The 113,887-nt window shown below is 69.6% G+C and carries 102 protein-coding genes and 8 pseudogenes (2 of these 110 only partly in view); 57 read left to right on the top strand and 53 right to left on the bottom strand.

What is annotated here, in order from left to right; genetic code table 11:
- A protein-coding gene (locus SLV14N_RS35625) for a CDP-alcohol phosphatidyltransferase family protein (RefSeq protein ID WP_208686755.1) crosses the window boundary here: on the top strand, positions 1–505 show its 3' portion. The gene continues 239 nt to the left of window position 1, outside the view; only the last 505 of its 744 coding nucleotides appear in the window; its start codon lies off the left edge, out of view; its stop codon occupies positions 503–505.
- Here the strand turns inward: SLV14N_RS35625 and SLV14N_RS35620 are convergent.
- Both SLV14N_RS35620 and SLV14N_RS35615 read right to left on the bottom strand, forming a co-directional pair.
- Complete coding sequence (locus SLV14N_RS35620; protein ID WP_208686753.1) at positions 474–869, bottom strand: DUF6126 family protein; 396 nt, start codon at positions 867–869, stop codon at positions 474–476. The genes SLV14N_RS35625 and SLV14N_RS35620 overlap by 32 nt on opposite strands.
- A gap of 77 nt (positions 870–946) precedes the next feature.
- Positions 947–1,345, bottom strand: a complete 399-nt coding sequence (locus tag SLV14N_RS35615; protein ID WP_263272581.1) for a metalloregulator ArsR/SmtB family transcription factor — start codon at positions 1,343–1,345, stop codon at positions 947–949.
- 435 nt (positions 1,346–1,780) lie between these two features.
- Between SLV14N_RS35615 and SLV14N_RS35610 the strand changes: the two genes are divergently transcribed.
- Positions 1,781–2,155 (top strand): VOC family protein, encoded by a 375-nt coding sequence (locus SLV14N_RS35610; protein ID WP_263272580.1) that lies wholly within the window; start codon positions 1,781–1,783, stop codon positions 2,153–2,155.
- A gap of 7 nt (positions 2,156–2,162) precedes the next feature.
- On the opposite strand, the gene SLV14N_RS35605 is transcribed toward SLV14N_RS35610, so the two are convergent.
- Positions 2,163–3,026 (bottom strand): siderophore-interacting protein, encoded by an 864-nt coding sequence (locus tag SLV14N_RS35605; protein ID WP_208686748.1) that lies wholly within the window; start codon positions 3,024–3,026, stop codon positions 2,163–2,165.
- A 111-nt stretch (positions 3,027–3,137) separates the two neighbouring features.
- Complete coding sequence (locus SLV14N_RS35600; protein ID WP_263273390.1) at positions 3,138–5,447, bottom strand: excinuclease ABC subunit UvrA; 2,310 nt, start codon at positions 5,445–5,447, stop codon at positions 3,138–3,140.
- Between the two features lie 81 nt (positions 5,448–5,528).
- Between SLV14N_RS35600 and SLV14N_RS35595 the strand changes: the two genes are divergently transcribed.
- From SLV14N_RS35595 to SLV14N_RS35585, 3 genes are all read left to right on the top strand, one after another.
- A complete protein-coding gene (locus tag SLV14N_RS35595) occupies positions 5,529–6,329 on the top strand; it encodes a TetR/AcrR family transcriptional regulator (RefSeq protein ID WP_263272579.1) in 801 nt (266 codons plus the stop codon).
- A 494-nt stretch (positions 6,330–6,823) separates the two neighbouring features.
- The gene (locus SLV14N_RS35590; RefSeq protein WP_259670622.1) at positions 6,824–7,927 is read left to right on the top strand and encodes a nitrous oxide reductase family maturation protein NosD; all 1,104 of its coding nucleotides are present in this window, start codon (positions 6,824–6,826) and stop codon (positions 7,925–7,927) included.
- 7 nt (positions 7,928–7,934) lie between these two features.
- Positions 7,935–8,963 carry a methyltransferase gene (locus SLV14N_RS35585; RefSeq protein ID WP_208686745.1) on the top strand — a complete coding sequence of 343 codons (1,029 nt, stop codon included), beginning with the start codon at positions 7,935–7,937 and terminating at the stop codon, positions 8,961–8,963.
- A gap of 113 nt (positions 8,964–9,076) precedes the next feature.
- Here the strand turns inward: SLV14N_RS35585 and SLV14N_RS35580 are convergent, their stop codons facing one another.
- The 7 genes from SLV14N_RS35580 to SLV14N_RS35550 are packed head-to-tail and all read right to left on the bottom strand — an operon-like array spanning position 9,077 to position 14,346.
- Positions 9,077–9,409: a TcmI family type II polyketide cyclase gene (locus SLV14N_RS35580; RefSeq protein ID WP_018091674.1), complete on the bottom strand. Its 333-nt coding sequence runs from the start codon at positions 9,407–9,409 to the stop codon at positions 9,077–9,079.
- Positions 9,410–9,463: 54 nt separating this feature from the next.
- A complete protein-coding gene (locus SLV14N_RS35575) occupies positions 9,464–9,937 on the bottom strand; it encodes an SRPBCC family protein (protein ID WP_018091673.1) in 474 nt (157 codons plus the stop codon).
- Between the two features lies 1 nt (position 9,938).
- Positions 9,939–10,208 carry an acyl carrier protein gene (locus tag SLV14N_RS35570; RefSeq protein ID WP_018091672.1) on the bottom strand — a complete coding sequence of 90 codons (270 nt, stop codon included), beginning with the start codon at positions 10,206–10,208 and terminating at the stop codon, positions 9,939–9,941.
- A gap of 15 nt (positions 10,209–10,223) precedes the next feature.
- Positions 10,224–11,474 (bottom strand): ketosynthase chain-length factor, encoded by a 1,251-nt coding sequence (locus SLV14N_RS35565; protein ID WP_109887866.1) that lies wholly within the window; start codon positions 11,472–11,474, stop codon positions 10,224–10,226.
- A complete protein-coding gene (locus SLV14N_RS35560) occupies positions 11,471–12,739 on the bottom strand; it encodes a beta-ketoacyl synthase (RefSeq protein ID WP_208686743.1) in 1,269 nt (422 codons plus the stop codon). The genes SLV14N_RS35565 and SLV14N_RS35560 overlap by 4 nt, the downstream gene beginning before the upstream one ends.
- Entirely contained in the window at positions 12,736–13,170 is a 435-nt protein-coding gene (locus SLV14N_RS35555; RefSeq protein ID WP_018091669.1) for a cupin domain-containing protein, read from the bottom strand. Before SLV14N_RS35555 ends, SLV14N_RS35560 begins: the two co-directional genes overlap by 4 nt.
- Before the next feature lie 57 nt (positions 13,171–13,227).
- Positions 13,228–14,346 carry a SchA/CurD-like domain-containing protein gene (locus SLV14N_RS35550; protein ID WP_127149525.1) on the bottom strand — a complete coding sequence of 373 codons (1,119 nt, stop codon included), beginning with the start codon at positions 14,344–14,346 and terminating at the stop codon, positions 13,228–13,230.
- Positions 14,347–14,595: 249 nt separating this feature from the next.
- On the opposite strand from SLV14N_RS35550, the gene SLV14N_RS35545 reads away from it, so the two are divergent.
- The 3 genes from SLV14N_RS35545 to SLV14N_RS35535 all read left to right on the top strand — a co-directional run bounded on the left by SLV14N_RS35545 (position 14,596) and on the right by SLV14N_RS35535 (position 17,192).
- Positions 14,596–16,230: an FAD-dependent monooxygenase gene (locus tag SLV14N_RS35545; RefSeq protein WP_208688261.1), complete on the top strand. Its 1,635-nt coding sequence runs from the start codon at positions 14,596–14,598 to the stop codon at positions 16,228–16,230.
- Between the two features lie 202 nt (positions 16,231–16,432).
- Positions 16,433–16,744: a hypothetical protein gene (locus tag SLV14N_RS35540; RefSeq protein ID WP_018091666.1), complete on the top strand. Its 312-nt coding sequence runs from the start codon at positions 16,433–16,435 to the stop codon at positions 16,742–16,744.
- The gene (locus SLV14N_RS35535) at positions 16,704–17,192 is read left to right on the top strand and encodes a glutathione peroxidase (protein WP_208686741.1); all 489 of its coding nucleotides are present in this window, start codon (positions 16,704–16,706) and stop codon (positions 17,190–17,192) included. The genes SLV14N_RS35540 and SLV14N_RS35535 overlap by 41 nt, the downstream gene beginning before the upstream one ends.
- 52 nt (positions 17,193–17,244) lie before the next feature.
- Here the strand turns inward: SLV14N_RS35535 and SLV14N_RS35530 are convergent, their stop codons facing one another.
- Positions 17,245–17,634, bottom strand: a complete 390-nt coding sequence (locus tag SLV14N_RS35530) for an STAS domain-containing protein (protein WP_208686739.1) — start codon at positions 17,632–17,634, stop codon at positions 17,245–17,247.
- Between the two features lie 278 nt (positions 17,635–17,912).
- On the bottom strand, positions 17,913–18,686 hold the full coding sequence (locus SLV14N_RS35525; RefSeq protein ID WP_208688260.1) for a methyltransferase domain-containing protein: 774 nt from the start codon (positions 18,684–18,686) through the stop codon (positions 17,913–17,915).
- Positions 18,687–18,802: 116 nt separating this feature from the next.
- Between SLV14N_RS35525 and SLV14N_RS35520 the strand changes: the two genes are divergently transcribed.
- The 5 genes from SLV14N_RS35520 (at position 18,803) to lnt (ending at position 25,304) form a co-directional block, all read left to right on the top strand.
- Entirely contained in the window at positions 18,803–19,336 is a 534-nt protein-coding gene (locus tag SLV14N_RS35520; protein ID WP_208686737.1) for a helix-turn-helix domain-containing protein, read from the top strand.
- 42 nt (positions 19,337–19,378) lie between these two features.
- On the top strand, positions 19,379–20,905 hold the full coding sequence (locus SLV14N_RS35515; RefSeq protein ID WP_208686734.1) for a GAF domain-containing protein: 1,527 nt from the start codon (positions 19,379–19,381) through the stop codon (positions 20,903–20,905).
- A 240-nt stretch (positions 20,906–21,145) separates the two neighbouring features.
- Positions 21,146–23,089 (top strand): ABC transporter ATP-binding protein, encoded by a 1,944-nt coding sequence (locus SLV14N_RS35510; protein ID WP_208686732.1) that lies wholly within the window; start codon positions 21,146–21,148, stop codon positions 23,087–23,089.
- A gap of 60 nt (positions 23,090–23,149) precedes the next feature.
- Positions 23,150–23,632: a nuclear transport factor 2 family protein gene (locus SLV14N_RS35505; RefSeq protein WP_208686730.1), complete on the top strand. Its 483-nt coding sequence runs from the start codon at positions 23,150–23,152 to the stop codon at positions 23,630–23,632.
- A 139-nt stretch (positions 23,633–23,771) separates the two neighbouring features.
- The gene (lnt, locus tag SLV14N_RS35500) at positions 23,772–25,304 is read left to right on the top strand and encodes an apolipoprotein N-acyltransferase (protein ID WP_208686728.1); all 1,533 of its coding nucleotides are present in this window, start codon (positions 23,772–23,774) and stop codon (positions 25,302–25,304) included.
- Here lnt and SLV14N_RS35495 read toward each other — a convergent pair.
- The 11 genes from SLV14N_RS35495 to SLV14N_RS35445 all read right to left on the bottom strand — a co-directional run bounded on the left by SLV14N_RS35495 (position 25,273) and on the right by SLV14N_RS35445 (position 32,963).
- The gene (locus SLV14N_RS35495) at positions 25,273–26,181 is read right to left on the bottom strand and encodes a Gfo/Idh/MocA family protein (protein WP_263272578.1); all 909 of its coding nucleotides are present in this window, start codon (positions 26,179–26,181) and stop codon (positions 25,273–25,275) included. The two genes, lnt and SLV14N_RS35495, sit on opposite strands and share 32 nt — an antisense overlap.
- Positions 26,178–26,501 (bottom strand): hypothetical protein, encoded by a 324-nt coding sequence (locus SLV14N_RS35490; protein WP_263272577.1) that lies wholly within the window; start codon positions 26,499–26,501, stop codon positions 26,178–26,180. The genes SLV14N_RS35495 and SLV14N_RS35490 overlap by 4 nt, the downstream gene beginning before the upstream one ends.
- A 294-nt stretch (positions 26,502–26,795) precedes the next feature.
- Positions 26,796–27,332: a hypothetical protein gene (locus SLV14N_RS35485; RefSeq protein ID WP_208688259.1), complete on the bottom strand. Its 537-nt coding sequence runs from the start codon at positions 27,330–27,332 to the stop codon at positions 26,796–26,798.
- Between the two features lie 123 nt (positions 27,333–27,455).
- On the bottom strand, positions 27,456–28,124 hold the full coding sequence (locus tag SLV14N_RS35480) for a uracil-DNA glycosylase (protein WP_208688258.1): 669 nt from the start codon (positions 28,122–28,124) through the stop codon (positions 27,456–27,458).
- Positions 28,125–28,235: 111 nt separating this feature from the next.
- Entirely contained in the window at positions 28,236–29,201 is a 966-nt protein-coding gene (locus SLV14N_RS35475) for an aldo/keto reductase (protein WP_263272576.1), read from the bottom strand.
- Between the two features lie 122 nt (positions 29,202–29,323).
- Positions 29,324–30,094, bottom strand: coding sequence for an SDR family oxidoreductase (locus SLV14N_RS35470; RefSeq protein WP_093639972.1), 771 nt, complete (start codon positions 30,092–30,094; stop codon positions 29,324–29,326).
- 29 nt (positions 30,095–30,123) lie between these two features.
- Entirely contained in the window at positions 30,124–30,885 is a 762-nt protein-coding gene (gene fabG / locus SLV14N_RS35465; RefSeq protein WP_127149533.1) for a 3-oxoacyl-ACP reductase FabG, read from the bottom strand.
- Between the two features lie 252 nt (positions 30,886–31,137).
- A complete protein-coding gene (locus tag SLV14N_RS35460; RefSeq protein ID WP_051104208.1) occupies positions 31,138–31,569 on the bottom strand; it encodes a DUF3037 domain-containing protein in 432 nt (143 codons plus the stop codon).
- Positions 31,530–32,354 (bottom strand): HipA family kinase, encoded by an 825-nt coding sequence (locus SLV14N_RS35455; RefSeq protein WP_263272575.1) that lies wholly within the window; start codon positions 32,352–32,354, stop codon positions 31,530–31,532. The genes SLV14N_RS35460 and SLV14N_RS35455 overlap by 40 nt, the downstream gene beginning before the upstream one ends.
- 79 nt (positions 32,355–32,433) lie before the next feature.
- The gene (locus SLV14N_RS35450) at positions 32,434–32,667 is read right to left on the bottom strand and encodes an integrase (protein WP_263273388.1); all 234 of its coding nucleotides are present in this window, start codon (positions 32,665–32,667) and stop codon (positions 32,434–32,436) included.
- Positions 32,643–32,963: a hypothetical protein gene (locus tag SLV14N_RS35445; RefSeq protein WP_263273442.1), complete on the bottom strand. Its 321-nt coding sequence runs from the start codon at positions 32,961–32,963 to the stop codon at positions 32,643–32,645. The genes SLV14N_RS35450 and SLV14N_RS35445 overlap by 25 nt, the downstream gene beginning before the upstream one ends.
- 139 nt (positions 32,964–33,102) lie before the next feature.
- Between SLV14N_RS35445 and SLV14N_RS35440 the strand changes: the two genes are divergently transcribed.
- The 3 genes from SLV14N_RS35440 (at position 33,103) to SLV14N_RS35430 (ending at position 35,507) form a co-directional block, all read left to right on the top strand.
- Complete coding sequence (locus SLV14N_RS35440) at positions 33,103–33,660, top strand: hypothetical protein (protein WP_263272574.1); 558 nt, start codon at positions 33,103–33,105, stop codon at positions 33,658–33,660.
- A 405-nt stretch (positions 33,661–34,065) separates the two neighbouring features.
- A complete protein-coding gene (locus SLV14N_RS35435) occupies positions 34,066–34,656 on the top strand; it encodes a calcium-binding protein (protein WP_263272573.1) in 591 nt (196 codons plus the stop codon).
- Between the two features lie 437 nt (positions 34,657–35,093).
- The gene (locus tag SLV14N_RS35430; RefSeq protein ID WP_263272572.1) at positions 35,094–35,507 is read left to right on the top strand and encodes a hypothetical protein; all 414 of its coding nucleotides are present in this window, start codon (positions 35,094–35,096) and stop codon (positions 35,505–35,507) included.
- A gap of 560 nt (positions 35,508–36,067) precedes the next feature.
- Here the strand turns inward: SLV14N_RS35430 and SLV14N_RS35425 are convergent.
- Positions 36,068–36,643 (bottom strand): CGNR zinc finger domain-containing protein, encoded by a 576-nt coding sequence (locus SLV14N_RS35425; RefSeq protein ID WP_263272571.1) that lies wholly within the window; start codon positions 36,641–36,643, stop codon positions 36,068–36,070.
- 103 nt (positions 36,644–36,746) lie between these two features.
- On the opposite strand from SLV14N_RS35425, the gene SLV14N_RS35420 reads away from it, so the two are divergent.
- A complete protein-coding gene (locus SLV14N_RS35420; RefSeq protein WP_263272570.1) occupies positions 36,747–37,937 on the top strand; it encodes an epoxide hydrolase family protein in 1,191 nt (396 codons plus the stop codon).
- Positions 37,938–37,955: 18 nt separating this feature from the next.
- On the opposite strand, the gene SLV14N_RS35415 is transcribed toward SLV14N_RS35420, so the two are convergent.
- Both SLV14N_RS35415 and SLV14N_RS35410 read right to left on the bottom strand, forming a co-directional pair.
- Entirely contained in the window at positions 37,956–38,192 is a 237-nt protein-coding gene (locus SLV14N_RS35415) for a hypothetical protein (RefSeq protein ID WP_263272569.1), read from the bottom strand.
- Positions 38,193–38,355: 163 nt separating this feature from the next.
- Complete coding sequence (locus SLV14N_RS35410) at positions 38,356–39,549, bottom strand: hydrolase (protein WP_263273386.1); 1,194 nt, start codon at positions 39,547–39,549, stop codon at positions 38,356–38,358.
- A 955-nt stretch (positions 39,550–40,504) separates the two neighbouring features.
- Between SLV14N_RS35410 and SLV14N_RS35405 the strand changes: the two genes are divergently transcribed.
- The 7 genes from SLV14N_RS35405 to SLV14N_RS35375 all read left to right on the top strand — a co-directional run bounded on the left by SLV14N_RS35405 (position 40,505) and on the right by SLV14N_RS35375 (position 50,467).
- Complete coding sequence (locus SLV14N_RS35405; protein WP_263272568.1) at positions 40,505–42,823, top strand: cache and HAMP domain-containing protein; 2,319 nt, start codon at positions 40,505–40,507, stop codon at positions 42,821–42,823.
- A 19-nt stretch (positions 42,824–42,842) separates the two neighbouring features.
- The gene (gene pgsB, locus SLV14N_RS35400; protein ID WP_263272567.1) at positions 42,843–44,180 is read left to right on the top strand and encodes a poly-gamma-glutamate synthase PgsB; all 1,338 of its coding nucleotides are present in this window, start codon (positions 42,843–42,845) and stop codon (positions 44,178–44,180) included.
- Positions 44,177–44,659, top strand: a complete 483-nt coding sequence (locus SLV14N_RS35395) for a poly-gamma-glutamate biosynthesis protein PgsC/CapC (RefSeq protein ID WP_208686699.1) — start codon at positions 44,177–44,179, stop codon at positions 44,657–44,659. The genes pgsB and SLV14N_RS35395 overlap by 4 nt, the downstream gene beginning before the upstream one ends.
- Before the next feature lie 49 nt (positions 44,660–44,708).
- Positions 44,709–45,749, top strand: a complete 1,041-nt coding sequence (locus tag SLV14N_RS35390; RefSeq protein ID WP_263272566.1) for a C40 family peptidase — start codon at positions 44,709–44,711, stop codon at positions 45,747–45,749.
- Between the two features lie 41 nt (positions 45,750–45,790).
- On the top strand, positions 45,791–47,707 hold the full coding sequence (locus SLV14N_RS35385) for a glycosyltransferase family 39 protein (RefSeq protein ID WP_263272565.1): 1,917 nt from the start codon (positions 45,791–45,793) through the stop codon (positions 47,705–47,707).
- Positions 47,708–48,246: 539 nt separating this feature from the next.
- Positions 48,247–49,767: a glycerol kinase GlpK gene (gene glpK / locus SLV14N_RS35380; RefSeq protein ID WP_208686693.1), complete on the top strand. Its 1,521-nt coding sequence runs from the start codon at positions 48,247–48,249 to the stop codon at positions 49,765–49,767.
- Positions 49,768–49,927: 160 nt separating this feature from the next.
- Positions 49,928–50,467: a TerB family tellurite resistance protein gene (locus tag SLV14N_RS35375; protein ID WP_263272564.1), complete on the top strand. Its 540-nt coding sequence runs from the start codon at positions 49,928–49,930 to the stop codon at positions 50,465–50,467.
- Positions 50,468–50,700: 233 nt separating this feature from the next.
- Here SLV14N_RS35375 and SLV14N_RS35370 read toward each other — a convergent pair whose 3' ends face one another.
- From SLV14N_RS35370 to SLV14N_RS35340, 7 genes and pseudogenes are all read right to left on the bottom strand, one after another.
- Complete coding sequence (locus SLV14N_RS35370; RefSeq protein ID WP_263272563.1) at positions 50,701–51,957, bottom strand: protein-glutamine gamma-glutamyltransferase; 1,257 nt, start codon at positions 51,955–51,957, stop codon at positions 50,701–50,703.
- A 257-nt stretch (positions 51,958–52,214) separates the two neighbouring features.
- Entirely contained in the window at positions 52,215–52,472 is a 258-nt protein-coding gene (locus SLV14N_RS35365; RefSeq protein WP_263272562.1) for a hypothetical protein, read from the bottom strand.
- A 697-nt stretch (positions 52,473–53,169) separates the two neighbouring features.
- On the bottom strand, positions 53,170–55,386 hold the full coding sequence (locus SLV14N_RS35360) for a cation-translocating P-type ATPase (protein ID WP_263272561.1): 2,217 nt from the start codon (positions 55,384–55,386) through the stop codon (positions 53,170–53,172).
- Positions 55,376–55,684 (bottom strand): DUF1490 family protein, encoded by a 309-nt coding sequence (locus tag SLV14N_RS35355; protein WP_208686683.1) that lies wholly within the window; start codon positions 55,682–55,684, stop codon positions 55,376–55,378. Before SLV14N_RS35355 ends, SLV14N_RS35360 begins: the two co-directional genes overlap by 11 nt.
- A gap of 29 nt (positions 55,685–55,713) precedes the next feature.
- Positions 55,714–56,642, bottom strand: a pseudogene (locus tag SLV14N_RS35350) (metal ABC transporter permease).
- Positions 56,642–57,532: a metal ABC transporter ATP-binding protein gene (locus SLV14N_RS35345; protein WP_263272560.1), complete on the bottom strand. Its 891-nt coding sequence runs from the start codon at positions 57,530–57,532 to the stop codon at positions 56,642–56,644. Before SLV14N_RS35345 ends, SLV14N_RS35350 begins: the two are co-directional and overlap by 1 nt.
- Positions 57,532–58,467 (bottom strand): metal ABC transporter solute-binding protein, Zn/Mn family, encoded by a 936-nt coding sequence (locus tag SLV14N_RS35340; RefSeq protein ID WP_263272559.1) that lies wholly within the window; start codon positions 58,465–58,467, stop codon positions 57,532–57,534. The genes SLV14N_RS35345 and SLV14N_RS35340 overlap by 1 nt, the downstream gene beginning before the upstream one ends.
- A 182-nt stretch (positions 58,468–58,649) precedes the next feature.
- Between SLV14N_RS35340 and SLV14N_RS35335 the strand changes: the two genes are divergently transcribed.
- The 5 genes from SLV14N_RS35335 (at position 58,650) to SLV14N_RS35315 (ending at position 63,117) form a co-directional block, all read left to right on the top strand.
- On the top strand, positions 58,650–59,036 hold the full coding sequence (locus SLV14N_RS35335; protein WP_263272558.1) for a hypothetical protein: 387 nt from the start codon (positions 58,650–58,652) through the stop codon (positions 59,034–59,036).
- On the top strand, positions 59,036–60,241 hold the full coding sequence (locus SLV14N_RS35330; protein WP_263272557.1) for a GTP-binding protein: 1,206 nt from the start codon (positions 59,036–59,038) through the stop codon (positions 60,239–60,241). Before SLV14N_RS35335 ends, SLV14N_RS35330 begins: the two co-directional genes overlap by 1 nt.
- A gap of 564 nt (positions 60,242–60,805) precedes the next feature.
- Complete coding sequence (locus tag SLV14N_RS35325) at positions 60,806–61,867, top strand: peptidoglycan-binding protein (protein ID WP_263272556.1); 1,062 nt, start codon at positions 60,806–60,808, stop codon at positions 61,865–61,867.
- A 290-nt stretch (positions 61,868–62,157) separates the two neighbouring features.
- Positions 62,158–62,508 carry a hypothetical protein gene (locus tag SLV14N_RS35320; RefSeq protein WP_208686670.1) on the top strand — a complete coding sequence of 117 codons (351 nt, stop codon included), beginning with the start codon at positions 62,158–62,160 and terminating at the stop codon, positions 62,506–62,508.
- Positions 62,509–62,781: 273 nt separating this feature from the next.
- On the top strand, positions 62,782–63,117 hold the full coding sequence (locus SLV14N_RS35315) for a class I SAM-dependent methyltransferase (RefSeq protein WP_263272555.1): 336 nt from the start codon (positions 62,782–62,784) through the stop codon (positions 63,115–63,117).
- Positions 63,118–63,214: 97 nt separating this feature from the next.
- Here SLV14N_RS35315 and SLV14N_RS35310 read toward each other — a convergent pair whose 3' ends face one another.
- Entirely contained in the window at positions 63,215–63,655 is a 441-nt protein-coding gene (locus tag SLV14N_RS35310; RefSeq protein WP_263272554.1) for a VOC family protein, read from the bottom strand.
- Positions 63,656–63,987: 332 nt separating this feature from the next.
- Here SLV14N_RS35310 and SLV14N_RS35305 point away from each other — a divergent pair, with 332 nt between their 5' ends.
- The gene (locus SLV14N_RS35305; RefSeq protein ID WP_221174717.1) at positions 63,988–64,197 is read left to right on the top strand and encodes a DUF6243 family protein; all 210 of its coding nucleotides are present in this window, start codon (positions 63,988–63,990) and stop codon (positions 64,195–64,197) included.
- Positions 64,198–64,325: 128 nt separating this feature from the next.
- Here SLV14N_RS35305 and SLV14N_RS35300 read toward each other — a convergent pair.
- Positions 64,326–64,584 (bottom strand): annotated as a pseudogene (locus SLV14N_RS35300) (MFS transporter); the annotation flags it as partial.
- A gap of 372 nt (positions 64,585–64,956) precedes the next feature.
- Between SLV14N_RS35300 and SLV14N_RS35295 the strand changes: the two are divergent.
- The 7 genes and pseudogenes from SLV14N_RS35295 to SLV14N_RS35265 form a co-directional block, all read left to right on the top strand.
- A pseudogene (locus SLV14N_RS35295) lies at positions 64,957–65,058 on the top strand (Lrp/AsnC family transcriptional regulator); the annotation flags it as partial.
- A gap of 61 nt (positions 65,059–65,119) precedes the next feature.
- Positions 65,120–65,767, top strand: a pseudogene (locus tag SLV14N_RS35290) (ABC transporter permease).
- A 202-nt stretch (positions 65,768–65,969) separates the two neighbouring features.
- Entirely contained in the window at positions 65,970–66,914 is a 945-nt protein-coding gene (locus SLV14N_RS35285; RefSeq protein WP_208688254.1) for a glycine betaine ABC transporter substrate-binding protein, read from the top strand.
- Between the two features lie 346 nt (positions 66,915–67,260).
- On the top strand, positions 67,261–67,854 hold the full coding sequence (locus SLV14N_RS35280) for a hypothetical protein (protein ID WP_263272553.1): 594 nt from the start codon (positions 67,261–67,263) through the stop codon (positions 67,852–67,854).
- A 170-nt stretch (positions 67,855–68,024) separates the two neighbouring features.
- Complete coding sequence (locus SLV14N_RS35275; protein ID WP_263272552.1) at positions 68,025–68,471, top strand: hypothetical protein; 447 nt, start codon at positions 68,025–68,027, stop codon at positions 68,469–68,471.
- Between the two features lie 171 nt (positions 68,472–68,642).
- Complete coding sequence (locus SLV14N_RS35270) at positions 68,643–68,885, top strand: hypothetical protein (protein ID WP_263272551.1); 243 nt, start codon at positions 68,643–68,645, stop codon at positions 68,883–68,885.
- Positions 68,886–69,237: 352 nt separating this feature from the next.
- A complete protein-coding gene (locus SLV14N_RS35265; RefSeq protein ID WP_263272550.1) occupies positions 69,238–69,579 on the top strand; it encodes a hypothetical protein in 342 nt (113 codons plus the stop codon).
- Positions 69,580–69,780: 201 nt separating this feature from the next.
- On the opposite strand, the gene SLV14N_RS35260 is transcribed toward SLV14N_RS35265, so the two are convergent.
- The 3 genes from SLV14N_RS35260 to SLV14N_RS38875 form a co-directional block, all read right to left on the bottom strand.
- Entirely contained in the window at positions 69,781–69,921 is a 141-nt protein-coding gene (locus SLV14N_RS35260) for a hypothetical protein (RefSeq protein ID WP_263272549.1), read from the bottom strand.
- Between the two features lie 332 nt (positions 69,922–70,253).
- Positions 70,254–70,562, bottom strand: a complete 309-nt coding sequence (locus SLV14N_RS35255; RefSeq protein WP_263272548.1) for a hypothetical protein — start codon at positions 70,560–70,562, stop codon at positions 70,254–70,256.
- A gap of 592 nt (positions 70,563–71,154) precedes the next feature.
- Entirely contained in the window at positions 71,155–71,496 is a 342-nt protein-coding gene (locus SLV14N_RS38875) for an ABC-three component system middle component 2 (RefSeq protein ID WP_336298241.1), read from the bottom strand.
- A 120-nt stretch (positions 71,497–71,616) separates the two neighbouring features.
- Here SLV14N_RS38875 and SLV14N_RS35250 point away from each other — a divergent pair, with 120 nt between their 5' ends.
- The 3 genes from SLV14N_RS35250 to SLV14N_RS35240 all read left to right on the top strand — a co-directional run bounded on the left by SLV14N_RS35250 (position 71,617) and on the right by SLV14N_RS35240 (position 74,811).
- Positions 71,617–71,829 (top strand): hypothetical protein, encoded by a 213-nt coding sequence (locus SLV14N_RS35250; RefSeq protein WP_208686657.1) that lies wholly within the window; start codon positions 71,617–71,619, stop codon positions 71,827–71,829.
- 1,192 nt (positions 71,830–73,021) lie between these two features.
- Positions 73,022–74,158, top strand: a complete 1,137-nt coding sequence (locus SLV14N_RS35245) for a sensor histidine kinase (protein WP_263272546.1) — start codon at positions 73,022–73,024, stop codon at positions 74,156–74,158.
- A complete protein-coding gene (locus SLV14N_RS35240) occupies positions 74,155–74,811 on the top strand; it encodes a response regulator transcription factor (RefSeq protein WP_263272545.1) in 657 nt (218 codons plus the stop codon). Before SLV14N_RS35245 ends, SLV14N_RS35240 begins: the two co-directional genes overlap by 4 nt.
- A 37-nt stretch (positions 74,812–74,848) precedes the next feature.
- On the opposite strand, the gene SLV14N_RS35235 is transcribed toward SLV14N_RS35240, so the two are convergent.
- Positions 74,849–75,589 carry an ABC transporter permease gene (locus SLV14N_RS35235; protein WP_263272544.1) on the bottom strand — a complete coding sequence of 247 codons (741 nt, stop codon included), beginning with the start codon at positions 75,587–75,589 and terminating at the stop codon, positions 74,849–74,851.
- A gap of 105 nt (positions 75,590–75,694) precedes the next feature.
- Positions 75,695–76,612, bottom strand: a complete 918-nt coding sequence (locus SLV14N_RS35230; protein WP_208688253.1) for an ABC transporter ATP-binding protein — start codon at positions 76,610–76,612, stop codon at positions 75,695–75,697.
- A gap of 451 nt (positions 76,613–77,063) precedes the next feature.
- Here SLV14N_RS35230 and SLV14N_RS35225 point away from each other — a divergent pair.
- A pseudogene (locus SLV14N_RS35225) lies at positions 77,064–77,264 on the top strand (sigma factor); the annotation flags it as partial.
- A 181-nt stretch (positions 77,265–77,445) separates the two neighbouring features.
- Positions 77,446–78,438, top strand: coding sequence for a hypothetical protein (locus tag SLV14N_RS35220; protein ID WP_208686649.1), 993 nt, complete (start codon positions 77,446–77,448; stop codon positions 78,436–78,438).
- Positions 78,439–78,564: 126 nt separating this feature from the next.
- On the opposite strand, the gene SLV14N_RS35215 is transcribed toward SLV14N_RS35220, so the two are convergent.
- Positions 78,565–79,422 carry a G1 family glutamic endopeptidase gene (locus SLV14N_RS35215; RefSeq protein ID WP_208686647.1) on the bottom strand — a complete coding sequence of 286 codons (858 nt, stop codon included), beginning with the start codon at positions 79,420–79,422 and terminating at the stop codon, positions 78,565–78,567.
- A 406-nt stretch (positions 79,423–79,828) separates the two neighbouring features.
- Here SLV14N_RS35215 and SLV14N_RS35210 point away from each other — a divergent pair, with 406 nt between their 5' ends.
- Together SLV14N_RS35210 and SLV14N_RS35205 are read left to right on the top strand one after the other, a co-directional pair.
- Positions 79,829–80,506: a hypothetical protein gene (locus SLV14N_RS35210; protein WP_208686645.1), complete on the top strand. Its 678-nt coding sequence runs from the start codon at positions 79,829–79,831 to the stop codon at positions 80,504–80,506.
- Between the two features lie 347 nt (positions 80,507–80,853).
- A complete protein-coding gene (locus SLV14N_RS35205; RefSeq protein WP_208686643.1) occupies positions 80,854–81,072 on the top strand; it encodes a hypothetical protein in 219 nt (72 codons plus the stop codon).
- Positions 81,073–81,350: 278 nt separating this feature from the next.
- Here the strand turns inward: SLV14N_RS35205 and SLV14N_RS35200 are convergent.
- A pseudogene (locus SLV14N_RS35200) lies at positions 81,351–81,639 on the bottom strand (FxsB family radical SAM/SPASM domain protein); the annotation flags it as partial.
- Positions 81,640–81,843: 204 nt separating this feature from the next.
- On the opposite strand from SLV14N_RS35200, the pseudogene SLV14N_RS39015 reads away from it, so the two are divergent.
- The 5 genes and pseudogenes from SLV14N_RS39015 to SLV14N_RS35180 all read left to right on the top strand — a co-directional run.
- Positions 81,844–82,128, top strand: a pseudogene (locus tag SLV14N_RS39015) (M48 family metalloprotease); the annotation flags it as partial.
- Between the two features lie 11 nt (positions 82,129–82,139).
- Entirely contained in the window at positions 82,140–84,338 is a 2,199-nt protein-coding gene (locus SLV14N_RS35195; protein ID WP_263272543.1) for a hypothetical protein, read from the top strand.
- A 472-nt stretch (positions 84,339–84,810) separates the two neighbouring features.
- A complete protein-coding gene (locus tag SLV14N_RS35190; RefSeq protein ID WP_208686637.1) occupies positions 84,811–85,023 on the top strand; it encodes a helix-turn-helix transcriptional regulator in 213 nt (70 codons plus the stop codon).
- Positions 84,992–85,399: a hypothetical protein gene (locus tag SLV14N_RS35185; RefSeq protein WP_208686635.1), complete on the top strand. Its 408-nt coding sequence runs from the start codon at positions 84,992–84,994 to the stop codon at positions 85,397–85,399. Before SLV14N_RS35190 ends, SLV14N_RS35185 begins: the two co-directional genes overlap by 32 nt.
- A gap of 125 nt (positions 85,400–85,524) precedes the next feature.
- Positions 85,525–85,698, top strand: coding sequence for a hypothetical protein (locus tag SLV14N_RS35180; protein ID WP_208686633.1), 174 nt, complete (start codon positions 85,525–85,527; stop codon positions 85,696–85,698).
- A gap of 301 nt (positions 85,699–85,999) precedes the next feature.
- Here the strand turns inward: SLV14N_RS35180 and SLV14N_RS35175 are convergent, their stop codons facing one another.
- Positions 86,000–86,317 carry a hypothetical protein gene (locus SLV14N_RS35175; RefSeq protein WP_259670615.1) on the bottom strand — a complete coding sequence of 106 codons (318 nt, stop codon included), beginning with the start codon at positions 86,315–86,317 and terminating at the stop codon, positions 86,000–86,002.
- A gap of 341 nt (positions 86,318–86,658) precedes the next feature.
- A complete protein-coding gene (locus SLV14N_RS35170; RefSeq protein WP_259670614.1) occupies positions 86,659–86,949 on the bottom strand; it encodes a hypothetical protein in 291 nt (96 codons plus the stop codon).
- Between the two features lie 182 nt (positions 86,950–87,131).
- Between SLV14N_RS35170 and SLV14N_RS35165 the strand changes: the two genes are divergently transcribed.
- Positions 87,132–87,356 (top strand): hypothetical protein, encoded by a 225-nt coding sequence (locus SLV14N_RS35165; protein WP_259670613.1) that lies wholly within the window; start codon positions 87,132–87,134, stop codon positions 87,354–87,356.
- A 113-nt stretch (positions 87,357–87,469) separates the two neighbouring features.
- Positions 87,470–87,659 (top strand): annotated as a pseudogene (locus tag SLV14N_RS35160) (transposase); the annotation flags it as partial.
- A 14-nt stretch (positions 87,660–87,673) separates the two neighbouring features.
- On the opposite strand, the gene SLV14N_RS35155 reads toward SLV14N_RS35160, so the two are convergent.
- A complete protein-coding gene (locus tag SLV14N_RS35155) occupies positions 87,674–88,126 on the bottom strand; it encodes a hypothetical protein (protein WP_259670612.1) in 453 nt (150 codons plus the stop codon).
- A 16-nt stretch (positions 88,127–88,142) separates the two neighbouring features.
- Between SLV14N_RS35155 and SLV14N_RS35150 the strand changes: the two genes are divergently transcribed.
- Entirely contained in the window at positions 88,143–88,265 is a 123-nt protein-coding gene (locus tag SLV14N_RS35150; RefSeq protein ID WP_311044713.1) for a hypothetical protein, read from the top strand.
- Positions 88,266–88,681: 416 nt separating this feature from the next.
- Positions 88,682–91,690, top strand: coding sequence for a BTAD domain-containing putative transcriptional regulator (locus tag SLV14N_RS35145; protein WP_263272542.1), 3,009 nt, complete (start codon positions 88,682–88,684; stop codon positions 91,688–91,690).
- A gap of 61 nt (positions 91,691–91,751) precedes the next feature.
- Here the strand turns inward: SLV14N_RS35145 and SLV14N_RS35140 are convergent, their stop codons facing one another.
- The 5 genes from SLV14N_RS35140 to SLV14N_RS35120 form a co-directional block, all read right to left on the bottom strand.
- A complete protein-coding gene (locus tag SLV14N_RS35140) occupies positions 91,752–97,826 on the bottom strand; it encodes a non-ribosomal peptide synthetase (protein ID WP_263272541.1) in 6,075 nt (2,024 codons plus the stop codon).
- A gap of 29 nt (positions 97,827–97,855) precedes the next feature.
- Positions 97,856–98,062, bottom strand: a complete 207-nt coding sequence (locus SLV14N_RS35135; protein WP_259670611.1) for an MbtH family protein — start codon at positions 98,060–98,062, stop codon at positions 97,856–97,858.
- Positions 98,063–98,123: 61 nt separating this feature from the next.
- Positions 98,124–98,900 (bottom strand): thioesterase II family protein, encoded by a 777-nt coding sequence (locus SLV14N_RS35130; RefSeq protein ID WP_263272540.1) that lies wholly within the window; start codon positions 98,898–98,900, stop codon positions 98,124–98,126.
- A gap of 155 nt (positions 98,901–99,055) precedes the next feature.
- Positions 99,056–100,879, bottom strand: a complete 1,824-nt coding sequence (locus SLV14N_RS35125; protein WP_263272539.1) for a non-ribosomal peptide synthetase — start codon at positions 100,877–100,879, stop codon at positions 99,056–99,058.
- Positions 100,876–101,910, bottom strand: a complete 1,035-nt coding sequence (locus SLV14N_RS35120; RefSeq protein WP_263272538.1) for a TauD/TfdA family dioxygenase — start codon at positions 101,908–101,910, stop codon at positions 100,876–100,878. Before SLV14N_RS35120 ends, SLV14N_RS35125 begins: the two co-directional genes overlap by 4 nt.
- 134 nt (positions 101,911–102,044) lie before the next feature.
- Between SLV14N_RS35120 and SLV14N_RS35115 the strand changes: the two genes are divergently transcribed.
- Positions 102,045–102,320 carry a hypothetical protein gene (locus SLV14N_RS35115; protein ID WP_263272537.1) on the top strand — a complete coding sequence of 92 codons (276 nt, stop codon included), beginning with the start codon at positions 102,045–102,047 and terminating at the stop codon, positions 102,318–102,320.
- Between the two features lie 114 nt (positions 102,321–102,434).
- Here SLV14N_RS35115 and SLV14N_RS35110 read toward each other — a convergent pair whose 3' ends face one another.
- On the bottom strand, positions 102,435–103,721 hold the full coding sequence (locus tag SLV14N_RS35110) for an MFS transporter (protein WP_263272536.1): 1,287 nt from the start codon (positions 103,719–103,721) through the stop codon (positions 102,435–102,437).
- Positions 103,722–103,815: 94 nt separating this feature from the next.
- On the opposite strand from SLV14N_RS35110, the gene SLV14N_RS35105 reads away from it, so the two are divergent.
- A complete protein-coding gene (locus SLV14N_RS35105; RefSeq protein WP_208686618.1) occupies positions 103,816–104,832 on the top strand; it encodes a LuxR family transcriptional regulator in 1,017 nt (338 codons plus the stop codon).
- Between the two features lie 23 nt (positions 104,833–104,855).
- Here the strand turns inward: SLV14N_RS35105 and SLV14N_RS35100 are convergent, their stop codons facing one another.
- Positions 104,856–106,148 (bottom strand): condensation domain-containing protein, encoded by a 1,293-nt coding sequence (locus tag SLV14N_RS35100; RefSeq protein WP_259670609.1) that lies wholly within the window; start codon positions 106,146–106,148, stop codon positions 104,856–104,858.
- A gap of 707 nt (positions 106,149–106,855) precedes the next feature.
- Between SLV14N_RS35100 and SLV14N_RS35095 the strand changes: the two genes are divergently transcribed.
- Together SLV14N_RS35095 and SLV14N_RS35090 are read left to right on the top strand one after the other, a co-directional pair.
- Positions 106,856–107,689 carry a PIG-L family deacetylase gene (locus SLV14N_RS35095; RefSeq protein WP_263272535.1) on the top strand — a complete coding sequence of 278 codons (834 nt, stop codon included), beginning with the start codon at positions 106,856–106,858 and terminating at the stop codon, positions 107,687–107,689.
- Positions 107,690–109,446: 1,757 nt separating this feature from the next.
- Positions 109,447–113,887: the 5' portion of a type I polyketide synthase gene (locus tag SLV14N_RS35090; protein ID WP_263273384.1), read on the top strand. 2,357 nt of this gene lie beyond the right edge of the window; 4,441 of the gene's 6,798 nt are visible here — the first part of the coding sequence; its start codon is at positions 109,447–109,449; its stop codon lies beyond the right edge, outside the window.

Below are 113,887 nucleotides of genomic sequence, written 5' to 3'. Positions count from 1 at the left end.
GGTGCTGGTCACGCTCGCCGCCGTGGCACTGGTCCTGGACGCGGTGGACGGTCAGGTGGCCCGGCGCACCGGCACGGTGACACCACTGGGGGCGCGCTTCGACATGGAGGTCGACGCCTTCCTGATCCTGGTGCTCTGTGTTTATCTCGCGATGCCTCTGGGTGCCTGGGTGCTGGCCATCGGCCTCATGCGGTACGTCTTCGTCGCGGCGTCCTGGCTGTGGCCGTGGCTGCGTGGCGCGCTGCCGCACAGCATGGCCCGGAAGACCGTGGCCGCGCTGCAAGGGGTCGTGCTGGTCGTGGCCGGTGCCGGAGTGCTGCCGATGGCCTCGGCGGCCACCGCGGTGAGCGGTGCGCTGGCGCTGCTCGTGTGGTCCTTCGGCCGTGATGTCGCCTGGCTGTGGCGGGTCAGGGGGCTCACGGGCGGCCCGGCTGTGGTGAGTGGCCCGGACCGGGCCGGGGCCGGCCCGCGCGCTATGTCCCGGCGTGCCGGCCCAGATAGATGACGAGCGCGAGGAAGACCAGCAGCAGATGGCTGACGACGAAGTAGAGGAACACCCGTCGCCACAGGCTGCGCCGGGGGACCCGGTGGGTGAGCAGTACCGCGCCGGGCAGCCGCGCCAGCTGGGTCCCGGGACGGACCGCGGTCGCCCGGGGCCGCCGGACACCGCAGCGCGCCGAGGGGTGCGGGCGGACGGTGCTCTCCGGGCAGGCACGGCCGTGTCCGCGTGCCGTACGGATCGTCCCGCGGCCAGGCGGGCGCCCCCGGCAGGGGCGTACGGCGCCCGGACCGGAGGACTTGGGTATGCAGGTGCGGGAGCGGACCGCCCGCCAGGGCGGCGGCCCCTTACGCCGGGGTGCGCCGGACATCCGCGATCACCCTGTTCCGGTGGGGCACATACGGACCGTTCCCGTCCGGCCGGTATTCGTGCAGCGGAGCGAGCGGTTCACGAGACCGCCCCCACACCGCCGGTCGCCGGCACGCCACCGGCCGTCGGTCGTCCGCGGGCGTCGGCCTGTCGGAGTTCGGCGAGGAGGGCATGCTGCCCGGTGAGCACCTCGGTCAGGGCCCGGCGGGCGGCCCGCAGCAGCTCCGTGACCTCGCCGCCGGCCAGCTCGTAGACGACGGTGGAACCGCTGCGGGTGGCCGTCACCAGGCCCGAGCGGCGCAGGACCGCCAGCTGCTGGGAGAGCGCGGACGGCTCCACCCCGATCGCGGAGAGCAGACCGCTCACCGGCATCGGTCCGCTCTGGAGCAGTTCCAGCACCCGGATACGGACCGGATGGCCCAGCATCCGGAAGAAATCGGCCTTGGCCTGACAGACCGGGAACCACGCACCGTTCATGTCCGCGCCCCGCTCCCGGGACCGGCCGCGGCCCACACCGCACACACCCGTTCCCCTGCCGATTCGGCGAAACCGCCCACGCATGTCCTCCGCGTTCAGGCCGCACGGCCATCGCGTCATCTGTTGAATTGCGGAATTCTGCAACTGTAGACGACAGGGGCGGGCGACTTGAATGGGTGTGGCGGACAAACCGGTGCGGGCGCGGTACGGGACACGGCCCGGCGCGCCCTCGTCCGCCCGCTCACCACCCGGACCTCGCCCGACGAACTCTGTGGCCTCCGCGCGCAGTTGTCGCACGGGCCGGGTGAGACCGTCCAGGACGGGCATCGGGACCAGGCCCACAGCGGCCACGGGTGCCACAGCCCCCGACGCCCCGTGCCCCGTGCCTCGGAATTCCGGTGGACAGCCCCACCCCCCAACCACATAGTGACGCCCATGACTTCACTGGTACGTCACCTCACGATCGACTGCACCGACGCCTATCGCCTGGCGGGCTTCTGGGCGGAGGTGCTGGACGGCTCACTGGCCGAGGACGATCTGCCGGGCGATCCGGAGGCCACGGTCACGGCGGCGGGCGGTGCGCTGCTGTTCGTCACGGTGCCCGAGGCCAAGGCCGGCAAGAACCGGGTGCACCTGGATCTGCAGCCGCAGGACCGGGACCGGGACGACGAGGTCGAACGGCTGCTGGCGCTCGGCGCGACCCTGGTGGCCGACCATCGGCGGGCGGACGGGACCGGGTGGGTGACGCTGGCCGATATCGAGGGCAATGAGTTCTGTGTGGAGCGCAGCGCGGCGGAGCGGGCGGGCTGAGCCTGCCTCAGTCCTGCGGGGACCGGGCGGCCGCGAGGCGCTCCTGTGCCTCGGCGAGGTCCTCCTCGGTCGGGGCGTCGTCCTGACTGAGCGTGCGGCGCCAGTACCCGCTGAAGTCGATCTGCCGTTTGCCGATACCGCGCTCCTCGACCAGATGCCGCCGGAGCGCACGGACCGCGCCCGCCTCACCGGCCAGCCAGGCGAAGACCGGTCCCGGCGGGAAGGTGAGGGCGCGCACGGCCGCCGGCAAGGCGTCATGGCGCCCGTCCGCGTGCACCCATCGCACGGTGAGGTCCGCCCGGGTCGTGAAGAGCTGCTCCTCGGCCGCGCCGGCCACCGCGATGCAGGCCAGCGCGCGGGTGCCGGCCGGCAGTGCCTCGACGAGGGAGCCGATAGCCGGTAGTGCGGTCGCGTCGCCGGCCAGCAGCAGCCAGTCGGCCCGGTCGAGCGGGAGCGGCTTGGCGTACTGGGCCGCCGGTCCGTACCGGGCGAGGAGGTCGCCCACGGCGGCTGTGGCCGCCCACCGGGTCGCCGGGCCGGCCGTCGCCGTCGTGCCGTGCAGCACGAAGTCGATGGTGATCCGGTGCCGGACGGGGTCGTAGGAGCGCACCGTATAGCTGCGCATCCACGGCCGTTCGTCCTCGGGGAGGGCGAGGAACGCCTGGTACCAGCGCATCGCGTCGCCGTCGGCGGTGGTGTCGGGCAGCCGGGGCGCGCGGTGGCCCGGCCTGGGGAAGAGCAGCTTGAGCTGCTGGTCGGGCCAGGTCGGGAAGTCGTCGAGGCCGTCACCGGCGAAGGTGATACGGACCATGTGCGGGGTGATCCGCCGGACGTCGGTGACCTGGATGAGCGCGACGGGCACGGCCGTCATCGGGTCCTCCATGGGAGAGCAGGGCCAGGGGGTGTCTCCCCCTGGAGCCCGTCCGGCGGCCGGCGTGGGCTGATCCACGCCCACCCGCCGGCCAGGCCCAAGGACGGGGACTTACGCGGTGGGTGTCTTGAGGTAGCTCCGCAGATGGCGTGCCGTCAGCGAATCGCCGGTGGCGACGAGATCGGCGGGGGTGCCGGTGAAGACCACCCGGCCGCCGTCCTGGCCGGCGCCGGGGCCGAGGTCGACGATCCAGTCGGCGTGGGCCATCACGGCTTGGTGGTGCTCGATGACGATGACGGTGTTGCCGTCGTCGACCAGCCGGTCGAGCAGGCCCAGCAGCTGGTCCACATCGGCGAGATGCAGTCCGGTGGTCGGCTCGTCGAGGACGTAGACGGCGCCCCGCTCCGCCATGTGAAGGGCGAGTTTGAGCCGCTGCCGTTCGCCGCCGGAGAGGGTGGTGAGCGGCTGGCCCAGACCGATATAGCCCAGGCCCACCTCCGCGAGCCGGTCGAGGACGGTGCGGGCCTGCCCGGTGGGGAAGAACTCCCGGGCCTCGGCCACCGACATGGCGAGGACCTCACTGATGTTCTTGCCGCGCAGGGTGTAGGTGAGGACCTTGGGGGTGAACCGCTTGCCCTCGCACTCTTCGCAGACCGAGGCCACCCCCGCCATCATCGCGAGGTCGGTGTAGACCAGGCCGATGCCCTTGCAGGTGGGACAGGCCCCTTCGGAGTTGGCGCTGAACAGGGCGGCCTTGACGCCGTTGGCCTTGGCGAACGCCGTACGGACCGGCCCGAGCAGCCCCGTGTAGGTGGCCGGGTTGGACCGCCGGGAACCCCGGATCGGGGACTGGTCGGCGATGATCACGCCGTCCCTGCCGGGCAGTGACCCATGGATCAGGGAGCTCTTGCCCGACCCCGCGACACCGGTGACGACGGTGAGCACCCCGAGCGGGATGCCGACGCTGACGTCCTTGAGGTTGTGGGCGTTCGCGCCGCTGATCGATATCTCTCCCACGGGGCGCCGTACCTGCTCGCGCAGCGTGGCGCGGTGGTCGAGATGACGCCCGGTCAGGGTGCCGGAGGCGCGGAGCGCGGCGACATCGCCGGTGAAGCAGACCTCTCCCCCGGCGGATCCGGCTCCCGGGCCGAGATCGACCACATGGTCGGCGATCTCGATCGTCTCGGGCTTGTGCTCGACGACCAGGACGGTGTTGCCCTTGTCGCGCAGCCGCCGCAGCAGGTCGTTCATCCGCTGGATGTCATGCGGGTGCAGTCCGGTGGTCGGCTCGTCGAAGACATAGGTGACATCGGTCAGGCTGGAGCCGAGGTGACGGACCATCTTCACCCGCTGGGCCTCACCACCGGACAGCGTGGCGGACTCCCGGTCCAGGCTCAGATAGCCCAGGCCGATCTCGACGAGCGAGTCGAGGGTGTGGCAGAGGGTGGCGACCAGCGGGGCCACGGCGGGGTCGTCGATGCCCCGGACGAAGGTGACCAGGTCACTGATCTGCAGGGCCGAGCACTCGGCGATATTGCGGCCGGCGATCCGGGAGCCGAGCGCGGCCGGATTGAGGCGGGCACCGCCGCAGGCACCGCAGGCGGTGAAGGTCACCGCCCGGTCGACGAAGGCCCGGATGTGCGGCTGCATGGCGGCGCGGTCCTTGGCGAGATAGGTGCGCTGCACCCGTACCAGCAGGCCTTCGTAGTTGATGTGGGAGGTGCCCACCTTGATCTTGGTGGCGGGCTTGTGCAGGAAGTCGTCCCACTGGGCGGGGGTGTAGTCCTTGAGCTTGACGTCCGGGTCGAAGAATCCGGAGTGGGCGAGGGTCTGCCAGTACCACGAGCCGACGGTGAAGCCGGGAGCGGTGATCGCGCCCTCGTTGAGGGAGAGTTCGGTGTCCAGCAGCTCGTCGGTGTCGATCGCCGAGACCCGGCCGAGACCCTCGCATTCCTGGCACATGCCCTCGGCGCTGTTGAAGCTGAAGGCGGTGGAGGTACCGGCGTGCGGGGCGCCGAGGCGGCTGAAGATGATCCGCAGCATGGTGTGGGCATCGGTCGCGGTGCCGACCGTGGAGCGGGAGTTGGCGCCCATCCGTTCCTGGTCCACGACGATCGCCGCGCTCAGATTGCGCAACGCGTCGACATCGGGACGCCCCTGGCTCGGCATGAAGGACTGGATGAAGGCCGTATAGGTCTCGTTGATGAGCCGCTGCGACTCGGCGGCGATGGTGCCGAAGACCAGGGAGGACTTCCCCGAGCCGGAGACACCGGTGAAGACCGTGAGACGGCGTTTGGGTATGTCGAGCGAGATATCGGCGAGATTGTTCTCCCTGGCGCCGCGGACCTGGATCATGTCGTGACTGTCCGCGGCGGATGTTTCGCCGTTGCCCGGCCGCCGGCCGGTCTGCTGGTCCCCCATGTGTGCTGCCACCCCTCCTGATATCTTTACACCGTAAAGAGTTCGCTCGGGGACGTTACTTTATGGCGTAAGGAGTCGCAAGTGGTGGTTTTCGCGGGCCAGGGCGACGCCCGTCGTTCGATGGCGCTGTTGTGGCGTGCGGAAGGTGCCGCCGGCACGCGGACGCGACGGTGGCCGGGACCCAAACCGGCACTGAGCGTGGCAGCGATCGTCGATGCCGGGGTGGCGGTCGCCGACGCGGACGGCATGGCGGCGCTGTCCATGCGCGCGGTCGGCGAGCGCCTGGGGCGTACCGCGATGGCGCTCTACACCTACGTCCCCGGCAAGAGCGAGCTGGTGGACCTGATGTACGACCAGGTGCTGGCCGAGCTGCCCACCGACTACGACCTGACGCCGGGCTGGCGCGCCGCGGTGACCTCCTGGGCCGAGGACACCTGGGAGTTCTACCTCCGCCACCCCTGGGTGCTCCAGGTCTCCCAGGCGCGTCCGGTGCTCGGCCCCCATGAGTACCGCGCACTGGAGACACTGCTCCGCCTGCTGTACGCGACGGAGCTGAGCTCCGCGGTGCTGCGGCGGGTCGTCGGGGCGCTGTTCCACTTCATCCGCGGCGCCGCGCAGACCGTGGCGGAATCACGGCTGGCCGCGGCCTCGACGGGGGTCTCCGACGAGGAGTGGTGGCAGGCCCGTTCCGGCATGCTGACCGAGATGGTCCCCGACTTCGCGGAGCGCTTTCCGCTCCTGGTCCGGCTGGAGACCGAGGGCGCCGCTCCGGACCCGGGCGACTCGGTCCCCTATATGGAACGCGAGGCGAGGAGCACCTTCGACATCGGGCTGAGCGTCCTCCTGGACGGCATCGAGACGGCGATCCGTCAGGGCCGCTGACCGCTCCCCCGCGGGCGGTGGTCCGCCTTCCCCGCGGCCGTTGGGGTGATCAAGCGGGCTCACTGCCCCCGGGCCGGTGTCGTCGGCCGGGCTTGGCGCGTTGGTCTTCCGTGACCGTTTTCCGCGCCCGACCGTGGTTTCTGCCGACCAGCCTCGCGGCCTTCCTGACCGAGGTGTGGCCGGACGGGCCGGCTGACGACCCGTCGGGTACCCGGCCCGACGCCGGACCCGACGCATCGTCGGGTACTCCGTCCGACACCCCGCCCGATACCCGGTCAGCTGATTCCGGGCCGGCCGATTGCGGACCGCGCCCCGGTCCGTCCGATGCCCCCGAAAAGGCCCCGGAAAAGCCCGCTGACCGGCCCTGATGGCGGGCCCGACGACGGGCCGGGGGAACGGAGCTGACGGCGCGTCGAAAGCTGGCGTCTGCACACACCGTGACGATCGGGTCACCACATGTGGCGAGCCGGAGTGATCACCCATAGCTTCGCCTCATGGTGCTACGACACGTGAAATACATGGGCTGCGTCGCCGCGATGATGATCGGCGGCCTGGGTGCGGCTTCACCGTGCGACGCTCCGGGACGCCATGTCGTCCACGCAGGGGAGTCGATCCAACGCGCGGTGAACAAGGCAAGGCCGGGTGACACCATCGTCATCCGGCCCGGACGCTACAGAGAGAGCGTGCAGATCAACAAGTCCCGGCTGCACCTGGTGGGTGCGGGCCGGAAGACGGTGATCACTCCGTCGGGCAAACGGACCACCAACGCCTGCGGGCAGGCCGGCCACGGCATCTGCGTCGTCGGGAAGAACAGAGCGCTCCGGGACGTCAGCATTCGCTCGCTGACCGTCAGCGGCGCCAAGAAGACCGGGATCTGGGCCTCCGCGACCGACCGGCTCTCGGTACACCACGTGACCGTGCGGAAGAGCGGCGTGTGGGGCATCGCGCAGGAGAAGTCCATCCGGGGCATCTTCCGGGACAACACTCTCGTCGACAACGGCGACGCGGGCATCTTCCTCGCGAACAAGACCAAGGAAGAAGGCGGCGGCTCCGACACCCGGGGCGCCGTGATCAGCGACAACTACCTCGCGGGTAACCGGATCGGGGTCACGATCCGGCGGGTCAGAAACCTGACGGTCAGCTACAACACCATGACCAGGAACTGCGGTGGGGTGTTCGTCGTCGGCGACGAGTCCCGCCCCCAGGCCGGAGCGCTGACGGTCCGGAACAACTCCATCTACAAGAACAACAAGTTCTGCAAGGGGAACAGCCGGCTGCCGGACATCCAGGGCTCCGGCATCGTGCTCACCGGCGCCGAGCACGTCCTGGTGCGGCGCAATGTGATCCGGGACCACCACGGCAAGTCCCCGCTCTCCGGCGGTGTCGTGCTGTTCCACAGCTTCGTGAAGGTGCTCAACCACCACAACGTCATCAGCCACAACATCGTGCTGCACAACAAGCCGGTGGACCTGGCCAACCGGGACCTCCCCGGCAAGGGGAACCGGTTCATCCACAACGTCTGCCGGACCTCGGAGCCGGCCGGGCTGTGCCGACGGCTGCACCGGGACGGGCTGAACCCGTCCGCCACGGGAGAATAGAGGCGCAATGACCACCGTAAGTCCCACTCCCCAGCCGGCCATGCAGCTCCGGGAGCTCATCTTCGGAGCCGCGTGTGCGGCGGCCGTACGGGCGGCGGCGCGCCTCGGCGTCGCCGACGCACTCGGCGACCGGCCCACCACCGCGGAGGAACTGGCCGCCGCGGTGCAGACCGAGCCGCGGCCGCTGGACCGGCTGCTGCGCGCGCTGTCCTGCTACGGGATCTTCGCCGAGACCGACGACGGGAAGTACGTCCACACGGAGATGTCCCGGCTGCTGCGGGAGGACACCCCGAACAGCCTGCGCTACATCTCCCTGTGGTGCACGGAGCCGTGGACCTGGGAGGCCTGGCCGCGGCTGGACGACGCGGTGCGCTCCGGCCGCAGCGTCTTCGACGACCTGTACGGCAAGGGGTTCTTCGACTACCTGCACCAGGACGCACGGGAGTCCGCCGAGGTCTTCGACCGGGCGATGACCACGTCCAGCAAGCAGTCGGCGCAGGACATCGCGGGGCTGCTCGATCTGAGCGGGGCGTCCTCGGTGGCGGACATCGGCGGTGGCCAGGGGCATGTCCTTGCCAGCCTGCTGGAGAAGTACCCCACGCTCCAGGGCACCCTGCTCGATCTGCCCACGGTCGTGGCGAACCCGGACCCGCGGCTGCGGGACGGCGGTGCGCTGGCCCCGCGGGTACGGATCGTGCCCGGGGACTGCCGCGACGACATCCCGGTCCAGGCCGATGTCTACATCATCAAGAACATCCTGGAGTGGGACGACGAGAGCACCCGCAGAACGCTGCGGAACGTGGTCAGGGCCGCCCGTCCCGGCGCCCGCGTCGTGATCATCGAGAACCTCGTCGATGACAGCCCCTCCATGAAGTTCACCACCGCCATGGATCTGCTGCTGCTGCTCAATGTCGGCGGCGCCAAGCACACCAAGGCGAGCCTGGTCAGCCGGATGGCCGAGGCGGGTCTGAAGGTCGGCGACATCCTGGTCGTCAACCCGTATCTGCACGCCTTCGAATGCACCGTCCCCGAATGAGAAGGTCCGGGCACGGCAGGCCGCCCGGTGAGGAGAGTGCTCCTCGCCGGGCGGCCTTGCCCCTGTCCGGGGATGCGCGGGAGCCGAGGGGTCTCCTCGGCTCCGCGTGCGCGTCAGCTGCTGCCGTCGCGCTGCCAGCTGTAGAACTGCTGGGCCATCGCGTCCTTGGGGCTTCGCCAGGTCTCCGGGTCGTAGGCGCTGACGTAGGCGGACAGCTTGTCGCTGACGGCGCGGAATTCGGGGTGTTCCGTCACCTTGGCGATCTCCGGGCCGGGCGGCCGGTCGGATTCGATGAGGTGCAGATACACGTCACCGAACTGGAAGAGGGTCCGTCGCGAGACACCGACCAGGTGGGGCAGTTCCGTACGGTCGGAGGCCTTGAAGACCTCGGCGATGTCCGGAGCCGAACCGGGTGCCATACGAGCGACGATCAGAGCGTGATGCATCAGGGGTCCCTTCGTTGCCGCCGGGAGGCGGTCCGAACGCGGCCTGGCGGGCCGTCAGCTGACGGTGGTGGACCGGAGCTCGCGGTCCCGCTGTTCGATCCGGTCCCGGATGAGCTCCATCTGGATCCGGGAGTTGCGGTTGATCATCTCGGTCATGCCCTTGTCATCGACCGGGGCGTCGGGCTTCATCGCGAAGTCCTGGGTCCAGTGCATCGAGGTGCCGCCCGGGATCTCGGCGTACTTCCAGTGGATGTCCATGTGCGCGAACGGGCCGGTCTCGACGCGGCGGGCGCGCACCGAACGGTTCTGGCGGTCGACGACCCGCTCGGAGACCCAGCTCCAGACGGTGCCGTTGTCGTCCGGGTGCATCGTCAGCCGGAAGGTGGTCTTGTCGCCTTCCCTGGACAGCACCTCGACCGAGGCGTACTCGCTGAACAGCTGCGGCCAGTTCTCGATGTCGTTGGTGATGTCCCAGACGAGGTCGAGGGGCGCCGCGATGGTGATGTCGTTCTCGGTGTGGCCAGGCATGTCATGCTCCTGTCGTAGGCACGGTGTCGTTGGCGGTGTTCACGAGGGCGAGGAAGTCGCGCGGCGTCTTGCAGCGCTCCGCGTCGGTCGGCATCGGCCGGCCCTGCCGGTTCTCCAGCTCGCCCACGATCCCGAGGAGCCCGAGCGAGTCGAGGCCGAAGTCGGCGAACGTCGCGTCCTGCCGGTTCGTCAGCTCCTTGGGGTCGACGGTGAGGCCGGCCGCGGACTTCATCAGCGCGGCCAGCTCATTGAGCGTCAGTTGAGCGGTCATCTGAGGTTCTCCTTCTCATGAGGGGGACCCGGAGCCCTTCCGCAGCACCAGCGCCGCGTTCGAGCCCATCAGTCCCCGGCTCAGCACCAGCGCCGTCCGCAACTCGGCGGGGCGGGCCCGGCCGGTCACCACGTCAAGGTCATGGCAGACGTCGACGACGTTGGGGGTGGGCGGCACGACGCCGTACTCCATCGCGAGCACCGCGGCCGCGGTGTCCAGGACGGGGGCGCCGCAATACGCCCGGCCGGTGCCCGTCTTGGGAGCGGTCACCGGGACCTGCGAGGCGTGCCGGCCCAGGGCGTCCGCGAGCGCCAGCGCCTCGGCCCGGTCGGCCGCGGGGACACCGAGCGCATCCGCGAACACCACATCGATCTCCTCCGGGGCGCACCGCGCATCCTCCAGCGCGCCACGGATCGCGTGGGCGAGCCCGTCGCGGGACTCCTCCCACAGGGAGGCTCCGGTGAAGGTCGCGGCATGCCCGGCCAGCACGGCCCGGACACTCGCCCCGCGGCTCTCGGCCGCCGCCTCCTCCTCGACGATCAGCATCGCGCCGCCCTCGGCGGGCACGAATCCGCAGGCGCCGCTGGTGAACGGGCGGTAGGCGCGGGCCGGATCGTCGAGCTTGCTCAGATCGTCGTAGCCGAGCTGGCAGACGACCGAGTAGGGGGCCAGTGGTGCCTCGGCGGCACCCACGACGACGGCGTCGGTGCCGCGCCGGATGGTGCGGCCGGCATGCGCCAGGGCATCCAGACCGCCCGCCTCGTCGCTGGCCACGACGCCGCACGGCCCCTTGAAGCCGCCACGGATGGAGATCTGTCCGGTGCTCGCCGCATAGAACCAGGCGATGGACTGGTACGGGCCGACATGGCGGGAGCCCTGGCCCCAGAGCCGTTGCAGCTCCCGCTGGCCGAACTCGCCACCGCCCGATCCCGCGGCCGTGACGACCCCCACCGCGAACGGTGAGTCGTTGTAGTCGGCACGGCCGAGACGGGCGTCGTCCAGCGCGAGGTTGGCCGCCGCCATGGCGAAGTGGGTGAACCGGTCGGTCTGGACGAGGTAGCGCTCCTCGATCAGATCCGCCGGGTCGAAGCCCCGTACCTCACCGGCGACCTTGAGGGGCAGATGTTCACACCCCTCACGGGTGACGTGGTCGAGGACACTGATGCCCTCCACCGTCGCCTTCCAGAAGGTCTCGGTGCTCACCCCGTTGGGGGCGATGACGCCGATGCCGGTGACGACGGAACGACGTTCTTTCGGGGAGCTCATGTTGCCCTCCCACCCTGTCGGGTCAGTACCACCGCTGACTGGAATCCACCGAAGCCGCTGCCGACCGAGAGCACCGAACGCAGCGGCAGCTCCCGGGCCGTCTTGGGCACATAGTCGAGGTCGCACTCCGGGTCCGGAGTCTCGTAGTTGGCCGTCGGCGGCACCACCTGGTGGGTGAGTGCCAGCACACAGGCCACGATCTCGATCGCGCCGATCGCTCCGAGCGAGTGGCCCACCATGGATTTGATGGAACTCATCGGCACCTGGTGGGCATGGGCACCCAACGACCGCTTGACGGCGGCCGTCTCGTGCCGGTCGTTCTGCTGGGTTCCCGAGCCGTGCGCATTGACGTAGTCCACCTGGGTGGCGTCGATCCTGGCGTGGCCGAGTGCGCGGTTGATCGCCTCGGCCATCTCCAGGCCCTCCTGGGTGAGGCCGGTCATGTGGTACGCGTTGCCGAAGGTGGCATAGCCACGTATCTCACAGTGGATGGTCGCTCCGCGGGCGCGGGCGTGTTCCAGCTCCTCCAGGACGAGCACGGCGCCGCCCTCACCCATCACGAATCCGTCGCGGTTGGCGTCGAACGGGCGGGAGGCGTGTGCGGGATCGTCGTTGTTCGCCGAGGTCGCCTTGATCGCGTCGAAGCAGGCCACGGTGATCGGGGAGATCGGCGAGTCCGAGGCGCCGGCGATACAGACATCGACCCGGCCCTCCTCGATGGTGTGGAAGGCGTAGCCGATGGCGTCGAGGCCGGAGGTGCAGCCCGTGGAGACGGTCTGCACCGGGCCGTGGGCGCCGATCTGTTCCGCCACCGCGGAGGCGAGCGAACTCGGGGAGAACGCCCGCTCCAGATGGCGGCCGGCCGGCCGGTGGTCCACATCCCACCGGGCACCGTGGCTGCTGACGGCGACATAGTCGTGTTCGAGACGCGTGGTGCCGCCGACCGCGGTGCCCAGGGACACCCCGATGCGCCAGGGGTCCTCGGCCTCGGTGTCCAGGCCGGAGCTGCGCAGCGCCTCGTTCGCGGCGACCATCGCGAACTGGATGTACCGGTCCGAGCGGGCCACCTGCTCCTCGCTCAGACCGTGGGCCGCGGGATCGAAGTCGCACTCGGCGGCGATACGTGAGCGGAAACCCTCGGGGTTGAAGAGGGTGATGCCACGGGTCGCCGTACGGCCGGAGGACAGCAGGTCCCAGAAGGCGGGCACACCCACGCCGCCCGGAGCGACGATGCCGACGCCGGTGACCGCCACGCGGCGGGTCATGACACCGGCTCCGTGCGTTCCGGTGGCGCGGCCGGTGTGCTCTCCTCCGAGCCCTCGGTGTCGACGTGTCCGAGCTCGGGGCGCGGTGCCAGCGGGCCGAGGTGGAAGACCATGCGGGCCTCTTCCTTCCCGACATTGCGGAAGCGGTGCCGCATGTACGGGGGGATCAGCAGACCCTGGTCCGGGCGCAGCGGGTGCGGTTCCCCGTCCAGGTCGACTTCGAGCGCGCCCTGCACGACGTACACGAACTCCTCGGAGTACGGGTGGTAGTGCTCGCCGATGCGCTCGCCGGGCTGCACGAGTGCCATGCCCATGAAGCCGCTCGTGGCGCCCACCGCGCTGGGTGTCAGCATGGCGCGCAGATCACCTCCGCGCCGGCGGTTGGGCTGGGTCTCGCTGAGGTCCACGATGCGTGGGCGGTGCGTGGTCATGGCTGTTCCTCCAGGGGCGTGGTGCCGGCGGTTGAATGGGGTGAGAGGCCGGGGGCGTCAGGCGCCCGGTGCCCGGCGGTCGGTGATGAGCGCCATGTCGGAACGCTCCAGGAAGCGCGTGATCTCGCGGTCGTTCGACAGACCGCCGGCCACATCGGTGTCGATGAGGCGCCGCAGCACGGCCGTCTTGCGGGGGCCGCGTACACCGAGCGACAGCATGGGGTCGCTGTCGACGGGGATGCGCAGATCGACCATCCGGACCACTACGTCGTCGCGCTGGAAGATGGTGCTGCCGGCGACGGGACAGGACGGGTCGTCGGCGGCCAGTTCGTCCTGGCGGGCCAGCATCCGGGCCAGCGCCATACCGCAGCCCTCCTTGGCCGGGTAGTACAGCGCATGCCGGCGGATGCCGTCCGGCTGCTGTCCGCCCGACGCGACGTGGTGCACCGCGGGCAGTGCGGCGCGGGTGAAGAACACCCGGGCGGAGTTCGGGTCGCTGAGGTCGCGGTCCTGCTCCAGATACGGGTTGATGGCTTCCTCGACGGCCCTGACCTCGGGCTGCTGGGAGATGTGCCGCAGCGCCGCGACGAGGTCGCCCTGCACCTCGACCGCGCGCACGACGCGGTTGCCGTGCATGAAGAGGGAGGTGCGGCGGAGCCTGGTGGTGTCGTCGACCCGGGCCTCCGGGGAGGTGTACCCGGCGAGGATCTCCGCGACCATCGATTCGCTGCCCGGCTTCACGGTGAAGGTCAGCGCGTGCCGGACCACCCCGTCGCCGACGCGGGGGTTGGCCTGCAGCCGTCCCTTGGGGGGCTCGGGCGCGAGGCTGGCGATGTTCGAGGTCTCGCGCAGCACGCTGAAGCGCAGCGAGCGGGTGTCGCGGACACAGCCGTGCAGCGGCTGGACCATCTTGACGTGTTCCTCGCTGTTGACCCAGGCCAGGAACGGCGGTGCGCTCTCCCATTCGCTGGTGATGAGCCACTGCGAGGGGTTTTCGATGGACTGGCACAGCTGGTCGGTGATGTGCCCGGGGACGGACGCGACCTGGTTGCGCAGGTGCTCGTAGGCTTCCAGGAAGTCCTGCTGGGCTCCCTCGTGGAGATCCAGAAGCAGCACGACCCGAAGCCGCGAGCCGTCGAAGGCTGACTGGGATATTCGTTCCGACAGCGTTGTCATCGTCTACGCATCTCCTTCGGGGCCCGACGGCCCCAGTGGTGCGTCGTCAGTTCCGGTGCGATCCGGTGACTGAGCCGGATGGTGGGGGCGGCCTGCCCGGTGTCCGGGGGCGTCCCGGATTCGATCGTGGCCGGGACCCACGGGTGGCGCGAGATCTGTGAGCCATGCAGGTGAACCGTGATCGAACAGGCCCTCAGCCGGGCATTCGTGCTCCATCTGCCGTACACGCCCCTGGAGCTGGAGCACGCAATGAATCCCACCGCCGAAGACCGGGTTCCGGTACTCATCGTGGGCGGGTCCCTGGTCGGCCTGTCCGCGTCGCTGTTCCTGGGACGTCTGGGTGTCCGACATCTGCTGGTCGAGAAGCACTCGGACACCTCCCGCCACCCGCGCGGGCGGGGGAACAACGTCCGCACCATGGAGCTGTACCGCGTGGCCGGCGCGGAGCAGCGGATCCGCGAGGCCGCCTCGACGCTGGCCGACAACCACGGGATCCTGCAGGCCCGTTCACTCACCGGCGACGACCAGGAGTGGCTGTTCAAGGAGATCGACCCGGGCGGCGGGCTGGCCCGGTTCAGCCCGTCCGCCTGGTGCCTGTGCAGCCAGAACGACCTGGAGCCGGTGCTGGTGCGCTGCGCCCGTGAGCTGGGCGGTGACCTGCGGTTCTCCACCGAGCTGAGCTCCTTCGAGCAGGACGCGCAGGGCGTGACCGCGGTCCTGAGGAACCGGGAGACCGGTGAGCAGAGCACCGTGCGCGCGGACTACCTGATCGCGGCCGACGGCCCGCGCAGCCCGGTCCGCGAGCGGCTGGGCATCGGGCAGACGGGTCCCGGCGACCTGTTCCACAACGTGAGCATCACCTTCCGCGCGCCGGAGCTCGCGGACGCCGTGGGCGACCGCCGCTTCATCGCCTGCTACTTGACCAACCCCGAGGCCGACGGCGCCCTGCTGCCGGTGGACAACCGGGCCGAATGGGTCTTCCACGCCCCGTGGCACCCGGACCGGGGCGAGACCCTGGAGGACTTCACCGACGAGCGGTGCATCGACCACATCCGCCGGGCAACGGGCGTACCGGACATGGCAGTTGAGATCACCGGCAAGGCGCCGTGGCACGCCGCTGAGCGGGTCGCCGAACGGTACGGGACCGGCCGGGTCTTCCTCGCCGGCGACTCGGCCCACGAGATGTCCCCCACCGGGGCGTTCGGCTCCAACACCGGCATCCAGGACGCCCACAACCTCGCCTGGAAACTCGCCACCGTGCTGAACGGCTCGGCAGGCCCCGGACTGCTGGCCTCGTACGAGGCGGAGCGGCAGCCGGTGGCGCGGGAAACCAGTGCCCGTGCCTCGGCCCGCTCCGCCGAGCACAGCCACCCGGGGTACGCCCCGGCGCCCGGTGCGGGCGGCGGCCGGCAGCGCGGGGTGCTCACCGTGGCCCTGGGGTACTGCTATCCGCAGGGCGCGGTCGTCGGCGCCGACCCCGAGCTGCCGGTGGTGCCCGAGCAGATGCGGCTGACCGGCGAGCCGGGCACCCGCGCCCCGCACATGTGGCTGCAGGCCGCCGGCGAGCGCCGCTCGACCCTCGATCTGTACGAGAAGTCCTTCGTCCTGCTGACCGGCTCCGACGGCGAGATGTGGCGCACCGCGGCCAAGGGCGCCAATGAGGAGTTCTCCCTGGGGCTGCAGTGCTACATGATCGGCACCGGGCCGAACGACGACCTGGCCCCCGCGGAGGACGCCGACTGGGCCGAGAAGCACGGGACGACGCCGGAGGGCGCGGTGCTGGTGCGCCCCGACGGCTTCGTCGCATGGCGCGCCGAGGGGCGGGTGGCCGACCCCGAGGCGGCGCTCCGGGAGGTCCTCGCCTCGCTGCTCTGCCGGAGCTGACCGGCCCGCCCGGCCCTGTTCGAACGGCAGGGGCCGGGCCGCACGGCACTCAAGGCTACTGATGACGGAGGGGCCGGCGGGACATCCGCCGGCCCCTCCGGCGCGCGAACGTATCTTCTGCCTGTCACCACCGCAGGGGCATCTGGGGGCCGTCCCGGCCGCGTCCCGCAACTCGGGGGCCGATTTCCGGTTGAGTCCGGGCATGGACGCCAAGAAGCCCGCCGCTCACCCCTTTCAGCGCATCTCGCTCCCCCGCCAGCCGCCGCCGCTGCCGCCCCCTGCTCCGCAGGCGCGCCGCCCGGCCGAGGAGGAGACGCCGATCTTCGATCAGCTGCTCAAGGAGTGGCGCTCGGGGGAGCTGCGGCCGGTCGTCTCCTGGCCGGTGGACGATCCGGGGAAGATCCGCGCGGGCGGCGCTGTTGGGACGGACGAGGGACGTCCCTATCCGCGGAACCGCGACGAGGAGCATGACCGTGAGCCTGTACGACATTCCCCTGCGCACCCTGACAGGTGAGCCCGCTTCACTCGCCGACTACCGGGGCAAGGCCCTGCTGGTGGTGAATGTGGCGTCCAAGTGCGGGCTGACCCCGCAGTATTCGGGCCTGGAGCGGCTGCAGCAGCGCTACGGGGACCGTGGCTTCCGTGTGCTGGGCTTCCCCAGCAACCAGTTCGCGGGCCAGGAGCCGGGCACCGCCGAGGAGATCGCCACCTTCTGCTCCGCGACGTACGGCGTGAGTTTCCCGCTGTTCGAGAAGACCGAGGTCAACGGCGCGGACCGGCACCCGCTGTATGCGGCGCTGACGGACACCGAGGACGCCGAGGGGGCGGCCGGCGACGTCCAGTGGAACTTCGAGAAGTTCCTGATCGATGCCGAGGGCAAGGTCGCGGGCCGCTTCCGGCCGCGGACCGAGCCGGAGGCCGAGGAGCTGGTCACCGCCATCGAGGCGGTCCTGCCGGCCTGAGCCGGTGCCCGCGCCGCCGGTCCGCGGGGCGGGCGGCGTACGGGGGCGCGGGTCAGGCAACGGCGGTGCCGGCGCCGTCCGTGACCTCGGACGGTCCGGCGGCGCCGGCGGCCGGTTCCTCGGCGCCGTCCCCGTCGGACACGATCTCGAAGGTGCCGTTCAGCCCGGTCATGCGCAACAGCCGCCCGACACTCCCGCCGCGGGTGACACCGGTCAGCCGCAGCCGGCCGCCCCGCTGCCGGGTCCGGTAGCGGGCGCGGCTGAGCAGCGACAGACCGGCGCAGTCGATGAACGTCACCGCGCGCACATCGAGCAGGAGATCGGCGCCCTGGACACCGGTGAGGTCGTCCAGCCGGTCGGACAGCACCGACACGGCGAGGATGTCCAGTTCACCGCGGAGTTCCAGCACGGTCGTGCCGCCTGCCGCGCGGCTGGGTCCCACAAGTCTCGGGTAGTACTGACCTTGTTCCACTTGATCCATCGGCCCGGCCCACTTTCGTGCCGAGGCGCGGGATATGGCCACGCGTCTGCGGCGGAGACGTTCGGTAGGTGTGGGGGGCGCCCGGCGCAATCCGGGCGGGTCGGCCCGTTTCCGGGTCGTGGGTGGTGCGTGGTGTGTCGCCTGTGTTCCTGCGTTTCTGCAGCTGTCCGTAGTTGTCTACGGCTTACCCGCAGGCCGCGGCGTCCAAGTCCCAGCGGCCGGGACATCTGAAGGTTGTCTCAAAGTCGCCCCTTGCGGGCGTGGCCGAGATAGGTGACCAAGGGTTTGCTCCCAGGGGCGAGCGCAAAGCCGACCATGGCTTCGAGCACATCGTCGGTCACCCGGCCGGCGCGGCGGGCCCGTACACCCGCAATCAGACTGCGGACACCGTGCGGCCTGAAGTCGCAGATCCCGCCGTCGGTGAGACCGTGGCGCGCCAGCAGCGCGGCGACTTCGGACGGTGTGCGCAGCCGGCTCGCGGCATACCGGCCGGCCGGCACGATCCGGGTCATCGGCAGGCGCTGGAAGCCCACGAGGTAGACCAGCCGGGACACCGGGGTGCGGTTCACCGTGTCGTAGACGAGTACGCCGCCGGGTGCGAGGGCGCGGGCGGCCTGTTCGACCACCCGGTCGGGGGTGGCGGTGATTTCCAGGGTGTCCGCGAGATAGACGAGGCCGAAGGCCGCCTCGGGGACGGCCGGCCGTTCCGCGGGTGCGGTGCGGTGCTCGATGGTGAGGCCGTCGCGCTCCGCGGCCGCCCGGGCCAGCGCGCTCGCGGACTCCGACGGATCGACGGCGGTCACCTGGAAGCCGAGGCCGACGAGGCCGCGCGCCAGCAGTCCGCGGCCGCTGCCCACGACCAGGGCGCGTCCGGACCGTGGCCGGCCGAGGCGTTCCAGGACGCCGGAGGTGTACGCCAGTCGTACGCCCTGGAAGGCGGCCGCCCGGATCTGCCGTCCGTCGACCGTGTCCGGGTCGGCGGAGTCCAGCGCGATCAGCCGAGCGCTGCCCATGGCGTTCTCCCCTCGGTAGTCGACCACCCCGGCGCCTTTCCGGCCGGTGCATGACGCGTTCCCTGAGGGAACTTAGCAGCCTTAGTTCCCTCAGGGAACTTCGGTACGCTCACACCATGACCCGCACCCCGCTGGCCGACGTGGCCTGCTCGATCGCCCGCGCCACCGACCTGTTCTCCGACGCCTGGACGGCGCTGATCATGCGTGACGTACTGACGGGGATCGGCCGGTTCGACGAGCTCGCCCACGACCTGGGCATCTCCCGCAAAGTCCTCACCGTCCGGCTGTCGCGGCTGGTCGAGGAGGGCGTCCTGGCCCGCGAGCGCTATCAGGAGCGGCCGCCGCGCGAGCATTACGTGGCGACCCGGAAGGGCCGGGAGCTCTACCCCGTGCTGCTGGCGCTGATGAACTGGGGCGACCGCTGGTACGCGGGCGAGGCCGGCCCCCCGGCCCGTATCCACCATCTGAGCTGCGACCGGGACACCACGATGGTGGCCGTGTGCGGACACTGCGGCGAGCCGCTGACGACGGACAACACCCGCCAGATGCCCGGCCCCGGCGGGCGGACCGGGCCCGGCACCCAGGTGATCGGCCCCCTGATCTCCTCCCGTGCACCTCGCTCGGACACCGCATCCGAGCAGCTCGAATAACACACTTTCGGGCGAATTAGACTGTCCGGAACGCCGGAAAGTGTGAGGTGTGCCCTGAAGCCGTCGGACCCCGCGGGAGAACTCCCCGAACGGACCGCGCAGAGCCTGCGTGCGCTGGCCGGGGGGCCGATCTCCCGGCTTCCGCAGCTCCTGGAAGCGATGGCGGCGGTCGGCTCCGACCACGATCTGCGCCGTGCGCTGGACCGTATAGCGGAGACCGCCGCCTCCCTCACAGGTGCGCGCCATGCCGCCGTCGGCATCCACGACGAGGACGGCGGGCCGGGCGACCTGATCGCCCACGGCGTCTCCCCCGAGGCCGAGCCGTCCGCCGGGGCCTCGCTGGAGGTGCCCATCCAGGTGCAGGGGGAGCTGTTCGGCACGCTGTATCTCGCGGGGAAGGGTGACGGCGAGGAGTTCGGCGAGGGGGATCTGCATCTGGTGCGGGTGCTGGCCACCGAGGCCGGGATCGCCCTGAGCAATGCCCGGATGCACTCCGCCGCCCGGCAGCGGAGGCGCTGGATCGACGGCGCGGCATCCGTCACCACGGCACTGCTGGCCGGGCCCGAGACCCGCTCCACGGCCACGAACGCCCTCACCGTCGTCGCGGAGCAGGGCCGGGAGCTGGCCGAGGCGGCGACCGGAGCGGTCCTGCTGCCGCACGCCGAGGGCGGTATGGAGGTGGTGGCGATCTCCACCGTGCTGCCGGAAGCCGTACGGACCGAGGCCTTTCGCGGCCGGATCCCGCCGGAGAGCCCGGTGCTCCACCAACTGCACGCCGGGCTCGCCGTCTTCTCCGACGACTTCGCCGCCGACCCCCGCTCGGTCTCCCCGCTGTCGCGCCACTACGGCCCGACGATGCTGCTGCCGCTGCGCAGCCACGGGCGGGTGCTGGGCGCGCTCGCGCTGTGCCGGATGTCCGGCGACCGCCGCTTCAGCCACCCCGAACGGACGTTGGCGACCCAGTTCGCCGCCCAGGCCGCGGTGGCGCTGGTCCTCGTCGACCGGCACCGGGACCGCGAGCGGCTCGCCGTCTTCGAGGACCGCGACCGTATCGCCCGCGATCTGCACGATCTGGTCATCCAGCGGCTGTTCGCCACCGGAATGCTGCTGGAGACCGCGCGGCACAAGGCTGTGCTGCCGGAGGTGCGGGACGGGCTCGGCGGGGCGATCGACGAGCTCGACGCGACGATCCAGGAGATCAGGACGGCGATCATCGCGCTCCAGCAGGGGCCGTCGGAGGCGCCGCCCGGTCTCCGTACCCGGGTGCTGCGGGTGGCCGGCGCGGCCACCGCGGCGCTCGGCGGCCGCCCGTCGGTGCGGTTCGCCGGCCCGGTCGACGCGCGGGTCGACGACCGGAGCGGCCGGGAGCTGGTGGCCGCGCTCGGTGAGGCGCTGGCGGCGGTGGAGGCCTCGGCGCCTTCGCAGCCGGCCCGTGTGTCGGTCGTCGTGGACGCCACCGCCACACTGCCCGACGGACGGGCGGGCGTACGGCTGACGGTGAGCTGTCCGGACGGCGCGCATCCGCGCCTGACCTGGGAGCGCCCCCTCAAAGGCCGGTCCGGCTCCTGATCCGCCGGACGGCACGGCCCGTTCGGCGGGACGGTCGTGGGCGCGGCGCGGCGCGGCGGGCAGGTCTTCACGATGCCTGTGCGCCCGACGCACGATGACCGTGGTGCCCCGTGGAGGCCCTGACGGGTGACCACATCGGAATCGCTTGACCTCAACATTGGTTGAGGTCCTAGGTTCCTGTTAAGTCGCCGGTCACTCACGGCGATCCCGTGATGCGATCCCGGCACCTTGGAGGCCACGATGGACATGGAAGTCACCGCCTGGCATGCACTGCACAGCTCGATGACCGCGCAGCAGGGCAGGCGCCGCTTCTCCCGCGGCACCCTGCGCCGCATCACGGCGTTCGCCCGCCCGCACCGCCGCCATCTGGTGTGGTTCCTCGTCCTGAGCACGGTGACCGCGATGCTCGCGGTGGCCACCCCGCTGCTCGCGGGGCGGGTGGTGGACGCCATCGTGGGCGGCGACTCACCGTCCATCGTCGTCGGCCTGTCCGTGCTGATCGCCGTCATCGCGGTCGCGGAGGCCGGTCTGGGGCTGCTGACCCGCTGGCTTTCGGCGAGCATCGGCGAGGGCCTGATCCTGGATCTGCGCACGACGGTCTACGACCACGTCCAGCGGATGCCGATCGCCTTCTTCACCCGCACCCGCACCGGAGCGCTGGTCAGCCGTCTGAACAACGATGTGATCGGTGCGCAGCGGGCGTTCAGCGACACCCTGTCCGGGGTCGTCAGCAATATCGTGACGCTGCTGCTGACCCTCGGGGTGATGCTCACCCTGTCCTGGCAGATCACCCTGATCGCGCTGGTGCTGCTGCCGGTGTTCGTGCTGCCCGCCCGCCGGGTCGGCCGGCGGCTGGCGGATCTGCGCCGGGAGGGCGCCGACCACAACGCGGAGATGGGCACGCAGATGACGGAGCGGTTCTCCGCGCCGGGTGCCACCCTCGTCAAGCTGATGGGCCGTCCGGCCCGCGAGTCCGCCGAGTTCGCCACCCGGGCCCGCCGGGTGCGTGACATCGGGGTCCGTTCGGCCATGGTCCAGACGTACTTCGTCACCGCGCTCACCCTGGTCTCCGCCCTGGCGCTGGCCGTCGTCTACGGCCTGGGCGGCTTCCTCGCGCTGCGCGGACAGCTGGAGGCCGGCGCGATCGTCTCGCTCGCCCTGCTGCTCACCCGGCTCTACGCCCCGCTGACCGCGCTGTCCGGCGCCCATATCGAGGTGATGAGCGCGCTGGTCAGCTTCGAGCGGGTCTTCGAGGTGCTCGACCTCAAGCCGCTGATCACCGAGAAGCCGGACGCCCGCACGGTCCCCGAGGGCCCGGTGTCCGTGGAGTTCGACTCCGTGCGCTTCGGCTACCCGTCCGCCGACAAGGTCTCGCTGGCCTCCCTGGAGGAGGTCGCGACCCTCGACACCCGCGGCGGCGAAGAGGTCCTGCACGGCATCTCCTTCCGCGCCGAACCCGGCCAGATGGTCGCCCTGGTCGGCTCCTCGGGCGCCGGGAAGTCGACCGTGGCCCAGCTGCTGCCGCGGCTGTACGACACCGACGCGGGGGCCGTCCGGCTGGCCGGGGTGGACGTCCGTGATCTGACCGCCGCCTCACTGCGCGACGTCCTCGGGATGGTCACCCAGGACGGGCACCTCTTCCATGACTCGATCCGCGAGAACCTGCTGCTGGCCAAGCCGGAGGCGACCGAGGCGGAGCTGTGGGACGCGCTGCGCCGGTCCCGTCTGGAGGAACTGATCGCCGGACTTCCCGACGGGCTGGACACCGTCGTCGGCGAGCGCGGTTACCGCCTCTCGGGCGGTGAACGCCAGCGGCTGACGATCGCCCGGCTGCTGCTCGCCCACCCCCGGGTGGTGATCCTGGACGAGGCCACCGCCCACCTGGACAACACCTCCGAGGCGGCGGTGCAGGAGGCGCTCACCGAGGCGCTGGACGGCCGTACCGCACTGGTCATCGCCCACCGGCTGTCGACCGTACGGGCCGCGGACCAGATCCTGGTGGTCGAGGGCGGGCGGATCGTCGAGCGCGGGACGCACGAGACGCTGCTGGCGGCCGAGGGGCGGTATGCGGAGCTGTACCGGACCCAGTTCACCGACTCGGATGACCGGCCGGCCGCCGCGGTGGAAGCCGGGCGTCCGGATTCCGGCCCGGATCTCCTGCCGGAGTCGGCGCTGGTGAACTGACGCCGCGCCGGTGGGCCCCCGCCTCTTGGCGGGGGCCTCGGTATGCCGAAAACTGAGGCGATGACGCAGCGCGCGGAACACTCCACGCTCATGGACCGCCTCGCCCTCGACGATCTGGTCACCGGGTACGCCATCACCCTGGACGACGGCGACTGGCCCGGCTATCTGTCCCTGTTCACCCCGGACGGCCGGGCCGACTACCGCTCGGCGGGCGGCATCGAGGGCGGCGCCGAGGAGATGGCGGCCTGGCTCGCCGAGATGCTGCGGCACTTCGCGATACGGCAGCATCTGATCGTCAACCGCCGTATCACCCTCGCCCGGCGGGACGGCGCCCCCGGCGACACGGCCACGATCCAGGCCGACTACCTCAACCCGATGCGGCTCGCCGGCCCCGCGTCGGACACCGGGGACGGGCCGACCGCCCCCAACTACACCTGCGCCGGACGCTATGAATTCACCGCCCGCCGCACCACCGACGGCTGGCGGCTGACCGGCGTCGTCGTCCACGAGAAGTGGCGCCAGGTACGGCCGGTGGACGACTGACCGGCCCCGCCGTCCGCCCCGGCCGATATCGACCGTGACGTCCCGCTATCGGCTGTTGCGGCGACACCCCTTTCCTTGATCGGCACACCCGCGCACACTGGCCGTCCGACCGGCGAAAACCGGCACCAGGGAGCCCGGCATGGACAAACCGCTCGGCCAGCAGGCGCGGTGGCCCGGCTCCCCCTGGGCGCGGGGCCTGGCCGCCGCGCTCGCCGGTGCGGTGCCGGCCCTCACCTTCCCCGCCCCCTCCTGGTGGTGGCTGGCGTATGCCTGCCTGGTGCCCTGGCTGCTGCTGGTGCGGACGGCGCCGACCTACGGGCGGGCGGCGCTGGACGGCTGGCTGGGCGGCACCGGCTTCATACTCGCCGTCCACCAGTGGCTGCTGCCGAGCCTGCACGTCTTCATCCTCGTGCTGGCCCTGCTGCTCGGGGCGCTGTGGGCGCCCTGGGGGCTGCTGGTGCGTGCGCTGCTGGGCGGTGCGCCCGGCGCGGCCCGGTGTGCCGCCGCGCTGGTGCTGGTGCCCTCGGGCTGGCTGATGGTCGAACTGGTGCGGTCCTGGGAGTACTTGGGTGGCCCGTGGGGGCTGCTGGGCGCCGGCCAGTGGCAGGTACCGCCCGCGCTGCGGCTGGCGTCGATCGGCGGGGTGTGGCTGGTCAGCCTGCTGATCGTGGCGGTGAACACCGCACTGGCCGAGCTGATCGCCCGCCCGGCGGCACGGCTGCCCGCCGTCGCCGGGCTGCTGGTGTGCGCGCTGGCGGTCACCGCGGTCTGGTTCTGGGCGCCGGTCCCCCGCGCCGCCGGCACGGTACGGATCGCCGTCGTCCAGCCCAACCTGACCGGCACCCCGGCGGAACGGCTGGCCCGGAGTGAAACACTCACCCGGTCGCTGGCGGACCGCGGGGTACGGCTGGTCGTCTGGGGCGAGAGCAGCCTCTCCCAGGACCCGGCGGACCGCCCGGCGCTCGCCGAACGTCTCGCCGCGCTCTCCCGGCGGACCGGCGCCGAGCTGCTGATCAACGCCGACTCCGCGCACGCCGACCGGCCGGGCATCTCCAAGAGCGCGGTGCTGATCGGGCCGGACGGGCCGACCGGGGACCGCTACGCCAAGATGCGGCTGGTGCCCTTCGGCGAGTACATCCCGTTCCGGTCCCTGCTCGGCTGGGCGACCCAGGTGGGCAAGGCCGCCCCGACGGACCGGCTGCGCGGCACCGCCCCGGTGGTGCTCCCGGTCGCGTCCGCGGGCGGACTGCGCGTCGGGCCACTGGTGTGCTTCGAGAGCGCCTTTCCCGATATGAGCCGCCATCTGGTGCGCGACGGTGCACAGGTGCTGGTCGCCCAGTCCTCGACCTCGACCTTCCAGGGCAGTTGGGCGCCCGCGCAGCACGCCTCGCTGGCCGCGCTGCGCGCCGCGGAGACCTGGCGGCCGATGGTGCACTCCACCCTCACCGGCATCAGTGCCGTGTACGGCCCGCGGGGCGAGCAGATCGGCGAGCGGCTCGGCACCGACCGCAGCGCGGCGGCCGTCTACGATCTGCCGTTGGCCGAGGGCACCAGCCCGTACACCCGGTTCGGCGACTGGGCGGTGTACGGGGCGATGGGCGCGCTGGTGATCGCCGGCGGGTATGCCGGCCTGCGGGCGCTCAGCAGGCGGTCTGCGCCAGCGCGTCGGTGACCACCCGTTCGCAGAGTTCATGGGTGCGCAGCGCGTCCCGGGCGGACGGCTGCCGGCCGGCCCGTACGTCGTCCAGGAACGCCAGGACGATCTGCTCGATACCGCGCTGACGGGCGACCGGCACCCAGTCGCCGCGACGCCGGACGCTCGGCTGCCCCTTGTGGTCGATGACCTCGGCGAGATTGACGACCTGGCGCTTGGTGTCCTGCCCGGAGACGTCGAGGATCTCCTCCGTGGAACCGCTGAGACGGTTCATGGCGCCGACGGCGGTGAAGCCGTCGCCGGACAGCTGCAGCACCACATGCTGCATCAGCCCCTCCCGGACCCTGGCCCGCACATCGATGTGGTCGACCTCCCCGGGGACGAGGAACCGCAGGGTGTCGACGACATGGATGAAGTCGTCCAGCACCAGGGTGCGCGGGTCCTCGGGCAGACCGATGCGGTTCTTCTGCATCAGGATCAGATCGCGGGCGTGCTCACGGCACTGGGCGTAGGCGGGCGCGAAGCGGCGGTTGAAGCCGACGGTGAGGCCCACTCCCCGCTCCTCGGCGAGCGCGACGATGCGCTGGGACGCCTCCAGCTCGTAGGCGATCGGCTTGTCGACATAGGTCGGTACGCCGGCCTCGATCAGCCGGGTCACGATCTCGGGGTGGGCGGAGGTGGCGGCGTGCACAAAGGCGGCGTCCAGGCCCGTGGCGAGCAGCGAGTCCAGGTCCGGGTGGAGCTGGGCCGCGGGCAGCCGGTGGGTGGCGCCGACCCGTTGCAGGGTGTCCGGGGTGCGGGTGTGCAGATGCAGTTCGAGCCCCGGTTGTGTGCCCAGGACGGGGAGGTACGCCTTCTGGGCGATGTCGCCGAGTCCGATGCAGCCGACCTTCACTCATGCTCCCTGGGTTGTGCCGCGCTGGTGGTGCCCTGCGTGCGGGAAGCATACGTGCCGGTCGGCGGCCGCCAGTCGGCATCCCGTCCATGCTTCGCGGCGCCAGATCCGGTGTCACGGGAGGCGGCGGTGCTGACACCGCGCGAGATGCCCGGGACGCCGGCGGAAGGGGCGGGGCCCGGCTTCCGGGAGCCGGTGACGGCGATGCCGGCGGCGGCGATGCCGGTGACAGCGATGCCGGCGGCGGCCGGGTCCACCGCGCCCGAACGGCACGCACTGCGCATGATCGTCTGGTGCGTCGGAGTGCTGTTCTCCTGCACCGCGGGACAATTCCGTACGGCCCTCCCCGCCCGTACGCCGCTCGCACCTCCTGTGCGGAGCTGCTCGACGGGATGCTGGGGCGGTGACGTCGTTCCGTGCCGCTAGGGGGCGTCTTCCCGATCAGGCCGGATCAGGGAGCGGGGTGTGGTGCGTGCGATCGCAAGGCGGAGGAGGGAGTCGACGCGGAGCGATGGGGGTCCCCCCGCGCCGTTGAGGCGTGGGGGAGAGTGACGACAACGCGGCGAGCGTGCGTGCCACACCCCGCGAGCCCGGCCTGATCGGGAAGACGCCCCCTATGGCGTGCCCGCGGCCCCGTCGAGGCGCAGTTGCAGCCGGTCGATCGCGTCCCTGAGGCCCTGGCGGTATTCGCCGTCGGCGAGGGCGTTGACCGAGACCCGCGCCCGCCGCAGCTGGGCGCGCGCGTCGGCCGGCCGGTCGAGGGCGGCGTAGTCGGCCGCGATATTGAGATGCAGGGAGGGGAAGAACGCCCGGAGCGCGACGAGGGGGTGGCGGGGGCCGGGGCCGTCGGCGACCCGGGACTCCCCGGGTGTGGCGGCGGTGCCCGCGGGTCGCTCGGTGACGAAGCCCTCGGCCGCCTCCAGGGCCCGCAGATCCCAGTCGAGTTCGTCCCGGGGGTCGTCCTGGGTGTCGGCCATGTAGTGGGCGAGGGTGCAGCGGTGGAAGGCGTCTCCTTGCGGCCCGATCTCGTGCCACAGCGCCGAGAGACGGTTGCGTGCCTCTTCCCGGTCGCCGGCGCGATGCAGCATGATCGCCTGGCCGATCCGGGTCAGCACCCCGTCCTCGGGCGTCGCCTCCCGCCGCGCTTCCACCACTGCACTCCCGTATCCGCTCACACCGCGCTGCCGTTCCCTCGACGCTAACCGCCGGAAGGGAGCTGCGCGCGGTGTGCGCGACGCACCGGGTGGCCGGGCCCGCCGGCCGGGCCCACCGGCTCAGCCCAGGTCAGGGATGCGCCAGTCGATCGGGGCATGGCCCTGCGCGGCGACCGCCGCGTTGATCTGGGTGAAGGGGCGGGAGCCGAAGAACTTCTTCGCCGACAGCGGGGAGGGGTGCGCCCCCTGCACCACGGCATGCCGCTCCTCGTCGATCAGCGGCAGCTTCTTCTTGGCGTAATTCCCCCACAGCACGAAGACCGCAGGGTCGGGCCGGGAGGCCACCGCACGGATCACCGCGTCGGTGACCTTCTCCCACCCCTTGCCCTTGTGCGAATTGGCCTCGGCCTCGCGGACCGTCAGAACGGCGTTCAGCAACAGCACACCCTGCTGGGCCCAGGGCATCAGATAGCCGTTGTCCGGAACCGGGTGGCCCAGCTCCTCCTTCATCTCCTTGTAGATGTTCCGCAGCGACGGCGGCGTCTTGATGCCGGGCTGCACGGAGAAGCACAGGCCATGGCCCTGCCCCGCACCGTGATACGGGTCCTGGCCCAGGATGAGCACCTTCACCTGGTCGTAGGGCGTCGCCTCCAGCGCCGCGAAGACCTGCTCGCGGGGCGGATAGACCGGACCGTTGGCCCGCTCCTCCTCGACGAAGTCGGTGAGCTCCTTGAAATAGGGCTTCTCCAACTCCTCGCCGAGGACCCCGCGCCAGGACTCGGGCAGCATGTCGGTCACCACGTCAACAACCTCCGGTGTGCGATGCGTTCTCAGTTGAAGAACCTACCGGCGACCACTGACAACGCCGTCCGCGGGCCGATCGGCCCGGGGCCTGCTCCCTCAAGCGGTGTCGAGCCTGGCGCGCTGGACGGGGTCCAGCCGCAGAGCGAGCGCCGCCAGGCATTCGTCCAGCTGCGCCACCGAGCTCACCCCGAGCACCGGCACCACCGGCACCGGGCCGCCCATCAGCCACGCCAGTACCACCTGGTTCACGGTGGCCCCACACTCCGCCGCGACCTCCGCCAGCACCCGCAGCCGGGCCACCGAGCCGGGATGGTCGTAACGCTCCGGCAGCGGTCTGTCCGCCTGGGAGTAGGCGCCCCCCATCAGCGTCCCATACCCGGTCGGCGTCAGATCGGGGTGCGTCGCCGCGTAGTCGAGGAGCTCCTCGTCGGCCTCCCCCCGCAGGTCGGACGGCAGGCCCCGGCGCGGCCGCAGATAGGTGTGCCGCTGCTGTACGGCGCGGAAGCCGGGCAGCCCGCGCCCGGCGGCGATGAGCCGGGCTTCCGCGAGCCGCCAGGTCCGGTGGTTCCCGGCCCCGAGGGTGCCCACGGTGCCGTCCTGGACGAGACGGGCCAGCGCCTCGACGGTCTCGTCCAGGGGGACGCGGCGGTCCTCCAGGTGCGCGTAGTAGAGATCCACCCGGTCGGTGCCCAGGCGGCGCAGACTGCCCTCGATCCCGGCGCGGACGGCCGGCCCGCCCAGGCCCTCGGCATGAGCGGGCCATATGGCACCACGGGCCGGGTCCGGCCGGGCGCCGACCTTGGTGGCCAGGACCGTACGGCCGGCCGCGCGCCGGCTGCGCAGCCAGCGGCCGAGCAGCAGCTCGCTCTCGTCGCCGGTGGCGCCGGGGGCCCAGCAGGCGAAGTGGTTCGCGGTGTCGACGAAGGTGCCGCCGGCCTCGGCGAAGCGGTCCAGCACGGCGAAGGAGGTCGGCTCGTCGACGGTGGTGCCGAACGGCAGCGTCCCCAGGCACATCGCGCTGATGCGGGGCCCCTGATCGCCGCCGAGCGTGCGGTAGTGCATGGCATGTCTCCCTGGCAGGTCCGCTGACGCGCGTGGTGCCGGCCCTGATGAGGACCGGCACCACGACTCTGCCTCTTGGAGCGCACACCAGGGCAAGGCCGCTCAGGGCCCGCCCGGCGCCGTCAGGCCCCGGCGTTGAGGAACAGACCGCCGTCGACCACCAGCGTCTGGCCGGTGATCCAGCCCGAGGCATCGGACAGCAGGAACGCCGCGGCCCCGCCGATGTCCTCCGGGACGCCGAGCCGCGCCAACGGGTAGCCGGCCGCCGCCTCCTCCTCGCGGTTCTCGTAGAGCGCGGCCGCGAACTTGGTCTTGACCACGGCGGGCGCAATGGAGTTGACCCGCACGCCCGGCGCGAATTCGTGGGCGAGCTGCAGCGTCAGATTCACCATCGCGGCCTTGCTCATGCCGTACGCACCGATGAAGGGCGAGGGCGCGAGGCCGGCGATCGAGGTGATGTTGACGATGGCGCCGCCGTTGTCCTTCTGCCATGCGTGCCAGGTGCGCTGCGCGAAGCCGAGCGCCGAGACGACATTGGTCTCGAACACCTTGCGCGCCACACCCAGGTCCAGATCGGCGATGGGGCCGAACACCGGGTTCGTTCCGGCGTTGTTGACGAGGTAGTCGACGCGGCCGAAGGCCTCCATCGCACGCTCGACGGCAACGGCCTGGTGGGCCTCGTCATGCGCCTTGCCGGCGACGCCGAGCACCCGGTCGGCGCCCAGCTTCTCGGCGGCCTCCTTGAGGGCGTCCTCGTTGCGGCCGGTGATGACGACCCGGTCGCCGCGGGCCACCAGGGCCTCGGCGATGCCGTAGCCGATACCGCGGCTGGCGCCGGTGACCAGCGCCACCTTGCCGGTGGGCTCGGGGAGCCCGTTGTCCTGCTCGGTCATGTCCAGAACTCCTGAGGTCGGTGGGGCGGTCAGTTGAGCGGGCCGCCGGCGACGTACATGACCTGGCCGGAGACAAAGCCGGCCGCGTCGCCGGTGAAGAAGGCGATCGCGTTGGCGATGTCGTCGGGCCGGCCCACGCGCTGGACCGGGATCTGGGTGGCGGCCGCGGCCTGGAACTCCTCGAAGCCCATACCGACGCGCTCGGCGGTGGCGGCCGTCATGTCGGTGACGATGAAGCCGGGGGCGACGGCGTTGGCGGTGACGCCGAACTTGCCGAGTTCGAAGGCGAGGGTCTTGGTGAAGCCCTGCAGACCGGCCTTGGCCGCCGAGTAGTTGACCTGCCCGCGGTTGCCGAGCGCCGAGCTGGAGGAGAGGTTGACGATCCGCCCGAACTTGGCGTCCACCATGTGCTTCTGGCAGGCGCGGGACATCAGGAACGCACCGCGCAGATGCACGTTCATGACCGTGTCCCAGTCGCTCTCGCTCATCTTGAACAGCAGGTTGTCGCGGAGCACACCGGCGTTGTTGACGAGGACGGTCGGCGCACCGAGCTCGGCAACGACCCGGGCGACCGCCGTCTCGACCTGCTCCGCGTCCGAGACGTCACAGCCGACCGCGATGGCCTTGCCGCCGGCCGCGGTGATCTTCTCGACGGTGTCCTTGCAGGCCGTCTCGTCGAGGTCGAGTACGGCGACGGCACGGCCCTCGGCGGCCAGGCGTACGGCGGTGGCCGCGCCGATACCGCGGGCCGCGCCCGTGACAATGGCGACGCGCTGCTCGGTGGTGGACATGCGGGTTCTCCTCACCCTCGAAACCTCGACAAGCGGTCCGCCGCACCGATCCCGTGGGTGAGCAACCGCTTAGTAGCCTGAGCAGGGCTGACGCTAGAAGCCCGGCAACCCGCTGTCAACGCCCCACCACCGCACCGTTGCCCACCTCACCTGTGAGACCGGCCGGGTCCCGGCGCACGGGCGTCCCACGGCAGAGCGCCCGGCCCCGCCCGAAGGCGGCGCACGGGCGCCCCTCACCGCAATCCGGTGACCTCAACGCACCAACAGCTCCACCAGCCGCTCGGCCTCGGCGGCGGGATCGGCGGTCAGGCCGGTGTGCACCGGTCCCGGCTGCACGATGGTGCTGCGCGGTGCGATCAGCCAGCGGAAGCGACGTCCCGCGTCGTCCCCCGCCGCCTGTCCGGCCCGCTCGCCGCCCTGGCAGATGCCCTCGACGGCGCCGAGCGCGGCCCGTACGCCGGCCACGTCGACCGTGGGGTCAAGGGCCAGCAGCCGGGCCTCGTCCAGATGGGTTCTGGCCTCGACGAAGCGCCGGGCACGGCAGTACACGACCACCCCGGCATTGATCATCTCGCCGCGCTCGACCCGGGGCACGACCTTCAGCAGGGCATACTCGAAAACATCCCGCCCGTTGTGCAGACCGGTCACTTCACTGCCCTCCGCGGCGGCTTTCCCGCCAGCCATTCCGGTGCCTGCGAGGGCTTGCCCTTGGTGCGCTCCCCGAGAGCGATGTGATCGCTGATCGTCCGTGCGCGGGCCAGCAGGGTGTTCACATACGCCTGACGCAGAACGTCCGGGGAGTCGAATCCGGGCTCGTCGGCCAGCCACTCGTCCGGGACATCCGCCGCGATCCCGGTCAGCAGCTCTTCGGTGATCTGTGGCACGAACTCTTCGGCCGCCGACGCGATATCCGGCCCGAAGGTGGCGAGGACATGGTCGGAGGCGTTGTACGGACGGACCGAAGCCTTCTCCGCGGTGGGCCAGTTGTGGTGCCAGATCATCGCCGCACCATGGTCGATCAGCCACAGTTCGCCGTGCCACACCAGCAGATTGGGATTGCGCCAGGACCGGTCGACATTGTTGATCAGCGCGTCGAACCACACCACACGGCCCGCCTGGCGGGCACTCACCTCGAAGCCGAGCGGATCGAAGCCCAGCGATCCGGGGAGGTAATCCATGCCGAGATTGAGCCCGCCACTGGCCTTCAGCAGCTCCTGAACCTCCTGGTCGGGCTCGCTCAGACCGATGACGGGATCGAGCTGCATCTGCACCAGATCCGGCACCCGCAACCCGAGCCGACGCCCCAGCTGCCCACAGATGATCTCGGCAACGAGCGTCTTCCGCCCCTGCCCAGCGCCCGTGAACTTCATGATGTAGGTACCGAGGTCGTCGGCCTCGACGATCCCCGGGAGCGAGCCGCCCTCACGCAAGGGCGTGACATAGCGGGTCGCTGTGACTTCAGTCAGCATTTTCCCAGGCAATCTGGCCTAGCGGCCTTATAATCCACGATTAGATCCGGACCGGGTCAAGTTGGAGAATCCGCCGCGATCAGCCCTGGGGAGAATCTGGGGAGTTTCCACCGGCACGGTGGATCCCCCTTCCTCGCGAGCAGTCCGTCAACGGCGGTGCGCCCCTTGCTTCCGGCTTCCGGCTTCCGGCTTCCGGCATGAAGTGAGCATAGTAACCGAGCGTGACAGCCGGCGAGGAGTACCCGAGCCACCGCGCCACAGTCACCACGGACTCCCCCGCCTCCAGCATCATCGAGGCGTAGGTGTGCCGCAGAACGTGGAATCGATGTCTTCCGGGCTCAGCCCGAAGACTTCGCCCTGACGAAGCCCGGACCCCAGGCCAGGTACGACGGCCACTCGACGCCGAGGGCTGATCACGTCCCGAACTCGCAGCGCAGTCTCCAGCATCCATGCCTCCCGGCGCTCCCGCGATGCCTTGCGCCACCGCACGGATTTCGCGTGCATCGAATTCCTGGAGAGCCGCTTGTCGTCAACAGCCGCCTCCAGGATGCTGGACAACTCGGACAGGATTCCGCGCAGGTAGCCGACCGAGGAGACCGTGGCCTCCAATTTCGCTGTGTACGCCCGCAGTTCTGCCGCCGCGATGCTCTTGAGCGGGAGATGACCCAGATGCGGAACGATGTGAAGCCGCGCTCTCCGTTCCTGGTTCTGCTGGGTCTCAGATCGCCTCGGCCTGCGGCCGGTCCGGGTGTCGCCGCCGGCGAACTCCAGCCCCGACCTCCAGCGGGAACTGACCTACGACGGGCTGCGGGCCGCCGAGACCAAGGGCAGCAAGAGTGGCCGCCGCCCGGCCATCACCACCGAGAAAACCGACGACGTCGGAGAACATTCCATTCCGGGCCGCGGCGTACCTGATCGCCTCTACAGTTACGTCATGGACGTCAACCGGGGCGACTCGATCTGGGAACTGATGCTGGTGCGGCGTCCCTCCGACACGCACCTCTCGCAGTCGAGCACTCCGGGCGGAAAGAGCCCGCTGGCGCGGGATGACGACAACGCGCTCGTCACGCACGCCGTGCTGTTCGCCGGGAACAAGGCGGCCCTGGGGATCCTCGGCGCGGGCGTCGTGGTGGGGGCCGCTGCGGTGAAGGCTGCGCCGCACGTCAAGAGCGGGCTGATCACCCTTAAGTCGAAGCTGAGCCGCCGGGCGGAGGAGACCGCCGACATCGAGGACCCCGTTCCCCTCACGGTCGTTGCGGAGGTCGGACCGGAGCAGCCTGAAGCCCCTCGACTGCGCGCTGTCTGACCGTCAGGCCAGGCGCTGGCGCGGCCCGGGTAGATCCGCATCACGGACTGTCCAGCCCCTTGTCGCAGGTGCGTACGACACCTCGGCGGCGACCCGCGCGCCCATGCTCGCTACGGCGCTTGGGGGCGAGTCCGGACCGGCGCGCGGCCGCACACACAAAGTCCCCCCTGATCGTTCTGAGCGCCAACGGCTGTACCGATGTGCCAACCGAGGCCGGAAGACGGTGTGAGCCCTGCGCTCGTCCTGGCAGCCGTGTGATCGATGGGCAACCATTCCTGCGACCTGATGGTCATGTCCGTGCCACCCCGGTACTGGGTCGGCATTGTCAGCTCCGCCTCGGAACGTTCCTGAGGCGCTGGAACATGGGGGGAACGCCTTCATGCATTACCGCATCACCGCATCACCGTGGCAGGCTTCGCCGGGGCCCTGGCCCTGTCCGCGCTCACGATTCCGGCGGCCGCCCAGGCGGATGACTTCTCGGGCGACATCAAGATCACGAAGGTGGTCGTCAACGGAGGGAAGGACATCGTCCTGGGGACCACGGACGTGAAGACGTTCACCATCGCGGTGACCGCCACGGACGACTCGGGCATCGAGGTCGGAAGGACCTTCCCGGTCATGTGGCACACACCCCTCCCGAACGGCGACGCTTACGGCCTCGTGATGCCCGACAACATCGCGGGCAAGTGCGTGCGCCAGAGCTTCACCACGACCACCTGCACGTACGCGCTGAAAATCAACCCGAGCATCCACCCCCAGGACCACACCACGGCCGGGACATGGACCGTGAGAGCCCACGCCCTGGCCAACGACGGTGACTACATCACCAAGAATTCCGCCGCGAAGGCGAAGGTCCTGCGCAACTCCAGGCTGAGCGTCAACGCCTCGCCGGAACTGGTGAAGAAGAACAAGACGATCACCGTCGCGGGCGCCCTGACCCGCGCCAACTGGGAGAACTACACGTACGGGGGCTACACCAAACAGCCCGACAGTTGAACCGCGAGCCCACCAGTATCAACCCCCGAATCCCCGCGGCCAGCTCGCCAACTATCGAGCACATTCACCAACTACGGCGTCCCGCCCTAAACGATCTGGTCCGCAGCCATTCGGTTGTGACCTGCGGCGACCAGATCGCTTGAGAGGAGACGGCCCGAGAATCTCAGACGATCTGGTCCCGAAGTTACGAATGCGCCGTGTGCGCTCCGCTGCCGACCAGGGCGCCTCAAAAGACAAACGCACGCCCCCTTGAAGAACCCATGCCCGCAGGCGTGTCGGGGACAACGCCTCGGCGGGCCGCTGACCTGCCCGGACACTCTGGGGCTTGTCCGGGACAGGCTCTCCGTCTTGCTCCCGAGCCTGCGGGTTCAGAGAGTTGACGTCGTCATCGCCGCGCGGTCAGCAGAGCGTGGCGTCACTCATTTCCGGGAGAAACCATGACCGTGATACGGAGAGCCGGGCGCGTGGCCGGGCTCTTGGCCTCGGCGGCCGGTCTGGCGCTCTTGCCATCGACCGCTGCAGCTGCCGAAGGCCCGATCAGCGGGGCCAGCAGCAACCGGTGCAACACGGTGACAGGCACCTACGGCTGGACTGAGGCCGGCGGCGGCACGTACCACACCTGGGGTAGCGCGACGCTCGTCAACCATCCGGCCAACTGCGGGCGTGACTGGAGCGGACAACTTCAGTACTACGACGCCACCCGTCCCTCATGGGGCTGGCGTCCCCTTGCGTTGGTGCTTCGCGGACAAACGCGCACCATCTCACTGGACTTCAAGTACGTGCTGGATGTCCGCTTCCGGGTCTGCAACATCGTCGACGGGAACGACGACGGCTGCGGCCGGGTTCAGTAGAACTCCGGACCGGGTGCACAGCGGCATCAGGAGCTGGCACTCGACGCCAGGCACATAGACAGCGTGGCCGGTCCCGGCGAGGGACCGGCCACAACGGCGTCGTGGGGGCCTGCTGGCTCACAACCAATCTGGCTCAGCAGGGCAGCACAGATCCGGTTCGGCGACCCGGCACCACCGCCTGATCCGGCTCAAGGCGTTGCCCGACGGCTTCCAGACCGAGCTCATCGAGACGGGGGAACGTGGTCGGACAGGGCGCGGCGAAGATAGCGTGGAGCATGTCGAGGTCTTTCCGATGGGCAGTGCAGGAAGAACTTCCATCCTGAAAGACCTCTACGCCTACCCGCCACCCCCCAACTGCGCTGAGCCGATGAACGTCCCCAACAGTAAACGTAGGCGTACTGATTGAGGACGTTGATCGAAGGCGACATGGCTCTCAGGCACTGGGGTTTGCAGTACCGGCCGCGGTGCGGGTCGTGTCTCGGGTGGTGCCGTTGGGGTGCATCCAATGCGACAGATGTGTCGCAGGCGTGGGGCCCACTTGCATGTACCGAGAGTAACGATCACTCCGCTGATCTGGGGTTTTTGCGCTGGTTGGCGTGGAAGCGCGCTTTCTTCTGACGATTCCCACACGTGTTCATGTCACACCATCTGCGGGTGCGACTTTGGCTGGTGTCGAAGAAGGCGGCTTGGCAGGTTGGTGATGCACACAAGGCCAATTTTCCGTCTCGTTCGCCTGCGATGATGCTGATCGCGTCGGCGGCGATCACGCTGAGGGCATCTTCCACGCAGGAAGCCGAGCTGAGCTGCCATCGCCGCTTACCCTCGGCCGTCAGGATCGCCGCGGCCCGGCCCTGAGCGCTGCAGTCATTGATGACTTGGACAGCCGATACAGGGAGACCGTCCTGGATCGCGGCCGCTGTCGCGGCGGCGTGAATCGACTCCCTCAGTTCCCGAGCGAGGTCGAGCTGGGCAGTGGTGCAGGAGTCCACGGCGAGGCCGTTGACTGCCAGCCAGTCGACGAGTCGCGGCGGCGTGGGAATGCGCTCCACAGCGTCGCCCTGACGCTCCGTCAGGGTCGCCGTGAAGCTGGTCGCCAGCACCTTACCGAGGCGGAAGTCGGGGAACGCAGCATGCATGGAACCACCTTAGCTGGTTGCGGCAGGCCTCGGAGAACTGCTAGAACCGTCTTAGCCGGTTCGCGATAGGCCGTAGCCGGTTCCGCGATGGCCAGGAGGTCTCATGAACCGTCCAACCGCCGACGTGCAAGCATTTGAAGCCCACGCAACTGACGCTGACCTCGACGATCTGCGCGCGCGATTGGCCGCGGCGCGGCTACCGGAGGCCGAGACCGTCTATCGCGCCGCGCCCGACCCTCGCCGATGGGAACAGGGCGTTCCTCTCGCCGACCTCGTCGATGTCGTGAACTACTGGCGCACCGGGTACAACTGGCGGTCATTCGAAGAGCGCCTCAACCGGATCGGCCAATTCCGCACGACCATTGATGATCTGGGAATTCACTTCCTGCACCGCCGATCCGCGCGCGCGGATGCCACTCCTCTGATCTTGACGCACGGCTGGCCAGACAGCATTGCTCGGTTCATCGATGTAGTGGACGAGCTGGCAGATCCGAAAGATGCAGACGCGCCGGCGTTCCACGTCGTGGTCCCGTCGCTACCGGGCTTTGGTTACAGCGACAAGCCGGCCACCACCGGGTGGGGAACCGAAAAGATCGCGGCCGCATGGGTGGAACTGATGGGAAGGCTCGGCTACAGCAAGTTCGCAGCCCACGGCGGCGACTGGGGAGGCAATATCACCACGGTTCTCGGCGGCAGGTTCCCGGCGCACGTTCTCGGCATCCACACAACGTTCGCGGAGGGACCGCCCGGGTTGACAACGGACGGGCTGACGGCGGTCGAGCGCAAGTGGGCCGAGGAAACCCGCTACTTCTGGCGCCACCGCGCGGCGTACGCGAAGCAGCAGGCGACCCGACCGCAGACCATCGGCTACTCGCTCGTCGACTCACCGGTCGGGCTTCTTGCCTGGATCCTTGACAAGTTCGCCGAGTGGTCAGATACCGAAGACAGCCCGTTCGAGACGATTTCCAGAGACAGGCTTCTTGACAACGTCACCCTGTATTGGCTGACGCGGACCGGCGCATCGTCCGCCCGCATCTACTACGAAAGCCACAACTCGCTCGACCCAGAACTTCGGGTAGACGTCCCGTCAGCAATCACTATGTATCCCCGCGACATCGAGAAGTGTCCGCGCCCCTGGGCACAGGAGCGGTACCGACAGATCGTCCGGTGGAGGTCGCCCGAAACCGGGGGACATTTCCCCTCGCTGGAGGTTCCCGAGTATTTCGTCAAAGATCTGCAAGAGGGCCTCGCGGCAGTGCTGGCCGCCAGGTCTAAAACTGACGGACGCTGTTGACAGCTGGGTCTCTCGTATCTAGGAGACCTGCATGATGAGGCTGTTTTGGCGCTCGGCCCCCAGTCCGCCCAGACGAGGTTCATGGACACGCCACCCGGCGTTGTGGGCGGCGATGTCGTCCTTGTCGGGCCAGAAGTGCGGCTGGACGCCCTTGTTGCGGTAGTCGGACCGCCTCGGGTACGGCAGTGGAGCCGCCTGGGCACCAGCGGTGGCGTCACCATTCGCATCGACCTGGCGGATCGAAACGGATGTCATGCCACGCCCTCGTGCACATTGCTCGGTTGCCCTCGAAGCTCGTCCGTTCCGCCTGGGCCACGGGTACCCGTCGAGCGTCCGCAGCAGGTCAGCGTGCGGTGCGGGTGTACGGCCGGGACATACCGTCGCGCCAGGCAGTGGCCGACGGTGGCGTCCGGTCGGTTCAGCGGATGAAGTCGACCTCTGGGTAGTGGCGCGAGGGGCCGTCGAGCAGGTGGCTGTTCCGATGGCGCAGGTGCTTGTCGAAGAAGGCGGCGACGTAGGTGCGTTGGACCTCGATGGAGCGGTTGGGGTCGATCGTGCCGAGTGCCTGCTGCATTGCTTCCGGGGTTATCCCGAATGCGCCCGGCGCCTGGGGGAACAGGACCTGGTTGTCGACGAAGGAGTTGTGCCCGGAGCCGCGCAGCTTCAGGTCGAGCCGCTCTCCGTGCAGGTTTTCCCAGAGCCGCCGCCAGCTCCGGTCGCTGTTGCGGTTGTGGTGCTCGGAACTGAACAGCATGTAGGGGCGGTCGAGCCGCTGGTGGACCGACGAGCCGAAGAGCTGGCCGTCCAGGTTCACGCCGGCGTCGATCCTGGAGTCCGCGTGCATGGCGGCGGCCACTGAACCGCCGCCGAGGGAAGCGCCGAACATCCCGATGTGTTTCGTGCTCACGGCCTGGGTCAGCCCGTGAGGGAGCGGCTTGTGTTCCACATCCGGGTTGTGGCCGCGGGCGATCTCGGCCAGCTGGTTGATGACGAAGTGGGTGTCCGCCGCCCGGACGTCGATCAGGTCGCGCGATTTGGAGCCTGGCGGCAGCATGCTCACCTCATGTCGACCGCCAGGGAACACCACATCGCCGGTGTCGTGGGTGTGGTCGATGGTGACGACCAAGTAGCCGCGGCTGGCCAGGTCCTGAACCAGTGCCGTGCCCGTCGCACGGTTCCCACGCCCGCCGGGCGAGTACAGCAGCACCGGCAGCTTGCCGGCCTTGCGGCCGACCGGGGCACCGGTGTGCCCGGCAGTGGTGGGCAGGGTCACCCCGCCCGGCAGCACCTGCTGGCTGACCGGGAGCTGCGCGGCGGGATAGCCGCTGGTGTGCGTGGCCGGATACCACAGCGAGACCATCAACTCGCGCTGCTGCCCGGGCACCCACGGATCCGTGCGTTTCGTGTCGCGCAGGTGGAGGTCGACGGTTCCGACGCCATAGCGCCCGGTCGGGGCGGGGAGAGTCAGCTGACCCGGGGCCGGCGCCGCGTCCAAGGCCGCCGCCTGGCGCAGGGGTTGCGCCGCGTCCAAGGCTGCGGCCTGGCGCGGGGGTTGCGCCGCGTCCAAGGCCGCCGCCTGGCGCGGGGGTTGCGCCGCGTCCAAGGCCGCCACCTGGTCCGGGGCTTGCGCCGCGTCCGAGGCCGCCGCCTGGCCCGGGGCTTGCGCCGGGTCGTCCAAGGCAGCTGCCGCGGTCATGGGCGTACCGGTGCTCTTCCCGGCGGCGACAGCCGGCGCGACTCCGGCGCCCAGGATGACGGCCAGCGCCCCAGTGGTGCCGGCGACCCGGGCTCGTAACGGGCTGTGACGCCTTCGTGCGTGTTTCATGGGCAGTCCTTCTCCATGAGGGCGAACACCGCGTGGCCGGCGGTCGGTTGGCGCTCATCGTAATAGGTGATTTGCCATTGCCAAGCCAAGACCCCTTGTTTATGCGGAGAGTTCTTATTACCGCACAGTTGGTGATGTGACGCCGTCGGTACTTTCTGGAGTTGCGCGGCGTCGGCCTCGTGCCCTGCACCGTCGTCGGCCGTACGTCCGGGCTTTCCCGTGGATCCGTCTGCGCGTGGATCGACCTTCGACACATGGAATGCGTCGCGGAGTTGAGCATGTCGAGTGCCAATGCGGGATACGTACGGGAGACCTGCCCTGGCGTGCGGATGCAGTGGTCAGCGCCCTGCGTTCGACATCCTCGTGACCAGTTACAGCGGCACGGAATGCGACGTCGGAGCGGGCATCAGGAACCGGCGATTAGCCCTGGAGGAACGCCTCAACGGTGCGAGCACGCCGACATTCGAGCTCGCCGAGTTTCGACAGGGGCGTTGGCGAATTCGCCGCCACCGGGATGAGGCGGAGGTCCAGAAGTGGCCATTTCCTCGGTCGATTTGAGTGCAGAGGTTCCGTATGGTCCCTTTGCAGGGAAGCGCCGCGAACGAACTTGTGATTATCGTGTGAACGCAGCTCGATACTGGTCGAGTTGCCACCCGTTCATCCCCCCATGTGCCGAGAGGAGGCTGCCCTGCACCCGGTTGCTCACGCGCCCCGTCGACACCGTGCGCGACGCCGCGCCGACATGCCTCTGCTCGGAGGTGTTCGTCCACCGATCGCCGCACTGCTCTGCGCGCTGCTGGCAGTTGCCGTCTTTCCCACACTCGGCGTCGGCGCCGTTCATGAGCAGGAGGTCCCCCAGGCGGTACGCGACGCGGAACGCCGGATCGCCGAGGATGCCGCGGACTCGTTCAAGACGTCCGTCGACGTCAGGGCCAGGGCAGTGCGTCATTCCGCCGCGTCGGTCAGGGCCCCCGCGAGCGGTACTCCGAAGGCGACGCTGCGGTCCCTCCTTCCGACCGGTCCCCCGGTCCGGGGCGGTGTGCTGCTCGCCCCGCACACTGGCAAGCCGCTCGCGGCCGGTGGTGAAACGGTGCCGCTGGCCGGGGTGGACGCAGCGGCCCTGGCGCGGTCCCCTGCCGCCAACCTCCCGCCCCGGCTGGTCACTTCGGGCCGCGCCGGACCGCGACTGTTGTTCTTCGCCCGGGTGGCTGTCCCTGCTCCGGACCGGAACCCTGACGGCAAGCCGGACCAAGCACGGGAGCCGGCGGGGGAACAGGGTGATGGTGCACGCGAATTCCTGTTGGTCGTCTCGGAAAAGGTCGCGGCCCTCGCGGTCCACGGAGACGGGCGCACCGCTCAACTGGTGGGCCGGAACGGAAAGGTGCTTGCCACCACGGCCGCCACTGGCAAGCCCCTGACACTCGACGCCAAGGACCGCACCCTGCCCTCCGCTGCCGCGGACGCCGGCCTGCACACCGGTGACGCCTCCGGCAGCATGCTCGGCGACGGTCACGACGGGCTGTGCAGGGTCGCGGGTTGGGCATCGGTCGCCGCGATGGACGGCAAGGACGACACCTTCGGGCCGGGACTGACGATTCTCACGCTCAGGGATGTGACTCCGGCGAAGGGCGGAGCCGACCACACAGGGTTCGCCATCGTGGCCGCGGGCGCGTTGGTGGTGATCGCCGTGCTGGTCACTCTGGTGCTGTGGGTCACCGTGCAGCGTCCGCTGCTGCGGCTGCACCTGTCCGCTGCCCGGCTGGCCAAGGGCGCCGGCGAAATGCCCGGAGTACGCGCGGAGTTGGCGCGGCCGGTGGCAGCCGGCGCGTTCGGCGAGCCCGGCAGGGTCGGCCGGGCGCTGGAGTCGATACGCCGCCAACTGCTCGGCCAGACGGAACCGGAGCCTGTGCGGCCGGTGCGGCGCCGCCCCGGTGTCCGGGCTCTGGTCCTCATCTGCACAGTCGTGATCGCCGCGTGGGGAGTGCCGCTGCTGTTCCTGCTCAATCGCGTACCGGCCGCCCAGGCCGTACCGGCAGCCGCCGTCGCCGACCAGCAGGCACGCACCGAAGCCACCGCTGACCGGGTGCGGCAGTCCCTCGGCCAGAGCCACGCCGACCTCGCGGCGACGGCATCAGCCATCGCCGGTGCGCCACGGGAGCGGGCGGCGCAGGTTCTGCGACGTGAACACGCCGACCACCCCACGTACCGTTCGCTGTACGTGCTGGACCACACCGGTGCCATCGTGCTGCGAGCGGGCAAGGAGCCGCTGCGCACCCTCGTCCGTCCCACCGGCGACGGAATCACCCAGGTCAATACGTCGGGCAAGATCCCCGCGATCGCCGCCTACGTCCGGATCCCGACGGCCAAGAACACCAAGAACGCCGATAAAGGCGGGGACACCGCCTCGGCCGTAGTCGTCGCGGAGATCGGCGTTGACGCGCTGAACGACCTGGTTGCCCGGCCGGGGCTCGGCAGAGTGTGGCTGACCGACGAGCACCACAGAGTGCTCGCGGCAAGCGTCGGCTTTCAGGCCTTCCAATCGCTCCCCAGCCGCGCCCTCACCCGTCTGGTGGCCAGGACCGACGCGGCACCCGGCGGCGCGGGCAGCCCGGCATCGGCCGTCCTCCACGCGGGGACCGCGCCGGGCGCGGGCCCGTCGGTCGCGGCCGCCGTGCCACTGGCACAGACGGGTCCGGCCGCCGGCCTCGGCTGGCGGGTGGTCTCCGCCGAACCCGCCGCAGCGCTCAAACTGGCGGCATATCAGGTCCAGTCACGCACCATGCTGGCCGGGCTGCTCGCCCTGGCCGCGGGGGGCGCCTGCCTGAGCTGGCTGCACATCGTGGTGGTCAGACCGCTGCGCACCCTCACCAGATGCGCGGAGCGGCTGGCCGACGGTGACCGCCGCACCGTGCTGTACCCGGTCCACCACGACGAGTGCGGTTCGGTCACGCGCAGTCTGGAACTGCTCCGGCAGGCGCTGGTGGAGCGGGACCGCGGCGGCGGGCGAGCTTACGTGGCCTCTGTCCCTGCCCCATCGTTCCAGCGCGGCAGCGCACCGTAGCAGTGAAGGATCAACCGACGTGCTTTTCCTCTATGTTGTCCTGCTGCTGAGCTGTGCCGTGCTGCTGGTCGCCGGCGTGCTGGAGCAGCGGCGCCACTACGCCGCGCTGGCGCAGATCCCCACGCGGGTGCTGGTCAACGGCATTCGCGGCAAGAGCTCGATCACCCGGCTGTGCGCGGGGGCGCTGCGGGGCGGTGGCCTGGTCACCGTGGCCAAGACCACCGGCACCGCTGCCCGGTTCATCCACCCGGATGCCACCGAGGAGCCGGTGTACCGGAAGTTCGGCATCGCGAACGTCGTCGAGCAGATCGGCATCGTCCGGCGCGCGGCGGCCTGCCGGCCGGATGCTCTGGTGATCGAGTGCATGGCGGTGATGCCCGCACTTCAAGAGGTCAACCAGGAGAAGCTGATCCGCTCCACCATCGGCGTGCTGTGCAACGTCCGCGAGGACCACCTCGCCGAAATGGGTCCGACGCTGGACGATGTGGCCCGCTCGCTGTCCCGGTCGATGCCGGTCGGCGGGGTCTGTGTGACCGCCGAGCAGGAGCGGCTGCACATCCTCAAGGAGGAGGCGGACAAGCGGAGGTGCCGCCTGATCGCGGTCGATCCGGCATCGGTCACCGACGAGGAGCTGCGCGAGTTCAGCTGGTTCACCTTCAAGGAGAACGTCGCCATCGCGCTGGCCGTGGCCGAACTGCTCGGCGTGGAGCGGGCCACCGCCCTGCGCGGCATGTGGGACGCGCCACCGGACCCCGGCGTGCTCTCCGTCGAGCGCTACCGCACACCGGACGGCAAACGGCTGCGCTTCGCCAATGTCTTCGCCGCCAACGACCCCGAGTCGACGTTGATGAACGTCCGTCAGCTGGAGGAGCTCGGTGCGATCCGCCGCCCGCTGAACGTGGTCATCAACTGCCGCCCGGACCGGGTCGAACGCAATGGGCAGATGGGAGCGATCGTCCCCGACCTGGCCCCGGACACGGTCTTTCTCATCGGTCATCCGACCAAGAGCGCCCGCGACGGCATCCCGTCGGGCTGGTCGTCGGGTCGGGTGGTGGACCTGGGCGGCGACCGGCGCGACGCGCAGGAGCTGACCCGCGCCCTCCTCACCGAACTGGCCCCGGATTCCTCGCTGGTGGCCGTCGGCAATATCCACGGCCAGGGCGAGCTGTTCCTGGAGCACCTCAGCAGGCTGCCCTCGGACGACGCCGACGTGCCGCTTCCGGTCGCGCACCCGCCCGAGCCGGAGCCGTACAGCTGGGTGGCATCGCTGAACGACCCGACGTCCGGGCCGCATCTCCCGAGCCCCGCCGCTGCCCATGCCGACGCGCTGTACCAGCCGACAAGGAACCCGCTGTGATCCCCGTCAACGTCACTCCGCAGACCATCGCGCTGGGGATAGCCCTCGGACTGGTCTTCTCACTGGTCTGCTATCTGACCACCAACCTCTCTCCCGGCGGCATGATCACCCCCGGCTGGCTCGCGCTGACCCTCGTCACCGATGTGGTCCGGGCCGCGATGGTGATCGGCGTCACGGCGCTCACCTTCGTCGCGACCAAGGTCCTTCAGCGTCATGCAATCCTTTACGGGAAGCGGCTCTTCGCCGCCGTGGTGCTGTCCGCAGTGCTGCTCCAGACCACGGTGCTGCTCGCGCTCCAGCACGAGTTCCCGCTCCTTTACACCGCCCAGACACTGGGCTTCATCGTGCCCGGCCTCATCGCCTATCAGTTGGTCCGCCAACCGCTGGCCGCCACCGTGATCTCCACCACCGCGGTGACCCTCGGCACGTATGTGGTGCTCGTTGCCGGGCTGCTGCTGGGGGCACTGCCCATCGGCTGAACGAGCCGCACGCGTCCGCCGTACCCCTCCGCACGTAGACGAGGTCACCATGGGCACCAACCCCACCCCGCCCGGCAGCCCCAGTCGCCGTCAGATCCTGGCCTGCGCCGCCGGTCTGGCCTCCGCAGGTGCGGTCACTGGATACGCATGGCACCGCTTCCGGAGCGGCGTACCGGGCGGTGACTTCTCGGTCCCCGCCGGCGGCTACCGCTTCGAGCGCCGCGCCGCGCCTGCCCGTACGGTGGTTCGCGCCGCCGACGACCGCGTGCTGGCCACCTTCACCGACGGTGCCCGCACCGCGCTGCTGACCGGCCCGGCCCGTACCTGGAGCGAGCCGCGCACCACCGGCGCGGTGGTGCGCAGCGACGCCTGGGTACGGCTGATGGGCGGTGCATGGAGTCAGGACAAGGAGCGAACCCGCTGGTTCCGGGAGTGGTTCCCCAAGGCCCTGGCCGACCGCAGTCCGGACGTCCTCGCCGTGGCCTTCCAGTACGGCGACGGGGCGCACGATCTGCGCACCGCGTCGGGTCTGCGCTACGCCGGCAAGGCTCACTTCGGGCCGCTCGTTCCCGGACAGTCGCCGACATCATTCGACTACCGCGATGAGAAGTCCGACTTCTACGACTACCTCGGCACTCCCTGGACCTTCCCGGACGGCATCCGCAAGCACCCGGAGAAGGAGCGCTACGGGGACGTGGACTGCTCCGGCTTCATGCGCCTGGTCTGGGGCTACCGCATGGGCTACCCCATGCACGCCACCAACAGCCCGGGGGCCGGCCTGCCCCGCCGCGCCTACGCCATCGCCTCCCGGGCCCCCGGCGTGCTGCTGATCCCGAACACCGGCCGGCCACCTGCCGACATCAGCCTGCTGCTCCCCGGCGACCTCGTTTTCTTCGCCATCGACATCGGCAGACCGCGCGACATCGACCACGTCGGCATGTACCTGGGTCCGGACACGGACGGGCGCCCGCGCTTCTACTCCAGCCGCTCGCGGGCCAACGGGCCCACCATGGGCGACCTGGCCGGCCGCGCGACGCTCGACGGCCATGGCTTCTACGCCCAAGGGTTCCGCACGGCCCGCCGCCTGTGAAGCCAACGCACCCAGCCCGCCGCCCCAGGAGAGACCCCGCCATGGCCACCACCCCCCTCACCCGGGACGCCACCGACCGGCACCGCCCCACGCAGGGCATCAGACGCGCCCACGCCAGGCGCCGTCAGCGGACCGCCGTCAGCCAGGAGTGCTACGCCCTGCTGCTGATCCTGGCAGCCGCCGCGGTGCTCTACACCTGGGCCATCGACCGTGCCGCGGTGCACCCGTACTACACCGCGGCCGTGCGGTCGATGGCAGCGGACTGGCACGCCTTCGTCTTCGGCGGGCTCGACCCGAGCGGCTCGGTCACCCTGGACAAGATCCCCGGTGCGCTGTGGCCGCAGGCCCTTTCCGTCAGGCTCCTCGGACCGTACAACTGGGCGGCGGTACTGCCGCAGGTGCTGGAGGGGGTACTCGCTGTCTGGGCGCTGCACCGGATCGTCCGTGCCTGGGCCGGCCCCTTGGCAGGGCTGCTCGCCGCGCTGGTACTCACCCTCACTCCGGTCACCGTCGCGCTCAACCGGCACAACATCCCCGACACCCTGCTCGTCCTGCTGCTGGTCCTCGCGGCAGGATCGCTGCAGAAGGCCGTCCGCACCGGGAGGCTGCTGCCGCTGCTCGTTTGCGGGACATGGGTGGGCCTGGCCTTCCAGGCCAAGATGCTCCAAGCGTGGCTCGTCCTGCCGGTCTTCGCCGCGGTGTACCAACTTGCAGCACCTGGTTCCCGATGGGACCGGGCCCGGCGGCTGCTGCTCGCCGGGATCACCGCGCTCGTCGTCTCCTGCTCCTGGCTGCTGCTGGTATGGGTCACCCCCGCCGCGAACCGTCCCTACATCGACGGGACCAGCAACAACAACCCCTTCACCCTGGTCTTCGGCTACAACGGGCTGAGCCGCTTCGGCAACGACCCGCACGCGCTGGGCGCCGTCGCCGGCACCGCCGCCAGCCGCACCACCGGTAACACGGGTTGGACCATGGTGGTCAACCAGAGCGTGGGCCCGCAGATCGCCTGGCTCCTGCCGCTCGCCGTACTGGTCTTGGCGCTGGGCGTGTGGTGGCGCGCCGGACAGCCGCGCACCGACGGGCCGCGAACAGGGTTCCTGCTCTGGGGCGGCTGGCTGGCGGTTCACATCGTGGTCTTCAGCAACTCCAACGGCAACCACGGCTACTACATGACCGTACTGGCCCCGGCCCTCGCCGCGCTGGCCGGTGGCGGAATCGCCCTCCTGTGGGCCGAGTACCGCGCCGGTGGCCGACGTCGGGCGGCGCTGCCCGTCGCTGTCGGGCTCACGGCACTGTGGGCCGCGGCCATTGACGGCCCGCACAGCGAATTCGCGCCCTGGCTGCTGCCGGTGGTGCTGATGCTCGGCCTGTGCGGGACCGTCGGCCTGTGGACCAGCGGACCACACACCACACGACGGGCGATGCGCAGCCTCCTGGCAGCGTCCCTGACAGCCGTACTGCTCGCCCCGGCCGTCTGGGCCGCCTCCTGCCTGAACCCGCGCTACCCCGGCTCACCGATCGAGCCACTGGCCGGACCGGTCGGCCCCGGCTACCAAGATGCGCACCACCACCGGGCCAAGGTCCGACGAAACCCCTTGAACGAACCGTCCGGGCGGGACAGCGCACTGCTGAACTACCTCTCCGCGCACCGTTCCGGGGAGAAGTACCTGCTCGCCACCCAAGCCGCCTACGGCGCCTCGCCCCTGCTGCGCGCCACCCCCCAACCCCTACTGGTCATGGGTGGCTTTACCGGCCTGACCCCCTATCCGACCGCACCACGGCTCAGGGACCTGGTCTCCGCCCACCAACTGCGCTACGCCCTCCTCACCACGCGCCGCCCGTCGACACCGGCGTCGGTCTGGGTGAAGAGAAGCTGCACCCCCGTCTCCCCAAAGGCCTACGGTCAGCTCTCGGACGGAAGCTTCACCCTCTACGACTGCGCTGAAGGCAAATGACCTCCTGAACACGGCGAGTTCCGCGGCCCACACCCTCACCGGTCGCGACGGCTCCCGTACGCAGGCGGCTGCATCGCACTCCGCATTCGGGACGGGCGACGGCTTCGCACACTCGCTGATGAGGCGTCACCTGCGTCGGTCAGTACAAGGGTCACGTGGCCCGCCCTCTGCTCGATCGCCCCGGGGGATTCCGGGAGGGCGACCTGTGAGGGTGCGGCTGCCATACAGGGCTGCGCCCTCGCCGTGCCGCGCGATCTCGGCCACGGCAGGCTCTGGATCGCCGCCTCAAGGATCTTCGAAACTTTAAGTTACCGTGCGGCAACCCCTTGACGTCATCCTCCAGGGCGGGCAAAACTGCCGTCCTGCGGTCGACATTGTCGAACGGTGGATGACATCGGGGCAGAGTCGCTCCGATTGGTCTCCGCCGGAGTGCGTCGACGAGCTGAATCGGCGCCGCCGGCCGTACCAGCCGGCTCCCACGTCGATCGAGCCCAGCCGCCCCGCCCCCGCACCGTATTGAGCCGCTCCAGGAGCACACCGTGACCCACGCGCGAACCGCCGGCCCGTTCATCGCCGCGATCGACCAGGGCACCACGTCAAGCCGATGCATCATCTTCGACCGGGACAGTCGGATCGTCTCCATCGACCAGAAGGAGCACGAGCAGATCTTCCCCCTGCCGGGCTGGGTGGAGCACGACGCCAGTGAGATCTGGACCAACGTCGAGGAGGTCGTCGCCGGCGCCCTCGACAAAGCCGGGATCACCCGCGGCCTCAGAGCGATCGGCGTCACCAACCAGCGCGAGACCACCGTCCTCTGGGACAAGAAGACCGGCGAGCCGGTGCACAACGCCATCGTCTGGCAGGACACCCGCACCGACGCGCTGTGCAAGGAGCTCGGCGGCAACGTCGGCCAGGACCGGTTCCGCCACGCGACCGGCCTGCCGCTGACCTCCTACTTCTCCGGCCCCAAGATCCGCTGGCTGCTGGACAACGTCGCCGGCCTGCGCGAGCGCGCCGAGCGCGGCGAGATCCTCTTCGGGACCATGGACTCCTGGGTCATCTGGAACCTCACCGGCGGCCCTTCCTGCGGCGTCCACGTCACCGACGTCACCAACGCCTCGCGCACCATGCTCATGAACCTGCACACCCTGGAGTGGGACGAGCGCCTCCTCGCCGCCATGGATATCCCGGCCGCCATCCTGCCGCGGATCCGCTCCTCCGCCGAGGTGTACGGCATGGCCGGCGGAGCCCTCTACGGCGTGCCGGTCGCCTCCGCGCTCGGCGACCAGCAGGCGGCGCTGTTCGGCCAGACCTGCTTCTCCGAAAGCGAGGCCAAGGCCACGTACGGCACCGGCACCTTCCTGCTGATGAACACCGGCCGCCGGCCCGTCCACTCCCACAGCGGGCTGCTGACCACGGTCGGCCACCGGATCGGCCGGCGAGCGCCGGTCTACGCGCTGGAGGGCTCCATCGCGGTCACCGGCTCGCTGGTCCAGTGGATGCGCGACCAGCTGGGCCTGATCGGCACCGCCGCGGAGATCGAGACCCTGGCGAGCTCGGTGGGGGACAACGGCGGCTGCTACATCGTCCCTGCCTTCTCCGGCCTGTTCGCCCCGTACTGGCGCTCCGACGCCCGCGGCGTGATCACGGGCCTGACCCGCTACGTCACCAAGCAGCACATCGCCCGCGCCGTGCTCGAAGCCACCGCATGGCAGACCCGCGAGATCGTCAACGCGATGCACAAGGACTCCGGCGTTGCCCTGACCTCACTGAACGTCGACGGCGGCATGACCTCCAACAACCTGCTGATGCAGACCATCTCGGACGTCCTGGACGCCCCTGTGGTGCGCCCGATGGTCGCCGAGACGACCTGCCTCGGCGCTGCCTACGCGGCCGGACTGGCCGTCGGCTTCTGGCCGGACACCGACGAACTGCGCGCCAACTGGCGCCGCGCCGCCGAGTGGACGCCCCGGATGGACCCGGCCGAACGCGACCACACATACAAACTCTGGCTCAAGGCGGTCAAGCGGACCACGGGCTGGATCGAAGAGGAGCACTGACTTGTGCAGAAGGACTGATGCGGTGAAGGCGCCGGACCGGAACCGACACCCGAGTGGGAATCCATCTTCAACGTCACTATCACACGGCGCCGTTGCCGAAGTGTCACCGGCCGACGGCAGTCCGTGCCGGGAGAATCGGACGCAGCCGCCGGAGGGACAGATGCCACACATATGGGGAGTGCGCACGACCTGGCGCACGGTCGGCGACGGCGAGTTCTTCTGCCCCGGCTGCGGCGGCGACCGTAGCTACCTGCGCCGCATCGGCCGCCATCGGTTCGCTCTCCTCGGCATCCCCCTCCTCCCCCGCGGCACCGCGGGAACCGTGGTCGAATGCGCCGCCTGCCGGACCTGCTTCCGGACCGACGTCCTCGGCCACCCCACCACCACCCGCTTCTCAGCGATGCTCCGCGACGCCGTGCACACCGTGGCCCTCGCCGTCCTCGCCGCCGGAAAGGAGGGCATCGATGGCAGCGGCACCGCGCTCACCATCGAACTCCACGAGGTCCTCGACCCGCTCGCCCCCCACCTGGCCCCCGCCGGGAGCGAGGACATCCTGCTGCAGGGCGCCCGCATCGCCCTGGCCGACGGACCGTACACCCCCAGCGAGCACCAAACCCTGGCCGCGGTCGGCCGGGCCCTGCTCCTCAGCCACGAGGACACCGAACGACTGCTGGCCATCGCGGCCCGTACGCCGTCGTAAGGCGCCGTATGTGTCCTCTCCCTGACAGCGAGGGCGACGAACAGTGCGGCCGACCTCAGCGTAAGGAAGGAAGACGGCGTCAGGAAAACACGCCGTCGCGACGGGAGAAGGGCCTCCCCCATGCGCCACGCGCACGCCAGTCCCTCCGCGACTGTCCCCCGGGACCGCATCGACGCCGGCGTGTGGCGGGCTGGGGGGAGAGGGCCGGGTGACCCGGCCCTCCTACCCGGCTGTTACGACCAGCCCTGCTTCACCTCGGCGGGGGCGGTGTTCCAGCTCTTGGGTATGAACGTGATGACGTAGGTTCCGCGGTCGAAATCCGCGTACCCGGCAGACCAGTTCCGGAACTTGCTCTCGTATACGTTCATGGGGCCCAGGCCACTGTTGGGCGCGTGGTAGTGGTTGGCGTGGGTCCATATGGTTTTGTCGGCATCCGCTTCCGCCTGAGCCCCAAACCAGCCGTAGTCGAAATTGACCCAACTTTCGCCAGGTTGGGCGGGACTGCGCGGAATATTCCTGTCCTTCGACATGTCGACCAGGCCTGTGCCCTGGTCTGGGCGGAAGGCGTCCGGGTCGCCGTACTTCCTCTTGTCAGAGGAGCCCCGCTGGTCCTGCCCGCTCCAGAAGTGTTTCGAGTAGACCACCGCCTTCATCTTGGATGGGTCGTAGTTGCCTCCATCCCTTTCCTTGAAGGACGGCGTATTCCTCAGCGCCGAGTAGAAGTTCGAACGGCTGTCCTCGTAGCGCAGAGCGTCATTTTTGTTCGCGAGCTCCGTCTTGAGGTTGTCGACGTAAGTCCCCTCGTCGTGCGCATTGTCCAGGGCCTTGTTCATGACGGACGCCACATCACGCGCCCGCTTGAAACCCTTCCCCTCGTCGAAACTGTCCTTGACGATGCGCCCCTCAAACTCGGCTTGCGTCTCATTGGGGCGTGGCCTGCTGTTTTCCAAGTTACTCTTGTACTTGTTCTCGTCGAAGAACGCGAACGCCAATTTGTTCGTCGGGTAGGGGCCCGAATTGACCCAGGTGATGCCGACGCAGCCGTAGGACAGCTTTTCTCGCTGCTCTTCGGTCATTTGCTGTTGGTTGCCGTCGCGGTGACTGTAGACCTGCTGCCACTTGCGTATGTAGTTGTTGACGACCGTAGTGGCCCTACCTCCGTAGGCCCGGTACGCGTCAGGCATCCGGTTGAGCGGCTCGGCGGGAGGGGTCACCCTCTCGTCGACAGCGTCGGGGGCCCGGAAGAGCGCGCTGGCGCTCGGCGGCAATTCCGCCAGAGAATTGCCAGGTTGACCCGCAGTCAGGGCTCTTTTGTTCAGTGCGTTGATGTTCTTGACGTCCTCCGTCGTCAGGCCGTGCGTTTCGGCGTAGGAACCCTCCCTTTCCCCGTCGCCGCCGCTGGCGGCATGACTGACCGACGGCATGACTCCAGCGGTGCATATCGCCGCACTCACAGTGGCGAAGGCGAGTAAACTACGACGTTTGTACATGAAAATCAGTAACTCCCTTGTTGTGGAATCTCGTGAAACGGGACATGCGAGCGAACGACGCGATGAGGGGTTTGCGGTAAGCAGCCGCTCCGTGGCCTCAGCCGGCTGTCCTGGGTCGCTGCGCCGGCGACAGGAAGGAACGCCGCCACGAGGCGGAAGGAGATGCGGCGAAAGCGGGAGACGGCGGCGGCGCGGTCGTCGCCGGTCATGACCTGGTGGCCGGCGGGCCGCCCGGGTCGGGCGGCACCGGTGCCTCGCTACATCAGCGTCGCCGCCGCGGCGACGACGCGGGCCCGGCCCGGGGGGCCGAGGTCGCCGTAGCGGACCTCGACGCGCGGATGGGAGTGCATGAAGTCGGTGTCGCCCCGGCGGACCTGGCCGGGATGGCCGACAGCGGCGGTCGCCGGGGCGACGGGGGTCGGGGCGGCCGCCTGGGCTCCCTGGGCGAGGGGCAGGGCGGGGGCGCCGGTCACGGCGACGGCAGGGACAGCGCGCAAAGCGATGGGGCGTATCACGTATCGGCTCCTGGATGAGTGATCAGGTAGATACGATCAGTGATCGTGCCCCCGGCGCCAACTCCCCGGCAACGTCGCGGTCTCACAATCGGCCAATCTGTCACGTAGGGCGTATCCGGCCATGTATCCGAGCCGGCCTGTGGGGCGATGCGGCAGCGTTCCCCTGCTCCTGGCGTGTGGTTCGCGGCGAGGCCGGTACCGATGTTGTCGAGAATCCCACGGTGCGGTTGAAGCCGTCGTCGACCGGGACGAAGAGTCCCATTCAACGGGGTGAACCGGCTACGGGAGCGCCGTCAACACGCTCGGGGCCGCAGTCAATCGGGCCATCGCCCACTTGAAGGACTGGAAGATCTTCGCCACCCGCTACGGCGGCCCCCTCTCCCGTTTGGGGTCATCCGTCGCGCAGTGCCTCGGCCCGGGTCAGGGAGAACGGCGGGGTGCGGTCCTCCAGTCGCCCTCGGATGCGCTGTGCTGCCAGCCTGCGAGCCGTGCCACAGACGAGCCTCACCTGGCCCGTGTGGGGGTGCTCAACTCCCCTGTCATTGCACGCTGTTGACACACAGATCCCCTTGACCACCACAAAGGGCCTCTCAGAGTAGGGCAGCACTCTCCCAAAGAGTCAGCAAGAGACAGCAAGAGTCAGCATCCTTCCAGGCCGCTTACACAGCGCCCTCCGTGGAGCGAGACGGTCCCTCGGTCAGCGCAATCGTCGGTCCTCCAACGGCGCCGCCATCAGCAGGTCGTCCGTGGTCTGCGGCAGATGCGGGGTGTGGTTGACCAGCCGGGCCGAGTTCGCGACGACGGCGATGCTGCTGGTGTTGTGGAGGAGAGCGGCGAGGACCGGGTTGATGGAGCCGCCGGCGCCGGCGACCAGGCCCAGGAGATTGACGCCGATGGCTAGGCCGTAGTTCTGGCGGACGAGGCGCAGGGTGTGGCGGCTGAGTTCGACGACCGCGGGGACCTGTCGCAGATCGTCGCCGGGCAGGGCGATGTCGGCGGTTTCGAGGGCGACATGGGAGGAGTGTGCGCCCATGGCGATGCCTACGTCGGCGAGGGCGAGGGCGGGGGCGTCGTTGGTGCCGTCGCCGACCATGGCGACCGTGTGACCCTCGGCCTGCAGGTCGCGGATCAATTGGAGCTTGCCCTCGGGCAGGGCGTGCGCATGCACTTCGGCGATGCCGAGGGCGTCGGCGACGGCCTGCGCGGTTTCCGGTGCGTCACCGGTGAGCAGCGCCAGGCGTGTTACCCCCAGGGCGGTCAGCTGTTGGATGACGGTGCCGGCGCCGGAGCGTACGGCGTCGGAGACACCGAGGAGGCCGATCAGCTCGTCGTCGTGGGCGATACAGATGACGGTCTCGCCGCTTGTGCGCAGCTGCTCGGTCCAGCCTTGGGCTTCGTGTGTCAGCTCGACGCCGTGTTGGCGCAGGAGCGCGGGGCTGCCCACGAGCAGCCGGGTGCCGTCGAGTTCGGCGCGCATACCCATGCCGAGGACGACCTCGCAGGCCTGGTGGAGAGGTGCGCGGAGGTGCTGTTCTTCGGTGTGGGCGACGATGGCCTGGGCGAGGGGGTGGCGGGCGTGCAGTTCACCGGAGGCGGCCAGGCGGAGGACTTCGTTGGCGGTGTAGCGCTCGCTAAGGGTGACGACGCTGGTGACCAGGGGCCGTCCGAAGGTGAGGGTGCCGGTCTTGTCGAAGACGACGGCGGTGACCCGGCCGACGCCCTCCAGGTGGGTGCCGCCCTTGATGAGGGTGCCGCGGCGCGCACCGTTGCCGATGGCGGCGCTGATGGCGGTGGGGGTGGCCAGTCCGGCCGCGCAGGGGCAGGCGATCAGCAGCATCGTCATGGCGCGGCGGGCGTCGCGGGTGACGACGTAGGTCAGCGCGGCCAGCGCGAAGGAGACGGGGACGAAGCGCTGGGTGAAGCGGGTGGCGATGGTCTGGATCGGCGCCCGGTCGGACTGGGCCTCTTCGACCCGGCTGATGATCCGGCCGACGGTGGTGTCCGCACCGACGGAGGTGGCCCGGACGGACAGTGAGCCGGACGTGACGATGGTTCCGGCGTAGACCTCGGCCCCGGCGCGGGCGTAGACGGGCAGCGCCTCACCAGTGATCGCGGCCTGGTCGACGAGGGCTTCGCCGGTGACGACGCGGCCGTCAACGGGGATCCGGTGGTGCTCGTAGACGGCGACCAGATCGCCGGGCGCGACCTCTTCGAGCGCCACCTCGGTCTCGATGCGTCCCACGCCGTCCGCGCCTTCTTCCCGTACGAGCCAGACGCGTTCCTCGCCGATGGTGAGCAGCTCCTCGATGGCCCGCCGGGTCCGGCGGAGGGTCAGGGTCTGCAGGAATTCGCCGATGTTGAGGAGCCAGAGGACGGTGAGGGCGACGACGTTCTCACGCAGCACCAGCGAGATCACGGTCGCCGCTGTGACCAGGGTGTCGGTCCCGGGATGGCTTCGGCCGCGCAGCGAACGCAGGGCGCCGCGGAAGAAGGGCAGACCGGTGAAGAGGGTGATCGCGCCGAGGAGACCGGAGGAGCCCGCGGTGATGCGGGGGCGGCCCAGCAGTCGGCGCAGGGCCATGAAGGCGAGGACGGCGCCGCCGACGACCAGCCGGGCGAGTTCGCCGGTGGAGGAGTCGGGCGTGGAGCGGGTGGGCTTGAGGGGCGCGGAGGGGGGCGGGGCCTGGTCGAGCGCGGTGACGAGGCGGTCGACGTCCAGGAGATCCGGCGCCATCCAGATCACGACACTGCCGGTGCGCGGAAAGATCCGCAGCGCCCGGAAACCTCTCATGCCGGTCAGCCGCTCATCCACCAGCCCTGCGCTGCCGGGGCGCGCCCGCACCCAGGGAACGGTCAGCCGTACCCGGCCCGTGGCCACGGAGCGTACGACCACGCCGGCATCGTCAGTGCTCATGCCCGTGGTCGTGTTCGGTGGCCACTGCAGAGGGTGGCGGGACCTCTTCACCCAGTGACGTACGGGCCTCGGCGAGGACATCACCGGTCTTGAGCCGGGCCTCTTCCGCGGCCGACGCCATCCACCGGCCGGCCCGGATGCCGCCGGCCAAACCATTGACAACTGCCTTGCGGGCGGCGGGCTTTGCCTCGGGAAGGCGCTTGGCTGCGCCTTTGATGATCAGGGCGCCCACCACTCCGGAGACCGCATGGTGAGCAAGCCATCCGGCTGCGCCGCCGGCGAGTGCGACGGGGTGCATAAGAACTCCTTCCGTCGGTACCGGCTCCTTCAAGTGTGCGTCCGGATGGGGTCACCGGGCGAGCCGAGCGCGGTCCCTGGCGCCCGTTGCGTACGCCGCGCCTCCACCAGCCGGCACCCGAGGTAGATCACGAACGCGAGGGTGGTGACATACGGGCTGATGGGGATGGTGCTGCCGAGCGCGAGCAGGATGCCGCCCTCCATCGCGCACAGCGCGAAGACGACGCTCAGCACCGGCAGCAGCACCGGGAGGCGGTGATCCGGGCCGCGGCCGCCGCGGGTGTGACCAGAAGCGCGAGCACCAACAGTGCCCCGACGATCTGTACGCACAGTGCCACCGCGAGGCCCAGGACCAGCATGAACGTCAGGGACAGCGTCCGTACCGGCACACCGCGGGCCTCGGCCACCTCGGGATCGACGCCGGCGAAGGTCAGCGGCTTCCAGACGACGGCGAGAGCGACGAGTACCACCACCGACGTACCGACGAGCCAGGCCATCTGCGGAGTGCTGACGGCGATGATCTGGCCGGTCAGAATGCCGAACTTGTTCGCCGCCCGGCCCTTGTAGAGGGAAAGGAACAGCACCCCGAGGCCGAGTCCGAACGGCATGATGATGCCGATCACCGAATTACGGTCGCGCGCGCGGACGCCCAGGACACCGATCGCCGCGGCTGCCAGCAGGGATCCGGCGATGGAGCCGGCGACGATGTTCACCCCGAGCAACAGCGCGGCCGAGGCCCCGGCGAACGAGAGTTCACTGATGCCGTGCACCGCGAACGGCAGATCCCGCATGATCACGAACACCCCGGCCAGCCCGCCGACCAGGCCGAGCAGCACCCCGGCGATCAGGGAATTCTGGACCAGGCCGAGCAGCTCTCCGTAGTTGTCGAAGTTGAAGATCTGATGCCAGATGCCGGTGTCTTCCGCGCCGTCGGTGAGGAGTCGGAAGCCGAGCCCGATCACGGGCTTTCTCCCCCGTCCGCCCCGTCGGCGTGGGTGTGGCCGGTGCCGAAATCGGTAACCCCGGCCACCACGATCCGGCCCCCGACGCGGACGACATCGACCTGTGTGCCGTACAGCTCCGACAGAGCCGTGGAGCTCATCACCTCGTCCGGCGGCCCGACCCGGTGCCCGCCCCGTGCCAGATAGAGCACGCGGTCCACCAGGCCCAGGACGGGGTTGATCTCGTGCGTGACGAAGACGACGGCGGTGCCGGCGCTGCGGCGCCGCTCTTCCACCAGGCCGGTGAGGGTGCGCTGGTGGTGCAGGTCGAGGGAGAGCAGGGGTTCGTCGCAGAGCAGGATCCTCGGGTCGGTGGCGAGCGCCTGCGCGATGCGGATGCGCTGCTGCTCGCCGCCGGAGAGCCGTCCGAGGGGAACGTCCGCGTAGGGCGTCGCACCGACCGAATCCAGCAGGTCGTCCACCCGGCGGCGGACCGCGCGGCGGGCGAGTGGCAGCCCCCAGCGGTGGCCGTCGAGTCCGAGGCGCACCAGGTCGCGGGCGCGCAGCAGCGCGTGTGCGGGCTGGAACGTCTGCTGGGGCACATATCCGATGTGCCGGCCGCCACGGCGTGGGGCGTGCCCGAGGACGGTGAGCGCGCCCTCGCTGAGCTGCTGCCGGCCGAGCAGCACCCGCAGCAGGCTGGTCTTGCCCGATCCGTTCGGTCCCACCACGGCGAGGAACTCCCCAGGGCGTACATCGAGATCGAGCCCTCGCCACAGAACGCGGCCGCCGTACGCCAGTGCCGCGCCACGCAAGCTGATCACGGGCTCGGCCGGCAGATCCTCGCGCCCTCGCCCGGTCACTCCGCCCGGTTCGGGAAGCGGTCTTACGGCCTCGGTGCGGTCCATCACGTGTCCAATGCGTGCTTCAGGGCGGCGACATTGGCCGTCATCCAGCTGAGGTAGTCCTGCCCGCGGGGCAGCGTCTCGGTCACCGGCACCACCGGGATCCCGTTGTCCTCGGCTGCCTTCTTGACCTGCTCCGTCTCAGGGCTGGAGGTCTGCTGGTTGTAGACCAGTGCCGTGACCTGTTTGCGGGTGAACAGGCCAAGGGTCTGCCGCAGGCTCTGCGGGGAGACATCGCTGCCCTCTTCGACGGCCTCGCTGAAGTCCGCGGGTGTCTTGTTCCGCAGTCCGCTCGCCCCGGTCAGGTACAGCGGCACCGGCTCGGTGACCGCCACGGCGCTGCCCCCGTGAGCCTCCTTGATCCCCTGTTCCTGGTCTTCGAGACGGGTCAGCTTTTCTTTGAACGTCTCCGCGTTGTGGCGGAACGCGTCGGCGTCGGCGGGGGCGGCCTTGGCCAGAGCCGCGGCGATCCGGTCGGCCAGTTTCCCCATCGTGGGGAGGTCGTACCAGACGTGTTCGTTGAGCTGGGCGCCCGTCTTCGGTGCCTTCCCCGAGACCTGTACGGCGTCGATGACGGTGGGCGAGGAGTTCTTGGCGCTGTCCAGCATCCGGCCGACGAAGTCGTCGTACCCGCCGCCGTTCTCCACCACGACCTTCGCTTTCGACAGCGCCAGCCGGTTCTGCGTACTGGCCTCGTACGAGTGCGGGTCCTGCGCCGGGTCGCTGATGATCGACACGACCTCGACCCGGTCGCCGCCAATCTGCTCGGCGATGTCCCCGTACACGTTCGTCGAGGCAACGACCGGAATGGCCGACGAGCGGGCGTCGTTCCCGGGGCCACCGGGCGCATCGGCCCCCGAGGCACCGCCGCAGCCGCCGGCCAACGCGAGCGTCAGAACCATGAGCAGCGCCGGGCCGCGGATCGAGGACAGCCGCATCGCGGCCTCCCGAGCACAGAGAAACGGAAACGGTAATCACTTCATTATCAGCCCGATCTCTGCCGACCCTCCACCGGAGCAAGGGCGGGAGCGGCACCCCCTGGAGCCCGCCACGGACAGACGCCATGGCATGATATAAAAATGGAAACCATTTTCAATAACGGCGACGGAGAGGAGACAGCATGCGCGATGTGGCCCACAACAGTCGGAGCCGCCCCTTCACCCTGGTCGCCTGCACGAACTGCCGGGAAGCCGGGGTCAGCCAGGTGATGGACCGCCTGCGGCATGCCGTCCGCAGCTGCCACCACGGGGTCATGGTTGCGACCGAATGCCTGGGACGGCTCCTGGACTGCCACCCCACCAGCGGGCTGTACGCCGCCGTACAGCCATGCACAGTGGACCGCCGCCCCATGGGCACCCCCGTGCTTCTGGGCCCGATCGTCACGGAAGCCGATGCCGAGTCGGTCGGCGCATGGCTACTGGCCGGGATGCCGCGCGACGGCATGCTGCGCGTCGGCTTGCGCGCAGCACCGGCACCGGCACCCCGACGCCTCCCGCACCTCAACTGATGAGCTCCGCCATGCCCAAGGGCCTGTTGAGCGCGGTCGTCGGCAACACCCCTGAGGCTCGCGGCGCAGTGGTGAACCAGGCGATGCGCCTTTCTCCCCACACCGTGGTCTTGGCCGTCTCGATCCAGCACACGACGGAAGGGGAATACCCGACCGTCCAACGCTTCGTGTCCGGAAATGATCCGCGCCTGCGCGATACCGCACCCCTGAGCGCGACCGGCAATCCGGCGGTAATCCTCCGTCAGGACCTTCTCTCCCTCAAGCGCGCCGCAGGACGGCCCCACGTCACCCTCGCCCTGCCGACGGAGCTCGATGTCCTCCCGTTCCTTGTGGAGTTGTGGCGCACACGGATCGGGAGCAGCTCATTGGAGGACCATTACGAACCTGCCCCCATCCTGGTGGGCGTAGATCCGGCGTCCTTCGTGGCGGACATCGGTTGCGTCCACCGGACCGTACGTCTGTGGAACGAAAGCGCACGCAACGACCCACTGACACCCGCGGAGGTCGCCGCCCGCCAGATCGAGGCAGCGGACGCGCTGGTCTTCCCCGGGCCGGCGACCAGCAACGGCCACCGCGCAGCTGGTGTTGCCGCACTGGCCAGCCAACTCAACAGCCACGCTCTGCTCGTGCGGCCCAAGGGCGCCGACGATGCGGAAGTGGAGCTACCGCCGTCCCTCGTCCAACCGGCAGCCCATGGAATCGCCGACGAGTGGAGGTCCCGGCTGGAGCCCGTGACCGTGCCGCGCTCACGCCGCAGCAGCGACCAGGGGGTGAACTCCGTACTGTGGCGGGCCCGCCGTCCCCTGCACCCCGAGCGACTGGCAGACGCGCTCGGCACTGTGATGCGCGGCGTGGTCCGCAGCCGCGGACACCTGTGGCTGTCCAGCCGCCCCGACTCCGTCGTGACCTGGTGCTCGGCCGGGCCGCACCTGGAACTTCGCGAAGCAGGTTTCTGGCTGGAAGCAGGCGCCCAGCACGCTTGGGATGCTGTCTCGCCGCAACGGCGCACGCTCGCCTCATGGTTCTGGCACGACTACTACGGCGAGCGACGCAACGAGATCACCTTCACCGGCATCGATCTCGATGCGCAACGAATCCGTTCCACCCTTGCCGCCGCGCTGCTCACCGATGCAGAACTGTCACTGGGCCGGGACGGCTGGATCTCCACCCCCGATCCGCTGCTCAGTGACGGAGATCCGCCCTGATCACACGGGTGTGTGTACCGGGTTGGGCGGTGCCGTGGCTGCGACCACCGCCCAACGCGGAGGCATCACTGGATTCCCTCGCAGCAACGGATCGATGAACGAACGATCTTCACCAACTGCCGCGGGACGGAGAGCCGGCCCCTGGAAACCGGCCGCCGCCGCGCCCGCTTCGAGTTCAGCCTCCACGACCTGCACGACCGCCTCGCCGGCCCCGAGTGGTGGGACGACCAGGACTTCGCCAGCCGCAACCAAATCTCTGGTACCGCGCCGCCCTGTGCGCTCGTCTGGGTGAACGTAGGCCGTCCGCCGCGGTTGCCGGTCCGGCTCTCGCCAAGGGCGGAGACGGCTTAGCCGCCCGGCCACGGATCATCTGGAGGCGGGCCGGGGGCGTGGACGGCCCGCAAGCGGCCGTGCCGGACGCCGTGACAACGTCGCTACGATCAGCGCTGCTGAGGCCGATGCATCGATGCCTGCCATCATGCACAGACCTGACCTGCTGTTATGCCGCTACGCAGGCGGTGCGGAGGCGCCGCTGCTTCGTATGGCGACGGGGAGGACACGTACATGGCGCAGGAGCGGGCGGGCCACGATCCAGAACGGACCGCGGGGGTGCAGCTGGCGCGGCTGCTGCGCCGCTGGTGGGAGGAGGCCGACGGCCCGCCCGGCTGCACCCGGCCGACGCAGCAGGCGCTGGCCGCGAGGCTGGGGGTCGACCAAACGACCTTGTCGCGCTACCTGAATCCAAAGCACCTGTCGACCGCTCCTCCGAGGGTGGTGGAGGCTTTGCACGCTCAGTTGCGTGCCCCGGCGGCGGAGCTCGAACAGGCACGGGCGCTGTATCGGGCAGCGCTGCGGGAGAATGGCCGTCAACAGGCCGCCGACGGCGGAGGGGAGCACCTCGCGCCAACGGGTGCCGCGGACGGATCCGACGAAACCCCCGCACCCGATGCCACCCCCGGCACTGCCGCGCACGGCACGGATGGCCGCGGCACATCCGGTCGGCTCCGCTCCCGGTGGCTCCGACCGGTCCTGGTCGCGGCGGCCATGGTTCTGGCATTCACGGCCGGAGTGGTCGTCCACGAACGGTTCTCCGCCAAGGACCGCACGGCCGACGGTGCGGCTGGTGCCGCTTCCGCGAGCGAGACGCCGTACGAGTGGCCGTTGCTGCGAAGGGGCGAAGAGGACCAGTTCACCCGTGCCCGCGCCCTGCAGTACCTGCTGAACGCGCAGGGCTACAAGGTGCGGGCCGACGGCTTCTTCAGGGAGGACACCCAGGACGCCGTCATGGACTTCCAGCGCAGGAGCGACCTGCCGGCCGACGGCAAGGTGGGCAGGCTCACTTGGCCGGAGCTGGTGAAAGGGGTCGGGCCCGGATCCGGGACCTTCGAAGTGCGGGCCGTGCAAGAACTTCTGAACAACGTGGGCCAGGGCGGCACGGCGGTGTCGGGGAGGTTCACCGCGGAGACCGCTGAGGACGTGAGGTTCTTCCAGCGCACTCATGGCCTGTCCGTAACCGGCCGGGTGGACGTGGACACCTGGCTGGCCCTGCTGGTGAAACAGCTGCCTCCTGTCAAGACACCGGACTACCAGGGGGCCACCCGCTCACTGCCCTCCGCTTCCGAGTGAGATGGGCGGCACGCGTGCCGCCCGAGCACGGCGCACCCGCCTCTGGGCATGTCGTCTGGATCGTGCAGTCCTCATGCATCGGGCCATAACACCAGGTCAGAGCCCTGCCATACAGGGTGCATCAATGCGCCTCGGCAAGCAGCCGGGACCGTCTTCTCCCACCCGGTCGTCCCGGCAATGCTGATTCCGCGGCCGGCACTCCCGGACCGGCCCGCCCCGTCGGCGGGCGACAGGTCCAGGGCCTCGTACCGGTCCGCTTCCTGTCAGCACGTCGCCCGAAGGGGGCACTCATGTCCGTTGTCCGCAAAACCATTACGTCCGTTGTGTCGGCCGTCGTCCTCGCCGGTGGGCTGGCCGTCGGCGCCGCCAGCCCGGCGAGCGCGGCCACCTGCCCGTCCTCCGCGTCTCCGGTGACCGACGGGGCGTCGGCCAGCTGGAGCCTGCGCTGCTCGGGCGGCAACGTGACGGTGTCCGGCTGGCTCCAGGACACCCGCATGGACGGCAAGTGCGCCGTAGTCCGCATCAACGCCGCCAACGGTGCCTACCGCACGAAGTCCGCGTGCAACTCCGGGGTCCGGGAGCAGTTCTCCTACACCTTCACCGGGACGAAGTCGGCACAGGTACGCCTGGCCATCGCCTGACCGCGTACCGGGGGCGGGCCGCGCCGCCCGCCCCTGCTCGTGATCGGTACGTTGCGCGGGGTTCCGTCCTTGTGGCTTTGTTCACGAGTTCCGGCAGCGGTTGTTCAGCACTTCGGGAGGCACCCGGTTTGGGCCGAAGTCGATGTACACGAGCATCCACAGCACTGGCTGTCTTCGGTGCGGCGGACGGTCGGGGTGACGCCATGGCGTCCTCCTAGGGTGGCCTGACGGGGGCCGGTTGTTCGATGCCGGCCCGGCGAGGAAGGCGTCAGCGTGTCGGAGTCGGAGCGGGAGCTGACCGAGGGTCAGCGTGCACACTGGCAGCAAACCTACGGCGAGCATCCCGGCATGTACGGCGAGAAGCAGCTGCGTGAGGCCGCCGCGGCCCAGGGCGTGTCCGGGCGGGTCACAACGGCGGTTCATGACGTTCGCGAGCCTCTGCCGCTCGCGGACGCTTCGGTGGATGCTGTGTTCGCGCACATGCTGCTCTGCATGGCGCTGTCCACCCAGGAGATCCACGCCCTGCCCGCCAGAGCCCCTGAGTGCCGTCCGTCCCGGTGTCAAAACGCTGCCCGATCTCGTGGGCAAAGCCAGTCCTTGGCGACGTAGGCCAGGCGGGTCACTTCACGGGCCAGCAGCTCCTGGCTGATCGGGCGGTTCAGAACCTCGATGATCTCGTTCGGCTGCAGGGTTCGGTTCCTCCTTCTCAGCGCAGTTGCTCGGCCAGTCCGACGATGATGCCCTCCGGGCCGCGGAGGTAGCAGAGCAGATAGCTGTCCTCGAACCGGGCTATCTCGCCGACGAGTTCGGTGCCGCGAGGGCGCAGGCGGGCAACGGTGTCCTCGATGTCGTCGACGGCGAACATGACGCGGTGCGTACCCAGAATGTTGTGCGGCCGGTTGCGCGGCCCGGCGCTGATCGCCGCGGGGCTGCGGTACTTCGCCAGCTCGAGCCGGCTGTGACCGTCCGGGGTCCGGACCATCGCGATGTCACAGCGGACGCCGTCGAGTCCGGTGCACTGGTCGGCGACGAGGCCCTCGACCTCCGCCCTGCCCTCCAGCTCCATACCGAGTTCCACGAAGAACGCGATGGCGGCATCCATGTCCTCGACGACGATGCCGACGTTGTCCATCCGCTGAATCGCCATGCTGGTTTCTCCTTCTTCCTCGTGCGGCCGGTGGCGGCCGCTGATGTCCCTGGGACGGAGCCGGTGACACGTTCTCGACATCCTCAGACCGCCGAAATCCGAAAAACCGGCGCGGCCGTACCCGAGAACGATCTCTCGGGGAGTTCCGCCGGGGGCGGCGAAAAACTTGGTGTGCGGGGGCGACGGAACCGGGTAATGTCTTTGTCATGTTCTTCCAGACGCCGATTTACGAGTGAGAGCGTGATGGGCCCCTGCTGACGTCCTTCGACGTCGCCGCGCCCGTCCCCCACCGATGAATCCGTAGATCACTTCACATCATTCCGGGAGAACCCGTGAGCAAGAACATCAACAACCCCGTGGGCATGGGCGGCGGCCAGCGCAAGAAGCTGTCCCGCGCCGAACGGCAGAACAACGGTCCGCACCGCAACCTCGACCGCCAGGGTGCCGCCGACCAGAAGGCGGAGCTGGTGCGCAAGATGCGCGAGAAGGCAGGCGCAGCTGAGGGCGCCGGGCAGACGGGTGACGACACCGCACAGAGCTGACGCACCGCCGCCGCAGGGCGGCACCGCACGGGGCAGGGCCCGGACCGCGACGCGCGGTCCGGGCCCTGCTGCCGTACCGGGGCTCTGCTGCCGTACCGGGCGCGGCCGGTCCCTCTCAGCTCTCGGCCGACCACCCGGGGCAGCCGCAGATTCAGCAGCCCGTCACCGCCACCCCGAGCTGCACCGGCAGCGTCACCACCAGCGCGTCCCCCGTGCCCAGCCCGGGCGACACCGACAGGAAGAGCGTGCCGAGCGTCGCCACCCCCACGGCCAGCGAGGACTGCTGCGCGTGTCACCATCACCCCGCTGCCCACCCCCGCCCGGTCCGCCGGAGGGCACGATCCGCAGCAGCACCGGGAGCTGGGAGCCCTGGCCCAGCCCGGCCAGCAGCAGACTGGGGAAGCACCCCCTTGCATCCGGACGGCCGCAGTCGCCCGCTGTCTCTGATCGTCGTTGGCGGGGAGCGGGCGAATGGACGTCACCTCGTGCCAGGTAAGCGACCACCTGGCCGCGTTGATGACATCTCAGGCAAGCCCGCTGCCATGAACGGTCCGCTGCTGGTCAGCATTAGGTGGGCGCAGTCCGGGTCCGGGTGGGCCCGCACCGCCGCGAACGCGGCCAGACCGAACTGCCTGCTGGGAAGGAGGGAGCACCACACCTCCCACCGCAGGTCGAGCCCGCGTGGAGCACGCCTTCGCGCGGAGGACCGGTCCGGCCGGCAGGGTAGCGGAGCACCCCAGATCGTCACTGCGGTCTGCCGACCGGGTGGTGGGATTCGATGGCATTGTGCGGGCCTCGACGGCGATCACGTTGGAGAATCCGGTGCCGCTCCGGATCACTCCGCTGGTGCGCCAGGCGTCGCGGCAGGCGACGGATGGACCGCTGACCGCTGGAGGACCGGCCTTGAGGGAGGGACCGAGAAGTGACCTTCTGGGAGTACCTGGGCACCCGCTGCCAGCAGCTGCTGGTGGGCGCCTATCAGCACGCCGGCGCCGTCTTCCCGTGCATGGTCGTCGCCACGGTGCTCGGGGTCTTGATCGGCGTCCTCACCTACCGCACCGAGTGGGCGGGAAACCTCGCGATCACCATGACCGCAAGCATCCTCACCGTCCCCTCCCTGGCTCTCCTCGACCTGCTCGTCCCAGTCGTCGGCGCCTCGGCCTCGCGCCGGCCGTCATCGCGCTGACGCTGTACGGACTGCTGCCGGTGGTCCGTAACGCGGTCGTCGGGTTGCGCGGAGTCGCCCCGGCCCTCGTCGTGACCGCCAAGCGCAGAGGGATGGCACGTTCGCCCAGCTGCTCAGGGTCGAACTGCCTCTCGCCCGGCCGCCAATCCTCACCGGGTCCGGGTGTCGACCCAGATGCTGATGGGCATCGCGACGATCGCGGCCTTTGCCTCAGGGCCCGGGCCTGGCCACCAGATCTTCCGCGGGATCTCCAGCCTGGGCAGTGCGAACACGCTCAACGAAGTACTGTCGGGGACGCTCGGAATCGTCGTCCCAGCCCTGCCGTTCGACGCCGGGTACGTGCTGATCGGACGGCTCACCATCTCACGGGGGATCCGTGGCTGACTCTGCCGAAATCATCGATCCGACCTCCCCGACGTCCGGCGCCGCGGGCCCCGGCGGATCCGTCCGATCCGCCCCTGGCCGTCCCGCTGATCCTGGCGGGCGTAGGGACCGCGCTCGTGCTGAACGTCGGCACCGCGACGCCGGCCACCTTCGGCGTAGGAGGAGGACTCGGGTACGGACGTCCGTTGCGGGCGCGGGCGCTCTGCTGCTCGCCGCCGCAGGGCTGAGCGGCTGTGGACTGACCAGCGGCAGCCCGCTGGCCGACTCGGTGCAGCCCGGCTCCATCGGGAAGGGACGACCGCTGGAGGGCGCCCAACTGACCGTGACCTCAAAGGAGTTCACCGAGCAGATCATCCTGGGCCAGATCATGGGGCTGGTCTTCAAAGCGGCCGGCGCGGAAGTCCTGGACCGGACGAACATCCAGGGCTCGATCGGTGCCCGCGAGGCGGTCAAGTCCGGTGCGGCGGACGGGATGTACGAGTACACCGGCACGGCCTGGATCACCTACCTCGGTCACGCCAAGCCGGTCGTCGACCCGTACGAGCAGTGGGAGGCCGTACGCGAGGAGGACCGCCGCAACGGCATCACCTGGCTGCCCGCCGCCCCGCTCAACAACACCTACGCGCTGGTCGCGAACCAGACGAATGCGCAGAAGTACCGGCTGCGCACACTCTCCGACGTGGCACGTCTGACGAAGAAAGACCCGGGCGCGGCGACGATCTGCGGCGGAAGCGAGTTCTCGGTGCGCGAGGACGGCCTGGTGGGCGTGGCGAAGACGTACGGATTCGCCCTCCGGCGCGGGAACTTCAAAAAGATGGACGACGGCGTCGTCTACACCCAGGTCGCCGAGGGCGCGGCCTGCGCCCTCGGCGTGGCGGCCACCACCGACGGCCGCATTCCCGAACTCAAGCTGAAGGTGCTGGAGGACGACCGGCACTTCTTCCCCAACTACAACGCGGCACCCGAGATGAACAGCGCCACAATGAGGAAGTACCCCGCCATCGCCGACCTCCTCACCCCGATCACCAAGCGGCTTACGGGGGCGGAGGCCCAGCGGCTGAACGCGCGGGTGGACGTGGACGGGGAGGACCCGCACGAGGTGGCGAAGGACTGGCTGGTGCGGGAGGGCTTCATCCGGGAAGGCTGACAGACAGATGCGCACGAGCGTCCGACGAGCAGGAGGAGAGCGCCCTGCCGCTCGCGTAGACGCGGCCGGCCGGAGGGCCGGGACACCATGATCCGAACGACACGCCCTCATACTGCCACGGTGCTTTCCTGATGGTTTGGCAGGTTCGGGTGGTGTGTGGCCGCGTCGTTGGTAGTGGCTGATGCGGACTTGGTGCTGTCATTGACGGCGTCAGTTGGACCAGTGCAGGACGCGATGGACCTCAACTCTCCCTGCCCGCCCCACAATTACTGACGGCGCGCCGACAACTCACCTGCCATGCGGGATCTTTACAACCGCGCACACATGGTTCGCCTAGCCTCGGGGCATGGAGTGGACCGACCCGCGCGACATGGACGAAGACGAGTACGCCGAGTACCTGCGCGAAGAGAAGACCCGAGACCACGTCAGCGCCCACAACGCGGTGCTGGAGAAGTGGCTGGAACAGCAGCGCACCGGATTCCCCGCCTGGGCGAAGGAACGCGCCGGCCGCGGGCCGTGGGACTTCACCGTGGATTCGCTCCCCCGGCTCGAAGCGCTCATCCGGGACGCGTTCGACAGCCCCGCTCAGGCCCGCAAGGTGACGGACACGCCCCTGGTCGCGGTTGCGGCCTGGTACCTCGGGGAGGTCCATAACCGCGCCTTCGGCACCCAGTGGCAGCTCCACCCCTCCTTCGCCGACGACAATCCCCTCGACCACCGGCCGCACATCACCCTGCCCTGGGAACGCCGGGAGGAATTCCACTACACCGACCCCGAGCACATCGAGGACGACGCGCGCCCGATCTACTCCCCCACCGAAATCTTGTGCAACCTCCCCGCCCGGCCTGCGGATCAGGGCCTCCTGCACCGCATCAGTAGCCGGTGGGAGGTACCCACCTCCTGCGACGATTCGTCCTGCCGCTACCACCCCAACAGTTAGCCGCTGCGCAAGGCACTAGTGCAGGAAGACGATCACTTCATTTCGGATCGGCGCATTATCGAGGAGAGAGTGAAAAGATCCCATGAAAGAGCGATGAAAACCCTCCTCTGCCGGCGCGCGAAAGAAAGGCTGCATTCGCGTACACGCTCACTGGAGGGAAGCACACGCTTATGAAGAAATCCTTATTCATCGCCGCCCCGCTCGCTCTCGCCGCGAGCCTTGCCCTCGCGCCGGCCGCCAGTGCCGCACCTGCCAAAACGCCTGCCCTTTCCTGCCATCAGGTCGTCGACCTCAAGAAGCTGCCGGCCGGTACCAACCTCGACTTGGTCTACCAGGCCGCGAAAGCCCTCGGCCTGACCGAAGTCCCCACTGTCATCGGTGGGGCCTGTAACCAATCCATCCGGACCGACGCTGACTCCGGCAAGACCGAGTATGGCGACCGCGGCCAGGTCATCCTGCGCACCGAGGAGTTCGCCAGGGATCAGCAGTACTGCACCGACTCCCGCAGTGTGGACGGCGGCAAAAGCTTCATCCCTGGACTCGGCGGTCCCGAGGTCCCCGGACGGATGGTGTTCGGCTCCGGCTGCACCAGCGAACCGAATCCGCTCATTTTCTGAACAGGAACACGTGAAGCGGTCCTCGTGCCTTGGAGGAACGACTGAGCCGCCGTGCGGCCGATGATGGCCGACATCAGAACACGAGAGAGCCCTCGCCCAAGGCGGGGGCTCTCTTTTTTTGTTCAATCCGCGTAAATTGGTGGCAATGGAATCGCGAGAGCTGGTTCTTGAGTGAGTGACAGCGTGAAATCAATCGCTTCAATTGTGTGCAACTCTGGCATTTCAGGTTTTCTCCAAGACGACACCTCGGAGCAGGCGGTTCCCGTGGCTCCCAAGGCAGCTGACGGCACCGTATGGATCACTGCGTACAACGCGGACGGCGAGCTTCCCAGTGTCGTAGAGGAGGCCCTGGGCGTATCTGGAAGTGAGCTGATGGATCTCTCCGACGCTGAAGAGCAGGCACGGAGGTTCTGAGAAGGGAAGGCCGGGTCGGTTGTCGGCAGGGGCGGCCGGCGGCCGGCCCGTGCCTTCGGCTGCTGCGCGTTTCGGGTGGGCGCTGTGGCCGGCCTGCTCGTCGATCCGACGAAGCCCCCCGTGTGGACGCTGTTGGTAAACCGGGGCTTGTATGACGACGGCCTGTACGACCCTGTTGGGGTGGTACAGGCCGTCGTCGCGTTCGGGGTGGATTCGTGTCGTTGCGTGGGGTTGGGCTGGCAGGGATCCCTGAGGAGACCGCACGCGCCACCCGGGTTGATCATTTGTTTAGGGGTGCGGTGCAGGGTCGTCCCGGCGCTACACGATCATCGCTAAGTGAGAAGGGGACGCTGTGGCTGATCTGATGAGGAAGCTGCACCTGACGAAGATCAAATGCTTCGAAACCGAGACAGTGATGGGGGATGACAAGCTTCGCCTCCAGTTCAAGTCGACCTACTCAGACGACAACGACTGGGAAATCGGCACGGGCATCGGGTCGATGGGCACTGGGGACGAGAAAGAGCTGAACCTCACGCTGTATTTCTACAAGCAGGTCAAGCTCAGGCTCGTCGACGTGGACACCTTCGATGAGTGGGATGTCCTGGGGGAGGTGACCATCCGAGGGGGCGAGGGAACACAGTCCTTCACCTGGGATGGCGCGCACTACAAGCTGTGGTATCACGTCACCCACTGACCCACTGACCCTCTGCACCACGAAGGCCCCCGCCATGTCCTGACCGGACGCTGTTGGTTACTCCGGGGCCTGCGTGACGACGGCCTGTGCGACCCCGTTGGGGTTGTGCAGGCAGTCGTTGTGTTGGGGGTGGGTTCGGTGTCGTTGTGTGGGGACGATCAGCGACTGGTCAGTCGGAGGTAGCTGTGCACGTGGTGGTGTTCAGTCTCGGCGGTGGTCGAAGAGCACGTGGAGGACCTGTAAGGAACGCTGCCTGATATCTGCGCTGGGGTGGGCGACGGCGAGGGTGATGACCACGGAGAGGGTGGAGCCGAGGACGGCGAAGGCGGGTGTGATGTCCATGCGGGGAAGGCATGCACGGGAGACGTAGCGCCGGAAGTGGTTCAGGTGTCGCGATTGCTGCGCGACACCGCGCGACACGTGCGCAACAGTCGGCTGGAGGGCTGGGGCCGTACGAGCTTGCTATCCCGTTCGGCTCGCTTGCGTGGGCGGGCGGGTTACTGATGGGTGGTACGGCCCCGCGTGAGCGGGGTGCCACAGCGGGCACCCCGCCTTCGCCGATCAGGGGTGGCCGAACGGCATGCAACCCCTGCGCCAGTACTGCTGTCAGCGGCTGTCTTCATAGGCCGGTGCCCTTGATGACACAGCCTCTCGCCTCACGGTACTGCGAGCTGTCAGAACCAGATCCACAGCTTGAACTGGGTGCCCGACTGTGTGCACTCGGCGTGGTAGTAGCGGGAGGGATTGGAGTGCAGGACGGCTGCGCCGGCCCCGGTGCAGGTCCAGATGTCCGGGTAAGTGGCCCAATAGTGCGCGCCCCCCGCCGCGACGCCGGCCTCTTCCTCCCCCTGAGTCACACGGTTGGACCCGACCGTGGAGGCGGCGGTCGCGTCGGACGAGACGGCAAGCGCGGGCCCGACTGAGCCGCCCAGCAGCAGTGCGGTGCCGACGGCCGTGGTCGCGATAGCACGATGAATGCGCATGAATCTCTCCTTCAGTAGGAACGCTGAGTTCGTGTCTTGCCTTGTCGCTCTTGCATACGAGCGCGAAAGGGCATCCGCCTTGCTCCAGCGGCTTTTCACGACGCTCGCCGTCCGGCCCATGCGTGATGCGGCCCACCGGCTCCGCTGGTCTGCCGGGCGACGCCGTACCAGGCCCAAGGGCCTGATCCTTGTGGCATCAAACTTGCCGACATCGGCTGAGCTGGAGCAACAGTTTGTGACTGTCCCGGACAGTCGTTGCTTGTCCGGCCTGGTCAGCGTTTTGTCCCGGACACTGTCCGGGCTCGCTGGGCGCGAGTTGGATGGGATGCAGGAGCGGCCGCGTGATCACCTAGCCTGAGTGCAGGCGCGGGGCCGACTTTCCTGGAGTGGACGTGGCCTGCGCCAATTTGTGATCGACGCCTGGTCGTGGCTGAACTACAGGCCGGTGATGGCCGAAGCCGGCCGCCCAGGCAACCGGTCCTTCCCTGAGCTTGCGGCGTCGTGGTTGCCGCCGCACGAGCTGCGTCGGCTGGCTGCGTACAAGGTGTTGGCCGCGTACAACAACAACCAGGCCGGTCAGCTTGCCGCAGCGTCAGGAGATGAAAGTGCCTTGGAACGGCGTGAGTTGGGTGACGCCGCGAACCTGGTAGACACCGCTCTCGGATACCTGCTCGGCTCGGAGCAGGTATCCGATAGATGCGGATGGTGTTGCTGTGCGGTGCGCGCAGCAGGGTAAGCGCCGTGCCATCCGGCAGCCGCAGTCCCAGCAGGATTTGGAGCCGTGGACAACCCACTCGGCCCGCTCGCGCAGCGACTCGGCGTAGGGCGCCTCCAGTACGTCGACGAAGACCGGACCCCGGTCGGTGGCCGCGTACATCAGGCCCTCGCTCGCGTATCCACGACGGCTCCTTGTAGGTGGCTCGCCGGCCAGCACCCCACACACTTTCCCAAGATTTTTTACAAGCGGGCGGGACCGAAAAGGAGTCGTGGGGCGATGGCCCGCCTCTGACCTATGAGCGGTGTCTCCAACTCGACAATCCGGAGGACCCCCGCCATGAGCGAGCCGACACCACCGCCTCCTGTAACGCACAACTCCGAACCCTTCCTGACGCTCCACTCAGCCATCGTCCTCTTGGCGGCCGGCTTCATGGGGCTGATCGTCGGAAGCCTCACGTTCCTCAACGGAGCGGTCCTAGCCGGCGCCGTCCTCGCCGGGCTGACTGCCTTCGGCGCATCCGTGCCAACCCTCAACAGACTGATCCAATGACACACAGGCGGCGAGCAACGGCTCCGGTTGGCGTTCAGATACGACATTGCCAACGGCTCGCTGGACCCAGCGGGCCAAGGCAGTCCCCGCCGCTTCGATCAAGTCTTCGGAACACTTCAAGCGCACGCGTGCCTGACGGCTCATCAGGAAAGTCAGCATCAGGTCAGCATCCGCCCTGTCAGATCGGGTTTCACCCGGCCAGATACGCGCTTGCCCACAGCGGCACAGCTAGCCGGCCTGACCTGCACATTTGCTGCTTTACCAGGGAAGATCATAGAGTCATTCACCCAGGGGCACACAGGTGTAATCCATGTCCCCGAAATTCCCTAATTAGGAATTGGCGAGATTCATAACATTATTCTCGCCTCTCGTGAAGGGTATCAACTCGAAGAGCACCGGGCCCTGTTGGCGAATCGGCGACCTCTCCGGAATTCCCATTCGACGCAAAGCGGGAAATAGCTCGCGCTGAGAGTCAGCAAAATGTCAGCATCATCCGCAGGGATCTTGATGGCGCCGGCAGGGGCGACTGCAGTGGCTGAGTGAGGCGCGCTCTGAGCTTGGGAATCAGTGGCGCTTGTGGTCACCATTGAGGGCTGACCTGCATAAACGTGGGCCGTGGGGCAGGACGCGTGGTGCCGGAGGGCGCCCGTATTGACCGTGGTTCACCGCCCGATGGGGTCCGCGGAGGGCACGGCCTCGTCGGAAGTCGGCTGATGTGCGGCACGGCCTCCTTCGCGAGCGTGCAGATGGGCACGAGCGTGTGCGCAGCAGCCGCGACGTTGCTGCTGCAGTGCCCGTCGTCGGCGCGCTTGGCCACATGCTGTCCAAGTCCTCGCCCGGGGTTCAGGGGGCGGGGCGTGGTGGAGCGTTCTGTCCTGTGGCGGAAAGGCCGGGCCCGGTTCCAGTTGGACGGCTGCCGTGGCCTGACCTCGGGGGCCGACGCCGCCCTCCCATAGGGCCACGGGCGCGCGCGGAGCGTCCTCGTTAGGCTGGAGACGACGGGCCGGGTGGGGCGGCGGGCGTCCCCATCGTTCAACCAGGCCCGTCCTCGCTGCTGGAGGATCCACACACCATGCGTCCGGACCATCACGCCTCACCGACGGATTCGAGCCGCCCGAACTCCTCACCGGCCGAGTTGCGGCCGTCGGCGGACCTTCCGGGGCGCCGGTTCTGGTGGGAGAGCCGTCGGAGCATGCTGTTCGACATCATGGTCGCGCTGGGCTGCGCGATGGCGTTCGTCGTGCTTGCGCAATTTCCGGGAGGCTATCCGTTCGGGCTGCCCGCACCGGCCTTCTTCGCGCTGGCGGTCGTGGCGGGCCTGGCGCTGATCTGGCGCCGCCGCCGGCCGACGTTGGTGTGCCTGGGAATCATCGCGGCGACGCCTTTCCAGGTCACGCTCTTCGCGCTGCCCATCAGCCTGTACTCCCTGGCCAAGTACGGCCGCAGCGGTCGGAACCTGGTCATTCTGTCCGCGGGTGCGGGGCTTGCCGCCGCCGTCGCGCTCCTGGAGTCCGGCCTGGCCAGCCTGCTGAACCGTCTGCCGTTCATGGTCCTGCTGGTGGCGGGGCCGGTGCTGTTGGGCATGTACGCGGGAGCACGGCGGATGGTGGTGGAGGGCCTGCGGGAGAAGGCCGAACGACTGGAACGCGAGCAGCGCCTCCTCGCATCGCAGACCCGGATGGAGGAACGGACCAGGATCGCCCGGGAGATGCACGACGTGGTGGCCCACCGGGTCAGCCTGATGGCCATCCACGCCGGCACCCTGGAGGTCGATCCCGCGAACAGCGAAAAGACCGTCCAGACCGCGGAATTGATCGGCGGGATCGGCCGGCAGGCCCTGGAGGAGCTGCGCCAGGTACTCGGCGTACTGCGGACGGACGACGAGGGCGACGAGTCCGCCCCGCGCGCCCCGCAGCCCACCTTGGACGACGTACCCCTGCTGGTCGAGCAGTCACGCGCCACCGGCATGCGGATCGAGCTGACGCAGTCAGGAACTGTCCGGCCGCTGGACACGTCGTGCGAGCGCACCGCCTACCGGCTGGTGCAGGAGGCGCTGACCAACGTGCACAAGCACACGCCAGGCGCCTCCACGCAGGTCGATCTGCGCTACACGCCCGACGCGCTGCACGTCACCGTGGATAATGAGGCCGGCCTGGACACCTTGCCGACTGGTCTGCCCAGCGGTGGCCATGGTCTGATCGGGCTCCGCGAACGCGTCACCGTCCTGGGAGGCACCTTCGAGGCCGGCGCACGGTCAGACGGCGGATTCCGGGTCGCTGCCGTCCTCCCCACGAAACCTGCCGCCACCACCAGAGAGACCGCCCCATGAGCATTCGCGTCCTGCTCGCCGACGACGAGGATCTCGTTCGATCCGGCCTGACCCTGATACTGCAGGCCGATCCCGACATCTCGGTGGTCGCCGAAGCGAGCGACGGCGCGCAAGCCGTGCACCTGGCTCGAGCCCACCAGCCGGACGTGGTGCTCATGGACATCCGGATGCCGGTCATGGACGGCCTGGCCGCGACCAAGGAGATCGCCAAGCTTCCCCGCTGCCCCAAGGTGGTGGTGCTCACCACCTTCGACCTGGACGAGTATGTGCACGCGGCCCTGCAGGCCGGCGCGATGGGCTTCCTGCTGAAGAACACCCCGCCCCGCGATCTGATCCGCGCGGTCAAGACCGTCGACGGCGGCGACGCCATGCTCTCCCCGTCGGTGACCCGGCGCCTGCTCTCCGCCTTCGCCACCCGCGACACCGACAGGAACGCGGACGCCCGTGACCGTGTCGCTGACCTGACCATGCGCGAACGCGAGGTGCTGAAGCTCGTGGGCGAGGGCAAGTCCAACGCCGAGATCGGGGTGTGCCTGCACATGGGCGAGGCCACGGTGAAGACCCACGTCAGCCGGGTCCTTGCCAAGCTGCAGTGCGCCAACCGTGTCCAGGCAGCGATCGTCGCCCACGATGCCGGCCTCCTCGCCGCGTAGCACGCCCGCAGCTCCCGGTGTGCGTACGCGGCCCGGCTCAGGCGTCGCGTCGCACCAGCCGGTACAGCGCCACGGCCATGGCGGCCACCGTCCATGCGCACAGCACCGCGAATCCCACCCATGGCGCAAGTCCGCCGAGCATCGGTTCGACCTGCGTGATCGCGAGCCCGGCGTTGGGGGGCAGCGTGCCGACGGGCAGGAACCTCCCCATGTGAGAGCCGACCGCGAACGGTACGACGAAGATCAGCACGAACATCACGATGATGCCGCCGGCTGTACCGCGCACGATCGTGGTCACCGCGAGCGAGAGCACCGCCAGCACGCCCAGGTAGAGCCCGACACCGAGTACCGCCCGGATCACCTGCGGATCCGCCAACGTCCCCAGGTCGGCCGGTGCGGACGCGTACACGATGGCGAACGAGATCACGCTCAGCACAATGCCGGTGACCAGGGCGAGCGCGCCCACGACGATCGCCTTCGCCAGGAGCCAACGCGCACGCCGTGGCACGGCCACCAACGACGTACGGATCATCCCGGTGCCGTATTCACCGCCGATGTTAGTGGCGGCGAGGACCACCACGGCCAGCTGGCCGATACTGAGGCCCAGTTGGCTCATGTTCACCAGAACTGGGAGGGACCGTGGAACCTGCGTCTGTTCCTTGAGAGCGATCAGTGCGGCGACGCCGACAGCGAGTGCGGTCAGGGTGAGCAGGCACCACGCGGTGGCGCCCACGGTGCGGATCTTGACCCATTCCGACCGGATCAGGTTGGCGAACACCGGCTCGCCCGGACGGCCACGGGGTGTGACGGCAGGAATGGTGAGGGACATGAAGATACCTATCTGAGAGATGTCGTGCGGCGTGCCTGTGTTGTGGTGGCGGCATCAGATCTGGTCGGGCGTACTGGTGCGGTACTCCACGCTGTGCCCGGTCAGCTCCATGAACGCGGCCTCCAACGAGACGTGCTGTTCGGATAGTTCACGTAGCTCGGCACCGCACTCGAAGGCCATCGCGGAGATCCGCGCGGCGTCGAGACCGGTGACAAGGAGAGTGTCCGTGCCGTCGACGGTGACCTCGCCGCCGGCCTGCCGGATCCGTACGCCGAGTTGATCAGCCTGTGGGGTGCGTACCTTGACCGCACGGTGTGGACCGCTCCCGATGATCTCTCGGACGCTGGCGTCGGCGATGAGGCGGCCCTGGCCGATCACCACCAGGTGGTCCGCGGTCAACTCCATCTCGCTCATGAGATGGCTGGACACGAACACGGTGCGGCCCTCGAAGGCGAGCCCCTTCATCAGATCGCGGATCCAGCGGACGCCCTCAGGATCGAGACCGTTGACCGGCTCGTCGAACAGCAGGACCTGCGGATCACCGAGAAGAGCGGCGGCGATGCCCAGCCGCTGGCTCATGCCCAGTGAGAACCCACCGATCCGCTTCCCAGCCACTGTGCCGAGGCCAGTGATCTCCAGCACCTCGCTCACCCTTCGGCGCCCGATCCCGTTGCTGTACGCCAGCGCCAGCAGATGGCCGTAGGCGCTGCGGCCGGGATGAGCCGCCTTGGCCTCAAGCATTGCGCCCACCTCGTGCATGGGATGACGCAGCTGGTGGAACGGCTTGCCGTTGACCAGCGCACTACCCGAGTCGGGGTGATCCAGACCGAGGAACATCCGCATCGTCGAGGACTTGCCCGCCCCGTTCGGCCCCAGGAAGCCAGTTACCTGTCCGCCATGCACCGTGAACGACAAATCGCCCACCGCCCGCTTCCCGCCATACGCCTTCGTCAGCCCCCTGGCCTCCAGCATCGCGCCGCCCAAAACGCACGCTCCCTTCCTCGGTATCCAGCGGATTTCCCGCTGCTCAAGCACCGTACGAACCCGCACTCGCCACCGAGACACCCGAAAGGTGAAAACGTCCCCCACGCTTCGTCCCGACTTTCCCCCGGCTGCCTCCTACCAATGGCGGATGAGCCGGTACATCGATCGACCGACCCGGCAGGACCTCTCGTGCGGCAGCCGCCGCCTGGATCCGGCTGTTACGTGCTTGTGATCGTGCGCCTGTAACCAGGGGGCAAGCGCGTGCGTAGAGAGCGATGTACGTCGGCCGCAACAGGAGTACCAAGTGGAGCGGGATGGCCCCCAATAACAGTTTGTCTGCCCGTGGCGCGCCTCGGGCGGGCGTGTGTGAGGTGTCCGCGGCCGGTTTCAGGGGTGAGGTCCATGCGGCGTCGCCGGAGTGGATCCGCCGGGGCACGACATGAATGAGCGGGAGTTCGATGCGTTCTACAGCGGAAGCGTTGGCCGGCTTACCGGCCAGTTGTACGCGATGACCGGCGACCTCGCCGAATCCCAGGACGTGGTGCAGGAGGCGTTCGTCCGAGCCTGGGAGCGGCGGACCGAACTGGATGCCGACGGCGCCCCTGAGGCATGGATCCGCACGGTGGCCTGGCGGTCAGCTGGGCGAGTCCGGCGCACGGGGGATTCCCCGCGAGCGCGCGGACCACGACACGTCCTCTGGGGCCGACACGGCACGAATCGGCGCGCGTCGAAGCCACGGCGGTGCGCATCATGGTCGTGTGGAAGAGCCCGCTGCCGGAAGAACCAGGTCAGGAAGTCACCGGCCTTCGGACCTGTCGCGTGTGGAACAGTGGCTGGTACGGCACTATGCCTGGTTCGGGCTGGCTTGTGTCGCCGGGTACACCGCACAGTGGGGCCCGGGTGTCTACATCCGTGATCCACTGCATGCGTCGGGCTTCATGCTCTTCTTCGTCGCCCTGTTCTGGTCACTCACGGTGCCGAATCGGATGAGCGTGACGCTGTCTCGACTGCAGGCGCGGAACGTGCTCTCCCCGGCTCGCGAAGTCGCCGTCCTTGAGGATCAACTGTGTGATTCGGCACGCCGGTGGGCCCGCGCCATGAGCGTGGTCACCGTGGTTCTCATCGAGGCGGCCTTCATCGCCGCAGTCGGCTTCTCGAACCCGGTCCTCATGGTGATCGAGGGGGTCATGGCCATCCCGGTCGGCCGGTTCCTGGGGCGGGCCGTGTGCTACGGATGGCTGGGGCGGCGACTGCGTGCGAATCAGGCGATCAAACTGATCGTGCAGCCCGGACACGTCGACGGCGCGGCCGGCCTCAGGCCGATCGGCAGCCTGTATTTATTCCAAGCGATGCTGGTCTCCCTCATTGCCCTCTACCTCTCTGTGTGGTGGCTCCTCATGGAGCTCGTTCCACGCTTCAAAGCGCGATACGGGTACTGGCAGGATGCATACCTGGGACTCTTCCTCGTCGCCCTCTGCTGTGTCGCCGCGGCGTTCCTGCTCCCCATGTGGACGTTTCACCTCAGCATGCGGGAGGCGAAGCAAGCGCTCGCACCCGAGGCCGATCGCATCAGCATCGATATCTCCGCTGAAAAACAGCACCTGCTCTCCATGAACGACGGCGTGGACGCCACGCATCATCAGGAGTATCTCAACCGCCTTGACCAGCGCTTTCAAACCATCGAGAAGATGCCGACCTGGCCCGTCTCCGCAGCAATGCGTAACTGGTTCACGGCCAACATGCTGGCGCTTCCGCTGCCTGTACTCGCCGGCCTCGTTCCCGTGTTCGTGCAGTCGGTCCTTACGGGAAACTGATCCGGCCCGTTGGCCTCGCACCAGGAACCGCGTCATACCGGTGGCAGGCGAGACCGGCGACGACCGGATGCGCCATCACGGTCCAGCGTGACGCGACACTTGGGAGCGGCCTCCCGGCCAGAGCGATCAGGCCGCTGCGTACACGGCTTTGAAGGCGTGATCGTTGAGCCTCACGGGCTTGGCGAGGGTCGAGCCGTGTTCATCGACCATGGTGATGGCGTCGCCCGACGTGAGCGACCGGCTGTCTCTCGTTGTGAAGGCGATGACTTCGTCGAAGTAAACAACTCCGAAGTGGGCCAATGGGTCGATAGGTTGGTTGCCGTCCCCGCGAGTGACGCCCACGTCGATCGTGACGGCAGGGGGAAAACCGGTGTCGACCCTGAAGTTCATCGTCTGCGATCTGGTCTCGTTGGCGAGGAAGTAGTGCGCTGTGCCGGGCGGCTTGGTGTCGAGACACAAGGCGCCGCTGATCACATCGCCGGGCCCGACCGGCAGGTCGATCGGCCCGACAGCTTGTGCCCAGAGCTTGCTGGTGACGTTCTGCGTGGCGTCGACGGTCATCTCCACGTGGACATCGAGCAAGCCGAGACCGACGTAGGTATGGAAGTGGTTGGGACCGTTCGGGCTGGGGCTGAACCGCAGGTTGGGCACCGTCCAGGTGACGGACAGAACGGTGAACGGCGAGTGGCTGACGAGGCTGTAGCCGCACGACTCAATGGGTGCCGGCCCCAAAGCGCCGGCGATAACTGCCTCCTTGGCCGCCGTCACGTTGTCCGGCCGCGGCTCGAGATGGTCGAAACTGCGGTAGCGGCTTGCCCGTCGCTCCCACAGGGCGGCCATGCCCGGCTGGGTCTGGGGGTCAGGCCGTAACGGCAGCCCGTGCCTCTCCAGATCCTCCTCAGTGGCGGTGAACGGATCGAAGTCCTGGGGCGGAGGTGGGTGGAGCCGCGCCCCTCTTCTGTCGGGGGCTTCCTGTCTAGTCATGACACTCTCCTCCCGATAGACCGATCCGAGTACCTGCGTACCCAGTGTCTTGCACGGTGTCGGAGCCTGTCATCCGGAGCCGACAGGCGCGGGAGCGCCGACTGGGCCACGTTCGGCCTGGGGACCACCAACGACCTGCGAAGGCGGGAGAAAGCCAGCTGTGCCAAATCGAGCAGCGTTCGACGGGCAACACCCAGCTAACGTCGGCGAGCACACCAAGAACTATGGAGTGCTCGCATTGGCCCATGAGCGGCTGAGGTGGCCCGTCTGAGCGCCATAGCTGGCCCGCCCGGCGATTCCCCTCGAGGGAGCAAGCGAGCGCCTCTCCGGACGCTGCGGAAGAGCGGGCAGAGCATGCGCACAGGAAGTCTGGACGAGGTCGTCCCGGCGCAGCACACTCGTCGTAATGGCCTTTGGTGCGGGGGGATGCATGCGGAGTTCCGAGTCCTGGGTGTTGCTCGCGCCGTTGGGCATGATGTCAGGGATTGGGCTGGCCGCCGGTGGCGGCCATGCCGTGGTGGCGGGCGATGCGAGCGGCTGGCCCTGGCTTGTGGCGGGCCTGGTCGCCGGTGCACTGGCGGCGAGCGGGATCAGGCGCCTCGTCGCGGAAAGCGGCGGGCAAGATCATTCCGCGTCTCGCGGCGATGCGGCGTTAACTCCGCCCGACCCGAGGGCCCTGCGGCGAGGCGCCTGGTCCCTCGGCGCGATCACCCTGCTCTGGGCGGTTGCGACCTCGCTGGTGGCGGCTCTCCTCCCGTGGTCCGCGCGCACCGGATCCGCATCCTTCGGCATACTGGTCGCGGTGGTGGCACTCGCCGCCTTCTTCGCGATGACGTCCGCTGTCGCACTCCGCCGGATACTGCGTGGCATCCGGTCCGCCGCTCGTTGGGGCTTCGTCTCCGCCGTCTTCCTGGCCCTCTGGGCCCTCGCTTATGTGGGAGATGACTGGGCTGGCGGTAGCGATGTGCGTGCGGCGGTGGGAGTTGCTGTCGCCGTTGTCGCCGGGGGGTTGGCGCTTGTGCTGGACCGGATGGAGCGCAGCGCTCGCGGCGCCTGTGGAGATGCGGATGGCCGCAGGGACTGAAGCGTGGCACTCGACGCCACCTTGACCAAAGAGCGCGCATTTCGATCGGTCCATGGCTCGCCTGTGCTGTTGCGGGGACCGTGCGGAGCGCCCAGCATGGTCCGCGTCAGGGAGACTGCACGACACTCATCACTGGGCAATACGAACCGTCGTCGCACCTCTCTCGACCGCACCCGAGCCGCGGACACAGGTCAAGCGCCCAGGTCAGTGGCCCTTCCACACAAGCACCACGGTTGGCCTCGCGGGCCGGCTCGGACGCTCAGGCACAGGAACGCGCGGATCCGGTTGCGTGATCTTCCAAACTGGTGCTCCGCCTGACAACGGGCAGTCGGCATTAGGCTGCGCCATTGAGCCACCACCAGCCGAACGATGCCGACCTCCTGCTGGCCGAACGCCAGGTCTGCTGCGATCCGCCCAGGCCGGTGCCCGGCGCCGCGCGGCCGCAGGTGGCGCGGCGCGTCGGTGAGGGCCGCGGTCAGGCCAATGGCGTCGGCAAGATCGCGCAGCAGGCTGGATCCGGCATGGCTGACCACCCCAGGGCCGTCGGACGATTCGCGACCCGGTGAGTGCACTTTCGCTTTCCTGATCAAGATCCTGACGCCGCGGCAAGTGAAACGTGCAGGCTAGCGGCTCAGCGATCTCGTGCCGTACGGGGCTCACCGAGTCGCCGTCCACAAGCGTGCCGCTACGGTCTGAGAGCCCCCGGTCCGGTCTGTGGTACCGCGTCATCCGTACCATCGACGACCTCAACCCGTGCCTGGTTTTGACCGAAGGCGCCCGAGGGCTCTTGGCTCCCGCTGCCGGTTCCCCTGGCCACGTAGTCGAATTCACGCAACGCTCCCCCCAGTCGGCGCGAAACGTGTCGGATGAGGTGTTCGAGGTCACGGCAGTACACCGAAGGGTTGAGAAAGCCCTCACCCGCGCGGTAGCGGTGCGCATAGTTCCCACCGCCGCACACAGTCACCACGGGAACAGGCTTGACATGTTGCGATCAGAGTGGCGGTTCCCAGCTGCCGTGCGACCACGCCGGGGCGATTCAAGGCCTCATCGAAAGAGTGGCGGAACACGTCCATGCCGGTCACAGCCGCCCCGTGGTAGGCCGTCTTGAGCGAGTCGACCTGCTCGACGGTACCGGCCGCGCAGGGTTCCAACTCCTCCACAAACGAGTGCTCCTGGCATAACGAAGAGTGGCCACTGCACGGAAGCTGTGCCAGAACCCGAGAACGGGCAGCACCCTGTTGAGGTGGCCGTAGCCGGCCCTCGGGATCGAACATCGCCGGCCGCCGTGACACAGCGCAACCGCCATCGCGGGCCTGTCCCGGGATGGCGGTTGCGCCGTGCTCAGTTCAGCCGGGTGGTGGCGTAGGCCTCGATGGAGTCGCGCTGGTACGCAGCCAGCCCAGTTGGCGCAGGTGACCGGGCTGAAGCGGGTGCCGCGGGTCGTCGTGGATCCGTCTGCCGCCTCAACCGGCGCCGCGGTGTTCGGCCGCAACCGCCGTCCGACAGTGTGCCTGCACGCTGGTCTACTCGCCGGAAGGGCCACGGCGCCGGAGGACTTCGAGGCGGTGCTGCTGCACGAGCTGGCCCACATCCGCAACGGTGACGTCACTCTCACCTACGCCACGATCGCGCTGTGGCGGACGTTCATCGCCGCCGTATCGTTCCTTACGCGGTGGGCTTCGGAATCCTCATCTTCAACTCGTACGCCCCGGAAACGCCGCCCTACGAGGTCGCGCTTCCTGGGTGGCGTGCCCTCGTCCTCCCGCTTGCCATGACGCTGGTTGTCTACCTCGCGAGGTCGGACGTGCTGCGCAGCCGGGAGCTCCATGCCGACCTCACCGCTGCCCACTGGGGTGCAAACCCCCGTATCTGGGGTGCCGCTGAGCCAGCTCCGCCCGCGCGGGTGCTGCCTCGCGCGCTGCATTCGTTCATCGAGCTCTGGCGCACACACCCGCGGTGGGACTTTCGGCGAGAGGCGCTGGCCGACTCCACGCCGCTGTTCGAGGTGCCCGCCCTGCTGATGTTCCTGACGGGAACCGCCGTCGTCATGGTCAACGGCCAGCTGTGGCAATTCGTCGGCGACTCCGACCGTGTGGGTCAGTGGGAGTGGAACGTGGCGATGGCGCTTCCGCCCGCCGCGCTGGTCACCGGGGTCGCGGGCACAGTCCTGTGGCGTTCGGTGGTTCACCGGATACTGACCAGGCGACGCAGGCTCTCCGGGGCATGGGCGGGCCTTTGGCTCGGTACCGGGATGACGGTCGGTGAACTGTTCGGGAACCGGGTCGCGATTCACCGGTGGCTGCCCGGCGAGCCTTTGGTGGCGCTGCTGTTGGTGCTCGCGGGACTGACGTTCGCCTGGTGGGTCACCCAGTGTTCCCACCTGTGGGCCATTGTCTGGCGCGGCCCGACGATCCGCCCGCCGATGATGCTGGTCCTGGCGGGCGCGTGCCTGGCGCTGTGCGCATGGTTCTGGTGGTGGCAGACCTCCGGCGTGATCCTCGCAAACGCACCGGGGCTCCTGGCCAACCTCCCGGGGCCGGGATCCGAAGGGCTGCTGGTGGGTCCGGCCGGGGAGTACACCGCAATCCTCGCCACGGCCGAACGCGCGGTGGCACCGCTGACTACCACGGTCGCCGTCCCGCTCGCGCTGCCGGCGGTCGCCGTGTTGTGGGTGGTGCCGCTGCTGGCCTGGACGGTTCACCCGCTGCCCTCGGGCCGGGTTCGCAGCGCCGCGCCGGACACCGACGAGTCGGCGATCCCCGACGTGCCGCTGCCGCCGCTGCGTCGCGCCCTGTTGGCCGGACTGCTCGGTGGTGTTCTGTGCTGGGTCGGAGCCGCGACCGTGAAGGCCCATATGCACGCCTGGCAGCCACCGGCCCGGCTCCGGGGGATCGCTGGTGCCCTCCTATTCCAGCACGGGGTGAGCGCCGCTCTTCTGGTAGGAGCCGCAGTCGCGGCACTCGTCGCAAGTCTGCTTGTCGGCCGCTACCGGCTGATCGCCGCGCTCGTCGCAGCCCACACCGCCGCGCTGGCAGGCTACGGCGGCGTATGGGTGCTGTCCGCGTCGGACGGTTGCATCCAGGGCATCAGCACGTTCACGTCCGCCTGTGGCTGGCGGCCGGCCGCAGTCTGGCAGGCATTCCAGTACCTCCTGGGCATCCTCATCATCCTCGTCACCATCGTGGGCATCGCCTCGGCCGCGGCCACCTCCGCCGTCCGAAGAGCATTCCGCCGTTGGACCCGCCCCACAGCCTCCGCACCGGCCGGGAAAGAACCTCGAAGGCTGGTCCTGCGCCGCCTGGTCGTAGGGGTGCTGTGCGCGGGGGCCATCGGGGTTCCCGCAGCACTTCTGTCCCTCCCGAAACCCTCGGGCAACAGCGCGGCAGCGTCGGCCGCGAAGCCCACTGCACATCCGTGGCTCGCCGCCCAGGAAGCGTCAGCGCAGGCAGAAGCCTGGTACGCCTTGGGCGGCCGGGACCTCCTCGTCCGCTACACCGACACCCTCGGGCAGCTGCGTGCTCTCGGGCCAGACGCACAGCAGTCCTCGGACGGCAACGCGCTGATCGAGTCTCGACTCCCCTCGATCTGCGCCGGGTTCGGGAAGATCGCGCAGGACGCCAACACCTACTTCCCCGTCCCGGCCCCTCGGATCCTGCCGAGCTGGAAGACATTCACCACGATGGCGGCTAAAGGCAGTCAGGATTGCCTGACCAGCCTCGACCAGAACGACGCCGCTCTCCTCGCCACCAGCTTGAAGGAGATCAACCAGGCGACCGGCGCCGTCGACTCGATCAGCGCATGGGTCACCGCAAGCAGGACAGGACGCCCCTAACCTAACGGCATGGCGATGCGATCGAGAGCAGAGGGCTCGCCGGGGTCGGTGGTGTGGTCGGCTCAGCGCCAGTTGCCGGTGGGACGTTCCTCTCCCTCATCGTGTTGCGGCTCTTCTTCGGTGTCGACGGTGCTGGTGGCGGGCCAGAGAACGAAGGGACCGTCCGACGTGGGAACGGACGCGCACATCACTGCTCCACGGAAGTTGAGCCAGAACCCGAGACCTGACACCGTTTGTCGATGAGTTCAGACAGCGCTTGTCGATCACAGCGCCGCGAAATGCCGGTGAGAAGTGACACCACCGGAGCCGCACTCGCGGGCGGGGTGGTGGCCTTCCAAGGGGCGGTCGGGGATGCACTCGCCCTTCCATACCGGAATGGCCACCAGCACGGTGCCCGAGGCGCCGCGCGAGCACTGCCCTCCCTGTAAAGCAAGCTTGACAGCCGCTGAGGGGTGACAAGTAAGCTTTACACATGCGAAACAGCGTCAGGAAGCTGCGGTCGTCACGAGGGCTCTCCCAGGGCCAGCTAGGCACATCCCTCGGAGTCTCACGGCAAACGATCAACGCCATCGAGACCGAGCGGTACACACCTTCCCTGCCGCTCGCCTTGTCCATGGCCACGTTCTTCGAGGTCAGCGTTGAGGAGATGTTTCATGTCGATGAGAGCCCAGCAGGTGACCAGTAACGGAGCCAGGCGGTCCGTCCCCGGCTTCTTCCTCGTCGTCGGGGTCGCCTGCCTTGTGGCCGCGACTTTCGGCGGCCGCCTCGCAATCGGCCTGGTGGCGTTCGGGATCCTGGCGGTCTGCAGTCTTGCCTTAGTGCTGCTGGGACGCCGGAGCGAGACCTATCAGGGCCTCACCGAGAAGGTTCCCGACGAGCGCTTCGCCCGGATCGCAGGGCGAGCCTGGGCCGGCACGGGCGTGGTGCTTACCGTGGGGAATCTCTACGCCTTCATCGGTGAGCTGGCATCCGGAAGAAGCGGCGATCCGTACTTCTGGTTCGTGGCCACCGCCGCCATCGCCTACATCGCGTTCGTCGCCTTCTGGTCTCGGCATACCTGAGAAGCCATCGCCTCGAACGGCTCGCCACCGTAGTCCGACCAGACAACGCGATCAACCTGGTCACCTCGACCGCACTGTGCTCGGCCACCAGCCGGTCGAAGATCCGCTTGATGGTGTGCCGCTGCTTGCGCGGCGCGTCCAGGTCCGAACTGGTCCTGCCGCTCGCCGACGTGCGGGGCACCTTCCTCGTCGCCGGGCTGCTGACCGTCGGGGCCTGCGCGGCCCTGCTCGGCGGGCGGCTGCAGCCTGGGGCCCCTTCACGCTCCTGCGGCCAGCTCACGGTTGACCGCCTGCGTTGACGAGACTGACCGTACGTCCCTCAGCCAGTCACACTGATTTGACCTGGGCAGATAGGCGCGCGGTCTAGATAAGCAGCGCGACCAGGCCGAAGGAGACCGTTCCCTGCCAGAGCGACCGCATGACTCGACGGTATGCACCGACCGCTCAGGGCGCCGCCCTTCAGCATCCGTCCGGGGCGCGCGGTGGACCGACGGCAATAGCGGGGCGTGGTGGCCGTCGCCCGGGCTCCTGCCGACCGTGCTCCTTCAGCCGTCGGCTTGGTTCCCGGCGATCTCGTCCAGGAGGTGCGGACCGCGGTGGTTACCGCTTGCCGGACCTGAACACCCCTGCCGAGTGCCCGCTTCCCTGACCAGCCTTTCCCGGACGCAGCGTCCACGGGACGGGGAAGGTGTGGGTCAGCCACTCGTTGGCGACCAGCCGCTGGACGATGAAGCCCCGCAGTTCACGCGACTCCAGCCGCCAGTCCATCCCCGAGCAGAGCTGCATGATCGACGGGCCGTGGCCGTGCTCGGCCCGCCAGGACGCGGCGAACTCGGCAGCGCGGGGGCCGCGGTCGGGCTGTGTGTCCTTCCACGCGCCGTACGCGTTCCGCACCTTCGACAGAACCTGCCTGGGCACAGCCGGCTGCATGAACGACTGCGCCACCCGATCCAGGGGCAGCGCGCACAGCGAGCAGTGCTCCACGGCCTCGGCGTGACGGCGCCGGACTCACCCCGCCCCTTCCATACCTCCCAGCGCAGGCGGACGAGCGCCATGCTGTCGTGTGAGCGCGGGTGCATGCCGGACAGGTGTCGTACGGACTCGTCCAGCAGATACCGGTCGTCGGCCAGGTCGACGACGATCCCTTTCGACATCAGCTTGGGCAGCGCCTGGCGGCAGTGCTCGGGCATCTCGTCGGGCAGGACGCCGTGGCGGTCGTTCGAGCTGTGGGCGGCCAGGAACAGCGCCGCCAGCTGCGCCTACGTGGAGGACTTCTTGGCCGGTTTCGCTGCGAGCGTGCGGTTCGTCCATCCCGAGACCCGCGACCGCGCCGTCCTACTGACCGGCAGCTCCTCGGGCAGGTTCGGCACCGTGACGGCAACGGGAGTTTCGCCATCACCGTCCAGCGGGTCGCCCGCGAAGTGCCAGCCGCGAGCGGTGAGAGTAGCGACAGCCCCCTCCGCGTCGGCCAGATGCAGAGAGCCCAGATCCTGCCCGGTGATATTTCCGGTCCCGCAGCGGGCCGAACGGATGGCGATCACCGCGGCCAAGAGCTGCGCGTCGGCACCTGAGAGCGGTGATTCGTTGGCGCGATGCGTCTATGCACATCCGTTCTTTGCGGATGGGGCTGAAGGGGCCTGAGCCGACAGGCTCAGGCCCCTCATCTATGCCCCGTCCGCGTCGGCTCGATCAGGGGCCGTGACCGGGTGGAAGCCGGCCAGTTGTGCTGGTCATGAGTGACATCGATGACCGGCTTCTGGCGCTGGTGGACGGCGTGGTCGACTGCGACGAGCAACGTCTTCCCCTACTGACGTTGCGCGAGGCTCAAGCGGCAGTGGAGTTGCTGCAACTGCTCGGCTTCAGCAGCGGCGAGGGAAGCGTATGCGGCCCGGCATCTGGCCGGCAACCTGGCCCGTCGGATCGCGACCGACGGGTGATGTCGCGGAAGTCGGTATAGCTGGTGGGGCCGGGGTTCCTTGACGCGAGATCCACGGTGAGCTGCGATGACTCCGCAGCATGGCCTACGGAAGCGCGGACGTCGAGGTCGTCCAACCCGCCCCCGGTGTCCCAGGGTTCAAGGTGATCCCCCGACGTTGGGTGGTGGAGCGGACCTTCGGCTGGCTCATGCACCACCGACGACTCGCCCGCGACCACAAGACCCACCCCCACCGCTCCGAAGCCATAATCCACGTCGCGATGAATCGACCTCATAAGCCGCAGACTCACCCGCGAATCCACCCCGAACTGGCGCGGCACCTGATCGTCGGCCGGCAGTCAGACCTCGCAGGGCCAGACAGTGACGTGGTCCCGTGCCACACAGACCTCGACCCACGACCCATCGACACCTTCCGGCAGCGGCGGGTCGGCAAGATCAAACAGGATCAGCGCGCCACCCAATTCCAGGACAGCCCCACCGTCTTCGGCGAGGCTCAGCTGTCCACGAAAGACGATGCGACCGCCGTCTTCCCGCAGCCCAGAGGCGCCAGAGGCACTTGGCCAGGTGTTCGTCTCCCAGGCGATGCCCTCATCTACGGTCCACTCGACGTAGTGTTCTCGCCCCACTGCTTCAAGGGCCCCCTGCCAGAGCACCACAGCAGTGCCCACTGCTGAGTGCACCCGGACAGTCATGGGCCTCGACGGGGCAGGCTGCACTGCCGCTACTTTGACCAACACCCCGCCATGATCCTCGATCGGTTTTCCAAACACCCACGCCAGGACAAAACGCACTTTTATGTGTCATCTCATGCACATCGCCTGGTCCGGCCTGCGCACCTACAACCTGGGCCAGCCACAGCAACGCATGAGCTACTACCGCGCCGTCCTGGCCGAAGGACAGCACCACCTCGGCTCTACGGTGCCGGCCTAAACTTCACTGCCACTGCGGGGCCCGACGCGCCGTCGCCGCGCCGTCGATGACGCGGTCGCAGCAGCCCCCTCTGCCACCGGTGCAGGCACGACCTGAACCATCCGCCCGCCTGACGGGGGGCGACATCTTCCGCATCCTGGCCGGGCAATCCCCCAGCGTCGGTACTTCACTCAGTACTCAGTTGTGCGATCTTCGATTTACAGGTCGGCGCACAGGCGAAACCCCAAGGCCCGGGCGAGGCGAGGGATGGTCTGGTCGTCCCCTGCTCGGCCGCCGCCACTCCTCGCTCAGTCGCCGCGACATCGGTACTTCCGCGGGTATTTGCCCCTACTCATGCGCCGCAGCGCGTCAACACCGGTTTTTTGTCGGTTAGTTGATATACAGGAGCAATGTCACACTTATCCGCACTACACGGAGTGGCCCACCTCCGGCTGCTCGGGCCCGTCGAATATGTCTCGGCTGACGGAACGGCCGGACGGCCCGGAGCGCCGGGACCACAGGCCGTACTGGCGGCGCTGGCACTCCGTGCGGGGACCCTGGTGACGATCGATCAGCTGGTGGACGGTCTGTACGACGACGATCCGCCCGCCTCGGCCCGCCGAGTGATCGTGAACTATGTCCATCGGCTGCGGACATACCTCGACCGCGCGCCCGTCGCGGGCGGGGAGGGTGGCGCCGAGGCCGGTGGAGACGGTGGGGCCACGGTCATCGGGACCATGGCGGACGGCTATGTCCTGCGGATGCCGGCCGAGCGTGTCGACGCTCTGCTGTTCGGCCAACTCACGCTGCGGGCCCGGCGCGCGGCCGCGCAGGGCGATCCCGCGTACGCCGCATCCGTCCTGAAGGGGGCGCTCGGTATGTGGCAGGGCCCGGCGCTGGCCGGGCTCCCCGGGCCCTACGCGCAGGAACAGCGCCGGGCGCTCGCCGAACAGCGGGCCTCGGCGACGGAGCACCACCTGGAGCTGTCGCTGGCGTGCGGGCGGCATGAGGAGGTGGTGCCGGAGATCCTGTGCGCTCTGGAGGCCTATCCGTACCGGGAGCGGCTGCACGGTGCGCTGATGCTGGCTCTGTACCGGTCGGGGCGGAGCGCCGATGCGCTGCTGGCCTACGATCACGCCCGCCAGGTATTCGCGGACGAGATGGGCATCGATACCGGCCCCGCCCTCGACGAGTTGCACGCCGCGGTGCTGGCGGGTGACCGGACTCTGTTGGCGGTTCCTGATACGGCGAGGACCGCTGCCGTCCCGGCCGAGGTGCAGGTCCGGTCGACTGTCCGCGCGCTGGGGGCGCCCGCCCAGTTGCCGGCCGTACCGTGCGACTTCACCGGTCGGCACGACGAGATCTGCACCCTGGTCGCCGCGCTCAGCGGGCACGCCGCGCACCCCGTCGCGGTCATCACAGGGATGGGCGGCATAGGCAAGACCGCGCTGGCCCTGCGCACCGGGCATGCCGTCATGGGGTACTTCCCCGACGGCCAGTTGTACGCCGAACTGCGCACACCGTGCGGCGCTCCTGGTGACCCGGCCGACGTTCTGGCCGCTTTCCTGTCCTCACTGGGCGTGCCGCACGAGCGCCTGCCGGCTTCGGTGAGCGACCGCGCGGCACTGTTCCGCACCCTGCTGTCGGACCGCGCCGTGCTGGTGGTGCTGGACAATGCCGCCAGCGTCGCCCAGGTCGAGCCGTTGCTGCCCGGCGCCGACCGGTGCGCGGTCCTGGTCACCGCCCGTGCGCTGGCGGCGCTGCCGGCCGCCGTCAAGGTGTCGCTGAAGGGCCTCGAACCCCACGATTCCGTGGAGCTGATCGGCAAGGTCGCCGGTATCCAGCGGATCGAGGAGGAGCCGGACGCCGTCGCGGCACTCGCCGCCGCCAGCGGCCATCTGCCGTTGGCGCTGCGGGCGATCGGCGCTCGCCTCGCGCTCCGGCCGGCCTGGCCGGTCGCCACGCTGCTGTCCCGGATGTCCGACGATGCCAGGCTGCTCGGGACACTGCGGGTCGGTGAGCTGACGGTCGAGGCGGTGTTCGAGCAGTCGTACGCGCAGCTCTCCCCGCAGCGGGCCCGGGCGTTTCTGGAATTGTCCCTTCCGCACTGCGTCGAGTTCGGTGTGAAGGGTGCCGCCGCGGTTCTCGAACTTCCGGAGCGGGAGGCGGAGGACGTACTGGAAGCCCTGGTCGACGCGGTACTCCTGGAGACCCGCGCACCGGGCCGTTACCGCTACCACGATCTGGTCGGGGCCTATGCGCGGGCGACGGCCCGAGTGGAGCTGACCGACGAGGAACTCCGCCACGTCGTGCGCCGCGCGGCCGACTTCATGTGTGCCAGTGTCGCCGGAGCGGTCCTGGCGACCCAGCCGCTGGGCGGTCGGCTGACCGCCGAGCTGCGACCGCGGCGGTCGGCGGGCGAGGACGTGGGGACCGGCCAGGAGGCGATGCGGTGGATACGGAGAGCGCTGCCCACCGTGGCCGCCGTGGCGGAGCAGGTGGCCGGCAGCGGAGACGCGGAGGCGGTGGCACTCGCCGTCGACGGGCTGATGCTGGCTCCCTGCTTCGAGGAGAGCGTGCCCCTCGGGATGCTGGCGCCGGCGGCCACCGCTCTGGTGCGGTCCGCGGTGGCTTACTGCGACGAGGACGTGGTGGGCACGGCTCATTACGCGGCCGGGGTGATCCTCAAGAAGCACTCCTCGCTGGACTGCCTCGACCGCTCACGGGCGCATCTGCTGAAGGCACTGGAGATCTTCGGTGAGTCTCCCGCACCCGCCGATGGCCTCCGGCCCTTCCTGACGGTTCTCTTCACCCATGCGATGCTGGCCCACCTCGACGCCATGTGCGCCGACTTCAGCTCGGCCCGCGCCCATGCGGAGCGGTCGGTGGAGATGGCGGTGGTCACCGGCGATCAGGGGCTGGTCACACGGCGGCGCACCCTCCTGCTCCAGATCCGGGCCCAGGACCCCGGCAGCAGGAGGGACCTGGCCCGGATCCGTGAGCAGTGCCGGGAGCTGGCCAAGCTGCTGACCTGCGGCAATGACGTAAGGTGGCTGATCCGGGTGATGACGACGGAGGCGGACACCCTGTTGTACGGCGGGCGTCCCGCGGAGGCGGCCGCGCTCTACCGCCAGGTGTTGCCGCGCGCCCGGACCACCGGCTATGCCCGGAACGAGACCGAGTGTCTTTACCGGCTCGCCGAGGCACTCCTGCTGACCGGGGACGCCCATGCCGCCGTCGACCATGCGCGGCAGGCCCTTCAAGGGGCTCAACTCGCCCAGGAGCACCTGCTGATGGCGCGCAGTCACCAGGCTCTCGGCAGGGCCCTTCAGGCCGGGCGGGCCGAGTACGTGGACGAGGAGGCGGCGGGTCACTTGGAGAAAGCCGCGGAACTGTACCGGGTTCTCGGGCTCCATACGGGTTCCGGGGCTGCCGTCGGTCAGTGACCACGGCCCGCCCGGACACCGCTGAGGGTCCGAACGGGACGCGATCAGCTGCACTGTGGCGTCACTTCCTGTGCCTGGCACACCAGTTGGCCAGCACCGGGCCGATCTGCGCGAGCTGCTCTGGGCGGGTCAGTTCGCCGTGCGCGCCACGTACGGGGGTGACGGCGAGCCGGCCCGTCACATGGGGCCGCCAGGCCTGCGGGCGCTGCATGCCCGGAACCCAGCCCTCGGTGGCCTCGAAGAACAGCACATCACCCCGGAACGAGCGCGGAACGAATCCGCTCTGGAGGCGACTGTTGCGGGCGAACACCCGGACCATGGCCGCCAGGCCCTGTTCCCCGAGCAGGGCGAGCGGGCCGGCCGTGGCGTCCGCCTGGTGCCCGAGGGAGTCGAACAGGGCCTGACGCAGTTCTTCCGCGTCCGGTGCGTCGCCCCGGTCCGTCCCTGATCCGCTCTTCTCCGTACTTCCTTCGTCGTGGCCCTCGGCGGTCGCGCGCGACGGGTAACTGTCCATCAGCACCAGCGAGTTGACCTTCTGCCCGGCCTCCTGGAGCCGTACCGCCATCTCGTGGGCCACCACCCCGCCGAAGGACCAGCCGAGGAGCGAGAAGGGGCCGTCCGGCTGTACCGACCTGATCTGCGCGAGGTAGGCCTCCACCATCTCCGCCATGCTTTCCGGAGCCGCGTCGGGCTCGGTGAGCCCGTGTGCCTGGAGGCCGTACACGGGCTGGTCGGGTGCCAGGTGGCGGAGCAGCCCGGAGTACACCCAGCTGGTTCCGGCCGCCGGGTGGACGCAGAAGAGCGGCTCGGGGGGTGTGGCGCCACGTGTGCGGGACGGCGAGGCCGCCCGGCGTACGGAGCGTAGCGGGAGCAGGACCGCGAGGGAGTCGTCGGGCGTGTCCTGCGAGAGCCGGTCAGCGAGTCCGGCGACGGTGGGGGCATCGAACAGGGTCCGGATGCCCAGCTCGGCGCCGAGCACCGAACGCGCCCTGGCGATCAGCCGGGTGGCGAGCATCGAGTGGCCGCCCAGGGCGAAGAAGTCGTCGTCGATGCCCACTTCGGGCACCCCGAGGACCTCGGCGAACAGCCCGCACAACAGCTCCTCGCGCACCGTTCGCGGGCCTCGGCGGCGCTCCACCGTCCCGTCACCCGGTGCCGGCAGCATCCGCCGGTCGAGCTTTCCGCGCGAGGTCAGCGGCAGGGCGTCCAGGAACACGAACGACGACGGAACCATGTGGCGGGGCAGTGACGCCGTGGCGAGGCGACGCAGCTCCACGGCATCCGCCCGGCCCTGCTCCGTCGGAACCACATAGGCGACCAGCTTGCGCTCCCCCGGCCGGTCCTCCCGGACGATCACCGTCACCTGGCGGACCGCGTCGTGTCCGGCGAGCACCGACTCCACCTCGCCGGGTTCGATCCGGAAGCCGCGGACCTTCACCTGGTCGTCGGTGCGGCCCATGTATTCCAGGACACCGTCGGCGCTCCAGCGCGCCAGGTCCCCGGTCCGGTACATGCGCTCCCCCGGCTCTCCAAACGGGCAGGCCACGAACCGCTGTGCCGTCAGCCCCGGCCGGCCCAGGTAGCCGCGGGCCGTCCCCGCTCCGGCCAGATACAGTTCGCCGACCACCCCGGCGGGCAGGGGACGCAGGCCCGCGTCGAGGACGTACATACGGTTGTTGCCGATCGGCCGGCCGATCAGTGGCCGCTCGTGTTCCGCCGCCGCGCCGTGCGACACATACACGGTGCACTCCGTCGGGCCGTAGGAGTTGAAGCCCTCGGTCCCGGAAATGGCGCGGAGTTCGCTCCACAGCGCCTGGTCGACAGCCTCGCCGCCGAGCTCGACGATCCTCGGTTGCGAGGGCTGCCCTGCGGACAGCATGCCCGCCGTCATCAACTGCCGGCAGTACGTCGGCGAGATCTCCATGTAGTCGATGCCCGCGGCGCCGATGTAATCGACCATCGCCTCCGGATCGCGGCGGACCTCGTCGTGCACGAGGTGCAGTTCATGGCCGCCCAGCAGCCACAGGACCGGCTCCCAGGAGGAGTCGAAGGTCAGCGGTCCGGTCACCAGGGCACGGAACCGGTGGTCCCCGGCGGCCGCCACCTGAGGCGCGAACACCGCGAAGTGGGCGTGGAACAGGTTGCTGAGATTGCGGTGCTCCACGGCCACCCCCTTCGGCCGGCCCGTCGAACCTGAGGTGTAGATGACGTAGGCGAGATGGTCCGGGCGCAGCGGTACGGGCCGGTCCGCAGGGTGCGGATCGACCGGCGTGTACCGGCTGAGGGACTGACGCATGGCGGGGTCGTCGAGGACCAGCACCTCTAGCGAGGGATCGGCCCCCGGACGGAGCCGGGCCACGTTCTCCCTGTCGGTCAGCAGGAAGGACGGCGCGGCGTCCGCCAGCATCAGGGCGATCCTCTCCTCGGGGTACTCCGGGTCCATGGGCACGTAGCAGCAGCCCGCCTTGAGCGCGGCCAGCAGCGCGACGATGTGCTCGCCGGCCCGTGGGAGCAAGGTGGCCACTCGCTGTTCCGGCCGGATGCCCTGGCTGATCAACAGCCAGGCCAGCCGGTTCGCGCGGGCATTCAGCTCACGGAAGGTCAGCGTGCCGTCGGCGTCGACCACCGCGGCGGCATCCGGGCTGTTCCGTACCTGTTCCTCGAAGATCTCGTGCACCAGCCGGTCGTCCGGCAGCGGAAGGGCGGTGTCGTTCCACCGGGAGAGGATGCGCACGCGCTCCTGCGGGGAGAGCAGTTCCATCGCTCCGATGGGAGTGTCCGGGGCAGCGCCGGCGGTGGTGAGGAGGCGCAGCAGCCGCTGGGTCAGGGCCTCGGCGGTGGCACGTTCGAACAGGTCGGCCGAGTAGTGCAACAGGCCGTCGACGCCGCCGGGGCTGCCGTCGGCGCCGTGCCGTTCGGTGAAGGTGAAATCGAGGTCGAATTTGGTGGGGGCGGTGTCGAGGGGTTGAGGGGTGATGGTGGTGCCGGGGAGGTCGAGGGTGCCTTCGGCGTTGTTCTGGAGGACGAGCATGGTCTGGAACAGCGGGTGACGGGCGGTGCTCCGGTCCGGGTTCAGCCTCTCCACCAGCTGCTCGAAGGGCAGATCCTGGTGGGCGAACGCCGCCAGATCCCCTTCCCGTGTCCGGGCGAGCAACTCGCCGAACGACGGATTGCCCGAGGTGTCCGTCCGCAGCACCAGCGTATTGACGAAGAACCCGACGATGTCGTCCAACGCCTGATCGGTCCGCCCCGCCGTCGCGGTACCCAACGGGATGTCCGTACCGGCCCCCAGCCGCGTCAGCAACGCCGCCAGCCCCGCCTGAAGCACCATGAACAACGTCGCACCCCGCTCACGCGCCAACGACTCAAGACGCCCATGCAGGTCGGCGGGCAACTGGAAGTGGACGAGACTGCCGGAGTGGGTGGGCTGGGGCGGGCGGGGCCGGTCGGTGGGGAGTACGAGTTCCTGCGGAAGGTCCCTCAGCGTCCCGGCCCAGAATTCGGCCTGCTCCTTGCCCACGTCCGCCAGAAGCTCACGCTGCCACAGGGCGTAATCCGCGTACTGGACCGGCAGCGGCTCCCACACGGGAACACTGCCGGTGAGGCGGGCGCGATAGGCCATGGACAGATCGCGCAGCAGGGGCACCAGCGACCAGCCGTCGCTGGCGATGTGATGCAGCGTCAGCAGAAGCAGGTGGTCTTCGGGGCCGACGGTGAACAGGGTGACCCGCAGGGGCAGTTCCTCGGCAAGGTCGAAGGGCGTGAAGGCCGCGGCGTGGAAGCGGGCGGAGATCTCGTCGGCGGGGCACGGCACCACGGTGACCTCGACGGCGGCCTCGTCGGGGGCGAGCAGCTGCTGGTGCGGCTCGCCGTCGTGGGCGGGGAAGACCGTACGCAGCGCCTCATGGCGCCCGACCACATCGTCAACGGCGGACCGGAGGGCGTCCGCATCCACCGGGCCCCGCAGCCGGAAGGCGAACGGCGCGTTATAGGTCGGACTCTGCTCCAGACGGTCCAGGAACCACAGCCGCTGCTGCGCGAACGACAGCGGCACCACCGCCGGCCGCGCCCGCGCCGTCACCGCCGGCCGGGCCGCGGCACCGTCGGCCAGCAGATCCGCCAGCCCCGCGGCCGTCGGGGAGCCGAAGAACTCCCTGACGCCCAGCTCCACGCCCAGCACCGAACGGATCCGGCTCAGCAGTCGAGTGGCCAGCAGCGAGTGTCCGCCCAGGGCGAAGAAGTTGTCCGCCACCCCCACCGTCGGCACATCCAACACCTGGGCGAACAGCTGACACAGCACCTCCTCCCGCGCCGACCGCGGACCACGCTCGCCCCTCCCGCCACGGTCGGGGCCGTCCCCGGACGTCGGGCCGGCCCCTGCGGCACCGCCGGGGTCGGACGCGCGACGGGCCGGGAGCCGGTGCTCGGCCGTCCGGTCCAGTAATGCCCGCTCCTCTGCCCGCGACGCGAAGATCTCCAGCGAACCGATGGCGGTGTCCGGTGCGTCCGCGGCGGCGTCGAGAAGGCGGACGAGGAGGCCGGTCAGGGTGTCCGCGGTGGTGCGGTCGAACAGATCGGTGGCGAACTGGAGGATGCCGGACATGCCCAGGGGGCGTTCGTCGGCGTCCCGCTCCTCCGTGAAGCTCCAGCCGAGGTCGAATTTGGAGGGGGCGGTGTCGAGGGGTTGGGGGGTGATGGTGGTGCCGGGGAGGTCGAGGGTGCCTTCGGCGTTGTTCTGGAGGACGAGCATGGTCTGGAACAGCGGGTGACGGGCGGTGCTCCGGTCCGGGTTCAGCCTCTCCACCAGCTGCTCGAAGGGCAGATCCTGGTGGGCGAACGCCGCCAGATCCCCTTCCCGTGTCCGGGCGAGCAACTCGCCGAACGACGGATTGCCCGAGGTGTCCGTCCGCAGCACCAGCGTATTGACGAAGAACCCGACGATGTCGTCCAACGCCTGGTCGCTCCGCCCCGCCGTCGCGGTACCCAACGGGATGTCCGTACCGGCCCCCAGCCGCGTCAGCAGCGCCGCCAGCCCCGCCTGAAGCACCATGAACAACGTCGCACCCCGCTCACGCGCCAACGACTCAAGACGCCCATGCAGGTCGGCGGGCAACTGGAAGTGGACGAGACCGCCGGAGTGGGTGGGCTGGGGCGGGCGGGGCCGGTCGGTGGGGAGTACGAGTTCCTGCGGAAGGTCCCTCAGCGTCCCGGCCCAGAATTCGGCCTGCTCCTTGCCCACGTCCGCCAGAAGCTCACGCTGCCACAGGGCGTAATCCGCGTACTGGACCGGCAGCGGCTCCCACACGGGAACACTGCCGGTGAGGCGGGCGCGATAGGCCATGGACAGATCGCGCAGCAGGGGCACCAGCGACCAGCCGTCGCTGGCGATGTGATGCAGCGTCAGCAGAAGCAGGTGGTCTTCGGGGCCGACGGTGAACAGGGTGACCCGCAGGGGCAGTTCCTCGGCAAGGTCGAAGGGCGTGAAGGCCGCGGCGTGGAAGCGGGCGGAGATCTCGTCGGCGGGGCACGGCACCACGGTGACCTCGACGGCGGCCTCGTCGGGGGCGAGCAGCTGCTGGTGCGGCTCGCCGTCGTGGGCGGGGAAGACCGTGCGCAGCGCCTCATGGCGCCCGACCACATCGTTCACGGCGGACCGGAGGGCGTCCGCATCCACCGGGCCCCGCAGCCGGAAGGCGAACGGCGCGTTATAGGTCGGACTCTGCTCCAGACGGTCCAGGAACCACAGCCGCTGCTGCGCGAACGACAGCGGCACCACCGCCGGCCGCGCCCGCGCCGTCACCGCCGGCCGGGCCGCGGCACCGTCGGCCAGCAGATCCGCCAGCCCCGCCACGGTCGGCGAACCGAACAGTTCGCGGACGCCCAGCTCCACGCCCAGCACCGAACGGATCCTGCTCAGGAGTTGGGCAGCCCTCAGCGAATGGCCGCCCATGGCGAAGAAGTTGTCCGCCACCCCCACCGTCGGCACACCCAGCACCTGGGCGAACAGCCGGCACAACACCTCCTCCCGCACCGACCGCGGACCACGTTCACCCCTCCTGCCACGGCCGGGGCCGTCCCCGGACGGGACTGTGTCGTCGGTCTGCTCCCCGACCGCGGGGCTCTGCGCTTGTGTCATGGTGCTCCTCCCTTGGAGACGGAGATGGGTCAGTTGCCGGTGGCGGGCCGCGGCGACAGATCGCGCCAGTGCTCCTCGATGTGGTCGAGGCAGGCCTGATATCCGTCGGCGCCCCGGGTCACCGTCCAGCCCTGCGGAGGTGCCAGGTGCGACGGCCACAGGGAGTGCTGGTTGTGCTGGTTGACCAGGACGAGATAGGTGCCGTCGACGTCTTCGAAGGGGTGCGTGTGCGTCACGGGGAATGTCCTTTCAGGTGGCAGGGAGCGGTGTGGGGCGGAGCGTTCCCGTTCGGCGGGCTCAGACCGCGGCGTGTGATGCCGGTGCGGTGAGCGGTGCGATGTGGGCCGGCAGCTGCCGCCAGATCTCCGGGGTGTAGAAGTGCCCGCCGGGCAGCACATCGTGGCGGTACGCACCGCGGGCGACCCGACGCCACTGGTTTCCGGCGTCCGGCTCGATGACGTCGTCGTCCGTCGCGGAGAGCATCTGGACGGGGACGCCCACCGTGGCCCCCGGCCGGCAGCGGAAGGTGTCACGGACCCGGATGTCCGCACGCATGAGCTCCACGGCCATCTCCTGGAGTCCCGGGTCCGCCAGGACGTGTTCGGGCATCAGTCCGTTGGTGCGCATCCAGTCCAGCAGCTCGGCGTCGGTGTCCTGGCGCGCGGGGAACATGTCCCGTGGAGTCAGACCGCGGTCCGGCGCGTTGCACGAGGAGACGACCAGCGCCTCCGGTGCCGGGCCGGCCGCATCCTCGATCCGGGCCGCGACGTCGAAGGCCATCCATCCGCCCATGCTGTGCCCGAACAGGACGTACGGCCCGTCGGCCGCGGAGAGCACGGCGGTGGTGGCGTCCGCGGCGAGTTCCTCCCAGTCGGCCGCGTACGGCTCCAGGAAGCGCCCCTCCCGGCCGGGGTAGCAGATGGCGGAGAGGGCCACCTCGGCGGGCAGGCTGTCGCTCCAGGAGTGATACGGCCCGGTGCCGCCGCCGCAGAAGCCCAGGCAGAGGAGCGTGCGGACGGTGTGGCGGTCCGGTGGTTTGATCGGGATGACGGTGGTGTCCTGAGGTCCGGCCATCGTGGCCCTCTCCCTGTCTGTGTGGGGGCTCTGTGGTGCTTCTTCGGTGTTTCTTCGGCGTCGCTGTGGTGGCGGATCGCGGTATCCGTGCAGGCGACGCGGTGACAGTTGGCGCGGTAGGTGCGCGGTGGCCGCGCGAGGGGGATGCCGGACCGTCAGCGGCCGGTGCGCAGGCTGTCGACGTGCCGCGCCAGGTCCCTGAGCCGTGGATGGCGGTAGACCTCACGGGCCGACATGGCGACCCCCAGCTGCTTCTTCAGCCGGGCCACGACACGCAGGGCGATCAGCGAATGGCCGCCCATGGCGAAGAAGTCGTCGTCGGCCCTGATGTGCTCACGGCCCAGGACCTCGGACCATACGGCCGCTATCAGCGTCTCGGCCTCGCCCTCCGGAGCGCTGTCCGGGTCCGCCGTGGCCGGCTCGGGCACGGGCAGGGCAGCGAGGTCGACCTTGCCGTTCACGGTCAGCGGTATCGCGTCGAGTGCGAGGTAGGCGGTCGGGAGCATGAACTGCGGCAGGGCGGCGGCCAGATGGGCGCGGAGCGTGCCGGGAGTGGGGGTGCCGGTGGCAGGTGTGTCGCCCGCGGCATCTGTCGTCGCCACGTAGTACGCGGCGAGCTGTTCGCCGGCGGCCGTGCCGCTGTGCAGGGTGACCACGGCGGACGCCACGCACGGATGGGTGGTCAGCGCGGCCTCGATGTCGCCCAACTCCACGCGGTATCCGCGGAGTTTGATCTGACGGTCGCTGCGTCCGCGGTATTCCAGGGAGTTGTCGGCGCGCCGGCGCACCAGGTCTCCGGTGCGGTACATCCGCGTGCCGTCGGCGGCGAACGGGTCGGCGACGAACCGCGAGGCGGTGAGCGCGGGCCGGTTCACATAGCCGACGGCCAGCTGCCGTCCAGCGAGGTAGAGCTCGCCCTCCTCGCCGAACGGCACCGGCCGCAGCGCGGCGTCGAGGACATGGCACCGGACTCCCGGCAGGGGACGTCCGATGTGCGGAGCGAAGTCCTCGATCCAGGCGGCGGTGGCGTCCACCGTGCACTCGGTGGGGCCGTAGAGGTTGACCGCTTCGAGACGCCGGGCGTCGTGTGCGGCCGCCAGCTCCCGCCAGGTGCCCTCCGGTACCGGCTCGCCGCCCATGAACAGCCGGAGCCGTCGCCCCTCGGCGGCGCGTTCGAGCAGGTCGTCGCGGAGCAGCGGCCAGTGCGAGGGGGTCAGGTCGAGGTCGTGCACCCCGTGCTCGTCCAGGGCTGCCCGCAGCATGGCCGGGTCGGTGCGCTCCGCCTCCCCCAGGACGACCACGGTGTCGCCCCGGCACACCCGTGCCCACTGCTGGACCGAGGCGTCGAAGGAAACGCTGGCGTTCCATGCGACGACCCGGTGCCCAGGGTCGTAGAGGCCCGCCTCCTCCAGCCCGGCGACCAGTGCCGCCACCGCGCCCCGGGTGGTTTCGACGCCCTTCGGTACGCCCGTCGAGCCGGAGGTGTAGATGACGTACGCCGGGGTCCGAGCGGAGACCGGTACGGCCGGAGCCGGAGTGTGCTCCGGGGCCGGGGCCTCCGGAGGGGGTGCGACCGGAAGGGTACGGACACCTTCCGGCCACACCGGGCCGTCACTTCCGCCGGTCAGCACCACGTCGATGCCCGCGTCACGCACCATCGCGTGCAGGCGTTCCTGCGGATAGGCGGGGTCGAGCGGTACGTAGGCGGCGCCGGTCCGCCAGACGGCGAGCAGCGCGACGACGAGGTCGGTGCCCCGGGGCAGGCTGACCCCGATCCGCCGGCCGGGCGCGGCGCCGTGGCCGGCCAGCACTCCCGCCAACCGGGCGGTGTGCCGGTCGAGTTCGGCGAAGGTGAGCGCACCGTGGTGGCTGACCGCGATCCGGTCCGGGGTCGCCGCGACGGCCTGCTGGAAGCGGGTCAGCAGATCGACGGCGTGGTCCGGTGCGGTCTGGCGGGGGTCTTCGAGGAGCTCGGTCATGCTGTCCGCTCCTCTCCAGGGGCGGGCGGCACGGTGGGCCGGCAGCCCGCGAGGTCGACGGGTTCGCCCATCGCGACGACGATGCGGCGGTCGCCGCGGAAGGGGTCGCGGCCATGGGTGGCCAGCACGTTGTCGACGAGCAGCACATCGCCCGGCTGCCAGGCCTCGCGCACCGTCGCACCCTCGTATGCGGCGTTGATGGCGTCGAGTTCGCCGCGCGTCAGCGGCACGCCGTCGCCGAGGCCGGTCTCGAAGGGCAGGCCGTCCGGCCCGAATTCGTCGAGCAGGGCCTCCCGGATCTCCTCGTCCAGCGACCAGGAGTTCCAGAACGCCATGTGATTGAACCAGACCTCCTCCCCCGTCTGCGGATGCCGGATGATCCCGGGCCGCAGTTGCCGGGTACGCAGTCCGCCCGAGGCGTCCCATTCGCAGGAGATGAGGTTGTCGGCGCAGTACTTCTCGGCCCGCTCCCGGGTGTCGGCGGCGAACGCGGTGCGCCAGTCCAGGGAGATGTGCTCGGAGTAGTTGCGGGTCAGCAACCAGCCGGCCGAGCGCATCCGCTCGACGAGCGGGGAGGGTATCCGGCGGAGCACTTCGCGGCAGTCAGCGACCGGTGTCGCGCCGCCCTCCTCCGGTGCCGTCAGGCAGGAGAACAGCAGCAGACCGGGGAAGGTCAGCGTGTAGCTGTTCTCGTTGTGCATACGGATCGGCTGGTTGGGCGGGAGGTCGGTGGAGGAGTAGACGTCGTTCCCGTAGCTGCTGCGGGGGGTGGCCTTCTCGCGGTAGGGAGTGCGGCGGGGCACCAGGACGTCGCGTACTGCCGCGAAGTCCTCGACGTCACGGACCGGGAGGCCCCGCAGGTACACCGCACCGTGCCGGTGCAGTGCGGTGCGCAGCTCCGCGTGGACCGAACCGAGCCACTCAGCTGCTTCGGCGGCGTCTGCGAAGCGGGGGACGTGCGCCATCGCCGGCTTACCGGGTTCGAGGGTCCAGGCGGGGGGTCCCGCGGTGGCGGACCGGGAAGAGCTCATGGTTGTGCGCTGCCTCTCGTGTCGTTGCTGACGGATGTCCTGGAACGCTGCTCGGAGGAGGTCACCCCCATCCGGTGTCGTTCCGGATCTCGGACGGGTGGCGCATGTGCTGCACGGGGCCGGAGAGCGGGAACATGGAATTCCTTTCACGTCATGGGGAAGGTGCGGACGGTTCCGCGGGAGAAATCGGCGCGGTACATCGAATCGGCGCGGTACGTCGAATCGGCACCGGACTCGGCTCAGTTCGTCCCGCGTACAGCACGCTGGACGTTCTGCCGAAATGCGCTGCGGAATTGCTCCGGCCGCGGGTGCCGGTCGCCATTTCCGGCCGTGCCGACGCGTTTCACGTTGCCATCGAGAAAGGCGTGCACCAAGAGCGTTCGGGGATGGTGTTCATGCCTGTCGCATAAAGGAGAGGGGACGAAAGGGGCATCCGTGGTTGCGGGGCCGGAGCGGCCGGCGCCCGTCGGCACGGCGCGGAGGGGCCCGGACGGGCACGGACGAGCGGCACGGCCGTCGCCCGGTCAGCTCGGTTCGGCCTCGCGCGCGGGCAGGTCGCGGCGGGAGCGGATCGGGGACCACAACAGGATCAACGCCGCCAGCGGCATGGCCGCGGTCAGCAGCCACATCGTCGGCCGCACCCCTAACAGCGTGCCGAGGCCACCTGCGAGGAGCGCGCCCAGCGGCAGGGTTCCGTAGTTGAGGAACGCCGAGCAGGCAGTCACCCGGCCGAGCACACCGGAGGGGCAATACCCCTGGATGAAGCCTGCCTTGATGATGTTTCCCGCCACCACGCCGAGCGCGGCAGCGCCGTAGCCGACGACGAAGAACGCCAGTCCGGCGCCGTCACGGGTGAGCGCCATCAGCGGGGCGAGAGCGGGCACGCCCAGCTCGAACAGCAGCAGGGCCCGAGCGGTACCGAGCCGGGCCGCACCCCGGCGCACCAGCAGCGCGCCCAGGACACCCCCTGCGCCACCGAGGCCCACCAGCGCCCCCACCGCGCCGGAGGACAGGCCGATGTCCCGCACCAGGAAGACGACGAGCAGGGCCTGGCAGCCTCCCAGGGCGAGGTTCGAGGCGCCTCCGAAGAGAGTGAGGCTGCGCAGGTACGGATCACGGGCGACCAGCCGCACCCCCTCCCGTACGTCCCCGAGCAGCGGCGCGCGGCGCCCCGACCGGGAGGCCGCTGCCAGCGGCTCGCGGTGGCGGATGCGGCCTATGCACAGGAAGGAGATGAGGAAGGTCGCCGCGTTGGTCAGCATGCCGTCAACCGCACCGGCGGCCTGGGCGATCAGGCCTCCGGATCCCACACCGGCGATCTGCGCCGCGGCGGCGCTTCCGTGCAGCTTCGCGTTGCCCTCGGCCTGGTCCGGGGGGCTGAGCAGGGTGGGGAGGTAGGCGGTGTACGCGGTCTGGAAGAAGACGGCCGCCGAGCCCACCAGCAGCGCGACCAGCAGCAGCTGACCGATGCCGAGCACACCGCACCATGCGGCAACCGGCACGCTCAGGAACAGGGCGCACGAGACGGCGTCGCAGACCAGCATGACCGTGCGGCGGCGCAGCCGGTCCACCCAGACTCCGGCGGGCAGCCCGATGACGAGCCAGGGCAGCCACGTCGCGGCGTTGAGCAGGCTCACCGCGAAGGTTCCGGCATGCAGCACGGAGACGGCGGCCAGCGGCAGCAGCACACCCGTGACGGACGCGCCGAACTTGCCCGCGGTCTCCCCGTACCACAGCTGCCGGAAGTCCCGGTGGCGGCGTAACAGTCCGCCGCCCGCGCGTGCCGCCCGGTGCCCGGTCTTCACCGGCACGGGGAGGTGCCCGTCTGCTCCATGTTGACTGACTGTTGATCAAGCATGTCTAGCGTGCCTTCCGATCGGGGGATATCTCTGATGGGGCTGAGGGATGATGAATACGTCAGAACCACTGGGACGAATTGAGCTCAGCGAGGAAGCGTCGCGTGTATTCGGCTACGCCGCACAGCGCGCCGTATGTGGCATCGAGGAACTCACCGCCGTGGGACTGGACAGCGCGGACGCGGAACGAGCGGTGAAAGAGCTCGTGGATCTGCGATTACTCTGCCGCGCCGAAGGAGAGGCCGGCCGGTTGACCGTGGTGCCGCCCCGGACCGCCGCAGACCGGTTGCTGCGTCCCTTGGAGCGCCATGTGCGGGAGCACTATGAGGAGATCGAGCGGCTCCGGGAGACGTTCGCATCGCTGCTCCCTGCCTACGAGTCGGGGCGGGCGCGTCGTTCGGACGCCGAGCCGATCGAGCTGCTCACCGACCTGAGGACCGTCCAGGAGACCATCGACGAGTTGACGACCGGCGCCCAGCAGGAGGTGCTCACCGCCCAGCCGGGCGGTGCCCGTTCCGCCCGCGCACTTCAGGAGGCGGATGAGCGGGACCGGCGGATGCTCACGCGCGGCGTCCGGATGCGCACCCTCTACCAGCATCCCGCCCGCTACGACCAGCCGACGGTCGACCACGTCCGGCGCGTGATGAACCTCGGAGCGCAGGTGCGGACGCGGACCGACGGCCTGTGCCGGCTGCTGGTCTTCGACCACCGCGTGGCCCTGCTGGGGCTGCGAGACGACCCGGAGGCGGCTCTGCTGGTGCGCGAGCCGCATGTCGTCCACTACATACGGGAGTTCTTCGACTGCCTGTGGCGCGATGCCTCACTCTTCCCGGTCAGATTCGACTCGGCCTCGGCCGTCCGGATCTCCGGCGAGATCCAGGAGTCGATCGTCGCCATGCTGTCGGAGGGGCTGGAGGACAAGTCGATCGCGCGGCGCCTGGGCATGTCCGTACGCAGCTGTCAGCGCCACGCCTCGGAAATCATGAAGGCGGTCGGCGCGAAGAGCCGGTTCCAGGCCGGGTATGTGCTGGGGCGGCTGCACACCGCCGCGCGGGACCGGGAGTGAGCCCGGAGCCGCCCGCACGCACGTCACCGGGGCCGGCCCAGGGCTCGTACGGGGAGGCCCGGATCCACCCCGGCCAGTTCGCGTACGAGCCCGCCGAGGCCCTCTGCGTGCCGGGCTGCCTCCTCCGCCGTGTAGTTGGCGGGGTTCGCTTCCACGCACACGCTGGTGCCGGCGTGCTCGGAGTGCACGTCGAAGTACAGGCCGAGGTCCGGGATGGGCCCAGTGACCAGGGTGCGCACCACGCCGGTGGCCGGTCCGAAGCGCAGATCGCGGTCGAAGTTGACGATATTGACCACCGGTCCGACGCTGTGCCGCTCCGGGGCCGCGGCGAGCGTGCGCCGGAACTCCTCGTAGCGGTAACGGTGGTGGCGCAGCGCCTCCCCGATCTGGCGGTCCGTCCGCCGGAAGGTGTCGGTCACCGACCGCTCCGGCTCCACGAGCACCCGGAACGGCAGGAGGTTCGCCATCGGGGCGACGACATTGCGCAGCAGGCGGGTGGGCCGGCTCGTCGCGGAACAGCCGAAGGTCACCTCGTCGGCGCCGGTGACCTGCCCCAGATAGAGGGCGGCGGCGGTGATCAGGAAGCGCGCGGTGGACACCTCCAGCCGCTCGCTTTGGGCTCGGACGGCGTCGACCACCTGACCTGGCAGATGGTGGCTGTACTGCAAGGTGACAGGTGCGGGCGGAGCCTCCGCCCGGAGGCGGCCGGTGGCCGGCCAGTCGAGCGCGACCTTCTCCCAGAACTCCCGGTCGGCCGCATACATCCGGCCGGCCCGGTAAGCGCGGTCGTGCTCGACGGCGGCCGTGACCGGCGCGAAGGGGTTGGGTTCGCAAGGGGAACCGGTGTGCATCGAGTGGTAGAGGGCCGCGGTCCTGCGGGCAACGGCGGCAGTTCCATGGCCGTCCGTGATGATGTGGTGGAAACGGCGATACCAGAAGTGGCGGTCCCTCGATACCTTGATCAGCGCACCGGCCAGCAGAGAACCGCAGGTCAGGTCGACCGGGCGGGCCATCTCGGCACGCATCCAGGCCACCGCCTCCGCATCGGGGTCGGGCCGCTCACTCATGTCGAGGACCTCGAAGGACCATTCCGCGGGCCCCAGTTCCTGGTAGGGCGTCCCGTCGGTGGCTACGAGGAACCGTGCGCCGAGCGATCCTGCTTCGTCCACGGCGGTGCGGGCGGCCGCTTCGAGGAGCTTCGCGTCGACGGCGCCGGTGATCTCGTAGTAGTCACCCACGTTGTAGACCGGGCTGCTCGGTTCGAGCACCTGCGATATCCAGATCTCCAGTTGCCCCGCGGTCAAAGGGGATTGCACGTTTCCGCTCCAGAGGTCTAGGGAACCGTTGTCCGCCCAGCCTGGCAGCCGCGCCGGGCACCGCACAGGCCGTGCCGGGGGTGGTGTCTGCGCCAGTCGTGGACCCGAGGGGGCGCGGCGCCTCCCGCTCCGCGCTGAGTCCGCTGTTCCCTCGCGCTCAGCGCGTTCTCGCAGCCTCCGGCCCCGTGCCCTGGCCGGTCAAACACTCTGCGTACCGAACGGCGGCAGCGGGTCACTGCGCTCCACACCGCGCTGTTCCAGGGCATCCTGCACAGCCATCACGATCTTTACGGAGACCTCGAACCGCCCCGGCGGGCCACCCTTGGCTTGTGGACGTGCGTCCGGCTCGCAGTGTCACGGCATCGCGGATCTGCGCGATCGGGAAGGTCGCGGCGATCGGTACGGTGATTGCGCCGGGTGGCAACCGCGCTGGTCAGCAACCCACCACACGCCAGACGCAGTGCGACAGGACGGCAGGTCGCGCCGGTACCTCGTGCGCGTTGAAACCCGAAGCCTGGAAGGCCACGGCCGCGCCGGGAACAGCCGGGCCGGTCGGCACGGTTGCATCGACCGAGGGACCGGCGCCGCACGGGCGGGGAGCACGGAGACCACAAGGTCGTCCGCCCCACCAGGATCCGGGCCCCAAGGATCGCGGTACGCCCGCCGCGCGCTCGGAACAAGACGTATTTCTGCAGGAGGACTTTTTCATGACTGACCGGCCCTTGACGCTCATGGCAGTACACGCCCACCCCGACGACGAGGCCACCGGAACCGGAGGGGTCCTCGCGCGGTACGCGGCGGAGGGCATCCGCACGGTTCTCGTGACGTGTACCGACGGCGGTTGCGGTGACGGACCAGGGGGTGTCAAGCCGAGCGATCCCGGGCACGATCCGGCGGCCGTCGCCTTGATGCGCCGTCAAGAACTCGAGGCGAGCTGTGACGTCCTGAAGATCAGCGATCTGGAGATGCTGGACTATGCCGACTCCGGGATGATCGGCTGGCCGAGCAACGACGCCCCCGGCTCCTTCTGGCAGACCCCCGTGGAGGAAGGCGCCGCCCGACTTGCGGAACTCATGCGGCACTACCGACCCGATGTGGTCGTCACCTACGACGAGAACGGCTTCTACGGCCACCCCGACCACATCCAGGCCCACCGCATCACGATGGCGGCGCTGGAGATGACCGCACTGACACCAAAGGTGTACTGGACGACGATGCCCCGCTCGACGATGCAGCGGTTCGGGGAGACCATGCGCGAGTTTCATGAGGACATGCCGGAGCCGGACCCTGCCGAGGCCGCCGCGATAGCCGAAATCGGCCTCCCCGACGATGAGATCACCACGTGGGTGGACACCACCGCATTCAGCGGTCAGAAATTCGATGCGCTGGCCGCGCACGCCAGTCAGGGAGAGAACATCTTCTTCCTCAAGATGGGCAAGGAGAGGTTCGGCGAGTTGATGGGCATGGAGACCTTCGTACGTGTCAAGGACGCCACCGGCGCAGCCGTACCCGAGAACGATCTCTTCGCCGGACTGCGCTGACCCGCCCGTCCGACCGAGGCCCGGGAAGGCTCATCGGCCGCACGGCGCGATCGAGCGGTCACGCCCGGAGGCTTGTCCACGCGAGTTCAGCTCCGGCAGCCCGCGTCCAGGCACTCGCCGGCCGCGTCGACGCGTGCCCGCGCCCGCGGGGTTGACCCCGGGTGCCCGGATCGGGTTCCTCGTGCTCCTGCTCCCCGCACCCGGGGTTGATCCCGGGGTGTTGGCGTTCGTGTTCGGGGGTGACGTTCTGCTCCCCGCTCGTGCGTGTGCCTTCTCGCGCAGTGCCTCCCACCAGGTTCTGCCTTCCGCGGGAGCAGTGGGAGATGCAGGTGCAAGGCCTGCCGGGCGCTCTGTGAAGGCGCCCTTCCCCATACAAGGAAGGGCGCCTTTTTGCTTGTTCGGACCACTCGGCCTGGGAGGGAAACGCAAACGGAGCGGGCCCCCGGTACGTGCCCTACGGCCTTTCGAGCCGGTGCAGGACTACCTGGACGCCGTTCTGGGGTGACGTGCTGGATACGCCACCTGCACCTACGTCACCGACTGGGTCACCGCGAAACTCCGTGGAGTGCGAAGTCGGCCTGGGCTTCGGGCCGCGGTGGTCGAGTCACTGCCTGTAGGGCTGTGCGGTCCGGCCGGCATGGAGAAGTTCGGGACGGCCGGGGCGGCGGTCCGACCCGGACGTCGATTCGTCAGGGCTTGTTTGCGACTTGGCCGGCAGGCCGGCGGGGCTGAGCCGTACGCAGGCCGCCTTCCCGAGCCGCACCGACAGGCGAGCCAAATAAAGACACTTGGGCTCCACGCCTCCCCGTATCCCGCCGCAATGTTGCATTTTCAAATAGACATCGACGCTCGGCCATCGCAATGTCCTGCTCATGAATGCAGGTTGGGCCCGACCGCCGCGGCGCTCGAAAAGGAAGCACCGGAAACGACCGGAGCAGTCCGCCGCCCTCCCGGGCTCGCCATGCAGCTGTCCGATGTGAAGGAATCGGGCTGCAAGGTCACGCATCCAGAGCGTGACACAGAACGCTGTGCTGTGCAGCGAGCTGATGTACACGGTCCACCGGGACCGACGCGGCGAATCGAGAAGCGGCCCGGCGCCGAGGCCGTCGCCCGGACCGACCCACTGTTTGGCCCCCTTGCGCTGCTTCTGCCGCAGGAACCTGGACTACTACCTCTTGCTTCTGCGCAAGTACTCGTCAGGCACCGGAAGTTCATGATGCGGCAATCCACGGGTAAGCAGTTGACTCCGGGCTGCATTCAGTGCGGGCGGAGGGGACGCCGATACTAAGCGGTAACAAATTGCGGGGAAACAGTGGTGTCTTGACGTGCGTGCCCTTTTCGGTCAATTCTGTGGGCGACCGAAGTTCCGTGCCCGGCGCGTGATTCGACGGCGATGTCAGGCATGCCTATTGAGGCCAACGGGGGCCTTTGCCCATCGGTCGCGTCGCGCTCCCTTCCTCTCTCCCTGAGCGGACCATTGTTTTTCCGGAGTGCCTGTGGCAACTGAAGCTGTCCTGGGAATCAGCCCCTTTGGTGAACCCGCCCCAAGACTCGTCGCGGCCGTCTGCCGGGCCGGCGGGCTCGGCGTACTCGACCTGGGGGCCGGAGACCGTCGAGCCAGGGAGGCGCTGTCCCTGCTCCGGCAGTGGGCGCCGGGCCCGTTCGGGGTGCGCATCGGCGGGGGATGCGCCCTCACCCCGTCCGACTTGGCGGACGGCAGAGGTGTGCACACGGTGCTGCTCGCCGCCAATGCATCCATGGGGCCGGGCGATTTCGGCGCCGCCCAGCAGGTCCTGGTCGAGGTGACCTGCCTGGAGGAGGCGCGGTCGGCCGCCCTTGCCGGTGCGTACGGCCTGGTCGCCCGCGGTCATGAAAGCGGCGGGCGGATCGGCGAGCTGAGCACGTTCGTACTGCTCCAACAGCTCCTGACGGATGATGAGTTGACGCTGCCGGTCTGGGCCTGCGGCGGCATCGGGCCGCACACCGCTGCGGCCGCCGTGGTCGGCGGGGCGGCGGGAGTGGTCCTGGACACCCAGCTGGCGCTGCTGAAGGAGTCCGGGCTCCCGGAGGACGTGGCCGCCGCGGTGCGCACCATGGACGGCTCGGAGACGGTGGTGGCGGGCGGGTACCGCGTACTGCGCCGCCGGGGGCCGCAGGCGCCGCCGATTCCGCCGGACCCGGCGGACGTGGCCGTCCTGCTCGGCGCCCGGGACCTGCGCACCCAGTTGCTCCCCATCGGGCAGGACGGCTTCCTGGCCGCCCGCTTCGCGCAGCAGTGGGGCGACGTCGGCCGGGCGGTCCGTGCGGTGGCCGACGCCGTCGTGGAAGCGGCATGTCATGACGGGCCGTCGGGCGCGCTGTGCCCCGACTCCCCGATGAGCCGGGCGATGGGCACCCCACTGCCCATCGCCCAGGGTCCGATGACCAGGGTCAGCGACCAGGCGCGGTTCGCCTCGGCAGTCGCCGAGCACGGCGCGCTGCCCTTCCTGGCGCTCGCGCTGGCCGGCCCCGAGCAGACGCGGGCCCTGCTGGAGCAGACCCGTACCGCCCTGGGCGACCGGCCCTGGGGCGTGGGGGTGCTCGGCTTCGCGCCCGAGCAGGTCAAGGCCGCACAGCTGGAGGCCATCAAGGAGTTCCGGCCGGCCTGTGCCATCATCGCCGGCGGGCGTCCCTCCCAGGCATCCGCGCTGGAGGACGTCGGTGTCGAAACGTTCCTGCATGTGCCTTCGCCCGGCTTGCTGCAGCAGTTCCTGGACGCCGGGGCACGGAAGTTCGTCTTCGAGGGCTCGGAGTGCGGCGGTCACGTCGGGCCGCGCAGCAGCTTCGCGCTGTGGGAGGCCCAGGTCGCGCTACTGACCGAGTTCCTCGACACCGGCAACGGCGCAGACCCGGGCGAGCTGCGGGTGTTCTTCGCCGGGGGCATCCACGACGAGCGGTCGGCGGCGATGGTTGCCGCGCTCGCCGCGCCGCTGACCGCCCGCGGGGTGTGCGTCGGCGTGCTCATGGGCACCGCGTATCTGTTCACCGAGGAGGCGGTGGGCTGCGCGGCAGTGCGGCCGCAGTTCCAGCGGCAGGTCGTGGCAGCGCGCCGTACCGAACTGCTGGAGACCGCGCCGGGACACGCGACACGCTGTGTGAGCAGCCCTTTCACGGATGACTACCTGGGCATCAAGGACGAGCTGCGGGCACAGGGCGTACCGGACCGGCAGACGTGGGAGCGCCTGGAGCAGCTCAACGTCGGCCGGCTCAGGATCGCCAGCAAGGGAGTCGAGCGGCTCGGCGACGAGCTGGTCGAGGTGGACGAGGAACGCCAGCTGGCCGAGGGCATGTTCATGGCCGGCCAGGTGGCCGTACTGCGCTCCGCGACCACCACGGTCCCCGCACTGCACGCCTCCATCAGCTCGGCCGCCGCCGACTTCTTCACCGCGCGGGCCAGGGAGCTGCGCGAGCGGTTCGGCACCGGGCAGGTCCGCGACGCCACCCCGGCCCCGGCGCCGTTGGACATTGCCGTGGTCGGCATGGCCTGCATGTTCCCGGGCGCCCCGGACCTGACCGACTACTGGGCGAATGTCGTCGCGGGCGCCGACGCCGTCACCGAAGTGCCGGAGGAGAGGTGGGACACACAGGTCTATTACGCGCCCGAGGCGGGCGGTGGCCGCACCGAGTCCAAGTGGGGCGGCTTCCTGCCGGACATCCCCTTCGACCCGCTGCGCTACGGCATCCCCCCGTCCTCACTGGGCAGTATCGAGCCCGTACAGCTGCTGGCACTGGAGGCCGCCCGGCGGGCGCTTGAGGACGCCGGGTACGAGGAGAGGGACTTTGACCGCTCCCGGGCCTCGGTGGTCTTCGGCGCCGAGGCAGGCAGCGACCTGTCCAACGCCACCACGCTGCGGGCCCTGCTCCCCGCCTACCTGGGGCAGCTGCCGCCCGAGCTGGACGCACAGCTGCCCAGGCTCACCGAGGACTCCTTCCCCGGCATGCTGGCCAATGTCATCTCCGGGCGGATCGCCAACCGGCTCGATCTGCGCGGGGCGAACTACACCGTGGACGCGGCCTGCGCCTCCTCGCTGGCCGCGGTGGACGTGGCCTGCAAGGAACTGGTCGGCGGCACCAGCGACCTCGTGCTGTGCGGCGGCGCCGACCTGCACAACGGCATCAACGACTATCTGCTGTTCTCCTCGGTGCACGCGCTCTCGCCGACCGGCCGCTCGCGCACCTTCGACAGCGCGGCGGACGGTATCGCGCTCGGCGAGGGCGTGGCCTGCCTCGTACTGAAGCGGCTGGCGGACGCGGAGCGCGACGGGGACCGGGTGTACGCGGTCATCAAGGGCGTCGGCAGCGCCAGCGACGGCAAGTCCCTGGGCCTGACCGCCCCGCGCCGCGAAGGGCAGCGCACCGCACTGGAGCGCGCCTACCGCAACGCGGGCGTCTCGCCCGCCCAGGTCGGCCTGGTCGAGGCGCACGGCACGGGCACCGTGGTCGGCGACCGGACCGAACTGACCTCTCTGACCGAGGTGTTCACCGAGGCCGGAGCGGCACCGGGCAGCTGTGTCCTCGGCTCGGTGAAGTCGCAGATCGGGCACACCAAATGCGCGGCCGGCCTGGCCGGACTGATCAAGACCGCAATGGCCCTGCACACCGGGGTCAGGCCGCCCACGGCACAGCTGCGCCGGCCCAACCCCGCCTGGCAGGAGGGGGTCAGCCCGTTCGCCTTCCACACCGCCGCGCGGCCGTGGGCGGCACCGCCGGCCGAGCGGTTCGCCGGGGTCAGTGCCTTCGGCTTCGGCGGCACCAACTTCCATGTCGTGCTGCGTGCCCACGATGCCGGGCCGCCGCCGGAGCAGGGCCTGGCCGCCTGGCCCGCCGAGCTGTTCGTCTTCCACGGCACCGACCGCGAGGACACCGCCCGGTCGATCGAGCAGCTGCTGGTGCTGGCCGAGGAGAACGACCGGGACGGCCGGCCCCGGCGGCTGCGCGACCTCGCGCTGGCCGCCGCACGCCGCGGCGGCGCCACCGGGAAGCCCGCGCAGTCAGCCGTCGTCGCCGGTGATCTGGATGAGCTGGCCGGGCTGCTGAAGCGGGCCCTGGCCGGTGAACACGACCCGTCGGCAGGCGTCTTCACCGCCGGGGCGGAGGGCCGGCGCCAGGAGGACAGCGCACAGGGCCAGGATCAGGGCGCCGAGGACGGTGCGTCCGTGGCATTCCTCTTCCCCGGGCAGGGCAGCCAGCGCACCGGCATGCTCGCCGACTTGTTCGTCGCCTTCCCCGAGCTCCAGCGCTACCTCCGCCTCGGCCGCCAGTGGGCGGACGCCGTCCACCCGCCGACCGCGTTCGACCCCGCCGTCGCCGACGCGCAGCGGGCCCGGCTCACCGACACCAGGACCGCCCAGCCCGCGCTCGGCATCACGGGGCTGGCGGTGCACGACCTGCTCGGCCGCGCCGGAGTGCGCCCGGACATGACGGCGGGGCACAGCTACGGCGAACTGGTCGCGCTGTGCGCCGCCGGGGCCTTCGGCCCCGAGACCCTGCTGGAGCTGAGCGTGGCACGGGCGGAGGCGATCCTCGACGCCGCCGGAGCCGACCCGGGCACGATGGCCGCGGTCGCGGCCGGACCCGAGGACGTCGCCGAGCAGCTGGCCGCCGCCGGCCTGGGGCCTGTGTCGGAAGTCCCGTCGGGACAGGCGGGACTTCCGACACAGGCCCCAGCGGACCGGGTGGTCGTCGCGAACCACAACGCCCCCGCGCAGACCGTCATTTCCGGTCCCACCGAGGCGGTCGGGGACGCGGTGCGGCTGCTGCGCGAGAACGGCATCGCCGCCAAGATGATCCCGGTGGCCTGCGCCTTCCACAGCCCCGGCGTGGCCGAGGCCGGGGCGCGCTTCGCCGAGGTCCTCGCGGACCTGCCGCTGCGCGAACCTGAGACGCCGGTGTGGTCCAACCGCACGGCGGCCGCCTATTCGGGGCGGCCCGAGGACATACGGGCCGAACTGGCCGCCCAACTCGCCGCCCCCGTACGCTTCGTGGCGCAGATCGAGGCCATGTACGAGGCAGGCGCCCGGGTCTTCGTCGAGGCCGGCCCCGGCTCCGTACTCACCGCATTGGTGTCCAAGATCCTCGGCGACCGCCCGCACACCGCGGTCAGCTGCGAGCCGCCGGGCGGCCAGGGGCTGCGCGGCTTCCTCACCGCACTCGCCCACC

This window comes from Streptomyces sp. Je 1-4 4N24 (assembly GCF_026239515.1).
Classification (GTDB): Bacteria; Actinomycetota; Actinomycetes; order Streptomycetales; family Streptomycetaceae; genus Streptomyces; species Streptomyces nigrescens.
This window is presented reverse-complemented; position numbering and strand designations above follow the sequence as displayed.

Coding starts and splice junctions, on each gene's coding strand:
- SLV14N_RS35280 (WP_263272553.1), top strand. CDS start 67,261: ATGGAGTGGACCGACCCGCGCGACATGGACGAAGACGAGTACGCCGAG.
- SLV14N_RS35560 (WP_208686743.1), bottom strand. CDS start 12,739: ATGACCCGCCGCGTGGCGGTCACCGGCGTCGGCATCGTCGCTCCGGGC.
- SLV14N_RS35275 (WP_263272552.1), top strand. CDS start 68,025: ATGAAGAAATCCTTATTCATCGCCGCCCCGCTCGCTCTCGCCGCGAGC.
- SLV14N_RS35545 (WP_208688261.1), top strand. CDS start 14,596: ATGAATCCCACCGCCGAAGACCGGGTTCCGGTACTCATCGTGGGCGGG.
- SLV14N_RS35540 (WP_018091666.1), top strand. CDS start 16,433: ATGGACGCCAAGAAGCCCGCCGCTCACCCCTTTCAGCGCATCTCGCTC.
- SLV14N_RS35185 (WP_208686635.1), top strand. CDS start 84,992: ATGTCGATGAGAGCCCAGCAGGTGACCAGTAACGGAGCCAGGCGGTCC.
- SLV14N_RS35520 (WP_208686737.1), top strand. CDS start 18,803: ATGACCCGCACCCCGCTGGCCGACGTGGCCTGCTCGATCGCCCGCGCC.
- SLV14N_RS35600 (WP_263273390.1), bottom strand. CDS start 5,447: ATGGGGGACCAGCAGACCGGCCGGCGGCCGGGCAACGGCGAAACATCC.
- SLV14N_RS35165 (WP_259670613.1), top strand. CDS start 87,132: ATGAGTGACATCGATGACCGGCTTCTGGCGCTGGTGGACGGCGTGGTC.
- SLV14N_RS35550 (WP_127149525.1), bottom strand. CDS start 14,346: ATGACAACGCTGTCGGAACGAATATCCCAGTCAGCCTTCGACGGCTCG.
- SLV14N_RS35610 (WP_263272580.1), top strand. CDS start 1,781: ATGACTTCACTGGTACGTCACCTCACGATCGACTGCACCGACGCCTAT.
- SLV14N_RS35345 (WP_263272560.1), bottom strand. CDS start 57,532: ATGGACCGCACCGAGGCCGTAAGACCGCTTCCCGAACCGGGCGGAGTG.
- SLV14N_RS35150 (WP_311044713.1), top strand. CDS start 88,143: ATGCACATCGCCTGGTCCGGCCTGCGCACCTACAACCTGGGCCAGCCA.
- SLV14N_RS35215 (WP_208686647.1), bottom strand. CDS start 79,422: ATGACTAGACAGGAAGCCCCCGACAGAAGAGGGGCGCGGCTCCACCCA.
- SLV14N_RS35375 (WP_263272564.1), top strand. CDS start 49,928: ATGCCACACATATGGGGAGTGCGCACGACCTGGCGCACGGTCGGCGAC.
- SLV14N_RS35120 (WP_263272538.1), bottom strand. CDS start 101,910: ATGAGCTCTTCCCGGTCCGCCACCGCGGGACCCCCCGCCTGGACCCTC.
- SLV14N_RS35390 (WP_263272566.1), top strand. CDS start 44,709: ATGGGCACCAACCCCACCCCGCCCGGCAGCCCCAGTCGCCGTCAGATC.
- SLV14N_RS35335 (WP_263272558.1), top strand. CDS start 58,650: ATGCGCGATGTGGCCCACAACAGTCGGAGCCGCCCCTTCACCCTGGTC.
- SLV14N_RS35245 (WP_263272546.1), top strand. CDS start 73,022: ATGCTGTTCGACATCATGGTCGCGCTGGGCTGCGCGATGGCGTTCGTC.
- SLV14N_RS35605 (WP_208686748.1), bottom strand. CDS start 3,026: ATGACGGCCGTGCCCGTCGCGCTCATCCAGGTCACCGACGTCCGGCGG.
- SLV14N_RS35360 (WP_263272561.1), bottom strand. CDS start 55,386: ATGAGCACTGACGATGCCGGCGTGGTCGTACGCTCCGTGGCCACGGGC.
- SLV14N_RS35590 (WP_259670622.1), top strand. CDS start 6,824: ATGGTGCTACGACACGTGAAATACATGGGCTGCGTCGCCGCGATGATG.
- SLV14N_RS35615 (WP_263272581.1), bottom strand. CDS start 1,345: ATGAACGGTGCGTGGTTCCCGGTCTGTCAGGCCAAGGCCGATTTCTTC.
- SLV14N_RS35115 (WP_263272537.1), top strand. CDS start 102,045: ATGGAATTCCTTTCACGTCATGGGGAAGGTGCGGACGGTTCCGCGGGA.
- SLV14N_RS35585 (WP_208686745.1), top strand. CDS start 7,935: ATGACCACCGTAAGTCCCACTCCCCAGCCGGCCATGCAGCTCCGGGAG.
- SLV14N_RS35505 (WP_208686730.1), top strand. CDS start 23,150: ATGACGCAGCGCGCGGAACACTCCACGCTCATGGACCGCCTCGCCCTC.
- SLV14N_RS35405 (WP_263272568.1), top strand. CDS start 40,505: ATGCCTCTGCTCGGAGGTGTTCGTCCACCGATCGCCGCACTGCTCTGC.
- SLV14N_RS35330 (WP_263272557.1), top strand. CDS start 59,036: ATGAGCTCCGCCATGCCCAAGGGCCTGTTGAGCGCGGTCGTCGGCAAC.
- SLV14N_RS35575 (WP_018091673.1), bottom strand. CDS start 9,937: ATGCCTGGCCACACCGAGAACGACATCACCATCGCGGCGCCCCTCGAC.
- SLV14N_RS35230 (WP_208688253.1), bottom strand. CDS start 76,612: ATGCTGGAGGCCAGGGGGCTGACGAAGGCGTATGGCGGGAAGCGGGCG.
- SLV14N_RS35340 (WP_263272559.1), bottom strand. CDS start 58,467: ATGCGGCTGTCCTCGATCCGCGGCCCGGCGCTGCTCATGGTTCTGACG.
- SLV14N_RS35480 (WP_208688258.1), bottom strand. CDS start 28,124: ATGCTGCCCGAGTCCTGGCGCGGGGTCCTCGGCGAGGAGTTGGAGAAG.
- SLV14N_RS35255 (WP_263272548.1), bottom strand. CDS start 70,562: ATGCGCATTCATCGTGCTATCGCGACCACGGCCGTCGGCACCGCACTG.
- SLV14N_RS35210 (WP_208686645.1), top strand. CDS start 79,829: ATGGCCTTTGGTGCGGGGGGATGCATGCGGAGTTCCGAGTCCTGGGTG.
- SLV14N_RS35260 (WP_263272549.1), bottom strand. CDS start 69,921: ATGGACATCACACCCGCCTTCGCCGTCCTCGGCTCCACCCTCTCCGTG.
- SLV14N_RS35385 (WP_263272565.1), top strand. CDS start 45,791: ATGGCCACCACCCCCCTCACCCGGGACGCCACCGACCGGCACCGCCCC.
- SLV14N_RS35310 (WP_263272554.1), bottom strand. CDS start 63,655: ATGGCGATTCAGCGGATGGACAACGTCGGCATCGTCGTCGAGGACATG.
- SLV14N_RS35095 (WP_263272535.1), top strand. CDS start 106,856: ATGACTGACCGGCCCTTGACGCTCATGGCAGTACACGCCCACCCCGAC.
- SLV14N_RS35370 (WP_263272563.1), bottom strand. CDS start 51,957: ATGTACAAACGTCGTAGTTTACTCGCCTTCGCCACTGTGAGTGCGGCG.
- SLV14N_RS35460 (WP_051104208.1), bottom strand. CDS start 31,569: ATGGCTGGCGGGAAAGCCGCCGCGGAGGGCAGTGAAGTGACCGGTCTG.
- SLV14N_RS35190 (WP_208686637.1), top strand. CDS start 84,811: ATGCGAAACAGCGTCAGGAAGCTGCGGTCGTCACGAGGGCTCTCCCAG.
- SLV14N_RS35250 (WP_208686657.1), top strand. CDS start 71,617: ATGAGCGAGCCGACACCACCGCCTCCTGTAACGCACAACTCCGAACCC.
- SLV14N_RS35565 (WP_109887866.1), bottom strand. CDS start 11,474: ATGAGCTCCCCGAAAGAACGTCGTTCCGTCGTCACCGGCATCGGCGTC.
- SLV14N_RS35130 (WP_263272540.1), bottom strand. CDS start 98,900: ATGGCCGGACCTCAGGACACCACCGTCATCCCGATCAAACCACCGGAC.
- SLV14N_RS35525 (WP_208688260.1), bottom strand. CDS start 18,686: ATGGGCAGCGCTCGGCTGATCGCGCTGGACTCCGCCGACCCGGACACG.
- SLV14N_RS35455 (WP_263272575.1), bottom strand. CDS start 32,354: ATGCTGACTGAAGTCACAGCGACCCGCTATGTCACGCCCTTGCGTGAG.
- SLV14N_RS35620 (WP_208686753.1), bottom strand. CDS start 869: ATGTCCGGCGCACCCCGGCGTAAGGGGCCGCCGCCCTGGCGGGCGGTC.
- SLV14N_RS35430 (WP_263272572.1), top strand. CDS start 35,094: ATGACCGTGATACGGAGAGCCGGGCGCGTGGCCGGGCTCTTGGCCTCG.
- SLV14N_RS35320 (WP_208686670.1), top strand. CDS start 62,158: ATGTCCGTTGTCCGCAAAACCATTACGTCCGTTGTGTCGGCCGTCGTC.
- SLV14N_RS35420 (WP_263272570.1), top strand. CDS start 36,747: ATGAACCGTCCAACCGCCGACGTGCAAGCATTTGAAGCCCACGCAACT.
- SLV14N_RS35415 (WP_263272569.1), bottom strand. CDS start 38,192: ATGACATCCGTTTCGATCCGCCAGGTCGATGCGAATGGTGACGCCACC.
- SLV14N_RS35510 (WP_208686732.1), top strand. CDS start 21,146: ATGGACATGGAAGTCACCGCCTGGCATGCACTGCACAGCTCGATGACC.
- SLV14N_RS35240 (WP_263272545.1), top strand. CDS start 74,155: ATGAGCATTCGCGTCCTGCTCGCCGACGACGAGGATCTCGTTCGATCC.
- SLV14N_RS35425 (WP_263272571.1), bottom strand. CDS start 36,643: ATGCATGCTGCGTTCCCCGACTTCCGCCTCGGTAAGGTGCTGGCGACC.
- SLV14N_RS35470 (WP_093639972.1), bottom strand. CDS start 30,094: ATGACCGAGCAGGACAACGGGCTCCCCGAGCCCACCGGCAAGGTGGCG.
- SLV14N_RS35105 (WP_208686618.1), top strand. CDS start 103,816: ATGATGAATACGTCAGAACCACTGGGACGAATTGAGCTCAGCGAGGAA.
- SLV14N_RS35325 (WP_263272556.1), top strand. CDS start 60,806: ATGGCGCAGGAGCGGGCGGGCCACGATCCAGAACGGACCGCGGGGGTG.
- fabG (WP_127149533.1), bottom strand. CDS start 30,885: ATGTCCACCACCGAGCAGCGCGTCGCCATTGTCACGGGCGCGGCCCGC.
- SLV14N_RS35555 (WP_018091669.1), bottom strand. CDS start 13,170: ATGACCACGCACCGCCCACGCATCGTGGACCTCAGCGAGACCCAGCCC.
- SLV14N_RS35580 (WP_018091674.1), bottom strand. CDS start 9,409: ATGCATCACGCTCTGATCGTCGCTCGTATGGCACCCGGTTCGGCTCCG.
- SLV14N_RS35355 (WP_208686683.1), bottom strand. CDS start 55,684: ATGCACCCCGTCGCACTCGCCGGCGGCGCAGCCGGATGGCTTGCTCAC.
- SLV14N_RS35475 (WP_263272576.1), bottom strand. CDS start 29,201: ATGCACTACCGCACGCTCGGCGGCGATCAGGGGCCCCGCATCAGCGCG.
- SLV14N_RS35570 (WP_018091672.1), bottom strand. CDS start 10,208: ATGACCGCTCAACTGACGCTCAATGAGCTGGCCGCGCTGATGAAGTCC.
- SLV14N_RS35140 (WP_263272541.1), bottom strand. CDS start 97,826: ATGACACAAGCGCAGAGCCCCGCGGTCGGGGAGCAGACCGACGACACA.
- SLV14N_RS35125 (WP_263272539.1), bottom strand. CDS start 100,879: ATGACCGAGCTCCTCGAAGACCCCCGCCAGACCGCACCGGACCACGCC.
- lnt (WP_208686728.1), top strand. CDS start 23,772: ATGGACAAACCGCTCGGCCAGCAGGCGCGGTGGCCCGGCTCCCCCTGG.